The organism is Corynebacterium sp. HMSC075D04, assembly GCF_001815635.1.
Lineage (GTDB): Bacteria > Actinomycetota > Actinomycetes > Mycobacteriales > Mycobacteriaceae > Corynebacterium > Corynebacterium coyleae.
Window position 1 is genome coordinate 12,017 of the sequence record NZ_KV821363.1, and the last position, 111,358, is coordinate 123,374.

Below are 111,358 nucleotides of genomic sequence, written 5' to 3' on the forward strand. Positions count from 1 at the left end.
TGCCGTCGAGCGAGTCGTGGTCCTTCCAGAACAGTGCGAGCGGGACGATCTCGGTGGAGCCGACAACCTTCAGGTCCTTGCCGGAAGCAGCGTTGTACTCGGCGAGGTACTTAATGTGCTGGAACTTGTTCACGTCCAGCTCACCCTGCGCGAGCGCCTCGTTGACCGGGGAGTAGTCGGAGAACTGCACGATGTCGAGCTCGATGCCGTTGTCAGCTGCGAGCTGCTTGAATACAGTCCAGGCCTCCTGGTCGGCCTCGGTGGTGCCGATCTTGACGGTAACGTTCTCGCCGTTTGCTGCGGTGGTCTCGGTGGCGTCGTTGGACTCGTTGGAGCAAGCGACCAGCCCGGTGGTGGCGAGCGCTGCAGCAGCAACGGTTGCGAGGGTGCGCTTGATACGCATGATGTCTCCTTGTTTATTGGGAAAGTTTGACGGGTGAGAATCTAGCACCCTATGTACCGCTTAGTCTATTTTTTAGAACAAAGCAGTTTGTTCTGGGTTTTCGAAAAATGTAGCACACAGTTTCGAATCATGATAGCGTTCTCGGCATGAGATTCAATGGGGGAGCGCCACTTTCGTGGTCGCGGCTAGAGCGCATCCTTTCGGGACGTCCCGGGCCAGAGCCGGTGCCGGTGGGGCACACAGGCATGCTGCCTGGCGCAGGTCCTGTGCGGCCGCGCCGTAACGAGCCGCAAGTTCCGTTCGTGGAACTCCACGCGGTGTCGTCGTATAGTTTTCTCGATGGGGCGAGCGAGCCGGAAGGCCTTGTCGCGCGCGCTGCGGATTTGGGGTTGAATGCTCTTGGCCTGCTGGATCGCGACGGCTTCTATGGGGCAGTCAAGTTTGCAGAGGCTGCTGCAGCTGCAGGGCTGGACACCGTATTTGGGGCCGAGCTGACGTTAGGCCAGCGGGTGCTTCCTGTGATTGCGCGTGGGCCTGAAGGGTATCGGCGCCTGTCGCATCTTATGGCAGATGCACACATGGCGACGCGGGAAAAGGATGCGGTGGCGTATCCACCGTTGGAGCTTATTGGTGCAGAACTAGATGGCACCTGCGTTGTGCTCGCGGGGTGGCAGTGGGTCGATGAAATCGACCACCTGGTCGAAACCTTTGGCCAGGACAATGTGGTGCGAGAATATGAAGTTTCGATGACTCCTGAAGACGCTGACCGGCACGCAATGCTCGATCGTTTTGATCACCTCCCGGCCATTGTCACCGCGATGCCGGCGGCAGCCACGCGTGAGCAGGCGAGGTTGGCTGCGGCGAAGCGTGCGTTGGCTCGTCGAGAAGCACTTGCGCAAGCACACGGGGACTTGCATCCGATGGGTGCGAACTGGCTGCGCTCTGGCGAGCAGCTCGAACGGATGCTGCCGGGATGTAAGCACATGCTGGATTACAGCGTTGAGTTGGCGAAGCAGTGCGCGTTCACGCTGAATCTTGTCGCGCCTGAACTGCCGCGCTACCCAACGCCAAGCGGGCGCAGCGAGATGGATCATCTGCGGGATCTGACGTTGGCGAGCGCGCAGTTCCGGTACGCGACGCGGAGTGCGGATGTGCGCAGAAGGGTGCTGGAGCAGATCCGCTACGAGCTGAGCGTGATTGAGGAGCTGAACTTTCCCGGCTACTTCCTGATCATTTACGACCTTGTGGATTTCTGCGCGAAGCAAAACATCCTGTGCCAAGGACGTGGCTCAGCGGCGAACTCTGCGGTGTGTTTTGCGCTTGGCATCACCAACGTTGAGCCGATCGAGGCGGGACTCCTGTTCGAACGCTTCCTGTCGCCGGATCGCGACGGGCCGCCGGATATCGACCTAGACATTGAGTCAGGCCGGCGTGAGGAAGTCATCCAGTACGTCTACGACACATACGGGCGTGACAATGCAGCGCAGGTTGCCAACGTGATTACGTACCGCACGAAGGGAGCCGTCCGTGATGCCGCGCGTGCGCTCGGGTACGCCCAGGGCGCTGCGGATAGTTGGTCGAAGGGGCTTTCAGATCCGCCCGAGGCTGTGGAGCAACTTGCAGCGCAGTTCAAGGGGCAGCCGCGTCACCTGGGCATTCACTCTGGTGGCATGGTGATTTGTGACCGTCCCATCGCCGACGTCGTCCCCGTCGAATGGGCGCGCATGGCAGATCGCTCGGTGGTGCAATGGGATAAAGATGACTGTGCCTCCGCTGGCCTGGTCAAGTTCGACCTGCTGGGGCTCGGCATGCTCGAAGCGCTGCACCACATGGTGGATCTCGTGGAGGAAACCACAGGCCGCAAGGTGCATCTGTGGGAGCTTTCGCTTGACGACGACGCCGTGTACGACATGCTTTGCCGCGCCGATTCCGTCGGCGTGTTCCAGGTTGAATCGCGCGCACAGATGGGCACGCTGCCCAGGTTGAAGCCGCGCAGGTTCTTCGACCTGGTGGTGCAGGTGGCCTTGATCCGCCCTGGTCCAATCCAGGGCGGTTCGGTGCATCCGTACCTGCGGCGGCGCGACGGGCTAGAGCCGGTCGTGTACGACCATCCGGTGCTCGAGCGATCCCTTGGCAAAACACTGGGGATCCCGCTGTTCCAAGAGCAACTCATGCAGATCTGCGTCGACGCGGCAGGGTTTTCTGGCCGTGAAGCGGATGTGCTTCGGCGCGCGATGGGATCGAAACGCTCGCCGGCGAAAATGGCGGCGTTGCGCGCGCGGTTCTTCGAAGGCTGCTGGACTACTAACCAGATCGGCGAAGAGGTAGCAGAGCGGCTGTGGCAGAAGATCGTGGCGTTCGCCGCCTACGGGTTCCCGGAATCGCACTCCCAGTCGTTCGCCTCTTTGGTGTACTTCTCCGCCTGGTTTAAATGCCACTACCCGGCGCAGTTCTGCGTGGGATTGCTGCGGGCGCAACCGATGGGGTTCTACTCACCACAGTCGCTGGTACAGGACGCACGCCGACACGGGGTAGAGGTACTGCCTGTGTCGGTCAACGCGTCGGGGCGCGAGGCGCGCTGCATTGATTCCTCAACGATCCGGATGGGGCTCGGGCTCGTCCGTGGCTTAGGTGCGGATGCCGCTGACCGGATCGAAGCGGCGGCACCGTTTGCAGACATTGCGGATCTATCGCGCCGGGCTGACCTGAGCGTCGACCATGTCGAGGCGCTCGCGCGGGCGGGGGCGTTGGACTGCTTTGAGGTGTCTCGTCGACAAGCATTGTGGCAAGCAGGCGTCGCCGCCACGGAACGCCACGGCATGCTGCCCGGTTTGTCGGCTATCTCGGCGCCGGCGCTGCCTGGTATGAACTCGTTCGAACTCATGGTGGCTGACATCGCAGCCACAGGGGTGACCCCGGGGCTCATGCCAGTAGAGATGGTGCGCGAATCGCTGGAGGAGCGAGGCGTTATTCCAGTTGCACAACTACTGCATGGCGTGGAGGACGGCACTCGCGTGCGCATCGCCGGAGTGGTGACACACCGCCAACACCCGGTCACTGCAGGTGGTGTGACATTTTTAGGAATGGAGGATGAAACCGGGCTGGTCAACGTGGTTATCTCAGTTGGGTTGTGGAAGAAGCAACGCGTCCTTGCCCGCACTGCGAAAGCGCTCGTCGTACGCGGGATTGTGCAAAATGCTTCCGGGGCAGTGTCCGTGGTGGCGGACCGGTTCGAACCGTTGGAGGTAGGGGAGCTGCTCTCTCGGGGATCGAGGGACTTCCGATGAACACTTCGATGAGCAAGACAGAGATGAATGCCCACTAGCACGTAAAAGCGTGCTAGTGGGCATTTCAGATGATGTGGTGAATCTCGTAGAAGCACTCTGAATAGAGCTAGATTTACTCCCTGCTCAGCGCTTCGATGGCGTTGGTGACCGTTGCAATTGTCGCAGGGATCCTATCAGGGAAGATAAACTCATGACGAGCATGCGCACCATCACCTACTGCGCCGAGGCCGCAGATCACCGGAATGCCACGTTCTGAGATGTAGTTAGCATCTGAGGCACCCCCCACAGCGATTTCCTCAAGCTCTTCACCAAGCGCCGAGGCCTGTTGTTGTAGGAGATGGAAAAGGTTCTCTGTTCCCTCAGTGCGAACCATTGGAGGTCTATTCCACTCGATATCGATCTGGACATTAGCACGTTCGTTCCCCCAGGTAATCTGCTTCAGAGCCTGCTCGATTCGTGGCTGCTCGTCTGGGGTCCAGTAGCGGACGTCAACGATTGCGCTTGCACGGCCAGCAACGACGTTGCTTCCGGTGCCACCTTCGATCAAACCAACGTTAAATGTGGTTTCTTTTTCTCGATCTTCTAGCAGCTTGATTTGAGCACAAACCTCAACAAGGGCGTCGATTGCGCTTGCGCCCTTCCAGGGGTCGAGGCCAGCATGCGATTCCACGCCTGTGGCGTAGAGCCTGAGAATTGCGATTCCTTTTCTAGCAGTTTTCACTGCTCCATCCGCAGACGCTTCAAATACAAAGGCTGCGTCTGCATTGTCTGCTTCTTGCTCGATGATTGGGCGCGAAAATGGAGAGCCGAGCTCCTCGTCTCCGTTGATTACAAGCGTAATGGAAGGGCAATCGTCGGACTGCTGCAATAGTTTAGCGACCCAGAGCATCTCGACGAGTCCCGTCTTCATGTCAAAAATTCCCGGACCAGAGAGACGGCGCTCGCCCTGTTCGTCGGTGTACTCGCGTACTTCCCAAGCGTCGAGTGTTCCAGTCGGCCATACGGTGTCATAGTGACTAACCAAAAGCACATTGATTGGCTTCTTGCCAGGAACTTTAACGACGAGTGTGTCACCGAATTTGTCGCTTTCGTGACGTTTTACAGTCGCATTGGTAACGAAATTGGGAATCCAATTCTCAATCAACTTGGAACAGCGGTCGAGTGCTTCGAGGTCGGTACTGAAAGATTCAATATCTACGAGCTCGAGGATCTGCTGCTCAACTTCCGATTGGAAGGATTTAGCTTGTTCTAGTGAGATACTCATTTTTCTCCTTGTGTGTTAGAAGCCGTAAGGAATGCCAGCGATGAACCAGAGTGTGAATAGCGTCATCCACACGACCCACACAGTCATTGCAATGGGGATGGTGAACGACGCGAGGGTTCCGATTCCGGCACTCTTTCGATACTTCTGAATGAAGCCAAGGGCCATGACAAAGTATGGACTCATCGGGGTAACGCAGTTAGTTACCGAATCTGCAACGCGGTACAGTGCTTGAGTTTCTTCAGGTGTGATCCCCAATAGCATGAGCATTGGAATGAAAACTGGAGCAACAAGCGCCCACATTGCCGAACCACTTGTAATGATCAAGTTCATCAAGGACAGCAGCACTGCGAGTCCCAGCATCATTGCCCAGGCAGGGATAGCCCAGGACTCAAGGAGCTCTGCGCCGTTAACCGCAAGGACAGCACTGATTCCGGTCCACTTGAAATAAGCCAAGAACTGCGAAACGAAGAAGAAGAGGACCAAAATGGGCCCCATTGAAGACAGTCCCTTTGCCATCGCAGGAATGATGTCCGTCGGGGTTTTGAAGGTGCCAGCACGTTTGCCGTAGACATAGCCTACGGTTGTGAAATAGAGGCCGATAACACCTGCCATTCCGGTCATGACCGGGGACTTTAAGATGCTGTCTTCTGCTCCGCGGAACGGCGAACTGGCCGGGATGAGGGCAGCCGCAAGAAGTCCAAAAAGGACGATGGATGCAATACCTGCTGTCTTCAGCCCACGGACTTCGTGGGGATCTACTCCCATTTTGATGTCGTGATCATCTTCGGGGGATTCTTCGTCAACATCAAGGTCCTGGCGCTTGGTGAGAACTCGCTCTACAACCAGCGTGATAGTAAGCGAGATGACAATCGAGGAAACCAAACCAAAGAAGTAGTTCGCTGTCGGTGAAATAAACGCTTCAGGGTCAATTGTGTGCGCGGCAGCAGTTGAGATGCCTGACAAGAGAACATCGGTAGTGGTGAGTACCGGTGAAGCATCATAGCCAGCTGAAATGGATACGAAGGCAACGATGGCACCCAGCACGGGAGAGCGGCCAACTGCGCGGAAGGTGAGCGCGCCTAATGGGATTAGGGTGACGTATGCGGCGTCTCCTGCAACGTGACCAATCATGCCTGCGTATGACACAGCAAATGTGATGTAACGAGGTTTAACCCGTGAAACTGTTCCACGAAGCACTGCGTCAATGAGACCTGAAGCTTCAGCAACTGCGATGCCAAGCATTGTGATCAGGATTGTCGCAAGTGGAGGGAACTTGGCGTAGTTTTCAACGACATCCCCAAGCATCACCTGCATGCCTTCTCGGCTTAATAGGGTCTTAACTTCACTTAGCTCGCCGTTAGACGGGTTAATGACTGAGACGCCCATCGCATTCATGATTGCGCTAAGGGCAATCACAACCGCGGAAAGGAAGACAAAGATCCAAACAGGGTGGGGCAGTTTGTTACCAACCACCTCAATCGAATTGATGATTTTCAATGTCGTTTGGATGAATCGGCTCGATTCATCCTTTTGAGCTTCCGGCGTTACGTTCACCTGCTGACTTTGACTCACGTCTTCTCCAGTCGAATCGAATCTTGAATGTAGGCAAGAACGTAACAGTTCACTGTGGTTTCCGTGTGTGATCCGGCTAATATATTCAGACTGTACTCATATTGCGATTAGGTTATAGTGCAGGCTTATGCCGGAGATGGGTTGGAGATAGGGGAGCTGCTCTCCCGGGGATCGAGGGACTTCCGATGAACGCTTCGATGAGCCCTGACACCCTGTCATGAGCAAGGCCGTATCTGGGGCTGCTGGTAGCGTGATCGCCATGTCTGAAGCGCTCAGCGGAAGCCCTGAACATCACCCCGGACCAAACACTGCAGGTCCGAACACTGCAGTCCAGCCCACTACCGGCGTGCATAGCCCGGTGCAGCCTTTGCCGTCCTCGGTTGAGGAGATGCACAAAGTGTCGCCGAAGTTGATGTGGCCGATGCTGGTATCGAATGCCCTGTGGACCATCGGTGTGTGCGGTGGCCTGTATTTGGCCTACCGCGAGTGGGGCTGGGGATTCCTGATCCCGCTGGGGATTTTCACGGTGATCTTCATCTGGCGCTTCTTCCTTATCCCGTACCAGGTCCGCAACATGGGTTGGCTGGAGACCGAGGACGAACTGGTGCTGAGCACCGGCAAGATGTTCCACACGATCACAGTGATTCCATACGGGCGCATTCAGTTCGTGGATGTGCAGTCGGGGCCGATCACACGTGCCCTGGGGCTGAAGGAGCTGACGGTGCATACGGCGTCGAATTCGTCCAACTCGGATCTGCCGGGACTGCTTGCGGCGGATGCGGATGCGTTGCGGGATCGCCTTGCGCTGAAGGCTCGTGAGCGGATGAGTGGGCTGTGACAAGCGGACGCGTATCGACGATTCCCGGCATGGAGGGCTACCGCCACGTCCATAGGCTCACGCCACTGTTGCGTGTGTGGACGTTCATGCTGGCCCTAGCGACACTCGCCCTGTTCAACTTCACCATGCCGATTTATCGGTGGATGCAGCGCGAAAACGTCGGCCCCACCGACATCGCATGGGCGGTCGCAGGCCTTGTGGCTGCGCTCGTGGTGATTTTTGCGGTGTCCCAGGTTTGGTGGCGTCGCAGCGGATTTAAGGTAGGCGACGAAGAGGTGGAGACCCGCCGCGGTGTGCTTACCAACCAAATCCGCACCGCGCGCTACGACCGTGTGCAGGCTGTTGACGTAGTCGAATCCTTTGCACCGCGACTGTTTGGGCTTGCCTCCGTGCGTATCGAGGCCGCAGGCAGTGCCAGTTCAGGTTTGGACATCACATACCTTCCGCGCGAGGAAGCAGAAGAGGTCCGCGCGCAGATCCTGGCCCGCATTGACGGGCCAGTGAAGCGTTCGCGTGAGAGCGCCGCCGCCGCCGGGGCCGAATACGCACCGAACATGTTGGTGCCGCCGATCCCGATTCGCCGCTCGCTGATCGGCACCACATTGCAAATGTCGACCGTATTCACACTGGCGTGGTCGACGATTCCACTGTGGACGGATGTGACCGCCGCGGCGATTATCCCTGTTGTGGTGGGTTTCATGCCCCGCATTTGGCGCACGATCGACCAGTCGTGGCGCTTCAACGCGACGAAGGACGGGGAGGTGTTCCACTTGACGTATGGGTTGGCGAATCGTCGTCGGCAAGCAATGCCTCGCTCGCGTATCCACGCGGTGCAGTTGCGCCAGCCAATGTTCTGGCGCCCGTTCGGATGGTGGACGGTCTCTGTCGTGGCGGCGGGTTATGGCTCGGAACGTAACAAGCAAACCGGCACGTCGAAGATTCTGCCAGTGGGGACATGGGAACAGGCGATGGCCGTGATCGATGCAGTCGGTCCGCTTACCGGCGCAGAACTGACCGATCTGGACAACGTAGATTTCCGCTCCCCGCGCAGCGCCCGGTGGATCTCGCCGTTCGACTGGAAACGTCAAACGGTCAAGGTCCGCGCCGACGCGGTCACGACAACGGCAGGGCGGATCGGGCGCTGGTTCCAGATGGTGGACGTCCCACACATTCAGGAACTGACCTTCAACCAGGATCCGCTGCAGCGAAAACTTGGCCTGGCCAGCATTGACCTGGACCTGGTGCCCGGCGCCTTCAGCGTGACGTGTCGGGATTTGGAGGAGGACCAGGCGCGTGGGCTCGTCGATAAGCTGCGCGCTCGCGAGCTACCGCCGTTGTCACAAAGCGCCGGGGAACCCGAGTTGGCGCCAGGCCTCGTAGATGGCGACTGACGCCGAGTTGGTCAGGTTCATGCTGCGTCGCGACGGCAACATCGGAATCCGCACCTGACGCGTAATCCGCGGGTGGGCGAGGTGCTCCTCCGGGATGCCGTTGGCCTCGTTGCCGAACAGCAACGCGTCGCCGTCCTGGTACTGCACCTCGTGGTAGTGGTGGTCGGTGTGCGCGGTGAACGCGAAAATGCGGGAGCCTTCCAACGCGTCGAAGCAGGCGTCGATGTTGGGGTGGATGACCACGTCTGCAAGATCGTGGTAGTCCAGGCCTGCGCGTTTGAGGTGTTTGTCGTCAAAATTGAAGCCGAGCGGCTCGACGAAATGCAGCTGCGCGCCGGTATTTGCCGCAAGGCGGATCGCCGCGCCAGCGTTGCCGCCAATGGCCGGATTGTCATAGATGATGTGGAGCACGCACAAGAGTCTAGGATTGGGGCCGTGACTGCGATCAAACTGGACGGAAAACTCTACCGCGAGGAGATTTTCGCGGACCTGCGCGAGCGCGTGGCGCGACTGAAGGAACAGGGGGTGACCCCGGGTCTGGCGACGGTGCTTGTCGGCGAAGATCCCGCTAGCCAGAACTACGTGCGTATGAAGCACAAGGACTGCGAAGAGCTCGGCATCGCCTCGATTCAGAAGCATCTGCCTTCGGAGACCACCCAAGAGGAGCTCGAGGCGGTTATCGACGAGCTCAACCGCGACGATTCCGTCACCGGCTACATCGTCCAGTTGCCGCTGCCGAAGCACCTGGATGAGAACCGGATCCTGGAGTTGATCGACCCGGACAAGGACGCCGACGGCCTCCACCCGGTCAACCTGGGCAAACTCGTCCTCAACGAGCCGGCGCCACTGCCGTGCACCCCGAACGGCTCCATCAAGCTGCTCGAGCGCTTCGGCGTGGACCTCAACGGCGCCATAGTTTGTGTTATCGGCCGCGGCGTGACGGTGGGCCGTCCGATCTCGCTGATGCTGACCTCCCGCGATGTCAACGCCACCACCGTGCTGTGTCACACCGGCACCAAGGATCTCGCCGCGGAGACTCGCCGCGCGGACGTGATCATCGCTGCCGCTGGCAAGCCACACATGATCACCGCCGACATGATCAAGGAAGGCGCGGCGCTTCTCGACGTCGGCGTCTCCCGCGTCGATGGCAAAACCGTCGGCGACCTTCACCCCGACGTGTGGGAGAAGGCCGGTTGGGTCTCCCCGAACCCGGGTGGTGTCGGCCCGATGACGCGCACGTTCCTGGTGCGCAACATCGTCGAAAGTGCCGAGCGCCAAGCAAACCAGGACGCCTAGCAGGGTGGGAAGCACCCGCTTCCAGCTCCCCGGGACTTCGCTGCCACCGGGGTTGACGCTGGATAACCCTCACGACCGCGGCAACGCCCCGTCACGCCTGCCACTTTGGCTGCAGCGCGTCGGGGTTGCCCTGTTTGTTGTCGGGTTTGTCATTTCCGGCATCTTCGCCGCCACCGAGCACTGGCGTCGCGCCACGTTCACCCTTGGCGCGGCGCTACTGTGGCTCACGCTGGTGCGCCTGACCTGCGACTCCAAAGTTATTGGTCTGGTCGCGGTGCGTTCCAAGCGTTTCGACGCCATGTTCACCACCGCCCTTGGTGCCACCATGATGTGGCTGTCCTGGTCGGTGGACGCGCTGGGGTCTTAACTCCTAGATCGCGTAGTCGCCGTAGCGTGACGCGATCTCGCGGGCGGGCGGGATTTCGTGGGTGAGTTTGATGAAGTTGCGCAGAATCCGGTCCATCTGGCGTGCCTCCACGAGGAAGGCGTCGTGGCCGACGGGGGAGGACAACTTCGACATGGCTAGCAGGTTGCCCAGGTTTCGGGAGATGTGTTCCTGCTGGTGGTAGGGGTACAAAATGTCGGTGTCGACGCCGACGATCATCGTCGGCACGGTTGAGGATGCCAACGCCTTGTTCAGCCCGCCGCGGCCCCGGCCGATGTCGTGGCGGTTGAGGGCTTCGGTGAGGGTGACGTAGCAGGCGGCATCGAAACGCTCGGTGAGTTTCTTGCCCTGGTGCTCCAGATAGGACTGGACGGCGAAGCGCTGGTCGTCTTGGCGGAATGGTCCGAGTGGGTTTTCGCCGGTTTGGGCGGAGGTGCCGAAGCGCTCGTCGATTTCCAGCTCGCCACGGTAGGTCAGGTGGGCGATCCTGCGCGCGGCAGCGAGCCCGGCATCCGGCGACTGGCCGGTGCCGTGGTAGTCGCCACCCTGCCAGGCTGGGTCCTGGGTGATCGAGGTGATCTGCGCGGTTTGGATACCGATTTGCCAGGCGCTTGCCCGGGCAGACACCGCCAGCACCAGCGCGTAATCGGCCTGCTCGGGGTAGAGCAGCGTCCACTCCAGAGTGCGTGCACCGCCCATGGATCCACCGATGACCGCGTGGACGCGCCCAATGCCGAGACGGTCAAGGAAGGCGTGCTCGGCGTGCACCATGTCGCGGATCGTGATGGCGGGGAAGCGCGATCCCCACACGCCGCCGTCCGGGTGCTCGCTCGCGGGGCCGGTGGAGCCGTAACACGACCCGAGTGCGTTCGTGCAGATCACGCACCACTCGTCGGTGTCTAGCGCCTTGCCTGGGCCGATGGCTTCGGACCACCAGTCGGCGGCGTCACTGTCGCCGGTCAATGCGTGTTCGACGAGGATCACGTTGTTGACGCCGTTGGGGTCGCCTTGCAGTGCGCCCCATCGTCGATAAGCAATGCGCGTATCCGCGATCACCTCGCCGGCTTCAGTGACAACATCGCCGATGGCGACCGTGGCGAGCTGCCCTTCGGAAGCCAGCATTTAGACCGCCGTGAAACCGCGCTCGAGGTCCGCAATAATGTCCTCGACATCCTCGATGCCGACAGACAAACGCACCGTGGCCTGCGTAATACCAGCGCGAGCGAGGCCGGCAGCGTCCGACTGGGAGTGCGTTGTCGACGCCGGGTGCACCACCAGCGAGCGCACGTCGCCGATGTTGGCCAGGTTGGAGTGCAGCTTCAGCGCGTCGATGAACTTCCACGCGTTCGTCTTGTCACCCTGATCGCCCGCGATGTCGAAGGAGAGCACCGAACCGGTGTACTTCAGACCCAACTTGTCCTTCGTCGCCTTGTACGGCGAATCGTCCAGGCCTGCGTAGTTGACCTTGGCCACCTTGTCATGGCCCGCGAGGAACTCCGCCACCTTCAGCGCGTTCGCATTGTGCTTTTCCACGCGAAGCGCCAACGTATCAATACCCTGCAGCGCAACCCACGCGTTGAACGGCGAGATCGCCGCACCCGTGTCGCGCAGCAAACCGGCGCGGGCACGCAGCGCGAACGCCGGGGCGCCCAGGTCCGCGTACTTCAGGCCGTGGTACGCCGGATCCGGGGTGGTAAACAGTGGGAAGACGTCCTTGCCGTCGCGCTGGACGGTCCAGTCGAACTTGCCGCCGTCGATAATCGCGCCGCCAATCGCAGCACCGTTGCCGGTATAGAACTTCGTCGTGGACACGACCACGATGTCCGCACCCAACTCCAGCGGCTTGACCAGAGCGGCAGTCGCCATCGTGTTATCGACGATCAACGGCACCTGATTGTTATGGGCCACCTCTGCAATGGCCGGGATGTCTAGCACGTCCGCGATCGGGTTGCCGAACGTCTCGCCATAAAACGCCCGTGTGTTCGGCTGGACGGCAGCCTGCCAGCTTGCGGGATCGTCCGGGTTTTCCACGAAGGTGAACTCAATGCCCAACTTTGGCAGCGTGTGCTGGAACAGCGTCTCGGTGCCGCCGTAGAGGCGCGGGGAGGTAACAACGTGGTCGCCCGCCTGCGCCAGGGTAAGAATTGCGGCGGTCTCCGCAGCCATGCCGGACGCGAACGCCGTGGCAGCCACGCCGCCCTCCAGCGACGCCAGGCGATCCTCTAGTGCCTGCTGCGTCGGGTTGGTCAGGCGGGTGTAAATCGGGCCTGCATCCGAGAGGTTAAAGCGGTTCGCCGCGTGCTGGGCATCGTCGAACACGTAGCTGGTGGTCATGTAAATCGGCTGGTTACGCGCGCCGTAATCCTGGTCGACCTGCTGGCCAGCATGGATCGAGCGCGTACCAAAGGACCATTCTTGTGCGTTGGAGTTGTCGTAGTTTCCCATGCGTCGCAATGTAGCCCGCTTGGTCTGTAGTTGTGTACCAAGCGGTCTATTTTGCGAGTTGAGGGGCTGAATAAAAATAGTGCAAATATCCCAGCTCGCGATCGTTCGACCTCCGATGTCGAGACAGGGGAGTGGAACTTGGCTACGTTTACTAAGCACGTCGCGCCCGTGACGTCTTAGTCGCGCCGTAGTTGAAGGAAGCCTCCGTGTCTGCTCAGCCTGCCGATCACGTCCGTGAAGACATCCGACTCCTAGGCCGGGTACTCGGCCGCGTGCTCGCCGAGCAGGAAGGGCAGGAGATCTTCGACCTGGTCGAATCCACCCGCCGCACCGCCTTCGACATCGCCCACGGGGACGCCACCCCGGAAGACCTGCTCGCAGTCTTTCGCGACATGGACATCACCAAAGTGAACCTCGTCGCACGCGCCTTTAGCCACTTCGCACTGCTGGCTAACTTGGTTGAGGATCTTGACGACGAGAAGGCCGCCGCACCGGTCTCGCTACGCACAAGCTTCGCGCACCTGAAAGACAGCGGCGTGGAGGCAGACAAGGTCGCCGATCTCATCGCCGGGGCGCAGGTCTCCCCGGTGCTCACTGCGCACCCGACTGAGACCCGTCGCCGCACCGTCTTCGACACCCAGACCCACATCAAGCGCTTGCTGAGTGAACTCCACGCTGGTGCCGACCCGGCAGCCATCGAACGCGAGATGGAGCTACGCATGACCCTGATGTGGCAGACCGCGCTGATCCGCATCGCGCGCCCGCGCCTTGAGGACGAGATTGACGTCGGCCTGCGCTATTACAAGCTCTCCCTGCTTGAGCAGATCCCGGCGATCAACCGCGCGATCCGCTACGAACTTCGCGACACCTTTGGCCGCGACCTCGCCCTCACCCCCGTGATGCGCCCCGGTTCCTGGATCGGCGGCGACCACGACGGCAACCCGTACGTGAATGCCGAAACGCTCACGTATGCCACCCGCCAAGCCGCCGATACCGTGCTCGGCTACTACATCGATGAGCTGGGCGAGTTGGAGCGCGAGCTGTCCCTCTCGGACCGATACTCCACCTGCTCGGAGGAGCTTTCCCGGCTTGCGGATGCCGCCAACAACACTGCTGAGTCCCGCGTCGATGAGCCCTACCGCCGCGCGATTTATGGCATCCGGTACCGTGTCGTCGCTACGCGCGAGCTGCTCGCTGGCTCGGCGGGTTCGGGCTCGCCTTACGCGGACCCCGACGAGCTGCTCGCAGACTTGGACGTGATCGACGCCTCCCTTCGTGCCCACGGCGGCGCCATCATTGCCGATGACCGGCTGGGCCGCCTGCGCTCCGCCGTGACCACCTTCGGCTTCCACCTGTACACGCTTGACCTGCGCCAAAACTCCGAATCCTTTGAAAAAGTCGTGACCGAAGTGCTTGCGGTTGCCGGCGTGTGCAATAACTACGCCGCGCTTGCTGAAGAGGACCGCGTGGAGGTACTCGTCGAGGAGCTGCGCACCCCGCGCCCACTGCTGCGAACCGAGGCACCGCTTAGCGACGACACCCGCAAGGAAATGAGCATCCTCACCGCCGCCGCCCGCGCCGTCCGGGACTTGGGCCAGGGGGCGATCGCGCAGTGCATCATCGCCATGACCGGTGCGGTCTCCGACATTTTGGAGCCCATGGTCCTGCTCAAAGAGGTCGGCCTGAGCGACGTCAACGTCGTCCCGCTGTTTGAAACCATCGAGGACCTCGCACACGGCGCCAGCATCCTCGAAGACCTCTGGTCGCTGCCGTTCTACCGCGAACACCTGCGCGCCCGCGGCGACATCCAGGAGGTCATGCTCGGCTACTCCGACTCCAACAAAGACGGCGGCTACCTGCAAGCGAACTGGGCGCTTTACGACGCCGAACTCGCCCTGGTCGAACTCTGCAACCGGCACGGCATCCGCCTCCGACTCGCGCACGGTCGCGGCGGGGCAGTCGGCCGCGGCGGCGGGCCCACCTACGACGCGATCCTCGCTCAACCCAAGGGCGCCGTCGACGGCTCCATCCGCATCACCGAGCAGGGCGAGATCATCTCCGCCAAGTACGGATCGCCAGAGACCGCCCGCCGCCACCTCGAGGCCTTCGTCGCCGGCACCCTGGAGGCATCCTTCCTGGATACCGAACCTATCGCCGATCCGACCCGCGCCTACGACATCATGCGTGCGCTTGCCGCCTACTCCGGCGAAAAGTACAACGAGCTCATCGGCGACCCCGGGTTCATTGACTACTTCACCCAATCCACCCCGCTGCACGAGATCGGCGAGCTCAACCTCGGCTCTCGCCCGGCGTCCCGCAAACAGACCACCGAGATTTCCGACCTGCGCGCCATCCCCTGGGTGCTGTCCTGGGCGCAGTCGCGCACCAATGTGCCTGGCTGGTTCGGCGTCGGCACCGCAGTCGAGCGCTGGGCTGGGGGAGACGAAGACCGCTGGGAGGAACTTCGCGAGCTCTACCGTGACTGGCCGTTCTTCCGCTCCGTGATGTCCAACATGGCCCAAGTCATGGCCAAGGCGGAGATGTCGCTGGCCCGCCTCTATGCCGACCTAGTGGAAGACCGCGAGGTAGCCGAACGCATCTACTCCCGTATCGCCGATGAATTCGAGCGCACCAAGCAGGTCTACTTCCGCATCACTGGGCATACGGACCTTGTTGCCGAGAACCAGCGCCAGGCCCGATCCCTAAAACGTCGTTACCCCTACCTGCTGCCTCTCAACGCAGTCCAGCTTGAGCTGCTGCGCCGCTACCGCGCCGGCGACGAGGCCTTCCTCGTCCCGAAGACGATCCAGGTCACCATGAACGGGCTGGCCACCGCACTGCGCAACGCAGGGTAGATTTCCTGCGGCGAAAGGGAACCGGTGCCGAGTTTCCGCCGTCAGAATAGGTATGGGGATTGACAGAGAACACAAGGCACAACAGCAACGATGGGAGGAGCGGAAGGAGGAACTGCGGCGGGGGATTGTGGACAAACGGCTGCTCTCCCACAAAGCACTCGACAAACTCCGAGGGCCGCATCGGGTGCTCGACACAAGTATTGTGTATCGGGAGACGAGCTGGAAAGAGCTGAAGTTCCACGAACGTCAATGGCTGCGTGTCGAGGCTGCTGCACTGATGAGCAGGGAAGCAGTGCTAGTCGGCAGATCGGCCGCGCGCATGCACGGTATTTGGGTGATCAGTACGACAAAAGAGCCCGTCGAACTGTGTCTGCTTTCCAGGGGGAGCTCCCCTACTCGACGAAACCGGGAAGGGATCCTGTTTCGACGCATGGTGCTGCGCAAGAGCGAAATCTCGTTGCGCGACGGCCACCGGGTTACCAATGGTTTTCGAACGTTCGCTGATATCGCCCGCCACTACGGCTTCGTCGAAGGGCTCGTCGCTGCCGACTACCTCCGGCGCAGTGGGTTTACGCTTGAACTCCTTGAACGGGAGGCATCCCAGCTTGGCAGACTGAAAGGTGTTGCAGTGGTCCGGGAGTGCATTCGGCACAGCGTCGCGGATTCCGGTTCGCCCTACGAATCTTTCGCGCGCGCCTTGCTGATCCGTGCGGGGATCGGCCCCTTGTTTACACAGTACGAAGTGGCTGGACGCTACGCCGACCTTTGCATCGATGGCTGGTTACTCATTGAGATCGACGGCAACGTGAAATACCAGGGACCCAACGCCGAACGCGCGCGGCAGGAAGAGTTCGAGCGACAGAAGATGATCGCCAACCGAGGATATGTGTTTCTGCGCTACTCGCCGGATTTCCTACGCCGGCATCCTGAGAAGTTCGTCCGAGAGGTTCTCGCCACCATCGCTGGCCGTCGAGCAGCCTTGGGGTGAGCAGTCGCACCCGCTCTTCGCCGGCGCTGTTCCCGCCCTTCGCCGCTCCTGGCCGGCGCTGTTCCCGTCCTTCGCCGAGGATGGTAACCGGAGGATGGTGATGAGCCGAGTTGGACGAGCACCGTCGGTCCAGGCACTCGGTTGATTACCATCTGGTGGTTACCACCTAGGAGGACAGCACCAGGAGGAAAGCACCCAGGGCAGGCCTGACGCGACGAACAGCAAAAGCCCCGGCCACTGTGTGGAAACAGTGACCGGGGCCGATCAAACCGAGCGCTTACTTCTCCAGTGCGTCGATGATCTTGTTAAAGGTTGCGGACGGGCGCATGACCGCGGAGGTCTTGGCGTCGTCCGGCCAGTAGTAGCCGCCGAGGTCGGCAGCGTTGCCCTGGGCGTTCAGCAGCTCAGAGTCAATCGTCTCGGCGTTGTCGCGCAGGTCCTTCGCAATCGGGCCGAAGACCTCAGCCAGTTCGGCGTCGTCGGTCTGGGCTGCCAGTGCCTCTGCCCAGTACAGGGAGAGCCAGAAGTGGGAGCCGCGGTCGTCGATTTCGTTGACCTTGCGGGACGGGGACTTGCCCTCATCCAGCAGCTTCTCGGTTGCCTTGTCCAGAGCGGCGGCGAGGACGCCAGCCTTCTCGTTGCCGTTGGTGTTCTTCTCGTGGCGGAAGGACTCGGCCAGTGCGAGGTACTCACCGAGGGAGTCCCAACGCAGGTGGTTTTCTTCCTCAACCTGCTGGACGTGCTTCGGGGCGGAGCCGCCGGCACCGGTCTCGAACAGGCCGCCGCCAGCCATCAGCGGGACGACGGAGAGCATCTTCGCGGAGGTACCCAGTTCGAGGATCGGGAACAGGTCCGTGTTGTAGTCACGCAGCACGTTGCCGGTCACGGAGATGGTGTCCTCGCCGCGGCGGATGCGCTCGACGGAGATCTTGGTGGCCTCGACCGGGGAGGCGATGGAGATGTCCAGGCCGTCGGTGTCGTGGTCGGCCAGGTACTTCTTCACCAGTTCGATGAGGTTGCGGTCGTGCGCGCGCTCCTCGTCCAGCCAGAAGATGGTCTTCATGCCGGACAGGCGTGCGCGGTTGACGGCCAGCTTGACCCAGTCTTGGATCGGGGCGTCCTTAGTCTGGCATGCGCGCCAGATGTCGCCAGCTTCGACGTCGTGCTCGATCAGCACGTCGCCGGCAGCGTTGACAACCTGAACCTTGCCGTCGGCCGGGATCTTGAAGGTCTTGTCGTGGGAGCCGTACTCCTCAGCCTTCTTCGCCATGAGGCCGACGTTCGGGACGGTGCCCATGGTGGTCGGGTCGTAGGCGCCGTTTTCGCGGCAGTCGTCGATAACCGTCTGGTACACGCCGGCGTAGGAGGAATCCGGGATGACAGCCAGGGTGTCCTGCTCTTGGTCGTCGGCGTTCCACATGTGGCCGGAGGTGCGGATCATGGCCGGCATGGAGGCGTCGATGATCACGTCGGACGGGACGTGGAGGTTGGTGATGCCCTTTGCGGAGTTCACCTGTGCCAGTGCCGGGCCGTCCTGCAGGGCCTGGTCGAAGGCGGCGCGGATCTCTTCGCCGTTCGGCAGATCAGCAAGGCCTTCGTAAATTGCGCCGAGGCCGTTTTCGCCGTTGAGGCCGGCGTCGAGAAGCTCCTCGCCGTACTTGTCGTAGACATCCTTGAAGAATGCGCGCACGACGTGGCCGAAGATGATCGGGTCGGAGACCTTCATCATGGTGGCCTTGAGGTGCGCGGAGAAGAGCACACCCTCTTCCTTGGCCTTCTTCACGGACTCGAGCAGGAACTCATCCAGAGCCTTCGCGGACATGAAGGTGCCGTCGATGACCTCGCCCTGTTCAACCTTCAGGCCGTCCTTGAGCACCTGCTCGCCGTCTGCGGTGACGAGCTTGATGGCCAGGGTGTCCTCGGCCGGCATGATGACGGACTTCTCGTTGTGGCGGAAGTCTCCTGCGCCCATGGTGGCAACGTTGGTCTTGGAGTCCTTCGACCAAGCGCCCATGGAGTGCGGGTGCTTCTTGGTGTAGTTCTTCACGGCCTCCGGAGCGCGGCGGTCGGAATTGCCCTCACGCAGGACCGGGTTCACAGCGGAGCCCTTGACTGCGTCGTACTTGTCCTGCGCGTCCTCGTAGTCCGGGATGTCGAAGCCTGCGGCCTGCAGTTCGGCGATGGCCTTCTTCAGCTGGACGAGGGAAGCGGAAATGTTCGGAAGCTTGATGATGTTGGCTTCCGGGGTCTTTGCCAGCTCACCGAGCTGTGCGAGTGCGTCGTCGACCTTCTTGTCGCCGAGGCGATCTGGGAACTGTGCGAGGATGCGGCCTGCCAGCGAGATGTCTGCGGTGTCGACCTCGATGCCTGCACGGGAAGCGAATGCCTCCACGATTGGCTTGAGGGAGTACGTCGCAAGCAGCGGTGCTTCGTCGGTACGAGTCCAAATGATCTTCGCCATAATGCTCCTTTGTTGTAAGGTTCCTGACTTCAACCCACCAGAGTACCGTCCCAACGGGGCGCTGTCTGGCGATAGGGCCGGGAGAGGTAGGGGATAGGTAAGGTCTTGGCCCATGAGCCTTACCATTGCATCCGTCAACGTCAACGGCATCCGTGCCGCCACGAAGGTCCGCAACGAGAACAATCCGGGCATGTTGGCCTGGTTGAACGAGAATCCGGCTGATGTGGTGCTGATGCAGGAGGTGCGCGCCACTGCTGATCAGGCGCGTGCTGCGCTTGCCCCGGCGCTGGAAAACGGGTGGCACTTGGAGGTCGCGCCGGCTGAAACGCCTGGTGCGAAGGGTCGCGCGGGTGTGGGCATCCTGTCGCGCACGCCGCTGCGCGATGTGGAGATCGGGATTCCTGAGTTCGAGGATGCGGGTCGCTTTATTGCAGCATCGCTTGACGACGACACCCGTGTCGCCTCCCTCTACCTCCCCTCAGGGGCAGCCGAGACGGCGAAGCAGGACGAGAAGTACCGCTTCCTGGATCAGTTCGAGCCGCTGCTGGAGCAGTGGGCGGGTGAGTACCCGGACATGGTGATCGGCGGGGATTGGAACATCTGCCACCGCCGCGAGGACCTGAAGAATTGGAAGACGAACCGGAAAAAATCCGGTTTCTTGCCGCACGAGCGCGCGTTCATGGATGCGGTGTTCGGTTGCTTCCCGGACGCGGAGGCCCAGGACGTAGAGGACAAGGCTGCGGCGGAATGGGCTGGGGCGGTGGAGTACCGGTCGGGGGGTCGTCGTCAAGCAAATGGTGCTCCGAAGTGGTTCGACGTCGCGCGCAGGCTGCACCCGGAGGACGCGCCGTACACCTGGTGGACGTTCCGCGGCCAGGCGTTTAACAACGACGCGGGCTGGCGCATCGACGTCCAGGCTGCCACCGCGAACATGCTGGAGCGTGCCGAGCGCACGTGGGTGGAGAAGGCGCCGACGGTGGAAGAGCGCTGGTCGGACCACTCGCCGCTTGTGGTTGAGTATCGCTAATCCGGGTTTTACTGAACGCCGTTCAATTGCGCGCTAAACTGTTGCGCAACCATCACGTGAACGACGCGAACGGAGCCCGCAGATGACCGATATTCTTGACATCGCCCGCGAAAAAGCCCTGGAAAACGGCGAAGGTCTAAACAAGGAGGAACTCGTCCAGATCCTCAACATCGAGGACGAGCGCCTGCCTGAACTGCTCGACCTCGCCCACCAGGTGCGCATCAAACACTGCGGCGTCGATGTTTCGCTGGAAGGCATCATCTCCCTGAAGACCGGCGGCTGCCCCGAAGACTGCCACTTCTGCTCCCAGTCCGGCCTGTTCGAATCACCTGTGCGCGCCGTGACCTTGGACATCGCCGAACTTGTCGAGGCCGCCAAGCAGTCCGAGAAGATGGGCGCTTCCGAGTTCTGCATCGTCGCCGCCGTGAAGGGCCCGACCCAGCAGCTGCTCGACCAGGTCGCCGAGGCCGTCACTGCGATCCAGGAAGAGGTGGACATTTCCATCTCCGCATCACTTGGCATCCTCACCCGCGACCAGGCTCGCCAACTGGCCAAGATGGGCGTGTCGCGCTACAACCACAACTTCGAAACCGCCGAGTCGTTCTTCCCCAACGTGGTCACCACCCACACCTGGCAGGAGCGCAAGGACACGCTGGAGAACGTGCTGGCAGAGGGCATGGAAACCTGCTGCGGCGGCATCATCGGGCTCGGCGAGACCATCGAGCAGCGCGCCGAGTTTGCCACCCAGCTGGCCGAAATCCAGCCGCATGAAGTGCCGATGAACTTCCTCGACCCGCGCCCAGGCACCCCGTTCGCCGATCGCCCGCTGGTGCCGCAAGGTGAGGCGCTGCGTGCTGTCGCCGCGTTCCGCCTGGCCATGCCGTCCACCCAGCTCCGTTTCGCGGGTGGCACGGAGCTCGCGCTTGGCGACGACGGCACCGAAGCCGGCCTCATGGGCGGCGCGAATGCAATTATCGGCGGCAACTACCTGACCACCTTCGGCCGTCCGATGGAGAAGGACCGCGACGCCGTCGACCGGGTGATGGAAGGCGGGGCGAAGCCAGGCTTGAGCCTGAACATCACCCCGGTGGGGCAGAAGCAGAACTCCGGCCACGGCGTGCTCTACGACACCATCAAGTCGCTGTAGTCAGCCGGGCCCTGATGAAAATCCCGGATTCAACAGAACTCGCCGACGTAGTCCTGTCCGGCGAGATCGCCTGGCCACTTGACCCGGCACGCCCCTACGATGCGCCGCGCATCTGCCCGCTGTGCGGCCGTCGCATGGTGGTAAAAATCAGCCCGATGGCGTGGGAGGCGGCCTGCTCCCGCCATGGGCTGTTGCGCTCCGAGTGGTTGGAGCGTTAGCGCACGAAACGGCGGGTTCTGGCGAACACAACTGCGCTGGCTGCCAAAACTACTGGCCCCGCCGCCGCTACGAAGATGGCGTAGAGGTAGGGGTCGAAGGGGTTCACGTCCGCCCTGTAGCGACCCACTAGGAGCCCGGTGAAACCACCTACGAACATGCTGCCGAGCATGAACCACTGCATGCGGGTGCCCCGCGCAAGGCCGATTGCTACACCGGTCAGCGCCATCGTGAGGAAGATGACGAAGTGGAGTAGCACAGTTGCCACGACGGATGTCAGGTCTTGCGCAGCGCCTTCAACGAAATACGGTTCGCCGCTGCCGTTGATCCAGGGCATCGGTTCTCCGTTGGTAACAATGAACGGGTCATACCACTTGTAGTACGGGCTATGTGCTTGGTGGTACACCGCCGACGCGGCGGTAAGTGGCGTGAGTATGACCGCCGCCACGAGAGCCGTTAGCGTTGCCGAATTCATCCATCGGTTGAAGCTGGCGCCCAGCTGGTTCATTGCTGGCCAGTTCGATCCTCCGATTGCGAAGAGTATCCACAGTGTGGCAGCGCCTGCCATGGTCCACAGGCCGCCGTCGCCAAACTCCAATCGTCCAAAAGGGACGGCAATGCAGAGGACGAGAAAGATGCCCAAATACATCACTGGTTTGAAGGGGCTGAGGAAGAGTTTCATCGTTCGGGCCTTTCCGTCGCGAGGAGGTCAATGAGTTCGGCATCGTCCGGGTACTCGATGGGCAGGTGGACATCGGCCACGCCGATAGGTTCGGCGAACGTCGCGCGTGTCGTGGGCCCGAGGCGCGCTGTCTCAGCGACGGGGAAGCGGGCGGTAAGGTCTTTGATCTGGGCGGTGGGGCCGGTGACCGTCGGAAAGCACAGGCGGGCGTCGTCGAGTGGGACTGGGCGCGAAACCACCCGATCAAACACCTGGATGACATGGGTGGCGAGACCCACGAAGTCCTCTGGGCGATGCGATGCCATCACCACGCTGCGCTGCGGGTTCTCCGCGATGTAGTCGATCAGCCGCTGGCGGACCTGTTTGCGGGTGGTGGTGTCGATGCCATCAAACGGTTCGTCGAGAAGCAGCAGATCCTTACCAATGGCTAGGGCCACCTCAATGGTGAGTAAGCGGCGCTGCCCAACGGAGAGATCTTTGATGCGGGCGTTGGGAAACTCGAGGTCTACGTGCGGGTAGATCGCTGCGACTGCGCGCAAGTGATCGTCCACAGTCGTGCCCGCAAATTTGGCATCCGCACCAGCCGGGACAAACGCGGCGTGTGGGCTCATGAGCGTGTGGAGGTAGTGGGTTTTGCCGGCGGCGTTCGGGCCGACCAGCGCGTAGAAGCCGGGGTTCATTGAGCACGCTCCTTTTCAATCATTGCGGTCAGCTCCTCGGTGGTGATGCCGAGTTGGTTGGCCTCATGGACAAACGGTTGGACAAAATCGCGGGCAAATGCTTCGCGACGCGTACGTAACACCTGCTCGCGTGCACTCTCCAGGACGAACATCCCGAGCCCGCGGCGTTTCTCCAGCAGACCCTCGTTGAACAGTTCGGTGAGTGCTTTGGCGGAGGTGGTGGGATTGACAGAGTGGTAGGCGGAGAGCTCGTTGGTAGACGGCACCCGGTCGCCGGGCGCGAGGGTGCCTGCCCCGATGAGGTCACGTAGCTCATCTGCTATCTGTAGGTATATGGGTTTACCACTCATGTGGGTAACCATAGAACCGGAAGGCCCGGCGCGTCAACCCCCAATTTTGACGCGCCGGGTGAGATCCGGGTATGCCGCGGAAACCGCAGGTTAGCGGCTACTCGTCGGTGATGTCGAGCAGTGCCGCGCCCTTATCCACGTGGCTGCCGGCCTCCACAGCGAGGTTCTTCACCACACCGCTCTTGTGGGCCTTGACCGGGTTTTCCATCTTCATGGCCTCGAGGATGACCACGATGTCGCCGGCTTCCACCCGGGCGCCCTCGGCGACCTCGGATTTGACCACGGTGCCCTGCATCGGAGCGGTCAGGGTGTCTGCGCTGGCAGCGCCCTTGCCGGACCCCTTGCCGCCGGATCCGCCATTACGGGAGCGGCGCTTGCGGTCGCGGCGGCGCTGCGCCACCGCGCCGAGAAGCAACGGCTCCGGCAGCGTGATCTCGATCGATCGGCCGTTGACACCGACGGAGACGGTGCGGCGGCGCGCTTCGTCCTGGTCACCGTCTTCGCCGGCGCCGTCGGACTCGTAGGGTGCGACGTCCGGGTCCCATTCCTCTTCGATCCAGCGGGTGTAAACGGCGAATTGGGTGGCGTTGCCGGTGAAGGCATCGTCGTTAAGCATGCGCTGATGGAAGGGGATGATGGTTGGCATGCCTTCGACCCGGAACTCGGCGAGGGCGCGCTTGGCGCGGGCGACGGCTTGGTCCCGTGTTTCGCCGCGGACGATGAGTTTGGCCAGCATCGAGTCGAACTGGCCGCCGATGGTGGAGCCGGCGCGGATGCCGGAATCGACGCGCACACCGGGGCCTGCGGGTTCGATGTAGATGGTGGCGGTGCCGGGCATGGGCATGAAGTTGGTGCCGGCGTCTTCTGCGGTGATGCGGAATTCGATGGCGTGGCCGGTTGGTTCCAGGTCGGCGTCGAAACGCAGTGGCTCGCCGGCGGCGATGCGGAACTGCTCGATGACGAGGTCCACACCGGTGGTTTCTTCGGTGACGGGGTGCTCAACCTGGAGGCGGGTGTTGACCTCGAGGAAGGAGATCAGCCCGTCGGAGCCAACCAGGTATTCGACGGTGCCAACTCCCACGTAACCTGCCCGCTTTGCAATCGCCTTGGCGGATTCATGGATGCGTTCGCGCTGCTCATCGGTGAGGTACGGGGCGGGGGCTTCCTCGATGAGCTTTTGGAACCTGCGCTGTACGGAGCAGTCGCGGGTACCGGCGACGATGACGTTGCCGTGAGTATCCGCCAGCACCTGCGCCTCCACGTGGCGGGCGCGGTCGAGGTAACGCTCCACGAAGCACTCACCGCGGCCGAATGCGGCTTGGGCTTCGCGGGTGGCGGACTCGAACAGTTCGCGGATCTCGCCGCGGGTGCGGGCGACCTTCATGCCGCGGCCGCCACCGCCGTACGCCGCCTTGATAGCCACGGGCAGACCGTGGGTGTCGGCGAAAGCGACCACATCGTCGGCGCTGTCCACCGGGTCTTTCGTGCCCGGCACGAGCGGTGCGTCGACCTCCTCAGCGATGCGCCGGGCGGTGACCTTGTCGCCAAGCGCGTCGATCGCCTTTGGCGGCGGGCCGATCCAGGTCAGGCCCTCGTCGATGACGCGCCGGGCAAAATCGGCGTTCTCCGCCAAAAATCCGTAGCCAGGGTGGACGGCGTCTGCGCCGCTGTCGCGGCAGGCCTTGAGCACTTTGTCGATATCCAGATAGCTTTGCGACGACGTCTCGCCACCGATCCCAATCGCCTCGTCCGCCATCTCGGTGTACGGCGCGTCTTTGTCGGGGTCGGCGTAGATCGCCACGGAGGCAAGGCCAGCGTCGCGGGCTGCGCGGATGATGCGGACCGCGATCTCGCCGCGGTTGGCGACGAGGACCTTGCGGAACGGAAAGTCATGCATGTGTGCGGTCCTTTCTAGAAGTAGGTGACGTTGCCGATGGTCTGCTGGGCGCCGAACGGCTGGCCGAACGCATCGCCGAACACGTTGTCTTCGTAGGCAGCGCCGGTGCCGGCAGTCGCAGCATCAGTGGCAACGGTCTGCCAAGTTTGGGCCTCGGCGAGGACGGTGGTCAGTGCTGCCAGTTCGTCGTGGGACAGCGACGTGTCGTCGGTACGAAACAGTGGTGTCATGGTGTCTCTCCTTAAACGGTCGGGGTCGCGGTCGGGTACGTGCCGTCGGCGTTGAGACGGGCATCGGGGTTGAGCAGGAGTGCGATCTCGTCGGCGTGGTCGTCGATACCAGCGAAGCGGCGGTTCTCCACCTGGGTGAAGAGGTCGGCGCGGCCGATCATTCCGGCTTCGAGTCGGCTTGCGCCCTGGGCGAGGCGTTCGGTTGCGCGCTCACGCCAGGCGTCGGCGTCGCGGCCGTCGCGTGTCAGTGCGGCTTCGAACACACCCGGGTGGCCCAGCACGACGAGCGCGCCGACGTGGCCGAAACCGAGCGAGGTCAGCGCCGCGGCCTTCACGTTGCCGGCGCCGAGTGCGAGCGGGGAGCGCAGCCACACCAGGTTGGTTGCCTTCGGTTCGATGAGCGGGTCGACGCAGTCCAGCGAGGCGTTCGGCGGGAGGTCGCCGGTTGCCAGGACATCGAGAAGTCCGCCGGTCTGCAGCAGTGCCGCACCTGCCTTGGAGTGGCCGGTGAGGGTCTTTTGCGAGATGACGTACATCGGCGCGTCCGGGTCGCGGCCAACGGCCGGCCACAGCACCGAGTGCAGTTCGGACTCGTTCGGGTCGTTGGCGTTGGTGGAGGTGTCGTGCTTGGACAGGACGGTGACGTCGTCAGGTGTGAGCCCCAGCGAGGACAGGGAACGGGCCAGGCGCGAGTCGGTTCCGCCGCAGGCCGCGGCCAGCACGCCGAGGCCTGGTGCCGGGATGGAGGTGTGTGCGCCGTCGCCGAAGCTGGAGGCGTACGCAACCACTGCCAGCACCGGCAGGCCGAGTTCGGCGGCGAGGGTGCCGCGGGCAAGCAGGACGGTGCCGCCGCCTTCGGCTTCGAGGAAGCCACCGCGTCGGCGGTCGTTGGCTCGCGAGATGAAGCGGCCGTCGATCCCTTGTGCCGTCATCTTGGCGGTTTCGGCGGTGGCGTTCATGTCGCCGAAGCCCTGGAGGGATTCGACCTGGACGTCGTCGATACCGCCGGCGACCACAAAGTCGGCCTTGCCCAGCGCGATCTTGTCCACCGCTTCTTCGACGCTGACGGCGGCGGTGGCGCAGGCGCCGACCGGGTGGATCATAGAGCCGTAGCCGCCGACAAGTGCCTGCATGGTGTGGGCAGCCACCACGTTAGGCAGTGCTTCCTGCAGGATGTCGGTCTGGCGTTCCTCGCCGATGAAGCGGGAGACGAACACCTTGTGCAGCGATTCCATGCCGCCAATACCGGTGCCTTGGGTGGTGGCGATGAAGGACGGGTGGACCTTCTGCATGAGCTCCGCCGGGGTGAAGCCGGCGTTGATGAACGCGTCGACGGCGGTGACCAGGTTCCAGGCGGCCATGCGGTCCATGCCGTCGGCCATCTGTGCGGGGATTCCCCACTTGGTCGGGTCGAAGCCGTCCGGCATCTGGCCAGCGACGGTGCGCGTCAGGGTGGCCTTCTTCGGCACGTGTGCCAGGGCACCGGCGTGGCGGGTCACGCTCCATTCGCCGTCGATCTGGCGGATGGTGGTCTTCTCACCGTCGGCCTCGACGTATGCGAGGGCTTCCTCTTCCGTGGCCACGGTGAACGTGATGTCGCGGTCGAGGTAGACCTGCTCGAGGTCGATGGAGCCTTGGTCGGTGAGGAAGTACTTGTCCGTCAGGGTGCGGATACCGCTGCGTGCGATGACGTCGTTGCGGAAGCGTTCGTAGATGTCCTCCTCGGCGACCTCTGCGCCGTCTTCGTCGTACCAGGCCGGGTTCGGGTCCTCGGACCAGGTGATCAGGCCCATCATCCACGCCAGTTCGAGCACACCGGCTGCGGTGAGGTCGACCTCGCCCGTGCGCGTGATGCCGTATTCGGCTTCGCGGCGGGTGCGTCCGGAGCCCCAGCTGGATACCTCGCCGATGCCGACGACAACCACCATGTCATCAAGTGAGCAGGTCACATCGCCCACAGCCGCAGGTGCAGGCTGGTGCGGGGTGGTGACGTTCGGCAGTGCGCGCACCGTGGCGCCATTGCTTGTCGACGACTCCGTGGCCGCCACATCAACACGTGCATTACGCGCCAGATCGGCGATGGACACGCCTGCGTCCTCGAGCCCACCTGTGAGGTCGAGATCCAGCGGGGACTGCTTCGCCTGCTCGCGGGATTCCTCGGTGACCAGGCCAAGCAGCTGCGTGGAGATCTCCTCCGGGCTCCACACGTGGATACCCGCAGCCTGTGCTGCCGGGACGAGGCCGTCGTTGCCGCCCATCAGGTGCGTGCCGGCAACCCAACCGATGCGGGCCTGCGCCAGGGTCACGCCTTCTGGCCAGCCGGTTTCCGCCGACCACTTGTTTACGATCGCGTCGAAGGCGGCCTTGACTTCGCCGTAGGCGCCGTCGCCACCGAAGGTGCCACGGTTCGGCGAGCCCGGAAGGACGATGTGCGCGCGCTCGGCAGGGAAGTTATCGCCGCGCTGTGCCAGGTCGGACAGGCCAGCGATGGTGCGCTCGACCGACCACAGCAGCAGGCGGGCCTGCGTTTCGGCGTTGCCGCCGACCTCTGCAAGCGAGCCGGACACCGGCGGTGCTGCGAACGGGAAAGCAAGCGTCGGCGTGAGTGCCGGTTTGATGATCTTGACGTCCTTGCCAACGGTTTCCTTCTGCTCGGAGCCGATCCACTCGATGAGCGCATCGATGTCGCGGTAGGACGACAGGTTCGTCGGCACCAGCCACAGGCGCGCACCCACGGAGGCGTGCTCGGCGAAAAGCGTGCGGGCGAATTCCTTGCGCGCCTGGCTGACGTTGGATGCGGTCATGATGACCGTCGCACCGCCTGCGAGCAGGCCCTCCACCACTGCGGTGGCAATGGAACCCGGCGCGGCGCCGGTGACCAGGGCGACGTCGTTTGCGTACGGTTCGTTCGCTGCGGCGTTTGCGGCAGCGGCGATCTCGCCGAGTACGTTGCGACGATCACCCTCCACGCGCTTGGCGTACCACTCGGCCTGCTTGGCCACGGTGGAACCGGTGCCAGCGAAGCGCTGTGGTGCGAGGTCGATCTCGCCGAGGGCGACGCGGGCGAGGTCTTCGCGGGCTTGGGCCCAGCGGTCGTCGAAAAGCACGGCCTTGCGCTCATCGAAGACCGGGGTGACCTGCTTGACCCAGCCGGAGCCGAGTTCTGCCTCAATCGTTTCCACGATCGTGGTGTCCGGTGCGGGGATCTCCGCGACCTCGTCTTCGATGCCGAGCTTGCCCAGCAGCGTGCGGGCGGTAGCCACCAGGGTGTCGGTGACTTCGTCCTTGTAGGCGTCGAGCACGGCCGAGTCCACCACGCCGCCGCCGGATGCGCCGCCGCTGGTGGCCTGGGAGACCGCAACGCCGTAGCGTGCGGCGACGTTTTGTACCGCCTGGTCGATCAGTGCGGTGATCTCCGCCTTGGTCGTGGCCGACGGCAGGCTGTTTAGCGAACCGCCGCGCACCGATTCCTCGGTGCGGCTACCCAGCAGAATCTCGGCTTCGACGTGCGCGGTCCAGGTTGCCGGCAGGCCCCACGCGGCTGCGAGGTGCTCGCCGACAAACGCCGGCTTCAGGCCCGCGCCGCCGAAGAGTTGGCGCAGGCGGGTGCCCACGGCCTCGCTCAAGACAGCACCGAACGGAGTGTAGCCAGGCGCGGCGGTGTTCACACGCGTGTTCAGCGTGGCCACGTCGGCTTCAGCAGCGCCGTCGATGGCGGGGACGCCGAGCTCGGCGGACATGTCCATGAGCAGCTGGTTGCGTCGCGACGACACCCCGCCGGTGAGCTCCTCAATCGTGTCCGAGTCGTTGATCTGCTCGGGGCGGATCTTGTTCTGCAGCGCGAACAGGACGGTGATCGCATCGGCTGCGGTGAAGGGAAGGTCGGACGCGGGCGCGCCGGATGCAGCAGGTGCAGCCGGTGCTGGCTCTGCCGGTGCGGCAGGGGCCGCGGGTGCAGCCTCGGCGGCCGGTTGCGGGGCGGATTCTGGGGCCGGTTCGGCGTCTGCTTCGGCCGGGGTGTCGTCGACAAGCACAGGCTCCGGCGCGGACACCACGTCGTTGAGCATGACAATGTCCTGACTTGCTTCAACGTTGAAGACCGGCACGTGGATGCCAATGACATCCATCTCGCGCTTAGCCAGGTTGGTCAGCGTCGGCGAGGACGCAAGGCCAACCTCGATGACCTGGTCGACGCGACCAAGCAGGTAGTCCTGCGTTTCAATCCAGCGCACAGGCGAGGCGAACTGCCACGCCAGCAACTCGATAAGCAACGTGCGTGCAAGCGTGTTGCGTTCGGTGTTCTCCGGCGTCATGCCCTTGAGGCGCTCGGAGGGGACCTCGTCGGTGACGGCGTCGATGAACTCCTGCGTCAGCGCGAACGGTGTGGCCACCAGGTTCGGGATGTAGCGGTCCACCAGCGTGTCCACGTCGATGATCGCCGGCATGTGCTCGTCGAGCTTCTCGGCGAAGTCCGCCACACCCTCGCGCAGCACGCGCGAGTGGAACGGAACGTCCACGCCCGGAACCGTGACGTAGGCGCGCGGCGTGACCGAGTTGGCCTTGCGCTCCAGCGCAGCAAGGCCGCGCTTCGTACCCGCTACGGAGTACTGCTGGCCCTTGATGTTGTAGTTGACAATCTCCAAGAACTCGCCGGAATCCTGCGCAACACCAGCGACGTAGGCCTCGACCTCCTCTGGGCCGACACCGATCATGTTCGGGCGCAGCGCACCCATGCCGTAGTCGGAGTTACCCTCCGCATCGCGCGGCACCAGGGAGCCCATGGCGGAGCCGCGCGAATACACGATGTCGATGACCGCTTCCAGATCAAAGATGTTGCCCAGAGCTGCAAGCGCGGTGTATTCACCAAGCGAGTGGCCCGCAAAGTACGCGCCGGAGGCCAACGCGTTGGCCTCGTTCAGGCGCTGGGTCTGGGCGTAGGCGACAACCGCCATGGCCACCTGGGTGAACTGGGTCAGGTGCAGCACACCGTCCGGGTGCTTGAACTCCACACCGCGGATCACCAACCGCGACGGGTTGTCTTCCACAATGCGCTGGATGGAGAACCCGTGGGTCTCACGCGTGTGGCGGTCTGCGCGGCGCCACACTTCGCGCGCTGCAGCGGAAGCAGCTCGGTCACCGTTGCCCATGCCCTGGGTCTGGATGCCCTGGCCAGGGTAGACGTAGGCGGTGCGTGGCTGGGCCAGAAGCGCCTGACCACGGGAGACAACGTCACCCGCGATGCGGCAGGTCACCTCAAGGGCCTGCTGGATGCCGACGCGGCCGACACGCTCGACGGTGATCTCTACCTCGTCATCAAGCTGCACCATGCCGTACATGGAGTAGGTCCAGCCGATGACCTGGCCGTGGCCAGCAGCGAGGTGCTGCGCGGTGGCGGACAGCCACATGCCGTGCACCAGCGGTGCATCCAGGTTGACCAGGGCGGCAGCGTTGGCGGAGGTGTGGATCGGGTTGTAGTCGCCGGAGACCAGAGCGAATGGGGTCATGTCCGACGGTGCGCGAACCACGGTGCGGTCCACGAACGAACGTGGGGTCGGCTCCACCTGATCGCTTGCCTCGCCGCCGCCGTACGCCGGCGCCGGGACTGGCGTCGCGGTGCCGGTGGCGCGACCACGGATGGCAAAGCGCTGCATCTGGGTTGCCACAACCTCGTCGCCAGAGCGCAGCTCCAACTCGACGGTGACAATGCGGCCAGAGGTGGACTCGGCAATAGAGGTGCACTTGGAGGTCACATCGATGCGCCTGCCATCGGCAAGCTCGGACAGCGGGACACGCAGGTCAATGACGTGATCCAGGTGGACTGCGTTGAGCAGGCCCTCGATGACCGGCGTGCCATCAGCCAGCCTGCCGGAGCCCAGCGCGGCGTAGATCGCCGGCCAGCAGGGGCCAACCAGCACGTCCGGCGTACCAACCACAGCGTTGTCGGCCACAGCACCGCCGGTAACTGCGGAGTGCGAAGCCAGCAGGGAAGCAGGCAGCGTAAACGACGAGCGCGCCACACCAAACGGTGCGTCCTCGGTCGGTTCCTCGATCTGCGGAATCTCAGTAATCGTGTCGCCGGCCTCGCTGACCGAACCGACACCCGCCAGGCCAGACAGCAGCTCGAAGACGCTGTCGGAAAGACGATCGCCGTCCACAACCGGGGAGGCACCCGTGCCTGCGCCGGCAGGGATCTCGACCGGGATGTTCACCTCACGCACGTAGAACGGGCGCTTATCTTCTGGCAGGTGATCCCATGCGGAATCAGCGTGGATCCGGATCGTCCATTCGCGCTCACCGGCCGCGTTGGTGGTTGCCTCAACGTCGAAGGCGTCCTCGTCCAGCGCGTATGCCGGGTTTGCCATCAGGTGGCCGTGCCATACCAAGGTTGGGCAGGAGCGCAGGTACGCGGCCTCGTCGGCGGCGTCGCTGCGTCGGGCGAAGCGGGATTCGGCGGTGACGCCGTCGTCGATAAGCATCTGCGTCGCGGCATCTTCAAAACGTGCCAGCAACTGCGCAACCGGCTCGTTCTTGCGCGTAATGCCAGCAACCGCAACCGGGCCCGGGATGATGCGCACCTGGTCAGCGGTGTAGCGCTCATCCTGCGCCTGCCACAAGGTGTCCTTGCCAAACCAGGACTTCAGATCCGCATCAAGTGCCGGGACCCACGGCATCGGCTTCGGGTAGGCGTAGTGCAGGCCGATCCACCACGCCGCATCGCGCGGGGAAACCACGACCTCGCGTGCCTGCGGGTAGTGCTGCAGCAGGGTCTGAAGGCCTTCGCGCGGGGAGATCTCGACATCGTCGGAGAAGAGGGTCGGGATCTCACCGTGGTCGGCCTCGTTCAGGCGTGCCTCGATGCGCTGGAGCAATGCAACGAAGCGCGCGTTCCAGGTCTGGTCGATGAACGGATCGGCGAGCTCGACGAAGCGCTCGACCCACTCGGCGTACGTCATCGTCTCCACGTCGCCGAAGTAAGGCTTCGCCGTCTTCGACAGGGCCTCGATGATCTCCTCGCGGTGGGCTGGGTACTCCTCAATATCCAGCGAGGCGATAAATCGCGCTGCCTTGGCAAAGGAGTTGTCCAGGTCGTGCAGGTCTGCCAGCAGGTGCGATTGCGACGACGCCACACCGGCCACCCCACGACCGCGGCCGACCCAACCACCGTTGTTCTCCGGAGGCAGGCCCGGCGTATCCACGAGCAGCTGCTTGACCGAATCCGTGGCCTTCGCCTCCTTCGTGGCCATAGCCACGGTGCCGACGAACACACCATCCACCGGCATCGCAGGCAGCCCGAACTTCTCGGACCAACGGCCCGTGATCAGTTCCGCGGCACGCTCCGGCGAGTACACGCCACCGCCGACGGTGAGTACCGCGTTGTCGTGCGCACGGATCTCCGGGTAGGTCTCCAGCAGCATGTCCTCCAGGTCAACCCAGGAGTGGTGGCCGCCAGCGTGGCCGTCTTCCACCATCAAGATGACCTGGTCGTCCGGGTTCGCCGCCGCGATGGCAAGCGCGTTGCGGATCTGCTGCGTCGTACCAGGCTTGAGCGCAATGTAGGGGAAGCCATCCTGGTGCAGCTGCGCGAACAGTTCCGTGGCTTCTTCCACTTCCGGGATGCCTGCGGAGATGCATACGCCGTTAAACGGGGCGCCGGCCGCGCGGGCCTTTGGCACCATGCGCGTTTGGCCGAACTGCAGGTTCCACAGGAAGCGGTCGAAGAACATGGTGTTGAACTGTGCGGTGCGACCGGGCTGCAAAAACGCCTTGAGGTTGGCGGTGTGCTTGCCAAACTCCTCCTCGGAGTACATGCCGCCACCGGCAAGTTCTGCCCAGTAGCCGGCGTTGGCGGCAGCGGCGACGATCTCGCCGTCCGCGGACGTCGGCGTCATGCCACCCAGGATGATCGGGGACAGGCCAGTCAGCGACGAGAACTTCGTCTGCGTGTACGTCTTGCCGTCCGGCAGCGCAATCACTCGCGGCGCGTAGTCCGAGTAGTCCACGCCCTGCGGCAATTCAGCACCCGGGCGTGCGAGGTCGTCGCGTTTCGCGGCAGTGGATGCATCGAGCACAGCGACGCCGGAACCGTTGGCCAGGTTGGTCACAATGGTTGCCGTCGCCGAATCAAACGTGAAAATGTGGCTCGCACCCTGGGCAATTAGGTCGCGCACGACTTCGGTGAAGTCGAATCGGTCCACCAAAATCGACTGCGCCAGTTCACGCGGGGTCGTGGTTTCAAACGTGATCCCGCACGCGTCCGCCCACTGCTGCGCCAGATCCACAGCAGGGGCGTTGGTCTCCACATGGAAGGGGTACGCAACATCAAGCGAGTCGAACACCGGCGTGATCTCGGAGCCACCGTACTCCACTTCCAACTTGGCGTTGTAGCTGCTCGCAGCCGCTTCGATGTCCTTGCGTGTCTGCGCGAGCGCCTCCGGGCTGCCGGACAGCACCACGTGGCGGTGCCCATTGATCACGCTGATCGGAGCAGCTTGCGTATCGACGACAAACTCACCGACCTGCTCAGGCGTCAGACCTCGAACCGAAAGCATCCGGCTGCGCGAGTCGGCGGCACCGTACACGTTGGTCGCGGCGGCACCCATGATGAACGCGAACGCAAGCGCCTTCTCCGCAGCCTGCGGGCCGTTGGCGCGATCCAGTGCGGCAGCGCCCAGGATGCCCTGCGAGTGACCGGCGAACAGTGCGTCGGCGGTGTCCAGGCCGAGCTGCTCGAGATCTTCCGCAGCAACAATCTGGGCGAGCAAAATCGCCGGCGCGCTGACTGCGGGCAGGGCGTCGATTGCCTCGTGCGCAGCATCTGCATCCATCGCGTCGCGGATACGCTGCACAACCCCCGGCACCACAGAGGCCAACGGGCGGGCGACGGCGGCGGTGAGGGACTGGGCGTCGTGAAGAAGCTGCTCCATGCGGCTGCGCGCCACAGGAGTCGCAGCAGCATCGGCGAGTGCCTGCTGCCAGGAAGAACCCTGCCCCGGGAACAGGATTGCGGGACGCTTCAGAGAAGAAAAAGAGGGGGAATTCATAACAGTGTCCTTATGGTCCTTTGAATCGGAGCGGGATTAGAGCGGGATATTGCCGTGCTTGCGCATCGGACGCGCCACGGTCTTGTCACGGAAGAAACGCAGTTGCGCTGCGAGAACCGCAGGGGTTTCGCTTGGGAGGATGACCGAATCGATCAGACCGCGCTCAGCGGCCTTGTACGGGTTGAGCATCTCGTCTTCGTAGTCGCGCTCGTACTGCGCAATCAGTTCGCGGAGCTCCTCGTCACTCACACCGGAGTCGCGGGCGTTAGCAATGTCTTTGCGGTTGATAAAGCCGACCGCACCAGACGCACCCATCACCGCGATCTGCGCGGTCGGCCACGCCAAGTTCACATCGGCGCCGAGGCCCTTCGAACCCATCACGCAGTACGCGCCGCCGTACGCCTTGCGCATGGTCACGGTCACCTTCGGCACGGTTGCCTCGCCGTAGGCGTACAGCAGCTTCGCGCCGCGGCGCAGAATGCCGCTGTGCTCCTGGTTCGCGCCGGGCAGGAAGCCGGGAACGTCCACCAGCATGACAATCGGGATGTTGAAGCTGTCGCACGTGCGGATGAAGCGCGCGGCCTTTTCCGCCGAGTCGATGTCCAAGCAACCTGCGAGCACCATGGGCTGATTAGCGACGAAGCCCACCGGCTGGTCCTCAATCCGACCAAACGCAGTGACGACGTTTTCAGCGCGCTGCTCCATGACCTCCAGGAACTCGCCGTCGTCCGCGATATGCGCAATCACGTCGCGGACCTCATAAGGGGTGTTCGGCGAGTCTGGGATCAGTGAATCCAGCGCTTTGGCATCGGTGGCATCTGCCTCTGCATCGGTTGGGGGTGCCGGGCGCGGCGCCGACTTCTGGCGATTGTTCGACGGCAAGTATTCGAGCAGGTCAGCCACCCAGTCGAGCGCATCCTCGTCGGATTCCGCGACGTAGTGGCAGTTGCCGCCCTGCTGCATGTGGATCCAGGCGCCGCCGAGCTCCTCTTGCGAGATCTCCTCACCCGTGACCGTCTTGATCACGTCCGGGCCGGTGACGAACATCTTCGAGGTTTCATCCACCATGACCACAAAGTCGGTTAGCGCGGGGGAGTAGGCGTTACCGCCAGCGCAAGCGCCCATGATCACGGAGATCTGCGGGACCACGCCGGAGGCTTCGATGTTGTGCAGGAAGGTCCGCGCGATCCAGTCCAGCGATACCGCGCCGTCCTGGATGCGGGCGCCTGCACCTTCATAGAGGCCGATCAGTGGACGACCGGTGGTGACGGCAAGACGCTGAATCTTGGTCATCTTCTCGCCGTAGACCTCACCCAACGCGCCACCGAAGACGGTGCCGTCCTGGGAAAAGATGCAGACCTCGCGTCCGTCGATCGTGCCGAATCCGGTGACAATGCCATCCGTTGCCGGCCGCTTCGCCTGCATCCCGAAGTCATGGGTGCGGTGGCGGGCGTGCTGGTCGAACTCCACAAACGAGCCCTCGTCCAGGAGGTAGTCCAAGCGCTCACGTGCGGTCAGTCTGCCTGCTGCGCGGACCTTCTCCAGTGGTTTTGATCCCATCGGCTCGGCCGCTTCGGTGCGTCGTTGCACGAGGTCATCGTGTTTTTGGGCTGTGGTCGTCGGTGCCGGGGTTGTCGCCGGAACCGCTGCCTTTTCAGTCTGATGTACACCTGTAAACGTATTTGGCATGTTGGCATTCTAAACCTACGAATCCGTAAGTTACTAGTCGGTAGGTAAACTCCCAGCAACACAGCAGGTTCTGTTACGAACGCCAACCCCCGATGGACATTCAAGAAACTAGGCTTTGACCATGCATATCGGCATCGACCTCGTGGACGTTTCCTCGTTCGCCCAACAAATGGAATTCCCAGGTTCTACCTTCGAGTCTGTGTTCACCGACCGCGAGATACGCACGTGCAACACGAAACCGAATCGTGCTGCATCGCTCGCCGGACGCTGGGCGGTGAAGGAGGCGTACATCAAAGCCTGGTCCCAAACGATCATCGGCCAGCCCCCGCTGATCGCCCCGGACGAGCTCAACTTCGCCGAGATAGAAGTAGTCAACGACGCATTCGGGCGACCCGTGGTCCAGTTGCACGGTGAGGTCGCACGGTTAGGTCCCCACGTCCAAAGCGTCTCACTGAGCCACGACGGCGACTATGCGATTGCCACTGTGATCGTGGACTAGGGGCGCTTGGCCGGAAGGCTTACCGTCACGCCTGGGCGGCACGGACGAAGCCGGCTGCAAGGGTGCGGCCGGTGTGGGTGAGGTGGTCGTCGTGAAGCGAAAGCTCCTGGGTGACGGCGGCAGCGTCATAACCGCTGCGCGCGGCCCACTGACCTGCAACATCGGGGGAGCATTCGGGGTGGAACTGCACCGAGACGATGGAACCGAGACGCATCGCCTGGATGGGGCAGCGGGCACTCGAGGCGAGCAGTTGCGCGCCGGGCGGGAGCGACACCACTGCATCGTGGTGGGATTCGACCACAACCAATTCGGGATCGAGGGCGCCGAAAAGAGGATCGGCAAGACCAGCTTCGGTCAGCGACACCCGTGCGGCGCCCTCTTCGTCCTGACTGGCTAAGCCGACGGAAACTTCGCCCCCGAAGCAGTCGGCGATGATCTGGTGGCCAAGGCAGATACCCAGAACCGGCATGCCTGACGAATGAGCTGCGCGAAGGAGATCGTGGACGGTGGGCAGCCAAGGTGCGGCCTCGGCGTCCAGAGCGTTGGTGCGACCGCCGAGGAGGATGAGGGCGGAGGTGGTGTCGTCGATACGCGGTGGCGTTTGGTTGAGATCGACGACATTGAGTTCAGCGCCGGCGCGTTCGAGCCATGAACCGAGGCGCTGGAGCGGGCTGATCGGGTCGGGCTGGAGAACAGTGATGCGCATGGTCAGAGGTCAAAAGAAGCGACGCGACGCATTTCATCAGTGACACGGATCTTGCCTTTGCCCTCGCGCTCTCTCTTGAGGATCAGCTTTGCGAAAGCAATCTGGCCACGGGGCGGACGTTCTCCCTTAACATCCTGAGCTGTCTCAGGGCGGTTACTCACAGTCATCGCTGCTCCTTTCGTGGGCTTCATCGTAGCGAGTAAACAACCCCCGGTTCCCTCGAATGCGCATCGGGTTAATATGTGGTGCATGCAACGCGTGCTTTCCGGAATCCAGCCCACCGCCGACTCTTACCACCTGGGAAACTACTTAGGTGCCCTGAAACAGTGGATTGACCTGCAGGACGGCTACGAGGCGTTCTACTTCATCCCGGATCTGCACGCGATCACGGTGGACCAGGACCCGGAAGAGCTGCGTCACCGCACGCTTGCTGGCTGTGCGCAGTTGATTGCGCTGGGTATTGACCCGGAGCGTTCCACCCTGTTTGTGCAGTCCCACGTGCCGGAGCACGCCGAGCTGACCTGGGTGCTGCAGTGCCTGACTGGTTTTGGTGAGGCCAGCCGCATGACGCAGTTCAAGGACAAGTCGGCCAAGCAGGGCCAGGACCGCACGTCGGTGGGTCTGTTTACCTACCCGGTGCTGATGGCTGCGGATATTTTGCTGTACTCGCCGCAATTGGTGCCGGTGGGTGAGGATCAGCGTCAGCACTTGGAGCTCACGCGTACGCTCGCGGAGCGCTTCAACTCCCGCTACGGCAAGACGTTCACGGTGCCGGAGGGCATGATCGTCGAGGGTGCGGCGAAGATCTACGACCTGCAGGATCCGACGTCGAAGATGTCCAAGTCGGGTGCGAACCCGAAGGGCATTGTGAATCTTCTGGACGAGCCGAAGACTTCCGCCAAGCGCATCCGCTCCGCCGTGACCGACAACGATGGCGTGATTGCCTACGACAAGGAGAACAAGCCGGGCGTGTCCAATCTGCTGGTGATTCAGTCGGCGCTGACAGGCAAGTCGATCGACGACATCGTCGCCGGCTACGAAGGCCAAGGCTACGGCGCGCTGAAGGTGGATACGGCGGATGCGCTCGAGGCGTTCACCACGCCGCTGCGCGCGCGTTACGACGAACTCATGTCGGACCGTGCCGAACTCGAAGCCATCCTCGCCCGCGGTGCCGAGCGCGCCCGCGAGGTGGCATCGCCGCTGCTGAAGGACGTGTACGAGAAGGTCGGGTTCCTGGCACCGAAGCGCTAAGGGCTAGCGGCGGAGCCAGGTCCGTTTCCGGCGTAGCCTCAGCGCTTCGCTCGTGCGGCCCGCAGGCCGTTCAAGATCACGATGACTTCGGCGACCTCGTGAACCAACACCACGGCGGCCAGGCCCAGCACGCCGCTGATCGCAAGCGGCATCAACACGATGATGATGGCCAGAGACAGCACGATGTTTTGGTTGATGATCCTGCTGCCTCGGCGGGCGTGCTGCAGAGCCTGCGGGATCAGCCGGAGGTCGTGGCCGGTGAAGGCGACGTCAGCGGACTCGATCGCGGCGTCAGAGCCGGTCGCTCCCATCGCAATGCCCACCGTCGCGCCTGCCAGTGCCGGCGCGTCGTTGATGCCGTCGCCGATCATCGCCGTCGGCGTCTTGGAGGAGAGTTCGGCGACGATGTTTGCCTTGTCCTCCGGTCGCAGCTCGGCGCGCACGTCGTCGATTCCGGCGATTTTAGCCAGCGCCCGGGCGGTGCGAGTGTTGTCGCCGGTGAGCATGCTCACTTCCACGTCGTTGGCGTGCAGGGTCTGCACGGCTTCGGGAACCTCGGGACGCAGCTCGTCGCGGACACCGATCGCCCCGGCGAGGGTGTCATCGACGGTGACCAGGACGCAGGTCTGGCCCTCGGACTCCATGCGCTCAACGTCTGCCTTCAATGGCCCGGCGTCGATCCACCGGGGGCTGCCCACCAGCACTCGTCGGCCTTCGACGGTGCCGCCGATGCCATGCCCGGCTTCCTCGCTGATGTCCGAGGCGGTGGGCGCTTCGGGCGCCGCTGCCGCGATCGCCGCGGCGAGGGGGTGCGTCGATTGCTGCTCAACTGCCGCCGCGAAAGCAAGCACCTGCGCCCGATCGAATCCGTCCGCCGGGACCACGCCGGTAACCTCGGGCTGGTTGCGGGTAAGGGTTCCGGTCTTGTCCACCGCCAGGTGACGGATGCCGCCGAGCCGCTCGAACGCCGCGCCGGACTTGATGACCACTCCGAACTGACTGGCCGCGCCGATCGCGGCCACGACCGTCAGCGGCACGGAGATTGCCAGCGCGCACGGCGAGGCTGCGACCAGAACCACCAACGCACGGGTGATCCACGTCTCGGGGTCGCCCAGCAGCGAGCCAATCACACCGACCAGCACCGCCAGGATCATCACCCCGGGCACTAGGGGTTGGGCGATCCGGTCGGCGATCCGGGCGCGGTCGCCCTTTTCCGCCTGTGCCTGCTCGACCAGGTCGACGAGGGTGGTCAGCGAGTTGTCCGTTCCAGCTGCGGTCGTCTCGATCTCCAGCACACCGGCGGAGTTGATTGCTCCCGCGGGTACCTCGTCGCCGGGTGCGACCTCCTCCGGAATGGATTCTCCGGTGATCGCTGAGGTGTCAAGGCTGGATCGTCCGGAACGAATGATGCCGTCCGTGGCGATTCGTTCCCCGGGGCGCACGAGCATTAGCTCGCCAACCACGAGGTCCTTCGCTGCGACCTCGACCGCCGTGCCGTCGCGCAGCACCGTCGCGGTCTGCGGCACCAACTTCAACAGTGCCCGCAGTCCGCTCTGGGCCCGGTCCATCGCCTTGTCTTCCAGTGCCTCGGCGATCGAGTACAGGAACGCTAGCGCCGCGGCCTCTCCGACGTAACCGAGGATCACCGCGCCGACCGCACTGATCGTCATCAGCAAGCCAATGCCGAGCTTGCACTTCGTGACAAGGTTCCGGATCGCTCCAGGTGCGAACGTGTAAGCGCCCAACAGCAGGCCGACCCAGAACAGTACTGTCGCGGGTGTCTCCAAGTCGGACCAGTCCAGCGCCAGACCTATGAAGAGGGCTATGCCGGAGAAGATCGGCAGTAGCAACTCGGGGTCCTTCCACCATGGCCGATCGAGCTCTTCGACCTCCGCGGCGGGTTTGTGTTCGCATCCACACGCTGAACTCATGCGTCCGCTCCCTTCTCGCCGCAGCCGGGGACCGAGCACTCAGAGTCGATGCATGGGGCGTTTTCGTCGACAGCCAGCGTCGCGTTGACCAGCGCGTTGAGCGCTGCTGCGAGATGCGGATCGGCGATTTCGTAGCGGGTCTTGCGGCCTTCCGGCTCGGCGACGACGATGCCGCAGTCACGCAAGCAGGTCAGATGGTTCGAGACGTTTGAGCGAGTCAGGTCCAGGTCGCGCGAAAGCACGGCTGGGTAGCTCGGGCCGTCGAGTAGTGTCATCAGGATTCTGGAACGCGTCGGATCCGCCATGGCCCGGCCGAGCCGGTTCATGACGTCGAGGCGTGAAGCAATGGTCAGCATGCGCTGAACTGTACAGTGGCTACTGAACTGGCGCAAGGCGTGAGGAGTCTGCTACTGCCTCCGCCCCCGCTACGCCGTTTCGCAGGCTCCTCTACGATGTGTTCGGTAAAGCACATCCGTTTAGAAGGGACGTCCGTCGATGGCAACCTCGACATCGCCGCGTAAGGCGTACACCGACGAACAAGGAATCGAGCGCGCCTCGAAGCAACAGCAAGAAGGCCTAGAGGCGAAAGTAGAGGAGAAGGCGCCCGCTGCGGCTCACGTGCTGCGGATGAACGAGCGCTTCGGTTCAGAAGGCGGCAACCAGCTTGCTGGTGGCATTACGTACTTCTCAGTGCTGTCGCTGTTCCCGCTGCTCATGCTGATCTTCGCCGGCCTCGGTTTCTTCCTGAGCGCTCGGCCGGATTTGATCCAGGAGATCGAAAACCAAATCACCTCCTCGGTCGACGGCGATCTGGGCGACATGCTCAATGAACTGGTCAATGCTGCTATTGATCAGCGCGGTGCCGTCGCTGGTATCGGTTTGCTAACCACTCTGTGGTCCGGCCTGGGGTGGATGAACAACCTGCGCGTGGGCGTGTCCGCAATGTGGAAGGTGGATGCGAACGAAGGCGGCAACTTTGTCACCAAGAAGTTGGCGGACCTGCTGGGCCTGGTCGTGCTCATTGTCCTGTTCGTGGTGGCTGCAGGCGTGACCGCGGTTGGCGTGTCCGGCTGGACCAGCACCGCAATGGAGCGCCTTGGCATCGGTGATTTCCCGGGCGCGCGCCTCGTGGTGTGGGTCGTTGGATTCCTGGTCAGTGTGCTGGCCAGCTTCTTGGTCATGCTGTGGGTGAACATGTACATGCCGCGCACGAAGGTGCCGGTGAAATCAGGTCTGAAGGGTGCGCTGCTCGGCGCGGTCATCTTCGCCATCTTGCAGCAGTTCGCAGGTCTGGTGATTTCCTCCGCTACCGGTAACCCGGCGGGTGCGATCTTCGGCCCGATCATCACCCTCATGGTCGTGCTGTACCTGATCTGGCGCGTGGTGCTCTACGTTGCAGCATGGACTGCGACGACGCAGGAGTCCCTGGACGCAGCCCCGGCGGAGGTTCCGGAGCCGGCCGTGATCAACATCCGTGCAGGTGCGGTGCGTAACACCGATAAGTCGGCGTCTACCGGCAAGGCGCTTGGCGTCGGCGCCGCGCTTGGCGCTATCGGCGTTGGCCTCGCTTCCGTGCTGACGCGAGACTAACCACAGCGGCAAGCAACGCGAAGGCCACAACGCCCGCGACGACAAGGTAGGACCACCAACGGTTCCAGGCCGTCTCCTCTTCCACACCGGAGTTCTCTTCGGGCGTGGGGGAGGGGGCGGCTTGTGTCGTTTCAGGGGTGTTGGTCTCTGGGGGCGCTAGCTTTGCGACGACACCGTCCACCCCATACGCCGCATGCAGCAGCATCTGCGCCTGCTCCCAGGCGCGGTGTTCGTGGGCAGTGGTGTCTAAGACGACGGCGACGAGGCGGCGGCCATCGTGGTTGACCGCACCGACGAAGGTGTGGTTGGCGTCGTCGGTGTAGCCGGTTTTTCCACCGATGCCGTCGGGGTCGTTGAGGTAGAGCTTGTTGTCATTCCACAGCTCAAACGCTGGCAGGTCGTCGAATCCGGGGAACTTGTAGGACTCGGTGGCGACGATGTCCGCGAACGTGGGGTTCGCAAATGCCGCTTTGTACGCCAGGCCCATATCCCACGCGGAGGTGGACATGCCGGCGCTGTCCAGGCCGGAGTAAGAGGTGGCACGGGTATCGGTCATGCCGAGTGTTTTGGCCATCTCGTTGATCTTCAAAAGCGTCATCTCGTTGCCACCGAGTGCTTGGGCGAGTGCGTGGGCGCAGTCGTTGCCGGACGCCAGTAGCAGGCCGTGGAGGAGATCGTTGACGGTGTAGTCGCCGCCCTCGCCGATGCCTGCGGCGGAGCCTTCCTGGCCCGCGGACTCGGCGGATACCGGCACTTTTTGATCCAACGGCAGCTCGTCAATCACCACCAATGCCAGCAGCACCTTGATAATCGATGCCGGACGGTATCGTCCGTGCGGATCCTTCATCGCCACCACGTCGCCGGAATCCAGGTCAGCCACCAGCCACGCGGATGCGAGCACGTCCTGCGGAACCTCGTAACCGTCGGCGACGCTGACCCCACACGGCCCGTCGTAGGTCACCGGCAACGCGTCCGGCGTGCTTGTGGCCCGTTCTGAGGTGGAGACAGGCTCCGGCGGCCAGGTTGCCTGCGGGCAGTTATCGGTATCGGGTGCTTTGTCGCGCTTGGGTGGGACCCAGTTGCCGGTGTCGTCGTAGTAGCCGGTGGTGGGGGCGGCCGGCTCGATGGCATCGGTTGGGGCGGGGGTTTCGGCGTCTTGCGCGTTCGCTGTCAAGCACAGCCCCATGCTCAAACAGGCCACCGGAACTGCTGCCAACGTGCGCTTGATCATTTAGGACCCCTTCTGTTTGTAGCGGGTGACGAGGCGGTCGATGAGCTCGTCGGTAAGTTTCTCGTCGGAAAGAATGATATCGAGCATGTCCGCATGCACCGCCTCAGTTTCCTCCGGATCTGGTTCTACCTGGTCATCGTAGGAATCGCCGGAGAGGTCCATGCCGATGCCGTCGAGGAGCCCCTCGTCTTCAACAGGGGTGTCAATTCCCGTGGCTTCTGCGAGCATCTCAGCATCAATAGCGGGGAACTGGGTGGTGAACTCGTTGAGGAAATCATCCGCATCGCTCATCGCCTGCGCCGGACGCTTGCCCTTGCGGATCTCCGCATCGATGCGACGCTGCAACGCCTTCTCCATCTGGCGGTGGCGCCAGGAGCGCACACGGGTTGGCTCCAACTCGCGGGCCACCGCGCGTGATTTGTTCTCAGCCTTGCGCGCAAGCGTGGCTACCTGCGTCGCCGTCGCGTTCACAGTGGTGTTTACCGGCGCGAACTCCGAGTCGGTGGAGATACGCCAGTTGCCGTAGTAGCCGAACAGGAACAGGGCGAAACTGGCAACAGGTCCGAGAATCATGCCCCAGGCGAGGTAGCCAGTGGCGTTGCCGATCAGCGTGATCACTGCACACGCCACTGCCGGCAGCACGGTGGGTTGGTTACCGCCAAACACTGACGGTTCTTGGCCGGTGACCACGTCGCGGATCATGCCGCCGCCGGTCGCGGTGAACACACCCATCATGATGGTGGGCACAACCGGAAGCCCGTACTGGATTGCTTTCGACGCACCCGTGGACGCCCACAGTGCGGAGACCAACGCATCGCCATGCGATTGCAAGAATTCCCATGCGCGGCCCTTGAAGTAGGTGAACCTGGCGATCAACGCGCCGGTAAACGCAAGGATCAGGTATTCGGGCTGGCTCATCGCTGCGACGGTGCCCTCGTTGATCAGCACGTCGCGCAGCATGCCGCCGCCGAGCGCGGAGAGCATCGCGATGAAGAAGAACCCCACGATGTCGTAGCCGAGTTGGCGTGCCAGGGTGCCGCCAATGACACCCATGAGGAGCACGCCGGAGATGTCCATCCAGTGATAGATGGCGTTGATGAGGGGGTCGACCTGGTCCACTGCCATAGCGGACCATTCTAAACCTCGGGTGTTGCGTGCTGAGTTTTAGAACTTGGAGAAGCGCTTGATTAGCTGGTTTTCCATCTCGGTCCACGCTTCTGCCTTATCGGTGAACGGTGCGGACGGAACGTAACCGGCTGCGCGGGTGGAGCCAAGCATGTACGCCAGGTAATCCTGCATGCGCGGGTTGGCCAGCAGCAGGGAGTTCAGCGAATCGTCCTTCGCCCAGTCGGCAGCGTCCGCGAGCAGTTCGTAGGCCTTGGCCATCTGCTTGGTGTCTACTGCGTCGGTGCCCTTGGCAATGTCGGCGGCGATGCCGTTAAACGAGTAGGAGTTGTCCGGGTGGACCTCCACCTTGAGATCGCCAGCGTTTGCCGCGTTGAGGATGTCCTGCCAAGTGGACACGCCTGCGAGGTCGTGGTCGTCGTTTTCCAAAATCCAGCGGCCGAGGTGCTTCGTGGACGGGAAGGTGATGATCTCGCCGTACTTACCCAAGAACACCGGAGCGCCGTTCAGGTACGTGCGCAGCGTGTACACGCTCTGGCCCTGGATGGAAACCTTCACCGGGTCGATGCCAGCAAGGCCCCAGACGGAGGAGTCGTAGGGGTCTTGCGCGGCGGCCTGTGCCTGCTCGTCGGCGCGGCGCTGCTCCTCAGCCGCTGCGCGTGCTTCCTGTGCTTCAGCAATAGCGGTGGTTGCTGCGGCAACCTCGTTCGCATCGAGATCTTGCGTATCGACGACACGCACCACCTCATCCAGCGACTCCACAACCTGCTTCCAATTGGTCAGCACAACGCGGCCCACACCCGACCATTCAGACATGCCGTTCTCGCCCGCGTAGTGGTCCGCGCCACGGTTGACGTTGCCCAAAATGGAGTGGGAGGCGAAGAAGATCTGCGCATGCTCAGCGCTGGCCACCTCGGCCAGCGAACGCGACACCTGGAAGACGCGTGCCAGCGACGAGACGTTCTCGTGGCTCGGACGGCCCGCTAGGAAGTTCGGGGCGCCAATGATGTCGTAGTACTGCTTCTCACCCGGCACGACGCGATCGTCGCCCTGAGTGTTAAACGCCTCCCACTTCGGGTGATCACTCAGGTCATGCGACGGGTTGGTGTTGAGGTAGGCCAGAAGCTCCTCGGGGGAGTTGAAGGCGAGGACCGATTGCTCGTCGCCAAGAAAGGCCTGCCACTGCGTGCCCTTCTCTTTCCAGGTTGGGGCCCACAGGGTGTAAAAATCGCCCTCGGTCAGGGACAGTTTCACGGGAAGGATCGCGCGGGTACTCATGGGGTGAGAGTCTACTCAACTCACAGCCAGCAGATTAACCGGTTGGCCGCCAGAACCCGTAGAACGGCATTCCGATGTTCTCGGTGCGCACCGGGTTCATCTGTACCGGGTCGCCGGCCTCAATCATCATGCCGTCGCCCGCGTACATCGCCGCGTGTCCCGACCAGAGCACAAGATCGCCCGGCTGCAGTTCCTCGTAGGACACCTGCCGGCCAACCGCCTGGTCGGCCGCAACGCGAGGAATCTCCATCCCTGCCTGGCTATATGCCCACGATGTCAGGCCGGAGCAGTCGAAGCCACCAGGGCTCGACCCTCCCCAAACATATGGCGTGCCCAGTTGGCTTTTCGCTGCGGCCACTGCGGCTGCGCCCACCGAGGAGCCACCCTGTGCTGGCGCTGGCGTGGGCTCCGGTGGAGGAGCAGACATTGGCGTGACCTCAGGCGGAGCAGGCGCGGGGACCGTGGCTGCGGGTTTCGGTGCAGTCGGCAGCGCCGCGGCCACAAGCTGGCGCGGGGATGATGGCACCGAGGCCGAAAGTCGCTGCAACTCTGCGTTCGCTGCCTCACCGAGCGCGCCCGGACCCGGCATGACACGGGCGGCCGCCGCAGCGGTCGACGCACCCAGTTTCGTCGCAAGGGCGCCCAGGTCCTTCTCCAAGCTCTGCAAAGCCGCCATCGCAGCATCGAGCGCCTGACAGACTTGTGCCGCGACAAACGCCGCTGCACCAATTGGGCCGATTGGTGTCGCCGCAAGCGCGGGCGCTGCCGCGGCGTTGCGCATGAGACCGATTGCAATAGAGACAAGCTCGGCGACGGCGGCCGTAGCGCGGACTGACCCGCGCAGGACTGCGTCACTGATATCTGCACGGTAGGCCGCCAGGTCAGATGCAGCCTGCAGCCTGGTTTCCCCGCTCGCGTTAGCAACCTGTGCGAGCGGACCGAAGTCCTTGAAGTCCGGCATGCGATAGCCCGGAAGGGTCGGAAAATCGATGATGTCTGCCATGGACAGAATCTGTGCCGCAGCGGTACCGATATCTAACGAGAAGTTCAGGTGGCGGTTGTTTGTCACTGACGGTGGCCCGCCTAGCGAGGAAAGCGCGTCGAGCATGGTGTTAAGGGTGGGGTTCATAGTGTCGCTCCAAACTTGTGGCAGGTGGCGGTATCGACGGCGCACGCAGCGTCAACGGTGAGGTCCATGGTTGCGGCGATGCGCCGGGCTTCGTCGCGAAGCAAAGTGGCGTCACTGTTCGCTTGCTCGATAGCGGTGGACACTGCGTTGTGGAATTCGCTCAATGGCCACACATCGGGCACTGGCACATGGTTGAGGGCGCGCAGCGAGGCTGCGTCGTTGCGTAGAGAATCGGTCATGGAAAACACGGATGCGGAATCAAATTGAAAGACAGTCATGCACATTGGACGGCGAAAACCCCACGCCGGTTCCCTCGTAGGAGAAAAAACTTTGGTGAATTAGCATGGGCGGCATGGACATCACGGTTATTAACCACCCGCTGGCTGCTTCGCGGCTGACCATTATGCGCGACAAGCGCAGCGACAACGCAGCTTTTCGTGCGGCGTTGGCCGACCTCGGCGCAATGCTGATCTACGAGGCGGCGCGTGATTTGAAAGTCGAGCAGTTCGACACCGAAACCCCAGTTGCGGTCGCTCAAGGCACGCGGCTGGCCACCCCGCCGATCATCGTTCCGATCATCCGAGCCGGTCTGGGCATGATCGACCCAGCACTGTCGATGATCCCGGACGCCCAGGTGGGCTTCATCGGCTTGGCTCGCGACGAGAAAACCCACGAACCGGTGCCGTACCTCGAAGCACTGCCCGACGATCTGTCTGGACAGCCTGTGTTCCTGGTGGACCCGATGCTGGCAACCGGCGGCTCGCTCATCCACGCCATCGATCTGCTTGTTGGCCGCGGTGCGGACGACATCACGTGCATCTGCATGGTCAGTGCACAGCCGGGCGTGGATGCGCTCAAGGCTCACGGCGGGCCTGTCCGCCTGGTTACCGCGACGATCGATCCGTCGCTGAACGAGGACGCCTACATCGTGCCTGGCTTGGGCGATGCCGGTGATCGTCTCTACGGTCCGCGCAACATCGACCTCTAACGCGCATAACGCGCGCACAGTACAAGCGCAGCGCAAGGTCTACGCGCCACGGAACCGAAAATAACCGTGGCGTGCACACTTGCGCTGCGCTACATTGTGAGCACAACGGCACAACAGCACAACGACACAGCCAGGGGGAGAGCTGTCATGGGGGAATTGCTACCGGACTCGCACTGGGCCAGCTACGCGCTGGGCTTGGGAGAACGTATTCGCGCGCTGCGCATCATGCGGGGGTTGAGCCAAACGCGCCTTGCGGAACTCGCTGGAGTGTCGCGCTCGCTTGTGTCCAATATTGAGCGCAACGACTACAACGAGCGGGCTGCCGACCCAACCTTAAGCACTCTCTACCGCATCGCTCGTGCGCTGCACGTGCCACCTGCGATGCTGTTGCCGGGCAGTCTTGATGATGTCGACGATGCCTACGTGCTCCAAGGCCCTGACGCCAAAGTGGAGGCGATCATGTTCCAGTGGCCCCGCAGTCCGTACGACACTGCCCGGTTTTCCACCGCCTATCTTCAACCCGGCGCACCGAGGGGAACACCAGTGTTTAGCGTTGCTGAACAGATTCAGCACTGCACTGAAAACGCAGTACCGAAAAAGCAGTGCGCTTCTAGCGTGGCGACGACCCCGGCGTAGACTCTGTGCAACATATGCACTTGCTTGTACCCGCTGTACAGGACGACCTTAAGGGAGGACGCGTGAGTAACGCCGGAATCGCTACAGCCGTGGCGGCTTGGTTTGATCAAAACCAGGACAAGGTCGTGGGGTGGCGTCGGCACATTCACTCACACCCGGAGCTATCCAACGAGGAAGTGGAAACTACCGAGTTTTTGGTCAACGTACTGGAGGAACATGGTCTGAAGCCGGTGTGCTTCCCGGGCACCGGGTTGTATGTGGACCTTGGTCCTACCGAAGGCAAGCGTTTGGCATTTCGCGCAGACATCGATGCGCTGCGTGTGCCGGAGCAAACCGGTTTGCCGTTCGCGTCGGTGAACCCGGGCGTGTCGCACTCGTGTGGCCATGATGTGCATACGACGGTTGCTCTGGGCCTTGCGTGTGCGTTGTCCACGATCGAGCTTGAGCAGGGTGTTCGCGTGATCTTCCAGCCTGCGGAAGAAGTTATGGGCGGCGGCGCGCTGGACGTGGTCAAGTGGGGCGGGTTGGAAAATGTTTCCGCGATTTATGCGGTGCATGCCGAGCCGCATATCCGTGTTGGGGAGATCGGCGTGCGCACCGGTGCGATCACCTCGGCGTCTGACGTGATTCGTATCGAGGTCCAGGGCCCCGGCGGACATACGTCGCGCCCGCAGTTGACCGCCGATGTGGTGTACGCAATCGGTGCGCTGATTACTCAGTTGCCGGCGTTATTGTCGCGCCGGGTAGATCCGCGCACAGGCACTGTGCTGGTGTTTGGCCACGTCAACGCGGGTGATGCGGCGAATGCGATTCCAAAGGTGGGAGTCTTGGAAGGCACGTTGCGCACGGCGGATATTACGACGTGGCGTGAGATCGAGGACTTGATTACGGACCTCATTGACCTTGTCGTTGCGCCGACCGGTTGCACGTACCACCTGGATTACATCCGCGGTGTGCCGCCCGTGCTTAACGACGACGCCGCCACCGCCCTGGCCGTCCAAGCCGCCCGGTCCGTGGACCCGCACAGCGTTGTCTCCGCCCCGCAATCCAGCGGTGGGGAGGACTTTTCGTGGTACCTCGAGCACGTGCCCGGCGCGATGATGCGCTTGGGTGCGTGGAACGGTGAGGGTGAGCCACAGGATCTGCACCAGGGGAACCTGAATGTTGATGAGCGGGCGATTGGGGTTGGGGTTCGTTTGTTCGGTGCGATTGTGGAGCAGTACTTCCGGGTGGGTGAGGTTTCTTCGGCTCCGGGTAGACTGTGACGTTGTTTAACCTGTCACGTCAAGTCTGAAACTTTGAGGAGAGCCGTTTTGTCCAAGAAGATCGTCATCATGGGTGGAGGCCCCGGCGGATACGAGGCCGCGCTGCTCGCGTCGAAACGCGGCGCAGACATCACGTTGGTGGAAGATTCTGGGGCTGGCGGCTCGGCGATCCGTAAGGACGTTGTGCCGTCGAAAAGCTTCATTGCGGGCGCGAACATTAAGACGGACTTGCGCCGCGCGGACGATATGGGGCTCAACCACACGTTGGGTGACGCGAAGCTGTCGCTGCTGGCGCTGAATGAGCGTGTGAAGCAGTTGGCGGCGGAGCAGTCCAGTGACATCCGCGAGCAGCTTGAGCGCAAGGGCGTGCGCCTGGTCAAGGGGCGTGCGCGCTTCTCTGATAAGCAGGTCGGTCACACTACGCATGACATTGAGATTGTCACCGAGTCTGGTGAGACTGAGCACGTCAGCTGCGACATGGTGCTTGTGTGCACGGGTGCGAGCCCGCGTGTGCTCAAGGGGGCGGAGCCGGACGGCGAGCGCATCCTGAACTGGCGTCAGATGTATGACCTGCAGGAGCTGCCGACCCACCTCATTGTGGTTGGTTCTGGCGTGACTGGTGCGGAGTTTGTCTCTGCGTTTGCGGAGCTGGGCGTGAAGGTGACCATGGTTGCTTCCCGCGATCGCATTTTGCCTCACGACGACGCCGACGCCGCCGATGTCTTGGAGAAGGTCCTGGCGGATCGCGGCGTGCAGTTGGAGAAGGACGCGCGTGTGGAGCGTGTGGAAAACACGGGTGACGCTGTGGTCGTGCACACCACTGATGGCCGCGCCATTGAGGGTTCGCACGTGATGATGTCCATCGGTTCTGTTCCGAATACGGCAGATTTGAACCTTGAGGCCGCAAAGGTGGAGACCACCCCGTCCGGCCACATTCATGTGGACCGCGTCTCGCGCACTAACGTCGCCGGCATTTACGCTGCGGGCGACTGCACGGACCTCATGCCGCTGGCGTCGGTTGCGGCGCAGCAGGGCCGCACTGCCGTTGACCACGCGATGGGCGACGGTGTCAGCCCGATCCGCCTGAAGACGGTTGGCAACGCCGTGTTCACCCGTCCGGAGATCGCTGCCGTGGGTGTCACCGAGCAGGAGATCCGCGACGGCAAGGTTGAGGCAGACATCTACAAGCTGCCCTTGTCGACGAACCCGCGCGCCAAGATGCGTTCCCTGCAGTACGGGTTTGTGAAGATTTTCGCCCGCAAGGGCTCCGGCCAGGTCATCGGCGGTGTGATCGTCGCGCCGACTGCATCCGAGCTGATCTTGTCGCTGACCATCGCGGTGACCAACAGCCTCACCGTCAGCCAGCTGGCTAACTCGATGGCGGTGTACCCGTCCCTGTCGGGCTCGATTACCGAGGCGGCTCGCCGCCTGATTACAAAGTCGGATCTGGACTAGCCGGAAACGCACGCTGGGGGCAGCGGGTGCGCGGACACGTCGCGCACCCCGGACCAATCGGGGTAGCTGACGCCGGGGCCAGATCAAGGCCGTCGGCGTACACCAGTTGGGGTGCGTATGCGGCGTCGCAGCCAAGCGCTACGGCGTGCTCGCGCCGGGGCTGACCAAAGCCGACTGCTGGGCCTTGCACCATGCGCGCAACCCACATCTGTGTGCGCCCGTCCGGGGTGGTGGAGACCTGCCTGGTCACACGGTTTGGGGTTTCAAACGCACGGTGCACCACCCATAGCGGGCAGGTATCGCCGGAGACGGCGAAGCGGAACGACGTGGTGGCCTGGCGCTTGGACACATTTCCTGCGCGGTCGGTGCGCATAAATACAAACGGCACAGCCTGCGCGCCGGGGCGCTGCAGTGTGCCGAGGCGTTGGCAGGTGGATTCGAATCCGGTGCCGAAGCGGGCCGAGATGACATCGATGTCGTAGCGCGTCTCGTGGGCAGCCTGCAGGATCTCGGAGTAGGGCATGGTCACGGCGGCCGCGAAGTACTGGGCTAAGCCGTGGGTGGTGACGTTGCGGGCCGGGGTGTCGTCGATACGCGCAATGAGCTCTGATATCACGTCGCCGTGGGCGAGATTGCTGTAGCGGTAGGACAGCTCGAAGCACTGTTGCGCTTCGCTCAAGCCGGAGCGCAGGCGGATCTCGCGGGTGGTGGTGTCGATGTCGGAGCGACCCGACTCCACAGGCTGGTTGAAGCGCACGGTGTAGCCGAAGTCGCGGTCGAGGACCGACGCAAGACGGGTCAGGCGCAACTGGCGGCCACCAAGATGCTCCGCAAGCGTTTCGGCCGCTGAATCCAGGGAGTGGAAGTAGTTGCTGTGTTCCTGGAAAAAGCTGCGTGCGTACTCGTAGGGGTTGGGGGCTTGCTCGTTGAGGCGCTCGGGGATCGTTCGGACACGTTCCGCAAGGGTAGGGAAGTGGCGGGCGAATTCCTCCAGCTCGTGCTGCGCGATGCCGGGGAGCAGTTCCGAAAGGGCGGCTGCGGTTTCGCGTTCGGCGTCGCCGGAGAAGAAGGAAGCATCCACCCCGAAGGCCGACGTTAACTGCAACAACACCGTTGCAGTGAGAGGACGCTGATCGTTTTCCAACTGGTTGAGATAGCTCGGCGAGATGCCGACGAGGATCGCCGCATCGGCTTGAGTGAGGTTGCGAGCGGTGCGCAGTGTGCGGATCTGACCCCCCGCGTACAGCTTTGCCATCGTTGATTTTGCTCCTTCTCAGCCGCTTGGCCTGGTAATTTGCAATACTTTGCAAGTCTGCCAGTTTCAGGACGCAAGAATACGCAACTTCCACTATGATGCGCAACACACTTTCGCTCCTAATATGAGGTTCGTCATCATCTCGATCGCCAGAAGGAGCCGAAGAATGATCCAACACGAGGTACGTACCCATAAGTCCGCAGAAGACTTCCCGATTGAAGAGCATCTGGCCTACAAGATTGCCAAGGTCGCGGCCGACCCGGTTGAGGTGCCGGAAGATACCCGCGAAATGATCATCAACCGCATCATCGACAACGCTTCTGTCGCTGTTGCCTCCTATAACCGCCGCCCGGTCGCCGTCGCCCGCGCAATGGCCAAGGCACACCCGGCAGACAACAAGGGCGCACTCGTCTTCGGCGAAGACGGCACCTACTCCGCAGAATGGGTCGCTTTCGCAAACGGCACCGCCGTGCGCGAGCTCGACTTCCACGACACCTTCCTGGCAGCCGAATACTCCCACCCGGGCGACAACATCCCGCCGATCCTCGCTGTTGCACAGCACAAGGGCCTCGACGGTAAGGCGCTGATCCGCGGCATTGCTACCGGCTACGAAATTCAGGTCAACCTTGTCAAGGGCATCTGCCTGCACGAGTGGAAGATCGACCACGTTGCACACCTCGGCCCCTCGGCCGCAGCTGGCATCGGCACTATGCTCAACCTGGACGTGGACACCATCTACCAGGCAATCGGCCAGGCACTGCACACCACCACCGCAACCCGCCAGTCCCGCAAGGGCCTGATCTCCTCCTGGAAGGCATCCGCCCCGGCATTCGCCGGCAAGATGGCCATCGAAGCGGTGGACCGCGCCATGCGCGGCGAGGGCGCACCGGCCCCGATCTGGGAAGGCGAAGACGGCTTCATCGCATGGATGCTGCACTCCCCGGAGCGCACCTACACCGTCCCGCTGCCGGCAGATGGTGAGCCGAAGCGAGCGATCCTGGACACCTACACCAAGGAGCACTCCGCCGAGTACCAGGCACAGGCTCCGATTGACCTGGCTCGTCGCATGAAGCAGACCATCGCAGACGCAGGCAAGACCACCGCCGAGATCGAGTCCATCGTGCTGCACACCTCGCACCACACCCACTACGTCATCGGCACCGGCGCAAACGACCCGCAGAAGATGGATCCGAAGGCATCCCGCGAGACCCTGGACCACTCGATCATGTACATGTTCGCTGTCGCCCTTGAGGACGGCGGCTGGCACCACGTCGACTCCTACACCCCGGAGCGCGCAAACCGTCCGGAGACCGTCGAGCTGTGGCACAAGGTGTCCACGGTGGAGGATCCGGAGTGGACCCGTCGCTACCACTCGCAGGATCCGGACGAGAAGGCATTCGGTGCCAAGGCTGTCATCACCTTCAACGACGGCACTGTCATCGAGGACGAGATGGCTGTCGCCGACGCCCACCCGTACGGTGCTCGTCCGTTCGAGCGTGAGAACTACATCCAGAAGTTCCGCACTCTGGCTGAGGGCATCGTCGATAAGGACGAGCAGGATCGCTTCCTCGCCGCCGTGCAGGATCTGGAAAACCTCACTGACCTGACCGAACTCAACATCCGCGTCAACGACGCAACCCGCGCCGCTGCGGAGGAGATCCCGGGAGGCATCTTCTAATGTTCAAGCCTGACACAACCCCGAACGAGCGCCGCAAAGCACTGCGAGCATCGCTTGTCGACGAAAAAATCACCACCCTGCCCGGCGCCTTCAACCCGCTGACCGCGCGCCTGATCGAGGACATCGGATCCTTCTCCGGCGTATACGTCTCCGGCGCCGTGGTAGCGAACGACCTGGGTCTGCCAGACATCGGTCTGACCACGCTTTCCGAGGTTGCAAACCGCGGCGGCCAGATCGCCCGCGCCACCAACCTGCCGGTGCTCATCGACGCCGACACCGGCTTCGGCGAGCCGATGTCCGCAGCCCGCACCGTCGCCGAGTTCGAAGCGGCAGGCCTGGCTGGCCTCCACCTGGAAGACCAGGTCAACCCGAAGCGCTGTGGTCACCTCGACGGCAAGGAAGTTGTGCCGCGTGACCTGATGATCCGCCGCATCACCGCAGCGGTCCGCGAGCGCCAGGACGACGACTTTGTCATCTGCGCCCGCACCGACGCCGCCGGCATCGAAGGCATCGACGAGGCCATCGAGCGCGCGAAGGCATACGCCGACGCAGGTGCGGACCTTATCTTCACCGAGGCGCTGTACTCGGAGGAAGACTTTGCCAAGTTCCGCGCCGCCGTGGACACGCCGCTTCTGGCCAACATGACCGAGTTTGGCAAGACCGACCTGCTCAGTGCCCAGCAGCTGGAAAACCTCGGCTACAACGCCGTGATCTGGCCGGTGACCACCTTCCGCATCGCCATGGGCCAGACCGAAGCAATGCTGCGCGACATCGCAGAAACCGGCACCCAGGTGCCGTGGCTGGACAAGATGCAGCACCGCGCCCGCCTCTACGAACTGGTGCGTTACGACGAATACAACCAGTTCGACCAATCCGTCTTCACCTACTCGAAAGACACCTACAGCTCCACCTTTGAGCAGTAGGCCGCCACCACCAACACCACCACCAAGAAGGAGTGAATCATCATGACTGAGCAGGAAATTCGTAAGGGCCTCAACGGCGTTGTCGCCGACTACACCGCGGTGTCCAAGGTTAACCCGGAGACCAACTCGCTGCTGTACCGCGGCTACCCGGTCCAGGAACTGGCAGAGCATTGCACCTTCGAGGAAGTGGCATACCTGCTGTGGAACGGTGAACTGCCGACCGAGGAGCAGTTTGCAGAGTTCCGCGGTGGCTGCATGGAAAACCGCGACATCGATGAAGAACTGATCCAGATCATCAACTTCATGCCGAAGGACTGCCACCCGATGGACGTGCTGCGTACCGCAGTGTCCTACCTGGGTGCAGAGGATCCGGAGAAGTTCACCCCGGACTCCGATCACCTGCGTGGCATCGGCCGCAAGCTGCTGGCCAAGCTGCCGACGATTGTCGCAACCGACATCCGTCGCCGCCAGGGCAAGGAGTACATCGCCCCGAGCAAGGAGAAGGGCTTCTCCGAGAACTTCCTCTGGATGGTTTTCGGTGACGACGAGAAGTCCCCGGCCAACATCCCGTCCGACATCGAGGCGTTTGAGAAGACGATGATCCTCTACGCCGAGCACTCCTTCAACGCCTCCACCTTCACGGCCCGCACCATCGCCTCGACGATGTCCGACGGCTGGTCCGCAATCACCGGCGCAATCGGTGCCCTGAAGGGCCCGCTGCACGGTGGCGCCAACGAGTTCGTCATGCACCACATGACCGAAATCGGCGACCCGGCCAAGGCAGAGCAGTGGTGCCTGGACAAGCTCAAGAACAAGGAGCTCGTCATGGGCTTCGGGCACCGCGTGTACAAGAAGGGCGACTCGCGCGTGCCGACGATGGAAGCCGCCTTCAAGAAGCTCGCTGCGGAGCACCCGGAGAAGGACGCTCAGAAGTGGGTCGAGATGTACGACATCATGGCCAAGACCATGCACGACAACACCTCGATCAAGATCCGTCCGAACCTGGACTTCCCGTCCGGCCCGGCCTACTACATCCTGGGCTTCGACATCGAGTTCTTCACCCCGCTGTTCGTGATGTCCCGCATTACCGGCTGGACCGCTCACATCATCGAGCAGTTTGAGAACAACTCCCTGATCCGTCCGCTCTCGGCCTACAACGGCCCGGACGAGCGCCACGTCAAGGCGTAAGCGGATCACCCCCGAAACGCGGGTCGTCGCAACGCGGCGCCCGCGTTTTTGCACCCCCGCGTTAGGGGGCACATGGGTCGCAAACGTTTTGGAAAAGCTCCAAATAAAAGTGTGACCTGTACTAAACTACCCGTTGCAGTATGACTTCGATCTTTCCTTGAGGAAAGGAACCAAATGAACCCGGATAACCTCCCGCTTAATGACCTGCCAGCATTCAAGAAAATCCTGGTAGCTAACCGCGGTGAGATCGCCGTTCGTGCCTTCCGTGCAGCCTTTGAAACTGGCGCGAAGACCGTCGCGGTCTACCCCCGCGAGGACCGTAACTCGTTCCACCGTCCGTTCGCGGACGAGGCAGTCCAGATCGGCGAGGCCGGCCAGCCGGTCAAGGCGTACCTGAACATCGACGAAATCATCCGTGCCGCGAAGCAAACGGGCGCAGATGCCGTCTACCCGGGCTACGGCTTCCTCTCCGAGCGTGCTGACCTGGCTCGTGCCTGCCGCGACAACGGTATTAAGTTCATCGGCCCGACCCCGGAGACGCTGGACCTGACTGGCGACAAGTCCGCCGCTGTCCAGGCCGCTGAGCGTGCTGGCCTGCCGGTACTGAAGGACTCCGAGCCGTCCGCGGACCCGAAGGAGCTGGCAGAGTTTGCCAAGGACTTCGAGTTCCCGGTGTTTGTTAAGGCTGTCGCCGGTGGCGGCGGACGCGGCATGCGCTTCATTGAGAAGATCGAGGACGTTGAGCGTCTCGCAGCCGAGGCGTCCCGTGAGGCGGAGGCAGCCTTCGGCGACCCGAACGTCTACATCGAGCGCGCCGTGATCCGCCCGCAGCACATTGAGGTGCAGATCATGGCCGACTCGTACGGCAACGTGGTGCACCTGTTTGAGCGTGACTGCTCCGTGCAGCGCCGCCACCAGAAGGTTGTTGAGATCGCTCCGGCGCAGCACATCACGGAAGAGCAGCGCCAGAAGATCTGTGCCGACGCTGTGGCGTTCTGTAAGGAAATCAACTACGAGGGCGCAGGTACGGTCGAGTTCCTTGTCGACGAAGCCGGCAACCACGTCTTCATCGAGATGAACCCGCGCGTGCAGGTGGAGCACACGGTGACCGAGGAAGTCACCGGCATCGACATCGTAAAGAACCAGATGTACATCGCCGCCGGCGCGAAGCTGGAGGACATTCACCTCACCCAGGACCTCATCGAGGTCAACGGCGCAGCCCTGCAGTGCCGCATCACCACCGAGGACCCGGCCAACGGCTTCCGCCCGGACTCCGGCGTGGTCACCGGCTACCGCTCCCCGGGTGGTGCAGGTGTGCGTCTCGACGGCTCCGTCGCCGTCGGTACCACCATCACCCCGAACTTCGATTCTCTGCTGGTCAAGATGACCTGCCGTGGCCGCAACTTCCAGGTCGCTGTCGACCGCGCACTGCGCGCCCTGAACGAGTTCTCCATCACGGGCCTGTCCACCAACATCGGCTTCCTGCGCGCCCTGCTCAGCGAGGACGAGTTCCGCAACGAGCGCATCAACACCGGCTTCATTGCGGATCACCCGCACCTGCTCGAGGCTCCGGCCGCGGCTGACGATGCCGGCAAGATCCTCGATTACCTGGCATCCGTCACGGTGAACCAGCCGAACGGTGCCCGCCCGACGAACATTCAGCCGTCGAAGAAGCTGCCGGAATCCAAGTACGGCGATCTGCCACGCGGTTCCCGCGACGATCTGCTCGAGCTCGGCCCGACAAAGTGGGCTGAAAAGATCCGCAAGCAGACCGCACTTGGCGTCACCGAGACCACGTTCCGCGATGCCCACCAGTCCCTGCTGGCAACCCGCATCCGCACCAACACCCTGGTCGCGGCAGCGAAGCATGTGGGCCACCTGACCCCAGAGCTAGCCTCCGTTGAGGCATGGGGCGGCGCCACCTTCGACGTGGGAATGCGCTTCCTCCACGAGTCGCCGTGGATGCGTCTCGACGAGCTGCGCGAGGCAATGCCGAACGTCAACATCCAGATGCTGCTGCGTGGCCGCAACACCGTCGGCTACACCCCGTACCCGGACAAGGTGACCAAGGCGTTCGTCCGCGAGGCCGCTTCCTCCGGCATCGATATCTTCCGTATCTTCGACGCGCTCAACGACGTGTCCCAGATGCGCCCGGCTATCGACGCAGTGCTGGAGACCAACACCACCGTCGCCGAGGTCGCCATGGCGTACTCCGGCAACCTGGTGGACCCGAACGAGGACCTGTACACGCTGGACTACTACCTCAACCTCGCCGAGGAAATCGTCGAGGCAGGCGCCCACGTCCTGGCGATCAAGGACATGGCTGGCCTGATGCGTCCGGCAGCAGCAGCCAAGCTGGTCACCGCGCTGCGTGAGCGCTTCGACCTGCCGGTCCACGTCCACACCCACGACACTGCAGGTGGCCAGCTGGCGACCTACCTCGCCGCAGCGAATGCGGGTGCCGACATTGTCGACGTCGCATCCGCCCCGCTGGCCGGCACCACCTCCCAGCCGTCGATGTCCGCCCTCGTCGCAGCGTTTGAGAACACCGAGCGCGACACCGGCATCGACCTGCAGGCCGTCTTCGACATGGAACCGTACTGGGAGGCCGTGCGCCAGGTGTACGCACCGTTCGAGTCCGGCATCCCGGGACCGACTGGCCGCGTGTACAAGCACGAAATCCCGGGTGGTCAGCTCTCCAACCTGCGCACCCAGGCGAAGGCCCTTGGTCTGGAGGACCGCTTCGAGCTCATCGAGGACTACTACGCAGGCGTGAACGAGATCCTCGGTCGCCCGACGAAGGTCACCCCGTCCTCCAAGGTGGTTGGCGACCTGGCCCTGCAGCTCGTCGGCCAGGGTGTCAGCCCGCAGGAGTTCGCAGAGAATCCGCGCAAGTACGACATTCCGGAATCCGTCATTGGCTTCCTGCAGGGCGAGCTGGGTACCCCTCCGGGTGGCTGGCCGCTGCTGCGCGACAAGGCGCTGGAGAACCGCTCCGAGGTCGACCACACCGTCCAGGTGCCGGCGGAGCTCGAGCCGGATCTGCAGTCCGACGACCACAGCGTGCGTCGTGCGGCGCTGGATCAGCTGCTGTTCCCGAAGCAGTACGCCGAGTACCAGGAGCACCTGCGCACCTACGGCATCACCGACCAGTTGGGTGACAAGACCTTCTTCTACGGCCTTGAAGAGGGCGTGGAGACCATGATCTACTACGGCGAGATCGACGAAAACCGTCCGCCGCTGGTGGTCAGCCTCGACGCTGTCGGCGAGCCGGATGAGAAGGGCATGCGCCAGGTCATCCTGACCGTCAATGGCCAGGTCCGCCCGGTTGCCGTCCGCGACGAGAACGTCGAGTCCACCGTTGCCGAGGTGGAGAAGGCCGACGCGTCCAACCCGGGCCACGTTGCAGCACCGTTCGCTGGTGCCGTCACCGTCACGGTGAAGGAAGGCGACGAGGTCAAGGAAAGCGACCCGGTCGCAACCATCGAGGCTATGAAGATGGAGGCCGCGATCTCCGCACCGAAGTCGGGCGTGATCGAGCGCATCGCGCTGACCAAGCCGACCAAGGTGGAAGGCGGCGACCTCGTAGTGGTTATCGCTTAAGAGCTTTTCGCCTGACGACGTCCAAAGCGCCGACCTCCACCCGGAGTGCCGGCGCTTTCGGCGCTTTCGGCGTTTTGGCGGCTGGGCGTCTCGACACAATGATGTAGGTAAGCCTAAACTACCTTTCATGGTTTTCGGTTCCTGCAACTTTTCGGACATTCAGCTCACGGACTGGCCCCAGCGCGAGAAAAGCGATGCACTCACAGTCACCGTCGCCAATGTTGAACGGGTTGCACCCGACCTCCTTGAGATCTCCGTGGTTGCGCCTGAATTGCGCGACCACCAATTGGTAGGCCCAGACGAGTTCTTCGGCCTCCTCATGCCGGGGCCTGGCAAGGACTATGTCCCATTAACGACAACTCGGGTAAGCAATCTACGAGCCCAACTTGCCGCGCTTCCGGATGCCGTGCGACCCGACCTTCGGTGGTACACAGTTCGAAGTCTCGACCGAGCTGCTGGCACCCTGAGCTTCCTATTGGTCACACACGGTGTTTCGGATGCCTCGGACACCGACATCGGGCCCGCGTTGCGTTGGGCGCTGCGCGTCGCGCCTGGGGACACCTGCGGAATCTACCCCGTGAACGGGCTGTGGTTCCGGCGCGAGCCAAAGCCAGGCACATCGCAGCTGCTGGTCGCCGACCCCACTGCAGCGCCTTCAGTCGCAGCAATTCTTGAATTCCTCGAGCAATTCCACCCTGCTGAGCTGGCTGCGGCAGATGTCGTGTTCGCCGCCACCACGAACGACGAATTCGAGCCTGGGCTGGTTGAGCGCTGGCAATCCCGCGTGAGGTCACTGGCCCTGGTCACCGCCCAGCAGGACAGGTTGCTGGAGGCAGTTGTCTCCGAGCTTCGCTCTCACGAGCGCCCGGAGAGTGTCTGGTGTTGCGGCGAACGAGACCTCGCAGCGGGGGTGCGACGATTCGCCGTGCAAGAGTGGGGGATTGATCCCAAAAATGTCACATTCAGCGCGTTCTGGATTCGAGGACAGGCGCGGGGGTAACTTCCTCGCGAGATGGTAAGGGCTGCTTTACCTAACCCAGACCATCTGTTAGGTTTGCCTTTGCTAAGTGCTCGCCTGGCTTTCTGCTCAGGCCACATTTCGACTGAAAGGGATCCCGCATGCGCGCGAAACTCGGTGCAGTGCTCACCTTTGCTGTTGGCCTCGCTCTCACAGGCTGCAGCTCATCTCCTTCCAACTCCGCCTCAACTTCCACTGCAACTTCCACCGTGTCTGCCTCGGACGCCGCGACATCCTCCTCCGCGTCCGCTTCGAGCAATGCCCAGGCATCCGGTGCGCTGGTGTTTAACCACCCGAGCATTGACGGCCTGAAAATCGAGTTCGCCGAGCAGCCCAAGAACATCGTCATGGACTGCTACGCCTACTCCACCCTCGATGAGTACGGCATCAAGCCGAACGCCATCTTCGGTTACCAGTGCGACGACCCGACCGTGATGGGTGGGGCGGACACCACCGGGATTGAGCAGATCGGCACCGACGGCGAGATTGACTTGGAGAAACTCGCACAGCTCAAACCGGACGCGATCATTGGCTTCGGCACAGCAGACGGTTGGCAATGGTTCAAAGAGGATGTGAACTCCCAACTCACTCGCGTCGCCCAGTTCGTGCCGCTGCCCGGCGGCGACACCGTGGACGAGGGCATCGCCAACGTCCGCGAGCTCGCCGAGTTCCTCGGCGCCGATGTCACCGCCTCGCACATCACTAAGGCAGACCAAGACTACGCGGCTGCGAAGCAGAACTTCTCCGATGCCATTGCTGGCGAAGACTTGAGCTTCATGCTGTCGAGCCCCACCAAGGAGATGCTCTACACCAGCGCGAACGGCCCCCATGCGGATCTGCTGAAGTCGCTCGGCGCGACCCTCGCTGGCCCGACCGAGGGTCACGAGGGCAGCCCGTGGGCGTGGATCGCCTGGGAGGAAGCCTCGAAATACCCCACCGATGTCATGCTCGTCGAGGACTACGACGAAGCTGACCCCTTCACCGCCGAAATGTGGGACTCGCTGCCGTCGGTCCAGGCTGGTCAGCTCTACGCCTGGAACTCAAAGGGTGCGCTGACCTCGCGCCACTACGCCGACTGGTTGGACGGACTCGCCACAAAGGTCCAGGGCTTCAACAAGGTCTCCTAAGCCCTCGACCCGCCCACCGCGAACCATGACGATCACCACAGCGCCTGCGCCCACCGAAACGGAAGCCCAGCTAGCACCGCCACAGCCCCACCCGCTCGCGTACCGAGTTGTCGGCGCATGGGTGCTCATCGCGTTGCTCGCGGTCTCGCTCGTGCTCAGCCTTACCGTCGGTGCGCGCGAGATTACGCTCAGCGAGCTGTGGCATTTCCTCCGTTCGCCCGATCCGGCCGACCCGGTGTCGCAGGTGGTGTGGCAGTCGCGGGTGCCGCGCACCGTGCTGATTTTGGTGGCAGGGGCCGCGTTCGGTGTCGCGGGCGGCTTGATGCAGGCAGTGACCAGAAACCCCCTGACAGACCCCGGAATCCTCGGCGTCAATGCCGGCGCTTCTCTGGCGGTGGTGGTAGGCATCGCCTACTTCGGTCTCACCGACATCAACCAATACATGTGGTTGGCATTCACAGGTGCGACCGTTACATCGTTCGCTGTATTCCTCATCGGAAATGCTGGGCCGATGCGAGGCAACCCGATCCGGATGACACTGTCCGGCGTCGCACTCGGTGCCGTCCTCGGCGGGTTCACTTCAGCGGTTCTGCTCACCAACTCCGACGTTCTGAAGAAGATGCGCGGCTGGTCCGCTGGCACCACGGCCAACCAGGCTCTGGACAATACGCTCGCGATCGTGCCCTTCATTCTGATCGGGCTCGTGCTCGCGCTCGCACTATCGAAGTCGCTTGATGTGCTCGCGCTGGGCGAGGCCGCTGCCGTGGCGATGGGAGCGAACCCGAACCGCGTTCGTCTCGTCGCACTGATCGCTATTGCGCTCCTCGCTGGCGGCGGCACTGCGGTGGCAGGACCAATTTCTTTCCTCGGGTTGTTGGCCCCGCACCTAAGCCGGATGATCGTGGGCCCGCACCAGGGATGGATCATGGCGTACTCGATCATTTTGGCACCCGCCATCATGGGTTTCGCTGACGTGGTCGGCCGCGTGATTGTGCAGGGCGAGATGCCTGTAGGGGTGGTCACGCCCTTCATCGGCGCGCCCCTCCTTATCTACATGGTGCGCCAGTTCCGGGTGACAGAACTGTGACGACGCAACGCCTGGATTTCGGCCGACCGATGGTAGGGATCGGCCCGCGCGAGCGCCCGATCTTCGTCACCGATGTGCGTGCAGTGGTAGTCACCGCCGTTCTCGTCGCGCTGGCGGCTGCTTGCGGCGTCTTCGCGCTTTTCACCGGTTCTGCATCGATGACCGCGGGCCAAGTATTCGATGCTGTGCTGGGCCGCGGGGACGACTTCACCCACATGGTCGTGGTGGAGTGGCGTGCTCCGCGCGTGCTGATGGCGCTGGTGCTCGGTGCTGCGCTCGCTCTGTCGGGCGCGTTGTTTCAAAACCTCACCAATAATCCGCTCGGTTCGCCGGATGTGATCGGTTTTCAAACCGGCTCCTATACCGGGGCTCTCATCGCTATGCTGGTGCTCCGCGGCGGTTCCACGGCCACCCTGCTCGGTGCGCTCGCGGGCGGCTTGCTCACGGCTGTAACGGTGTTTTTCCTAGCGTCGAAAGACGGCCATGCTCGGGGAGTGCGGCTCATCATCGTCGGGATCGGTGTCAGTGCGATGCTGGCCGCGGTGAACACATGGCTGCTGCTCACGGCGACGGTCGAGGACGCGATCATGGCGAGCTTGTGGGGTGCGGGCAACCTTGCTGGCACCAGCTGGAAAACCCTCGGGTTCGCAGCATCGGGCACGGTGGTGTTCATTGCGGTGACGGCGTTGTTGGCTCGCCCGATGCGCCTTACACAGATCGGCATCCCGTTCGCCACCGCTCTTGGGCAAAACGTGCGTGCAGTGCAAGTCGCCGCGATCATCACCGGGATTGGCTTGACCGCACTAGCCACCGCCACCGTTGGACCGATCTCATTCATCGCGCTCGCCGCCCCGCAGATCGCGCGCCGACTTGTGCGCGCCGACGGGCTGGCGCTGATGCCTACTGCCGCGACCGGCGCGTTGCTGCTCGTGCTCGCAGACACTGTCGCACAGCGCATTCACCCCACTTCGCCACTGCCAGTAGGCATTGTCACCGTCTCCATCGGCGGTATCTATTTCCTCTGGCTGCTGATTCAGGAAGGACGGAAGTAAATGGCACGTCTGCGCACCGAACACGCGAAGTTGGCGTACTCCGACGAAGCGATCATCTGCGACGATGTCACAGTCGAGATTCCGGATCGCATGTTCACAGTCATTGTGGGGCCGAACGGGTGCGGCAAATCGACGCTGCTGAAGTCCCTTACGCGGCTCATTACGCCGGTTTCAGGGGCGACGCTTCTCGACGGCAAGTCTCTGCACGAACAGCCCACCAAACACGTTGCTAAGCAAGTCGGCCTGCTTCCCCAGGGGCCGGTCGCACCGGAGGGCATCCGTGTCATCGATCTCGTCTCACGCGGACGGTATCCCCACCAGGGTCTTTTCAAACCTTGGTCGCCAGAAGACGAGCGTGCCGTGGGAGGGGCAATGGACGCGACCAACGTGCGCGAGCTCAGCGGTCGCTTCGTCGACGAGCTTTCCGGCGGGCAGCGCCAACGTGTTTGGATGGCTGTCGCTCTTGCGCAGGAGACTCCGATCCTGCTCCTCGACGAGCCGACCACGTTTCTGGATGTGCGCTACCAGATCGAACTTCTTGAACTGTGCCGCGAGCTGAACAAGCGCGACCACCTCACCCTGGTGGCGGTGCTGCACGATCTCAACCAAGCGGCGCGCTACGCGGATAACATCATCGCGATGAAAGACGGGGAAGTCGTGGCCACCGGCGCGCCCGCCGACGTGATCACCGAGGAGTTGGTTCGTGACGTTTTCGGCGTCGAGGCCAGTATCATCCAAGATCCGGAATCCGGCAGCCCCCTCATGATCCCGCGGTGGGAAGGGCGCGTCGCAGAGAGGGCAGATTAGAGCTGGTAGACCATCACACCCCCGGGTACCGCGACATCGCTGAAGCCGAACGCTTCATAGCGGTGGCGGGCGCGGGGGTTGTCTTCTGCGACAAAGAGCGCCACTTGTGTAGCACCCTGCTCCCGGGCGAGGTCTACGACCTCACGGAGCAAGGCTTCGCCCAAGCGGTGGCCCGCATATCGGTTCTCAATGGCGATGGCGATTTCTGGAGTGCCGGGCGAGAGGTTCGCATAGCCCTGGTCAGGCGACGTCCAATACCGCAACCACACTCCGCCTGCGGGAATGCGGAATTGGTCGAAGGCGATGACCCCGCCGTCGCGTTGCGGGTCCCACTCGTCGACGTAGCGTTCCACGTCCGGTAACTGCTCCGGGCGCACCTCCTTGGATTCGTCACCGTAGATGTCCGCGAGGAAGTTCAGACGGCGCAAGTAGGTGCGGTCCGATTCTGTGGCGCGGTGGAAGGTGAACTCCATGGGTGCCACCGTACTCATGCACTTAAGTCACGCACGGTAACCTTTCCCGCATGCGCCCACAGCGCCAGAGCCGCCACAGCCGCCGCTGGTGCCGTCTGTCTGGCCGCCGCGCCGCCTGAGTGCCGCCGCCCAACCATTACGGTCACCCAAGGCGACGTGGTGCGCTTTGGCGGGGTCTCCGAGTGCACGCTGGGCTACGTGGACGCCTCGTAAGGGATTCTGGGCGGGCTACACCGCCGCCCACTGTGGCCGGCCTGGCAGCCGCGTGGAGGTGAAAACCGTTGGCGGATACCGCGAGGTGGGCACGTTCTTGCCGTCGCGGCAGTACGAGGTTGAGTGGCACGACGCCATTAAGTCCTTTGCGCTTAACTGGCTTGATCGTGGGGAAAGGCTGCTGGAGGCTTAGGAATGGGGCTCAAATTTTGAGCTCTATCGGTGGAGGTGGTCCCCCAGCAGGCGCGCCGCCTAGGCGAAACGTGGCCTAAGCGGTGAAGTCATCGACGTCGACGGCCATGACATTGTCGTGGCCGTCGACGTTTTTGAATCCGAAAGACTCGTAGCGGTGGCGTGCGCGGTCGTTGTTCGGGTCCACCCACAGCGCTACCTTCGACGCGCCTTGCTTTGCTGCCAACTCAACTGCAGCTGCAAGGAGTCGGACGGCGAGTCGGTGGCCGGCGTAGCGTCGCTCCACCGCAATTGCGATCTCCGGAATATCCTTCCCGAGGTTGGCCCAACCCAGTTCGGGCGTGGGCCAGTAGCGCAGCCAGACACCGCCCGCTGGCACACGGAACTGGTCGAATGCAAGGATGCCGCCTTCGGTTTCTGGGTCCCATTGGCCGACGTAATTGTCGGAGCCTGCACGTTCATCTGGTCCGATCTCGCCGTGCTCATCCCCGAACACGTCGGTGAGAAAGTTCAGGCGGCGCAGGTACGTGCGGTCGGATTCAGTTGCTTCACGTAGTTCGAACTCAGGTGTGTAATCCATGCCCACCACGTTAATCTTTTTCCATGCTCCGCCGCATATGCCTCTCGACGACCACCGCAACCGCCCTTGCCCTCACCCCAATCGCAAACGCCGCGGTTCCGGTGGTGGAGCAGGGAGCTCGTGTGGTCGTCGTCGATAAGGGCATGTGCACCATCGGGTTCAACGACCCCGACCAACGGATCAGTTACACCGCCGGGCACTGTGGCGAACACGGCAGCCGCGCTGCTGTGGGCCAGGCAAGCGGAACGTTCTACCCCTCCACTGCATTCGGTAGGTCTGCGACCGGCAACGACTGGGGGATCATCCGTTGGGACGACGGTGTCCAACTGGGTGCGAACACCATCACCACCGACGCCGTGGTGGACCTCGAGGACCTGCACCCCAACGACGAGGTCTGCCTGCTCAACGCAGGGGAGAAGCGGTGCGGCACCTTCGTTGACCGGCTGGGCAACAACGTCTACTTCGACAGCGAACTTGGCGTGAAAGGTGACTCCGGCGCACCCGTGTGGGCACCCGGCAGGGGACTGGTGGCGGTCTACTCAGGCGTGAGCACGGTGTCGAACGGGAAGGGCGAATCGTCCTCGCTCAACAGAGCTTCGAAACCAGTGAACGGGCCTGGCGTATCGGAGGCGCAGGAGATCGAGCTCATCAGCGCCACCAAGCCGATCAGCGCCCCAGTTGTCCACGGCACCGGCATCCCCGAGGCACCCGCGACCGATGTGGCTCCTACAGGTTCGAGCACTTCCCCAGAAGCCATCGCCACGATTGTTGTGGCGGTCGCCGTTGTGTTGGGCTTCCTCGTGCCGTTTATCGGACCTGTGCTGGAGCAGTTCGCCGTTTCCGTAGGTCTGCGCTGACAGATTCTGCAAAATCTGTCAGTCGACCTTTGAAGGGGTATAGAACGCCTGGTCGTAGCGTCGTAAAGAAAAGCCCTGACAGATTCTGCAAAATCTGTCAGGGCAATGGGTGGGACAAGCGCCACCGAAGCAACCAGCTACTTCAGCTCCATAAGCACGGCGCCCTTGGACACCTGGCCGCCAGCCTCGGCGGCGAGGCCCGTGACGGTGCCGGCCTTGTGTGCCTTGACCGGGTTCTCCATCTTCATGGCCTCGAGGACCAGCAGGACGTCGCCTTCAGCAACCTCGTCGCCTTCGGAGACGTTGACCTTGATCACGGAACCCTGCATGGGGGAGGCGACGGCGTCACCGGAGACAGCAGCCTTGCCTGCGCGGCGCTTCTTCGGCTTGCGCTTGGCGGGGCCTGCGGTGACGAGTTCCTCGGGTAGGGCGACTTCGACGCGGCGGCCGTCAATTTCAACGGCAAAGGTGCGACGGGTCGGCAGGTCGGTGTCGGCGTCGTCACCAGATGCATCGGCGCTGGACGCGGGCAGTTCGCCGTCCCACTCTTCCTCGATCCAGCGGGTGTACACGTCGAAGCCCTCTTCGGTGCCGACGAATGCCGGGTTATCCAGGATGGCCTGGTGGAAGGGGATGACGGTGGGGAAGCCGGTGACCACGTATTCGCCGAGTGCGCGGCGGGCACGCTGGATGGCCTCTTGGCGGGTGGCGCCGTAGACGATCAGTTTCGCCAGCATGGAGTCGAACTGGCCGCCGATGACGGAGCCTGCGCGCACGCCGGAATCGACACGCACTCCGGGGCCGGTGGGCTCAGCGTATGCAACGACGGTGCCCGGTGCCGGCATGAAGTTTGCGGCGGCGTCTTCGCCGTTGATGCGGAACTCAATAGCGTGGCCACGCGGGGTCGGGTCTTCGGTCAGCAGCAGTTCTTCACCGCGGGCGATGCGGAACTGCTCGCGCACGAGGTCGATGCCGGCGGTGACCTCGGTGACGGGGTGTTCGACCTGTAGACGGGTGTTGACCTCCAAAAACGAGATCAGCCCGTCAGAGCCCACGAGGTACTCCACGGTGCCGGCGCCGTAGTAGCCGGCTTCGCGGCAAATCGCCTTGGCAGAGGAGTGGATGCGCTCGCGCTGTTCGTCGGTCAAAAACGGTGCGGGTGCTTCCTCGACAAGTTTTTGGAAGCGACGCTGCAAGGAGCAATCACGCGTACCGACGACGACAACGTTGCCGTGCTGATCAGCCAACACCTGCGCCTCAACGTGGCGGGCCTTGTCCAGGTAGCGCTCCACGAAGCACTCGCCACGACCGAACGCTGCGGTGGCTTCGCGGGTGGCGGACTCAAACAGTTCCGGAATCTCTTCGCGGGTGTAGGCGACCTTCATGCCGCGACCGCCACCGCCGAAAGCTGCCTTGATGGCAACGGGCAGGCCGTGCTCGTCGGCAAACGCAACGACCTCGTCAGCGTTAGCCACGGGGTCCTTAGTGCCGGGTGCCATGGGGGCGTCGGCGGCTTCAGCGATGTGGCGGGCGGTGACCTTGTCGCCGAGTGCCGCGATGGCCTCCGGCGACGGGCCGATCCAGGTCAGGCCAGCGTCGATGACCTTCTGCGCGAACTCGGCGTTCTCCGAGAGGAAGCCGTAGCCCGGGTGGATAGCGTCGGCGCCGGACTTCTGCGCGGCGTCGATGACCTTGTCCATGTCCAGGTAAGACTCGGCGGCGGTGGTGCCGCCGAGGGCGAAGGCTTCGTCGGCAAGAGCGACGAACGGCGCATCGACATCAGGGTCTGCATACACCGCGACCGACGCAACACCTTCGTCCTGGCACGCGCGGATGACGCGCACGGCAATCTCGCCGCGATTAGCGACGAGCACCTTGCTCAGGCTGCGGGGCAGATCAGTATTCGGTGCGGTGGTGGACACGAAGCAATCCCGTCCTTCAATCGGAAATACGAACCGTCAGAAAATCGGACAAATGTCGTTCTATGTTACAGCCCCACCACGGGAATCCCCTTTAGCCACGGGGACGCGGACCATGTTGCCCCACTCGGCCCAGGAGCCGTCGTACAGCGCAACGTCCTCGAAACCGAGAATATTGTTCAGGACGTACCAGGTGTGCGACGCGCTTTCGCCCAACTGGCAGTACACCACTGTGCGCTTCTTCGGATCGAAATCCTTGTAGATCTCGCGGATGTCCTCCAACGGGCGGAAGCGCGCGTTCGGGTGCACGGAACGGCCCCACGGGACGCTAAACGCGCCCGGAATGTGGCCCTGGCGCAGCGTCGGTACTTGGGGTTGCACAGGGGCGGTGCCGTCGCCGCGGTAAGCGGGGGCTGGGCGGGCGTCGATAAGCTGCTCCGGCGGATTATCCAGCAGCTCGGAGGCGAAGGTGCGAACTGCGGTGTCCTTGCGCTCCACCACGGGGTAGTCAGACTCGGGGTAGGAAGGAACGACGAAGGACGTGTCGCGCTCCTCACCCATCCACGCGTCGCGTCCGCCATCGAGCAAGCGCACGTCGGGGTGGCCGAACAGCTCGAACACCCAGGCGGTGTAGGCAGCCCACCAGTTGGCGTGGTCGCCGTAGACCACCACCGTGTCGTCGCGGCTGATGCCGCGGGATCGCATGAGTTTGGCAAAGGCTTCGCCGTCGATGAAGTCGCGGTTGAGCTCGTCGTTAAGATCGCTCTTCCAGTCAATGCGCACCGCGCCCGGAATGTGGCCGATGTCGTAGAGGAACGCATCCTCATCACTTTCGACAACCTTCAGACCATCCACGCCGAGCCGCGCCGAAAGCCACGCGGCGGTGACAAACTTCTCAGGATGTGCGTAGTCCTTGAACTGGGGATTGTCGTCGAGTTCGATACCCACGTCAGCTGCCTTTCGTCTCTGCGGCCCCCGCCGGAATAGGCGAGTGAACAATCACCGACAAGGATACAGGTAGTACCAGCAAATCCCGGCCGGAATCGGCGAGAAACCTCGCCTCGCCACAACAGGTGTGAACTTGCACACTATCAATTCTGCCGCCCTGTGTGGGTCGCTTTAAGCCGATAGAGTCAGAGACGGAACACGACGGCTACGGCTGAGATGTTTCGCGAGTTTTTACCTACCCCGCCGATGCATGCGCTGACCGCATTCACACGCTGCGGGACAACATCATGAAAGGGATCACCGTGCACAAGGCGATTGTTGTCTTCGAGGTTGAGGGCGGCTCCGACAAGTACATTGACGGCCACCGCAAGGACACCATGCCCATTGTCAACGCCATCAAGGAAAAGGGCTGGCACGCAGAGGTTGTCTACTTCCGTCCGGAGTGGGCCGACGACCTGTTCACGTACGTCTCCGAGAACTTCGACGGCTACATCTCGCGTGTGAACCCGGGCAACATCCCGGGCGGCGAAAAGGGCTACTTTGACCTGCTTACCCGCCTGTCCGAGGCCGGCCTGGTCGGCATGTCCACCCCGCAGGAGATGATCTCCTACGGTGCGAAGGATGCCCTGGTGAAGCTGAACAAGACCGACCTTGTGCCGGAAGATACCGCCGCGTACTACGAGGTTGAGGACTTCCACAACACCTTCCCGACCTCCCTGTCCTACGGCGAGCGCGTGCTCAAGCAGAACCGCGGCTCCACCGGCTCCGGCATCTGGCGCGTGCGCCTTGCCGACGAAGCCCTGGCCGACTCCGTCGAACCGGGCACCGCCCTGCCGCTGGACACCAAGCTCAAGTGCACTGAGGCTGTGGACAACCACACTGAGGAGCGCGAGCTCGGCGAGTTCATGGACTTCTGTGACCAGTACATCGTGGGCGACAACGGCATGCTGGTAGACATGCGCTTCATGCCGCGCATCGTCGAGGGTGAGATCCGCATTCTGCTGGTTGGCCCGCACCCGGTGTTCGTTGTGCACAAGAAGCCGGCTGAGGGCGGCGACGCGTTCTCCGCAACCTTGTTCTCCGGCGCGAAGTACACCTACCAGAAGCCGGAGGAGTGGCAGGAGCTCGTCGACATGTTCGCCGAGGCCCGCCCGGTCATCGCCGAGAACCTCGGTGGCGACAACATTCCGCTGATCTGGACCGCGGACTTCATGCTTGCCGATGACGACGAGACCGGGGAGGACACCTACGTCCTCGGCGAGATCAACTGCTCCTGCGTCGGCTTCACCTCGGAGCTCGACATGGGCATCCAGGAGATGGTGGCCGAGGAGGCCATCAAGCGCGTGGAGGCGAAGCACGCGTAAGCGCTGACTTTTCGACGACACCAACGCCCCGGCCCGAAAATCCCGTGCCGGGGCTTCTTGTCTGTCGTGACCCGGTTTTCGCCGACCGGGAATGCGAATCGTCTAGTTGCATTTCGGAGCTGCTAGACGATCCGCATTTTATTGATATCTGTTTTCAATATCACCTGGGGAAATGCATCCGGGGACTCGTGATCGTCTAGTGCCCCCTCACAGGCAGCTAGACGATCTGCTTTTGACGCCTACCCCAGCAGCTCCTTTACGCTAGCCGGGTCGGCATCGGAAAGCATTTGGCGGCAGCGGTCGTACTCGGCGTCGTCGCCAATTGCCTTCGAGGTCAGCGCGAGCATCGCGATGGCTTTGAGCACACCGCGGTTCGGCTCGTGGGACGCCGGGACCGGGCCCCAGCCCTTCCAGCCGTTGGCGCGCAGGCGGTCCAGGGAGCGGTGGTATCCGGTGCGGGCGTAGGCGTAAGCGATGAGTTTGTCGCCGGATTCGAGTTCACGCTCGGCGCGGGTGGCCCAGACGGCGGGGGAATCGGGGTGGGCGAGCGCGGTGTCGTCGGCAAGGAGGTCCTTGCCGGTGGCCGGGTCTGCGGGAAGTTCGATGGGCTTCGGTGCAAGCATGTCGTTGATTTCCATGCCCGCCAGGCTACCCACAACGTGCGCTACGCGGTCCAGAAGTCGGAGGCGTCCAGTCCGAAGCGGTACAGGCAGCGGCGCAAAAGTGGCATGGACAGGCCGATGACGCTGGTGGGGTCGCCGTCGATGGAGTCGATGAACCAGGAGCCGAGCGCCTCGAGTGTGAACGCGCCGGCGCACTCCAGTGGCTGACCGGAGCGGGCGTAGGCCTCGATGTCGGCATCGGACACGTCACCGAAGCGGATGGCGGTGGTGACGGTATCGACGACCCATTCGCCGCCGAACCACACCGCATGCCCGGTGAGCAGGTGGGCTTCCTTGCCGCGCTGTGCTTTCCACCGGCGGATAGTTTCGTCGACGGTGTGGGGTTTGCCCAGCAAGGTGTCGTCGAGAAGCAGCATGCTGTCGCAGCCAACAACAACGTCGTCGGGGAATTCCGCAATTGCGGTCTCGGCTTTTGCGCGGGCGAGGGTGGCCACGGTGGTGGCGGGTGGGACGTCGCCAAGTACAGCGATCACCGCATCCTCATCGATGTGCGCGGGGCGCAGCACCGGGGTGACGCCGCCTTGTTCGAGCAGCATGCGTCGCGACGGCGACTGCGACGCCAACACCAACCGCATTAGAAATACGCCGCCGAATCGAACGCGTGCGGATTAAACGCAGTCGCCGGGTGGGACGCACCCCACATGTTGGCGTCCGGCTGCACCCCGGACTGCTTGCGTTCGCGCTGGAGCTGCAGCAACACCTCGGTCAGCGCCTGCAGTTCCGCCTCGGTGGGGTTGCCTTTAACTACCTGAATATCCACGTCAGCCTCCTTACAGCGGGATGTTGCCGTGCTTCTTCTGTGCCGGGTAGGTCACCTTGCGCTCAAGCAGGCGCAGACCCTCGAGGACGCGGGCGCGGGTGGTGGGCGGTTCGATGACGGCGTCGACCATTCCGCGCTCAGTGGCCACGTACGGGTTGAGGTTGTCCGCGGCGTACTGCTCCTCGTCGGTGCCAATCGCCTCGGCGGCGGTGGTGGCGTCTGCCAGTGCGATCTGTGCGGTCGGCCAAGCGAACACCAGGTCCGCGCCCAGGCCCTTCGAGCCGAGCAGCGCGTACGACGGACCGAACGCCTTGCGGGTGACCACGGTGATCGTGCCCACCTGGGCCTCTGCAAACGCGTAGGCGAGTGCGGCGGCGGCTGCGGCGGACCCGGAGCGCTCCTCCTCGACCGACGGGAGGAAGCCGGGGGAGTCCACGAACTGCACGATCGGCAGGTTAAACGCGTCGCAGGTGCGGATGAAGCGTGCGGCCTTGCGTGCGGCGTCGCGGGTCAGGCAGCCAGCCAAAACACTCGGCTGCGTTGCGACGACACCAACCGCGCGCCCGCCCACGTGCGCAAAACCGGTGACCACGGAACCTGCGAAGCCAGCGGAGAGTTCCAGAACGTCGCCGTCGGTGACCGAAGCCAGGATGTCGGTGACGTCGTAGGGCTGGTTGTCGTCGTCAGGCATGAATGTGTCGAGGTCGGCCTCCGTCGCAGGGGCCTCGGCGTTGTCGGCACCCAGCGGGGAAGCGGCCTTGTTATTCAGCGGCAGGTAGCTGACCACGGTACGGGCCAGGTCCACCGCTTCCGTATCGGTCGCGGCGACGAGCTGCGCCAGGCCGGTCTTCGCGGCATGGACGGCGGTGCCGCCAAGCTCATCGGAAGTGGTCTCTGCGCCGGAGACCTTGGTCACGATGTCCGCCGTGGTCACGTGCAGGGACGCGCCCTCGGCCATGACGGTGATGTCCGCCATCGGGACCGTGGTGGCAGCGAGCGAGGCGACATCCCCGGCCACGACCGCGATCTGCGGAATCAAACCCGACGCACGGGTTGCCGCACGCAGGATCTGTGCCTGCATATGCGCGGTGACAATGCCTTCCTTCCAACGCGGGCCAGTCGAGTCATAAATACCGATCAGCGGCACGCCGGTCTTGGTTGCCAAGTCGTAGATCTTGAGGATCTTCTCGCAGTACACCTCACCGACCTGGCCGTCGAAAATCGTCGGGTCTTGGGAGAAGACGCAGACACGACGGCCGTCGATCAGCCCGTAGCCCGTAATCACACCGTCGGTGGAAGGCTTGGACTTGTCCATCTTGTATGCCTCGACGCGGTGCTTGGCCAGGGCGTCGGTCTCCACGAACGTGCCGTCGTCGAGAAGCGAAAGCACGCGCTCGCGGGCAGTGGTGCCGCCAGCCTCATGGACAGCATCGATCGCGTCCTGACCGACCGGTGCCTGCGCCTCATCCAGGCGATTGCGCAGATCCTGAATGCGGCCAGCCGTCGTGGTCATGTCGGGTTTAGATGAACTCATAACGCCCCAGTCTAGATTCCGAGATTGTTCCTGCCACATTGCCTATCGACGGCGCGTCGCCAGACGTTTCGCAGCGTAGGTGTAACCGGGGTGCCGGGTTGGGGTGTGCTTCCGGGGGCTTGCGAGGGCGAGGGTGAGGAAACGGGAACACTAATTGCTGAGAAGCGCGAGAGGCATAACGATCACACCGTCACGTCGTACATAAGCCTGTTTCCCCGTGGTAAGGACCATGAGGTTGGTGACGCGGTCTGGAATACGGTCGCGCAACCATAGGAGGTGTCGGACGTCGGCGTCGTCGATATGAGGCTTCAGCTTGACCTCCACCCCGAGTACCTCCCGTTCAGCGCCCTCAATGATGAAGTCGACTTCCCGCTCTCCCGCGTTGGACCTGAGGTGGTAGACCTTGGCCCTGTTTGCTTGGGCCAGTACACGCAGGGTGAGCGCGCACAGAGACTCGAAAAGCGGCCCGAACATGTGCGCAGCACGGTTACTCAAGAGGCCAGATGAGGATATTCCAAGAAGTCTGGCAGCGAGGGCGGGGTCAGCCAAGTGATGCTTTGGGCCTTGCTGCAGACGCTTGAACTCATTGTTTTCTGGAACCCAACCAGGAACTGGATCAAGCAGCCAAACCTTTGCAAGGTGCTCACGATAAGCGAGTGTGGTCTTCTGATTCGGTTGTTCAGTCTGACCGCCGGTGGTCGCATCAAGCAGTCTGGAGTAAGCGGTGGTAGTCGCTGTTGCAGCAGCGTATGCACGCAACCAGCTTCGAAGCGATTCCGGCCGTCTCACCTCGTATCCTGCATCGGGAATATCACGATCGATGATTCGCTCAATGTAGGAATCCAGCAGTGTGACCTGGATGAGCGGATTCGCGGAAGCGATGGCGGGGAATCCGCTTCCGGTGATGAGGCGTGCGTAGTCGTCGAGCGTACAGTCAGAAGAACCAGATACATCGGTGTTTCCGGCCAAGATCCCGGCGAAGCTGCATGTGGGGTTAGCGACGCCACGTTCATGCACTGCCATTGGTCGCATTCTCAGTGAGACGATGCGTCCGGCCCCAGAGTGTGAGCCCTTCGGGTCGACTGGAGTAGCAGAGCCGGTGAGGAGGAAGCGCCCGGGCTCAGCGCCCTGATCTACTTGGCGTCGGACAGAATCCCAGATCTGGGGAAGATGCTGCCACTCATCTAGTAGAAGAGTTCCATCTGGTGCGGAGGAGAGCGAGAAATCTGCCTCGGCAACGTTCCTCATATCGGGATCGTCGAGATACCAAGCAGCGTTGGCTCGGCGCCTTGCGGTGTCGGTCTTACCCACACCTTTTGGTCCGTCAATTGCGATTGCGGGCAGGTGAGGCATGAGGAGATCAAGCTCGTCATCAAGCGTGCGCCGAAGATAAGACATACGGGTAGTGTACAGCATGAATAGTTCCTACTACCTGATTTTCAGGACTTCTACTACCCGTTTTTCAGAAGGGCTACTACCTGATTTTCAGGACTCCTACTACCCAATTTTCAGAAATGGGGTGCCTCTTCGGCGAAGCGCGCTAACTGACCTTTGCGGGGAGAGGGGCACCGAAACCCCAACACCCCGCCGCCTACTACGCTCGTGACCATGAGTGTCAAGGACGTGCAGGCAATTCAGGACAAGGTGGCCGAATACTGGACTGACGTGCGGTGGGTCGAGTCCACCGGGTCGACGAACGCGGACCTGCTCAAGGACGGTTCCGCGCCGGGCACGGTGCTCATCGCAGACGAGCAAACCGCTGGCAAGGGCCGCTTGGGCCGCCATTGGGTATCGCCGAAGGGTTCGCAGTTGGCCATGAGCATGGTCATCGACGTGACCGATACCCCGCCGCCGTTCGGGTTGCTGTCTATCGCGCCGGGTGTGGCGGTGACGGATGTGGTGCCGCAGGCGCAGTTGAAGTGGCCGAACGATGTGCAGATTGGCGGCAAGAAGATCGCTGGCATCCTCTCGGCGTTGGATATGCCGCGGGTGATTGTGGGCATCGGCATTAACGTCGCTATGCGTCCGGAGGATCTGCCGGTGGAGACCGCCACCGCCCTGAACCTTGAGGGCATTGACGTGGATTTCGACGAGTTTGCCGCCGACATCCTCGCCGCGATGGGCCGTCGTTTGAAGCAGTGGCAGGAGCGCGACCCGCAGTTGTTGGAGGATTACCGCAAGGTCTGTTCCACGATCGGCCAGCAGGTTCGCTTGGAGTTGCGCGAGGGGGAGGAGACGGTGCGCGGCCTGGTCACGGGCATTAATGATGAGGGCGAGGTGCTTATCGACGACACCCCGTTCTCCGTCGGCGACGTCCACCACCTCCGCCCGACCCAGTAGGCGTGCAGTAACCTAGCCGGTCATGGCTAACAAAGCGGTGTTTCGTGTCGGCGAGGACGAGGTGGTCCTCGCCGACGTGTGTGCGCCGCTTTCTTCGTTAACGTTCCCGCTGCTGGAGTTGGTGGCGGTTACCGGCATTGCCTGGATGGCGATCGGCTGGATGGATGTGACCCCACATATCGACCCGGGGATGCGCAACATTGTGGTGCTGATCTGGGCGATCCTTGCGTTGTGGCGGTTTGTGTTGCCGTTGGTGTCGTCGCGACGCAGGCGCTTTGTGGTCACCGACAAGCGCGTTCTGGCACGGGGGCGGCGTGGCGCGGTGGATTCGATCCCGTTGCGCCAGATCCATTCGGTGCGCCGGGAGCGCGGGGGCTTGTGGATCGCGCTGTACGGCTACGCCCAGCCGGTGCGGTTTGACCGGGTGGGCAAGACACGCGCGGTGGAGAAAGTGCTGCAGTCGCAGCTGCGCGGCTAGGCGCACCCGCGCCGCAGCCCCCGCGCCGCAGCTGCGCGGCTAGTCCTTGACTTCCGTGGTGTGGAGTTGCTCGTCGAGGTCCTCAGGTGAGAGGTGCCCGCCGAGGAATTCGGCGGTGATGGGTAGGTGCAGTTCCATGTCGGTGCCGGGGCACAGTTCGATGACGGCGTCGTCGACGGTGTAGTCGAGAACGTGGCCGCCGCGGGTGTGGTCGTCGTCAATGAAGTGCACGTGGCAGCCGGGGACGCCGATGCCTTTGGCGTACATGGGGGTGCGGAATCCGCCGATGACGCCTTCGACGTCGGTGAAGATGTGTTCGGCGTCGTCGGAGACTGCCTCGGACATCGGGGGATAGGGCTTTTCCTGTTTGGTGACGGTACGCACGCGGACTTCTTTGAATCGGCCGGTGATTTTGACGGCGGTGAAGAAGTTGTGGCTGGGTTCGGCGTCGTCGATAAATTTGGCGAGTTCGGCGCGGACCATGCCGGCGGGGGCGTCGAAACGCAGGCGGGGTACGAAGTTGGTCACCACGGTAAATGGGGTGCGTTGGTCGAGGTCAGCGACGCGGGCTTTGCCGTCGGAGGTGAGTTGGTGGCATACGCCGTCGAGGATGAGCATCTCGCCGTCGAGGGCGTCGAAGGTGCCGAGGCCGAAGTTGCCTTTGCTCAGGATGTCGCTGATGGTGAGCTCGCCGTCGTAGATGCCGTCGAGAAGTGCGGTCATCAGAGAGTTTTGGAAAATGGTGTGGCGGGCGATGGTTTCAGACATGGCTGCGATGCTAGTCGGTTGGCCGACTACAGTGTGGGGCGTGAGTAACGCGTATGGGATGCCTGTTGTCGCCGTGCTTGGCGACGGCCAATTGGCACGAATGATGCAAACAGAAGCTATCGAGCTCGGCGTGGACACTCGCGTGCTCGCGTCGAGTAAGGACAAGTCGGCGGCGCAAGTCTTCGGTGATGTCCGCATCGGCGACTACACCAACCTTGAGGATCTGCTCGCGATCGTCGAGGGCGCGGACGCGGTCACGTTTGATCACGAGCATGTGCCGAACGAGTACGCGCAATTGCTTATCGACGACGGCGTCGCCGTCGAACCCCGCCCCGAAGCCCTCATCTACGCCCAGGACAAACTCGAGCAGCGCCGCCGCCTCGCGGAGGCGGGCCTGCCGGTGCCGCCGTTCGCAGCGATCACGTCGGCTGCGGACGCGGAGGCGTTCTGGGACGACAACGATGGTCAGGTCTGCCTGAAGGCGACGCGGGGTGGGTATGACGGGCATGGGGTGTGGTTCCCGTCGTCGAGAAGCGAATGCGCGGAACTCGTGGAGCAGCTTTTGAGCCGCGACCTGCCGCTGATGGCAGAGAAGAAGGTCGCCTTCACGCGTGAGTTGTCCGCCATGGTGGCGCGCAACCGTTCCGGCGATGTGCGTGCGTGGCCGGTGGTGGAATCGCGCCAGGACGACGGCATTTGCCGCGTGGCCATCGCGCCCGCACCGAACATGTCGGACGAGCAGGCCAAGCATTGCGAAGACCTCGCCGTGCGTGTCGCCGAAGGCTTGGGTGTGACCGGCGTGCTGGCGGTGGAACTGTTCGAGTACGAGGGCCCGAACGGCCCGGAGGTGGCCGTCAACGAGTTGGCCATGCGCCCGCACAACACCGGCCACTGGACCCAGGACGGCTGCCTGACCTCCCAGTTTGAGCAGCACATCCGTGCGGTGTTGGACTGGCCGCTTGGTGCTGTGGACACGCTCGCGCCGGCGACCGTCATGGTGAACACGCTTGGCGGCGACGAAGACCCGGATACCCCGATGGCCGAGCGCGTCATCGCGGTGATGCGCAAGTACCCGCAGGCCAAGGTGCACCTCTACGGCAAGGATCACCGTCCGGGCCGCAAGATGGGCCACGTCAACGTGTGCGCAGACACCGTCGAGGAAGCCCTTGCGATTGCCGAGGACGCCGCGCACTACATCATCCACGCAACCTGGAAGGACTAAGCAGATGGCACAGCCGCAAGTTGGCATCATCATGGGCTCGGACTCGGACTGGGACACCGTCGCCCCGGCCGCCGAGGTACTCGCCGAGTTTGGCATCCCGTTCGAGGTCGGCGTGGTCTCCGCGCACCGCACCCCGGACAAGATGCTCGCCTACGCCAAGGAGGCACATACCCGTGACCTTCAGGTGATCATCGCCTGCGCTGGCGGTGCCGCGCACCTGCCGGGCATGGTCGCCGCGGCCACCCCGCTGCCGGTCATCGGTATTCCGCGCGCGCTGGACACGCTTGACGGCATGGATTCGCTGCTGTCCATCGTGCAGATGCCGGGAGGTGTCCCGGTGGCAACGGTCTCCATCGGTGGTGCAAAGAACGCCGGCCTGCTCGCCGCCCGCATCCTGGGTGCCGCCGACCCGGCTGTGCAGCGCAAGATGGTGGACTACCAGGCGCGTATGGCAGCCGAGGTAGAGCGCAAGGACGAGGCGCTGCGCCAGCGCCTGATGGGTGAGTAACCCAATCGTTGTGTTGGGCGCCCGGATTGTGGACGGGCGCCCTTCTCGCATGCTCGAGCACCGCTTGCACAAGGCGCTCGAGGTATGGCGTGCGGCCCCGGCGCCGATCGTGGTGTCCGGCGACGGGGAGGCCGACATCATGGCCGCCTGGCTCACCGCCCACGGTGTGCCTGCTCAGGCGGTGGTGCTCGAGCCGCATGCGCGGTCCACGAACGAAAACCTGGAACGTTCCCGCGCGCTGTTCCCCGACGCGTCGTACCTCACCGTAGTGACCAGCGGTTTCCACGTCCCCCGTACCCGCGTGTGGGCGTGGCACCTGGGCATCCCGGTGCGCATGGTCGCTGCGACGACGCCTGAAACCTCGCGGAAGAAAAACTACGCGCGCGAAGTGTTCGCCGTGCCGCACTCCATCACGCGCGTTGCTTGGCGACGACTCGCCCGCCGCCTCTTCGGCCGCTGAGCCATGCAACACGTGCCGGGCGGCGTCGGCCAGCACGGCGGCGCCCGGGACTAGCGGGGGAGACCCGGCAGGTTGATGCCGAAGTGTGGGCCAGCAAAGTACAGGCCTGCTGCGCCGAGGGTGGCGATGATCGCAGCCGCACCGACCAGCAGCGCGACGAAGCGCCCTGCGTTATCCACTTCGTCCTGGGTGTACTCGGAGCTACCCGGGCCGGTGGCCATCTTCTTGTCTTTCGGAGTGGTGTTTGTGTTCTCGGTTTCGGTCTGAGCCGTGGTCTCAGCCTGGGCCGGGGCGACAGTTGCGGTGGTGAGGCTGACGGTCAGTGCGGGGGCGAGAGCCAGCGCACCAGCGCGGCGGATCAGCGTGCGGGACATGCCGGATTCCCTTCATCAATGCGGGTAGTGTCCGGCACAGCTTAGCCCAGGAGTGCAGGGGTAACAGTCATGACTACTGGATACGGCGCGTGACGTTCTCAGCGGCGGAGATCTCCTGGAGTCGTTCGTCGGATGCCGAACCCGTGACGACGACCACGGATCCACCAGCGGCCAGCGGTACCATCACCGATATCGTGAAGTCATCGGTGCCACGCCAATCTCGGGCGAGGTAGCGTTCGGCCTCAACGCCTGGCTGGGCGAAGGTGGACAGGTCTGGGCTGTTGCCGAAGTAGTCGTCGCCGTAGAAGCGCACGGTGGGGCCGAAGTCCACGGTGCCGGGCGGAATGGTGCCGCCGGCTTCCTCGACGCCGCGGCCGAACGGGTCGTCGGAGACAAGGACGCACTCGGTGGCGTCGGTCCAGTTTTCGGCGCGTTCCGGGGTGGTGAAGACGATATCGGGGGCGGTGGGGTGGTCGTCGATGAGCGGAGCGCGCGAAGAGTTGAACGTGCCAACCGCAATCACCGCAGCCTGCCAGGAGACGGGCAGGTCGATGACGATGCTCGCGTCGAGGGGGAGGTCGAATTCCTCGTCGAGCATGTTGGCTACTTTGCTGGCCCAGTTGTCCAGCGTTTGGGCGGAGAAATCCATGCGTAATCCCCGCGCATCGTCGTAAATAGTGAAGCGCGGGGATGCGGGATCTGCGGCGAGAAGTGGGGCAAGCATGCTCATGCTCGCCCAGTGTAGGCACTACAGGAAGATGGCAGCGCCGGGGCCGAGCGGCAGGTCGAAGATGTACCAGATGAACAGCAGGGTAGCCCAGGACACCCAGAACGGAACCACGAACACGATCAGGCGCGACATCAGCGTGCCCAGGCCAGCATTGGGCTCGTATCGACGAAGCAACGTCAGGATCACGATGATGTACGGGTTCAGCGGGGTGATGATCTGGGTGGCGGAATCGCCGACACGGAACGCGGCCTGCGTGAAGGCTGGCTCGAAGCCGATCAGGGCGAACATTGGGACGAACACGGCCGCCATCAGGGTCCACATCGCGGAGCCGGAAATAACCAACAGGTTCAGGCACGACGCCAGGATGATGAACGCGAGGATGGCCGCGAAGCCGGTGATGCCAGCCGCCTCGAGCATCTCTGCGCCCTTGACGGCGGAGAAGGTGCCGATGCCGGACCAACTAAACAGGGAAATGAACTGGCCGAGGATGAACGCGAGAACCAGGAAGCCGAGCATGTCGCCCATCGCCTTGGTCATCATGTCCACGATGTCCTTGATGTTCTTCACCGTGCCGGCGACCTTGCCGTAGACGATGCCGAGGACCATGAAGTAGGTGAAGACGATGAACACGATCGACTGCAGCAGCGGGGACTTCGGCAGGAAGCCACCTTCTTCGTTGCGCCACGGGGAATCCGGGATGAGTACTGCGAACAGGATGATTGCCGTGACGATAAGCGTGGCGACGCCCGCCCACATCAGGCCGCGGCGTTCCGGCTTGGTCAGTTCGACGGAGATCTCGTTGCCGTCGGTGTCGCGGTTCATGCCGTCGTCGCCCTCGACCATCTCCTGGGGGACGTCGAGTTTGTGCATGCGAGGCTCGAGGATCCTATCGATGATGAAGCCACACACCAGGCCCAGGATGATAGAGGCGGCGATGTTGAAGTAGTAGTTGGACACCGGGTTGACCTCGGTGGCGTCCATGCTCGGCAGGGTTTCCATCACGGCGTTGGTGATGCCGGCGAACAGGGCGTCCAGCGACGTCGGCACCAGTGCGGTGGAGTAGCCAGCGCCGACGGCGGCGAAGCCACCGAGCAGGCCTGCGACCGGGTGGCGGCCAGCGGCCTTGAACACCATCGCGGCCAGCGGCGGGATGACCACGAACGCGGCGTCCGCCATGATCGAGCCGGTCACGCCAATGATGCCAACCGCGTACGGCAGAACCGAGCGGTTAGCGGAGCCGAAGAGCTTGCGGATGAGCGCGGAGAGCATGCCGGAGCGCTCGGAAACGCCCACGGCGAGCATGATCGGCAGGACCGTGACCAGTGGCGGGAAGCCGAGGTAGTTCTGGCCGAGGGTGGTGGTGAACCAGGCCAGGCCCTCACCAGTGAAGAAGCCCTTGATCTTCACACTTTCGTCCTCGCCGGGCACGGCGACCTCGGCACCGAAGTACGCCATCACGGTGGAGATGACCGCGGTGATGAGGAACAGGATGAGGAAGAGCGTGAAAGGCTCTGGAAGTTTGTTGCCGACAGCCTCGATGGTGCCGAGCACTCGGTCCATCGCGGTTTTCTTCTGCGGTGGGCTGCTGTCGGCGGAGCGCTCGAGCTCGGCGCTCCCTGTGGCTTTTCGCGTACTCATGCGTATATGTTGTACCAGTCACATTAATTCTGCGCTAGGGTTTTGTAGAAACGTAATCCGATCGACGGAGAGTGAGCGGACCGTGAGCGAAACGCATCCCAACCGCCCGACCAGCCCAACCCCACCGAACCCTGCCTTCCTGCAACGCATGGACGCAGTGGTGCGAGATGAGATCGCCGCTGCGTCGCCGCAGTTCCCGGTTGAGCCGGGCTATCCGGAGCGTGACGCGGTGTGGGGGAAGGTCGAGCGCAACGTCGAAGCCGTCCGGGCCGACCTGGAACACATCATGCGTGACCTGCACGCGAACCCGGAGGAGGCGTTTCAGGAATTCCATGCGCAGGCTGTGATTGCGAAGGTGCTTGAGGGGCAGGGGTTCGTCGTCAAGCAAGGGGCGCATGGCGTGGAAACAGCGCTGCGTGCGGAGTGGCAAAGCGACGATTTTGACCCGAGCACACATCCGACGGTGGCGGTGATGTCTGAATACGACGCGCTGCCGGGTATTGGACATGCGTGCGGGCACAACGTGATCGCTGCATCCGGGGTGGGTGGTTTCCTCGGTGCGGTAGGTTCGGGTTCGGGCCGCATCGTGTTTCTTGGCACCCCGGCGGAGGAGGGCCACACCGGCAAGGAGTACATGATCCGCGGCGGCATGCTCGACGGCGTGGATTGTGCGGTGATGATCCACCCGTTCTGCTACGACCTGGTGTCGCACGCGTGGACGGGGCGCCGCTCGCTTACCGCAACGTTTACCGGCGTTGCCGCGCACGCGTCGATGCAGCCGTACATGGGGCGCAATGCGCTAGATGCTGCGACGCTTGCGTACCAAGCCATGGGGTTGTTGCGCCAGCAGATGCCGCCGTCGGATCGCCTACACGCGATCATTTCGGACGGTGGTGCGAGGGCATCGATCATTCCGGAGACGGCCACGCTGAGCCTCTACGTGCGTTCGCTGTACACCGAAACACTCATGGATTTGAGCAAGCGTATCGACGACATCCTTACCGGCGCCGCCCTCATGACCGGCACCGGCGTGGATGTGCAGTGGGATAACCACCCCATGTCGCTTCCTGTCCGCAACAACGAAACCTTGGCGGCGCGCTGGGGAGCGACCCAGCAGGCGCGGGGTAGGGAAGTGTTGCCGGGTGGGATCTTGCCGGACTCGCAGGCGGCGTCGACAGATTTTGGCAACGTCTCGCAGCTCGTTCCGGGAATCCACCCGCTGGTCAAGATTGCGCCGGAGGGCACGGCGCTACACACGACCAAGTTCGCCGATGCGGCGATCACCCCGGCCGCGATGGACGGTGTGATCGACTCCGCAGTGGGGCTCGGCCAGGTCATCGCTGACGTACTCAATGACCCGGTGCTGTTGCAGCGCGCTCGCGAGGAGTTCGAAGCGGCGGGCGGGGCGATCTCCGTGGAGGCGCTGCTAGATGAGGCCTAGATGACGCGTAACTGACGCCTGAATGGCGTGCTACAGGAAGATGACAGCACCCGGGCCGAGCGGCAGGTCGAAGGTGTACCAAATGAACAGCATTGCCATCCAGAAGATCCAGAACGGAACCGTGAACATGATCAGGCGCGACATGAGCGTGCCCACGCCAGCCTTCGGTTCGTAGCGGCGCAGCTGCGTCAGGATCACGATGATGTACGGGTTCAGCGGGGTGATGATCTGGGTGGCGGAATCGCCGACACGGAACGCTGCCTGGATGAAGGCCGGATCGAAACCGATCAGGGCAAACATGGGCACGAACACGGCTGCCATCAGGGTCCACAGTGCGGAGCCGGAGATGATTAGCAGGTTCAGACACGACGCCAACACGGCGAACGCGAAGATGGCGGCGAAACCGGTGATGCCTGCGGACTCGAGCGCGTTGGCTCCCTTGACGGCGGTGAAGGTGCCGATGCCAGACCAGTTAAACAGCGCGATGAACTGGCCCAGGATGAACGCGAGGATGAGGAAGTTCACCATGTCTTTCATGGCGCCGGCCATCATGTCTGCGACGTCGGGTACGCGTTTGATCGTGCCTGCAACCATGCCGAAGACCAGGCCCATGACTACGAAGTAGAGCACCACGATGAACACCGTGGACTGCATCAAGGGCGAGTCCGGCAGGAAGTTGCCTTCCTCGTTGCGCCACGGAGAGTTCGGGATGAGGACGACGATCGTGCACACCACGGTCAGCAGCAGGGTGGCCCACAGAGTGGCGCGCAGGCCGCGGGATTCGGCGTCGGTGAGCTCTGCGGAGATTTCCTTGCCGTCGCGGTCGCGGGTCATGCCGTCATCGCCAGCAACCATCTTGTTCGGTACACCGAGCTTGTTTAAGCGGGGCTCGAGGACCTTGTCGATGATGAAGCCGGACAGAAGTCCCAGCACGATCGCGGAGACAAGGTTGAACCAGTAGTTAGAGACCACGGTGACCTCAGGGGCGTCGAGGCTTGGCAGTGCCTCCATCACGGAATTCGTGATGCCAGCAAACAGTGCATCGAGCGAGCCCGGCAACAGCGACGTAGCGTATCCCGCGCCCACGGACGCGAAGCCACCGAGCAGACCCGCCACCGGGTGACGGCCAGCAGCCTGGAACACCATGGCAGCAAGTGGCGGGATGACGATGAACGCCGGGTCGGCGATCAGCGAACCGGACACACCAATCAGGCCCACCGCATACGGCAGTACCGAGGTATTCGCGGAGGAAAACAGCCTGCGGATCAGCGCCGACAACATTCCGGAGCGCTCCGCGATACCGACTGCCAAGATGATCGGCAGCACGTACACCAACGGCGGGAAGCCAACGTAGTTCTTGCCCAGGTTCACGGTGAACCAGGCAAGGCCTTCGCTGGTGAAGAAGCCCTTGATGGGGCGGATCTCGTCGTCGCCAGGCACCTGCACTTGCAACCCAGCCCAGGCCATCACTGTGGAAATGACCGCGGTGATCAGGAAGAGCAACAGGAAGAGCGTGAACGGTTCCGGAAGTTTGTTACCTACCCGCTCAATAAAAGAGAGGAGCCGGTCTACGGCTCCTCTTGGTGTCTGATCTCGTTCGGTCCCATCGTCCGGTCCCGGGTCGGGAACCGTGCCTGATGTGGCCTCCTGAGGTGCTACCGAAGTGGAGCCCTGGGCGGCGTGGTGGACTGAATGATTCTTTGCAATGTTCATGCAAAGAGGTTTTACCTGTCGCCGATTCGAATTTCAGGCGATTGGGGGATATTAATTCACGCAGCGCGGGCTGTCCTCGCCAGCTGAGAGCTCAGGGGCAGGCTCGTTGGCACCGAAATCTTCACCTGGCGTGCCCACAGGAGCGACCTGTTCCGCCTCATCAGCATCCATCGCGCCGGGCCCGTTGTAGTCGTCCGCGATGACGGCAATGACCGTGTTCGGCTCCACGCTGGCGTTGGCCACGACGGGCACTCCGCCGAGCAGCTGGGCCAGCTCCTGGGCGGCCGGGTTGTTCTCGTCTGCGGCAAGCACTTGGGTAGCTGTGTAGAGGCCTTCCATGGCGTTGGACACGCTTGTCACCGTCAGGCCGTCGCCGTTGAGTATCTCAGCAACACGCCCAGCCTGTCCGGGGACGCTGCCGGCGTTGAGCACGACTGCTTCGTAGCCGTTGAACGCCTCGCGTGGGGCGCTGGTGGCGGAGTCCGAACCGTCAGAACCCTCAGTGCCGTCCGTGTTGTCCTCCTCAGGCTTAATCGCTTCTGCCATGAACTTCTGCACCTGCGGTAGATCCACGGTGACGATGGACTCGCCATAGTCACCGACACCATTGACGGAGGTCACAGGGATGGTGGTGAAGGTGACGTTGCCACCAGCCAGGCCGGAAAGTTGCTGGGCCAAGCCCACAATGTCCCAACCCTTATCCAGTGTCACGGAGCGTTCCGCAGCGTTAGACAGTTCGCGCAGTTTCGCCGGGTTGGTCAGGGTGCCTGCGGAAAGCATCGACTGTACGAGCGAAGCCATGTAGGCCTGCTGGCGTACGATGCGGTCTAGGTCGCCGCGCGGCAGGTCGTGGCGTTGGCGCACAAACGACAGGGCTTGCGCACCGTCGAGGGTCTGCTCGCCGGCGGGGAACTTCGCGCCGGAAAGTGGCTCGTCCACGGGATTATTCAGGCACACTTTGACGCCGCCGACAGCGTCGGTGAGCAGCACGAAGCCAAGGAGACCGACCTGGGCGAAGTGGTCGACTTCGACACCGGTGAGGTCCGCGACGGCGTCGATCAGTCCCTCTTGTCCTGCGCGAGCAACCTGCTGTTCGAGCGCCGGGCCTTCGCTCATGCCGGATTCGATCAGTTCTTCGCGTTTTGCGGCAGCGTGTGCGCCGTAGACGCCATTGATTTTCAGGTTGCCGTAGTCGTCCGTATGCACATAGGTATCGCGTGGGATGGACACTGCGGTCGCGCGTGAGCCGTCCTCCGGGATGCGGATAACCATGATGGTGTCGGTATTGATCTCACCGTCCGCGATACCGGCGTTCAGACGGGAAAGTTCCTGCTCACTTAAGGGGTTGCCCTGCGCGTCCGTGCGCGAATCGGAGCCCACCAGCAGGATGTCCATTGCGCCGTCCAGGGCGTTGCCGTCTTTGCCTTTGCTTTGCGACGACACCTTTAAGTCCGACGCGCTCAACTGCCCGCCAAGCCGCCCAACGGCGAAATACCCGACGCCCGACAGGGCGATCGCGGCGGCGGAGACAATGGCAAGGGTGGTTCGCAGTGCGGGGTGGCCAGATTGCGAAACATCCCGCACCCGGGACGGGGCAGGTTTGATATCGCGGGCTTGCCGCCTGGGCTCAGTCACGCCGGGAATTATACGACATTCCCCGGCTCGCCCTGTGCCGTGCGCCGGAATTGGAGGTCATGGTGGGTATGCTGTCCAACATTGTGAAAGACACAGAGCATCATCCTGACGCTCATCAGGCGCCACTCGCGGTGATCACCGTGACGTATTCGCCTGGGGAGCACTTGGCGCAGCTCATCGCCTCCTTGGAGAAGGCGACGACGCGCCCCGTTGTGCTGCTTTGCGCCGACAACGGCTCCAAGGACGGCGTGCCGCAGCAGGCCGCACGCGAGCACGAGCACGTGGAGTTTTTCCCCACTGGTGGAAACATCGGTTACGGAGCCGCGATTAATGCGGCTGCTCGGCAGTTGGGGGATCGTCGAAAAGCAGGTGCGGTGCGCGGCGACTACTTCCTTATCGTGAACCCCGACGTGGAGTTCACCCCGGGGAGCATCGACGAGTTGATCCACTGCGCCGACGACGCGCCGAAGGCTGGCGCCGCCGGGCCCAGGATTGAAGAGGCCGACGGCTCCGCATACCCCAGCGCGCGCGAGGTGCCCAGCCTGGCCATGGGGATCGGGCACGCGCTGCTGTACGACTACTGGCCGTCCAACCCGTTTTCCCGCGCGTACCAAGCCGGGGCGAATATGGAGGTGCAACGCACCGCAGGCTGGCTGTCCGGCGCGTGCCTCCTTGTGCGGTGGGATGCGTTTGACCAGATCGGCGGGTTCGACGAGCGCTACTTCATGTACCTGGAAGACATCGACTTCGGTGACCGTCTTACCCGTGCAGGCTGGGACAATTTGTACTGCCCGAGTTCCGTGATCTTGCACGATCAGGGCCATGTTGCGGACCGACACAGGGGAGTTACGGTGCCTGCGCACCACGCCTCGGCGTATCGGTTCCAGCGCGACCGCCATCCGCATGCGTGGCAAGCTCCCATCCGCTGGGCGTTGTGGCTCGGCCTCCGAGTGAGGGGTGCGCTGCAGTTGGGTAGGGCGAAACCTGCACGCAGGGCTGGCACCGGCCGTGGGGAAGTGAACTGACAACAAGATGAAGGATCTAGCAATGGCTCAGACAGCCTCCACCGAAATCACCGAGTCTGCTGAAATTGCAGAAATCACAGAAATGGATGCGGTGATTCTCGTCGGCGGGCGTGGCACACGCCTTCGTCCGCTGACTGTCTCTACACCCAAGCCGATGTTGCCGACGGCAGGTTTCCCGTTCTTGGCACATCTGCTTGCCCGCATCCGTGAGGCTGGCATGCGTCACGTGGTGCTGGGGACGTCCTATAAGGCAGAGGTGTTTGAGGAGTACTTCGGCGACGGCTCCGAGTTCGGTCTAGAGATCGAATACGTCGTGGAGGAAGAAGCGCTTGGCACCGGAGGTGGCATCCGCAACGTCTACGAGAAGCTCCGCTACGACAACGTGATGGTCTTCAACGGTGATGTGCTTTCTGGCGCGGACCTGTCGGCGATTGCGCACACGCACGTGGATAAGGATGCGGATGTCACACTGCACCTGGTGCGGGTGCCGGATCCGCGCGCGTTCGGCTCGGTGCCGACGGATGAGGACGGCAATGTGCTGGCCTTTTTGGAAAAGACCGAGGATCCGCCGACCGACCAGATCAACGCTGGCTGCTACGTGTTTAAGCGTTCGGTGATCGAGCAGATCCCGGCAGGACGTGTGGTTTCCGTAGAGCGCGAAACCTTCCCGGGCCTGCTTGAGCAGGGCGCGAAGGTCGTCGGCCATGTGGATTCGTCGTACTGGCGCGACATGGGCCGCCCGGACGATTTCGTCCAGGGCTCCTCGGATGTGGTCCGCGGCATTGCGTACTCGCCACTATTGAAGGGGCGTACGGGCGAATCTGTGGTGGATCCGTCTGCCGGTGTTGCGCATGGCGTGATTCTGATGGGCGGCACAACGGTTGGCCGTGGCTGTGAGATTGGGGCGGGCTCGCGTATCGACGACTCCGTGATCTTCGACGGCGTGACCATCGAGCCTGGCGCAATGGTGCGCAATTCCATCATTGCTGCCGGAGCCACGATTGGAGCGAATGCGCGCTTGGTTGATTGCGTGATCGGTGAAGGTGCCCAGATCGGTGCGCGCTGCGAGCTGCAGGGTGGCATGCGTGTGTGGCCGGGTGTTGTGATCCCAGATTCGGGAGTGCGTTTCTCCCCAGACGCGTAACCGACACGCCAACACGGCCAAATAGTCGCGCTTTTTGGTCCCGACACTACATGTAGTACCCCCGAAGTCCACCCCCATTGCAGCTATACTGTGACAGTTGTGACTGGTGTGAAAGTTGACGTGGGGAATGTCTGAAAAAGGCGCGCTCGGTTCACATTTTGGTTGCGACTATTTAGTGCCTCGGTGTGTAATCACAGAAGTGTTATTTCCGCATCCGCAACCAGCGGGTGCATCACTCTTCGAACGACCACCGAAAAGATCAACTAAGCAACAGGGAAGGTAATGGCGTGGAAAATCAAGCGGACGCCATCCTCCGCGGCGCTGCTGCGGGAGGGATGACCCTCGACGAGTTGTTTGGCGCTGTCGAGCAGGAGTGGCAGGACCAGGCGCTGTGTGCGCAGACTGACCCCGAGGCCTTCTTTCCTGAAAAAGGCGGCTCAACTCGTGAGGCCAAACGAATCTGCAAGGCATGCGCAGTGCGCGATGAGTGCCTCGAGTACGCACTCGAGCACGATGAGCGCTTCGGTATTTGGGGTGGGCTGTCCGATCGTGAGCGTCGCCGTCTGAAGAAGCAGATCGGCTAACAACTCCCAAGATCTACAGTGTGGATCTACCAGGGAAAATCGGGATTCACAGTGCGTGGATCCAAATTTAAATAGTTTGCTACCAGCGCGGTGAGCACCCACGTGAGCAACTCTGCACGCTCCTGGGTGGTCACCGCGCGGTGTTCTATCGGCATGCGAAACACGACAAAGCGCGCACGGGTGGGGTTGCCGTGCTGATCCACGCCTGCCTGGAGCACCCGCCCGAGAGGGACCGGGCCGTCGGCGATGATCTCGTCCGGCAAGATCGTCATATCTGCGTGCAGGCGCATGCGTGGGATCGTGTCCACCGCCAAATCCACGCTTGCCAGCTGCTCAAAGTACGCGTTGTGGAGCGGGGCGTAGGCTTCCATGACAAGTGCGTCGAATGCGTCGTTGCGTGAGCGATAGCGGGGCACCCCAACGGGCAGGAGCGGGCCACGGGCACCTCGCCCGTGGCGGTCGCGTGCGGCGCGGACGTGCGAGGGGCCGACGCCGGGCCTGGAAGGGGTTTGCATGACGGCAATCCTAAGGTGGAAACAGGCAGGTGTGGAGGGGGCGCGCCGCGCCGCAGTACAAAAACCTCAAGAAGGGGTTTAGACTGTCCGCCGTGAATGTCTTCCGTCGTTGTTGTCGCCCGGGTTGCGGCAGGCCCGCTGTGGCCACGCTGATTTACGCGTACGCGGACTCGACGGCAGTGATCGGTCCGCTCGCCCCGGTAGCAGATCCGCATGCGTGGGACTTGTGTGAGCGCCATTCCGCCCACATCACCGCGCCCGTTGGTTGGGAAATGGTCCGTGTAGAGCACGTCGAGTTAGAAGGCGATGAGGATGACGATCCGGAAGCCTCCGACATCACCGCCTTGGCCGAGGCCGTGCGTGAGGCGGGTCGACTGACCACTGGTTTGGTCGATTCTTCGCAGGACCCAATCGAGTACGAGGCCTCGCACGACTTCAACGACCCGGATACCTCGAATCACCCGGTGCATCGCACGAAGCGGGTGGAAGAGCAGATTGCTGCGCATAAGGCGGCGCGCCGTTCGCATTTGCGCATCGTGCCGGATCCTTCGGCTGAGCAGGAATAGCGAAACCACAGCAGCCGGGGAGGGGTCGTGTCGCGGGGCGCACTAAGATGGCCTGCATGGCTATCCAGCACACACGTGAGACTCTGAGCAGCGTTATTAAGGCCTACGACGTTCGAGGCGTTGTCGGCGAGCACATCGACGAGGACTTTGTCCGCACCGCCGGCGCTGCGTTTGCCCACATTCTGCGCGAGGAGGGTGAGACCCGTATCGCGGTCGGCCACGACATGCGTCCGTCGTCGCCGGCGCTGGCCGCGGCGTTCGCCGAGGGAGCTGCCTCCCAGGGGCTTAATGTCACCGACTTGGGGCTGACGTCGACTGACGAGCTCTACTTCGTTGCCGGCTCCCAGCGTTGCGCTGGTGCGATGTTTACCGCCTCGCACAATCCGGCTCAGTACAACGGCATCAAACTCTGCCGCGCGGGCGCGACCCCGGTGTCTACAGATACCGGTTTGTCGGAAATCGGCCGCATGATTCTTGAGGGCGTGCCGGAGTTTGAGGGGGAACGTGGTGTCGTCGAGAAGCAAAATGCGCTCGAGGCATACGCGAAGTATGTGCGTGATCTGGTGCCGGTGCCTACGCGGCGCAAGTTGGTCGTGGCAGTGGATGCCGCAAACGGCATGGCTGGGCTGACGGTTCCGGCGGCGTTGGGGGATATGGATATTCGCCCGCTGTACTTCGAGTTAGACGGTACTTTCCCGAACCATGAGGCGAACCCGCTCGACCCGAAGAATTTGGTTGACCTGCAGAAGTTCACTGTTGAGCAGGGTGCGGACATCGGGTTGGCGTTTGATGGGGATGCGGATCGTTGCTTTGTTGTCGACGAGCGGGGCGAGGCCGTCTCGCCCTCCGCCATCACTGCGCTGATTGCCACGCGCACCCTTGCGGAGAACCCCGGTGCGACGATCATCCACAACCTGATTACCTCGCGTGCAGTGCCGGAGATGATCGACGAATGTGGTGGCACCGCCGTACGCACCCGTGTGGGCCACTCTTACATTAAGGCCAAGATGGCCGAGCACAACGCGCTATTCGGCGGTGAGCACTCCGCGCACTACTACTTTGCTGAGTTCTTCAACGCGGACTCTGGCTTGGTCGCTGCGCTCCACGTTTTGGCGGCGCTGGCAGAGCAGGACAAGCCGCTGAGTGAACTGATGGCGCAGTACGAGCGCTACGTCGCATCTGGTGAGATCAACTCGGAAGTTGCCGACCAGGAAGCGGCGACGAAGCGTGTGGTGGATGCGTTCGCGGATCGTGCGGAATCGGTAGACACCCTCGATGGTGTGACTGTGCAGTTGAAGGACTCCAAGGCGTGGTTCAACGTGCGTGCATCCAACACGGAGCCGCTGCTGCGTCTTAATGCGGAAGCGCCGACCCAGGAAGAGGTCGACGCGCTGGTCAACGAGATTCTTGGCCTGATTCGTTCCTAGGCACCGAATTCTTGTAACTCGAACGGGGAGCGTGGGACTGCTATTTTGGACGTTTGCGCTCACGCAGAACCAAAGGAGGCCACATGGAGCGATTGGATGGGGTACTGCGACCCTACCCATGGGGGTCGCGGACGCTGCTCGCACAGCTGAGGGGGACGCCCTCGCCGAGCGAGAAGCCCGAGGCCGAACTGTGGTTTGGTGCCCACCCTGCCGCCCCAGCGACCATTGATGGACGTGGCCTCGACGAGATCATCGCCGAGGACCCCCAGGCAGCATTGGGCGACCGCGTGATTGCCCAGTACGGCGAGCAACTGCCGTTTTTGGTGAAGTTGCTCGCGGCGGATTCCCCACTGAGTATCCAAGCGCACCCGTCGCGCGAGCAGGCCGTTGCTGGCTTCGAACGGGAAAACGCTGAGGGCATCAGCCTCAACAGCCCGCAGCGCAACTACAAGGACTCGAACCCGAAGCCGGAACTTATCGTCGCGTTGACTACGTTCCGTGCGATGGCGGGCTTTCGCCCTGTGGAGCAGATGACCGAGTTGTTCGAGGCGTTTTCCTCCCCAGCCTGGGACCGTTACGCAGCACTACTGCCAGCGGCCGGCGGTGCAGGGGACATGCGGGTGCTGTTTACTACCCTGGTGTCGTTACCCAAGCCCGCGCTGACGGAGGTGCTCGACGCCGTCGGACATAGTGCCCGCACGATCGCCGATGGAGGCACCGCAGCCCACCCTGCGTGGGTTGTGGAAGCAGCCGAGGTATTCCTTGAACTAGCGCAGCGTTACCCAGGCGACGCTGGTGCGTTTGCGGCTCTGCTGCTCAACATTGTCACCCTCAAGCCGGGTGAGGCGGCGTTCCTCGGCGCAGGTCAACTGCATGCCTACCTCAGCGGTCTCGGCGTGGAGGTCATGGAAAACTCCGACAACGTTCTGCGCGGTGGCCTGACCACCAAGCACGTAGATGTGCCAGAGCTCGTGCGTGTACTCGACTTTTCTTCGTTGGAATCGCCGCGCGCAGACACCGAGGAGGTGGCTGGTGGGAAGCGATTCGTGCTGCCGGTGGAGAGTTTCACCGTGAGCATGCACGAGCTTGATCAGGGCGAGTTGCGTATCGACGAAGATGGCCCCGCAATCGCACTCTGCACCGCGGGCACCGCCACGGACGGGACAATGTCAATCGCCGCTGGGGAGGCTGTGTGGATTCCCGCAAGCGATGGTGCGGTGACCCTGCGGCCTGCAACGGATGGGGAACCCACCCAGGTGTTTGTGGCTACCGTGTAACGCTTCGCGCGATCTGGTCAAGCGCCTCGCGGGGGGCTAAAGCCCTCATCCGGCTGGGGGTATCCGGCCACGTCCTCCTTGCCCGGCACACGCGCCCGGGCAGTTGTGGGCGCAGATGCCTGCGACTGCAGTTGAGCCTCCAGCTGGTCTGCAGGAATCGCCTTGTTGTTTTCGGGGTGCTCATCGCGATCGTTCTCACGCGAGGTTGGCTCGGCGGGGGAGGAGCCGGGTGCGGGTTTGCCGTCCTTGATCTTCGGCTCGTTGTCCGCAGATGTGTCGGGGCCGCGCTCGGGCTCGGATGGTGCCGTGGGGATCCCGGAGGTGCCTGCCGAGTCGGTCTCAGTCGGCGTTTGTGCAGACGTGCCAGGCGTGTCCGGTGTGGACGGGTGCGACGCCTCAGGCGTTGGCTGCGGCCTGGACTCCGACGGGGACTCAGGCGTTGTCTCGGGGCGGTTCGGCCGTTCTTCACTCGTTGTTCCAGACGGCCGGGTCGACTGTGAGGCTGACTGCGGCCCCGATCGCTGTGATTGCGGTGCCTGCTGGGCCGACTGGGCCGGTGGCGGCACAACGATGTTGGTCGGGCGGTACACCTTGGTCGGCTGCGCCGGATCCGCCTGGCCCACCACTGCGTGCGGTGGCAGGTATGGATCGTTCTGCGCCGCATAGTTCGGGTTGACGTGGTGCGTGCCACCCTGCATGCCGTGTTGTGCGCTGTAGTCCTGGTCTACCGGTGCATCGTTTCCGTCAGTGCGCCCATCTGCAGAGGTTTCTGTTGTCGACGAGTTGGTCGCTGTGCGGGAACTCGACGTGCTTGAGGTTGTCGAGTGCGCGCTGGTGGTGTCTGCGGCCTCGGCGGAAAAGCCTGCGTGGTCCGAAGGTGCGGTGGACGATGACGCCCATACGGTCCAACCGGTCAGGCCAGCAAGCCCGAGGCCTGCAGCAAAAAGAGCAGCGGTACGGCGGTTGGTCGGTTTCACGTCCCCGCTCCTTCCACGGTCGGCGCGCAGCCCTTACATCACGAATTGGTAACAGTATGGTGGTGTAGGAATGTTTATAGCACGTCGTACGGCGAAGGTGTACCCCCATAAGGTGCAAGTGCCGTATATAAAGACGTAATAGATACCGTGTTTGCAGCACTCGATACAGACGGAAGGAGCGTCACAGTGACGACCTGGGACGAGCAGATTTTCACCATTGACACCAATGCAGATTTCCTCGACGAGATCTCTGACCTGGATACCGACGAGATTGTGGAAGCAGTGCGTGACGCCGTGCTCCTCGCAGCAAATGGGGATTCCGCAAGCGAAGATGAGATCCTCAACGGCCAGGCTGCGGCGACGATCGCTGCAATTTGGTCGGGTGCACCGTTTTCTGCCGGTGATGTGGCAGAGGCGTACCCGTTTATCCGTCTGCGCCCGGACGAGATCGACGAGAAGCTCGTCGAGGCTGCTGCTGCGGTATTGGAAGCAGTGGAGACCGAGGCGGACCTTGAGCAGTTCCTCGAGGCGCTGGCCTAACGGTTTGTGGCCATGATTATTGCGTTTGAAGGTATCGATGGCGCGGGCAAGAACACGCTTGTCACCGCGATCAAGAAGGAACTCAACGCCGACACGCTTGCGTTTCCGCGTTACGAGGACTCCATTCACGCCCAGCTCGCACAAGACGCGCTGCACGGGCGCATGGGGGATGTGACGGATTCCGCGTTTGCGATGGCGACACTGTTCGCACTTGACCGTCATGGGGCGAAGGCGCTTCTCGACGAGTACGTCGTCGATCCGTCCCGCGTCCTCATCCTGGACCGCTACGTGGCCTCTAACGCCGCATACACCACTGCGCGTACCGGTGACGATGCCGCCTTGCGCTGGGTGGAAGACCTGGAGTTTGGGCGTTTGGGGTTGCCGAGGCCGGACTTGCAGGTGCTCGTCGATACGAGCCCGGAGCTTGCGCGGGAACGCGCAGCGAAGCGCGAGACGCAGGACGCAACGCGTGCGCGCGATCGCTACGAACGCGATGGTGGCCTGCAGGCCGCAACGTATGCGATGTACGGACGGCTGGCGGAAATGTCGTGGGGTGGGCCGTGGGTACGCGGCTCGGATCCTGCGGTTATCATTCAGGCAATACGCGACCTGGCATAGGCCTCGTCATTTCAACCCCTATAAGAGCCCTGACAAAGGAGTACATGTGGCCCACAAGATCCTGGTCGTGGACGATGACCCGGCGATCAACGAGATGCTCACCATCGTGCTTGAGGCCGAGGGGTTTGAGACGAGTTCCGTCACCGATGGCGCTGAGGCCGTTGGCGCGTGGCGCAGCTTTGATCCGGATCTGATCCTGCTCGACCTGATGCTGCCAGGCGTCAACGGCATTGATATTTGCCGCGAGATCCGCAAGCAGTCCGCCGTGCCGATTGTCATGCTGACAGCGAAGACCGACACGGTGGATGTGGTGCTTGGACTGGAGTCTGGTGCGGACGACTACATCACCAAACCCTTCAAGCCGAAGGAACTGGTCGCCCGAATCCGCGCGCGTCTGCGTCGTACTGACGACGAGCCGGCGGAAATCTACGAGGTTGGCGATCTGACCATTGACGTTCCGCAGCACACCGTGACTCGCGGCGGCCAGGAAATTCAGCTGACCCCGCTCGAGTTTGACCTTTTGCTGGAAATGGCGCAGAAGCCGAATCAGGTGCACACCCGCGAGGAGCTGCTGGAGTCCGTGTGGGGCTACCGCAACGCTTCGGATACGCGCCTGGTTAACGTGCATGTCCAGCGTCTGCGCTCCAAGATTGAGCACGACCCGGAGAACCCGGAGATCATCCTCACCGTGCGTGGTGTGGGCTATAAGACCGGCAAGCCGGGGGTGTAGTCGCTGAATGCGCTCAAACGCGCACGCGAACGCGTAGCGCACGCATGGTCGACCTCGTTGCAGGTGAGGTTCGTGGGCACGGTACTTATCGTGTCCGCAATCGTGATGTCCGTGCTTGGGTTTGTGCTGGCGTCGGTGGTCACTAGCCGCATCACCGAGGCGAAGCTGGAAACCGCGAGTGTGGAGATCGAGCGCGCACGCGCCACCGTCGAATACCAGCTGGACAACAGCGGCAGTTCCGCCTCGCTGCAGGCGCGCTTGAACTCAGCCCGTGCAGGTTTGACCCAGCGCGCACAGGAACACTCGGACACGTCGAGCTTTTACGAGCCGGTCTTGGTGGCGGAAAGCGGTGGCGGGGTGGTGACCTCGTCGCCGGAGTCGTACCAGATCCCAGAGCGCTTAGCGCAGTTCGTCAACGACGGAAATGTGGCCTACCAATTCGCCACTGTGGAACGGCCGGATGCGACGTTGTATGACGCGTTAATCGTCGGTACACCAACGAATGCGGATATCCCGAATCTGCAGCTCTACCTGGTCATGAATATGGAGAGCGAAACCACCACCGTTGCACTGATGCGTGGCATTTTGGCTATCGCTGCGGTGATCGTCGTGGTGCTTTTGATGGGCATTGCGTGGCTTGCGTCGCAGCAGATTGTGGCGCCGGTGCGCTCGGCGTCGAGAACTGCTCAGCGTTTCGCGTCTGGCCATCTGCGCGAGCGCATGCCGGTCGATGGCGAAGACGAAATGGCAGTGCTGGCCATGTCCTTCAACAACATGGCGGACACGCTGTCTAAGCAGATCAACAACCTGGAGGAATACGGTGATCTGCAGCGCCAGTTCACCTCTGATGTTTCCCACGAGTTGCGCACGCCGCTGACTACGGTGCGTATGGCCGCAGACATGATCGCCGCGAACGAGGATTCGCTCGAACCGTCGACCAAGCGCGCTTCCCAGTTGATGATCAAGGAACTTGACCGCTTCGAGGCGCTGCTCAATGATTTGCTGGAAATTTCGCGTCACGACGCCGGCGTGGCCGAACTCTCCACCACCAGCATGGATGCTCGCGGGCCGGTGGAGTCTGCATGGCAGCAAACCCAGCACCTTGCCGACGAGTTGGATGTGGAAGTCGACTTTGACATCCCGGAGGAACCACAGACGATCGAGGGTGACCCACGGCGTATCGAGCGCATCGTGCGCAACCTGGTGGCCAACGCCATCGACCACTCGGAGGGCAACCCGGTGAAGGTTGTGATGCGTTCCAACGACGAGGCCGTGGCAATCACCGTCACCGACCGCGGTGTTGGGCTGAAGGAAGGCCAAGACGAGTTAGTGTTCAACCGCTTCTGGCGCGCGGACAAGTCCCGCAAGCGCCACTCGGGCGGCACCGGCCTGGGCCTGGCTATTGCGCGCGAGGATGCGCTATTGCACGGCGGCATCCTCGACGCCGCTGGCACGCACGGCGTGGGTTCCCAATTCCGCCTGGTGCTGCCGAGAGAAGTCGGGGCGAAAATCAACGTCGCCCCGTTGGACTTGGTCGCGCCGGGACAGAATGCTGCCGAGATCCAAAGGGCGCCTGTTGCCGCCAAGGAAGCAGGAGATGCCGAAGCTGACGCCAGCAGGGGAGTGGACCTCTCCACCGATAGCGGGGCCGGTACCGGCGCTGCTGGCGGAGCTGCCGGCGGAGCTGCTGGTGCAGTAGCACCGGATCCGCAGCCTGAAGTCCAGGAGGAGCATCGATGAGGACGAATAAAGCTGCATCGTTGGCGCTGTCGGCCGTGGCCACGTTGACTGCGATGTCCCTGCTGTCGGGGTGCGCAACGCTGCCAACCAACTCGGCACCTCACGTGCTGCGTCCGTTTACGCCGGCGGAGTCTCCGACGCCGGATGCTGGTCCCGCGGAGGATGAGGAGCCAGACTTGCTGCTGCGTGGGTTCTACGCAGCATCGGCGATTCCGGACGGCGACTACGAAATGGCGCGTGCTTACCTGACGGAGAGCGCTGCCCAGGCGTGGGATCCAAGCGGGCAGAAGCTGATCGTGGACAGCTTCGGCGTGACCACGCTGCCGGGGGCCTCGGCAGGGAAGCGTCGCTTTGCGGTTCACGGAAACGTAGTTGGTGCGGTGCGCACTGGGGGATCGTTTGCTCCGGAGCGCGGCAAATACGAGGCAGAAATCGAGCTGGACATGATCGATGGGCAGTGGCGTATTTCGTCGCTACCCGCGGGTGTGGTCATGGAGCGAACTGAGCTGCGTAACCAGTATCAGCCGTATAACCTGTACTTCTTTGATGCCGACGACCGTGAGTTGGTCACCGACCGCCGTTGGGTTCACTCGCGTCGCGAGGCCCTGGCGGGTGACTTAATCGGGTTGCTTATGGAGGGGCCTGCGGAGCGTTTGCGTCCAGCGTTGCCCAATGCGTTGCCGTCGAAAGTGGCCTATACGGGGTTCAAAGATGGCGCGTTTACCTTTACTGGTTTCAGCGAAGTCGACGCCGCACGCCGCACGCAGTTTGCTGCCCAAGTGGTGTGGACCCTTGCCACCGCCGGCATCACAGGTCCGTATCGTTTGGAAGCCGACGGCAGCCCCCTTATCGAAGGCGCTGACGAACTCGGTACCGACGACTTTGCGGACGAGAGCCCACTGGTGGAAACCGCTGGGGAAAGCACGCTCTACGCGCTCGTCGATGGGCGCATTTTGCGTGTCGACGGCCGCACCACCCAGGCCGTCGACGGCAGCCTCGGCAGCTCTGGCCAGATCACTTCAGCCGACCTGGCCAAGGGTGGCCAATGGGCGGCTGTCTTCGGCAAACCAGACGATGACAAGGACGATGTGCTTCGCGTGGGCAAATTCGGTGCCCGCGAGGAAGAGGTTATGCGGGCGCGTACATTCACACGCCCGAGCTTCGAAGCGAACGCGGCGGCGGTGTGGTCGGTTGCAGACGGCAAGCGGATCCTGCGCACAGTCCAATCCGCAGCCAGTGGCGAATTGTCCACCGGCGAGGTGCACGTCGACCTGCCAGAAGGCGTGGACGGCAACATTTCTGTGCTGCGCCTGTCGCGCAGCGGCACCCGCGTGGTCATGGTGATCGACGGAAAGCTCTACACGGGCATTGTCCAGCGTGGCGCTTCCGGCGAACGCTCTATTGTCAATGTGCTCGAGTACGCCCAGGAGCTCGGTGGCAGTGTCGTATCTGCCGAGTGGCGTGCGGATGGTTCACTCATCGTCGGTACCTCCGCCCCGTCGCCAGTGCTGCGTGTGGAGCAGGACGGCTCGTCTATGACCGCGTTGTCGGCGGGCAATATTTCGGCTCCGGTGGTGGCAGTGGCGGCGTCGCCAAGCATGCTCTACGTCACTGACGTCAATGCTGTATTGCAAGTGCCGGCCTCAGGTGCGGATAACCCCATCTGGCGTGAGGTACCAGGTCTGGAAGGTATGCGCGCGCTACCGATCATCGCGCGGTAGGGGAGTCAGGGATGCTGGGGGATATCGGGGAGTTGCTGCTACCGCGCAAGTGCGCCGGATGCGGCGTGCCGGGGCCGCTGTTGTGCGCCACCTGCCGGATGGAGTTGGCGCACCCGCCGCAGCGCGTGTTTCCCAACACCACACCGATGGTGCCGGTGTTCGCACTAGGTGCCTATGCGGGTGCGCACCGTGGGGTGGTGTTGGCAATGAAGGAACGTAACCACCTTGCCGTGCGTCGCCACGTCGGTGCGGTACTCAACGCCGGGCTGGACTACTTGGAGGCGCGCGGCGATATCGCAGTCGGCGCGGTGCTGGTTCCCGCACCGACGAAGGTGTCCTCGGCACGCGCCCGCGGCGGCGACCCCGTGGAAGCTATCTGCCGCGCCACCCGGCGCAGTGTCACACCCGCGTTGCTACTCGACGCCAGCGCTGCCGATCAGTCGAACCTTGACGAGTCCTCGCGCCGCGCAAACCTGTCCGGAGCAGTACGGCTTGCCGCCATCCCTGCAGGTCCCGTGGTTCTTATCGACGACGTCGTAACCACCGGCGCAACCCTCCAGGCCAGTGTGTCAGTGCTGCTCGCCCACGGGGTTGACGTGAGTGCGTGCGTGACCGTGTGCGCAGCGTAACCGCAGGCCAAATATGTGTTTTTGCAGGTGTCCAGTAGGGTCACAGGAATGAAATTGCGTCTTCTTCCACTCGTGTGTGCCCCGGTTCTCGCGTTGGTCGGTTGCTCGACTGCAGAGATCACCCCACTTCATGAGGCCCGTGTTCAGGAGGTCTCCGAAATCCGTGACGCCCTCGCCGGCACGGACTTCGACTGCACCAACTGGCAGGAGTTGAAGCAGGAAGAGGGCGTGTGCATGCAGAAGGAAAAGGGCCAGATCAAATTCAAGCTCGACGGCACGCCTGAGGATTATGCGCGCTACCTCATGGAGGAGCAGTTCCCGTACGCAAAGGAAGTCATTGTCGGCGAGAACTGGGTTGGCCGCTGCGATAACACTGATGAGGGCACCTGCCAGACCATCGCTGAAGGTCTCGGTGCAAACGTGAAGCAGAGCACCCGCAGCTAAGCATCCGCTGCTCAGCACTTGGCAGCGTAGCTCTCAGTAAGCTCATAGCGAACATTTTGAGAACCCCCGTGTATTGGTCATAACCAGTTGTATAGTGGTGATGGACACAGTTCCTACTACCCACAGGGAGGAAGCACATGACTTCTGCAGACCAGAATGCCGTACAGGGTGGCGCACAGGGGGAGGGTCTCGGACCCGATGTGGTGTTGACCATCACCGGCCGCAACGTTGAGGTTCCGGAGCACTTCCAGGAACGCGTAAGCGGCAAGTTGGCAAAGATTGCGAAGCTCGATCCGACTCTGAATTCCTTCCACGTTGAGCTCAAGCATGAGCCGAATCCGCGTCGTGAACAGGAAGCGGAACGCATCCAGATCACCGCAACTGGCTCGGGCCACCTCGCACGCGCTGAGGCGAAGGAAGACACCTTCTACAACGCCTTGGATGCCGCAGTGGCAAAGCTGGAGCGTTCGCTGCGCAAGGTCAAGGCTCGTCGCACCACTCCGATGTCTGGCCACCGTGCACCGAAGGGCACCGGCAAGCTGGCCGCTGAGCTTGAGGCTGAGCAGAAGGCAGCGCGGGCTCGCGAGGCTGCTGCGCAGGGTCCGTACGATGTTGACCCGTACGAGGATCAGGTTGAGGATCTGACCCCGGGTCAGGTCGTTCGTACCAAGGTGCACTCCAACGCTCCACGTAGCGTGGATGATGCGCTCAGCGAGATGGAGCTGGTTGGACACGATTTCTACCTCTTCATCAACGAGGAGACGAACCGTCCGGCTGTGGTCTACCGCCGTCACGCGTTTGATTACGGTTTGATCGAACTGGCTGATGAGGCGGAAGCCGAAGCAGGCGAGAAGTAGCGCTTGCGCTGTTACCCGCACGGTCCTGTGAAAGGGGCCGGGCGGGTTTTGTCGTCGATTAGCAACGCCGGGTTGTTCTCTGCAACGTGGGCGTGCGTACAATGGCGGGTTGTTACACCTTGGCCCTGCCTACTCCAGTAGTAAAGGATTTTCTCACGTGTTTGGACTGTCGAAGCTGCTCCGCGCCGGTGAGGGGCGTACCGTCAAGCGCCTGGCGAAGATCGCTGACCAGGTCATGGCCCTGGACGATGAATACGCGGCGCTGACCGATGAGGAACTTAAGGCGAAGACCGCCGAGTTCAAGCAGCGCATCGCCGACGGCGCGAGCCTCGACGACATTTTGCTCGACGCGTTCGCGACTGCCCGTGAGGCGTCGTGGCGCGTGCTGGGACAGAAGCACTACAAGGTGCAGATCATGGGTGGTGCCGCACTGCACTTCGGCAACGTCGCTGAGATGAAGACCGGTGAAGGCAAGACGCTGACGTCGGTGCTGCCGGCGTACCTCAACGCGCTGTCCGGCAAGGGCGTGCACGTGGTCACCGTGAACGACTACCTGGCTAAGCGTGACGCCGAGATGATGGGTCGTGTGCACCACTTCCTCGGCCTGGAGGTGGGCGTGATTCTGTCGGAGATGCGTCCGGCGGAGCGCAAGAAGGCGTACGACGCTGACATCACCTACGGCACCAACAACGAGTTGGGCTTTGACTACCTGCGCGACAACATGACGCGTTCGGTCAACGAAATTGTGCAGCGTGGCCACAACTTTGCGATTGTGGATGAGGTTGACTCGATTCTTATCGACGAAGCCCGTACCCCACTGATCATCTCCGGCCCGGTCGATGGGTCCAGCCAGTTCTACTCGGTGTTCGCACAGCTTGCGCCGCGTATGCGTGAGGGCATCCACTACGAGGTGGATCACCGCAAGCGCACCGTCGGTATTTCCGAGGAGGGCGTGGAGTACGTCGAGGACCAGTTGGGCATTGACAACCTGTACGCGCCTGAGCACTCCCAGTTGGTGAGCTACCTCAACAACGCGATCAAGGCCAAGGAGCTCTTCGAGCGCGATAAGGACTACATCATCCGTCAGGGTGAGGTCATGATCGTGGACGGTTTTACCGGCCGTGTGCTCGCTGGCCGTCGCTACAATGAGGGCATGCACCAGGCCATTGAGGCCAAGGAGCAGGTGGAGATCAAGAACGAGAACCAGACGCTGGCCACCGTTACCCTGCAGAACTACTTCCGCCTGTACGACAAGCTCTCGGGTATGACCGGTACCGCTGAGACTGAGGCGGCCGAGCTGCACCAGATTTACAAGATGGACGTTGTGCAGATCCCGCCGAACCGTCCGAACCAGCGCGTGGACCGCGACGACCTGATCTACAAGACGCAGGAAGCCAAGTTCGCGGCCGTTGCGGAGGACATTGCGGAGCACGCGGAGAAGGGCCAGCCGGTGCTGGTCGGTACCACCTCTGTGGAGCGTTCCGAGTACCTGTCGCAGCTGCTGACCCGCAAGGGCGTGGCCCACAACGTGCTCAACGCGAAGCACCACGAGGAAGAAGGCCGCATCATCGCCGAGGCTGGCCTGCCGGGCAAGGTGACCGTTTCCACCAACATGGCTGGTCGCGGTACCGATATCGTGCTGGGTGGCAACCCGGAAATTCTCTTGGATGCGAAGCTGCAGGAACAAGGCCTCGACCCGTTTGAGGACGAGGAGCGCTACCAGGAAGCGTGGAACGAGCAGTTGCCGAAGGCGAAGGAGCGTTCCAAGAAGCTTGGTGATGAAGTCCGTGAGGCCGGCGGCCTGTACGTTATTGGTACGGAGCGTCACGAGTCGCGTCGTATCGACAACCAGCTCCGTGGCCGTTCCGGCCGTCAGGGTGACCCGGGCGAGACCCGTTTCTACCTGTCCATGCGCGATGAGTTGATGGTTCGCTTCGTGGGTCAGACCATGGAGAACATGATGAACCGCCTCAACGTTCCGGACGATGTGCCGATCGAGGCGAAGATGGTGTCCAACGCCATCAAGGGCGCACAGTCGCAGGTTGAGAACCAGAACTTTGAGATGCGTAAGAACGTGCTCAAGTACGACGAGGTGCTCAACGAGCAGCGCAAGGTGGTCTACGGCGAGCGTCAGGAGATCCTGGCGTCGAAGGACATCAAGGACCAGGTGCGTCGCATGATCGAGTCCACCATCACTGCGTACGTCGATGCGGAGACCGCGGAAGGCTACGTGGAGGACTGGAACCTCGAGGAACTCTGGCACGCACTCGAGTCCCTGTACGGCTCGTCCGTGACGCCGCAGGAACTCATCGATGGTGACGAGTACGGTCGTCCGGGTGAGCTGACCTCGGCACAGTTGCGCCAGGCGCTTCTCGACGACGCCAACGCCCTCTACGACAACCTCGAAGAGAACATCTCTGCGATCGGCGGCGAAGAGCAGATGCGCAACCTGGAGCGCATGGTGATCCTGCCGATCATCGATACGAAGTGGCGCGAGCACCTCTACGAGATGGACTACCTCAAGGAAGGTATTGGCCTGCGTGCGATGGCGCAGCGCGACCCGCTGGTGGAGTACCAGAAGGAGGGTGGCGACATGTTCAACGCCATGAACGAGGCGATCCAGGAAGAGACCGTGCGCCAGCTGTTTGCCATGCGTAAGCAGTTTGAGACCCAGCCAGCCCAGGCTGCTGAGGGCGAGACTGACGGCGGCACCGCCACCGTCTAAAACCGCCGCTGACCCACTGTTTGGGGCCACTGTTTGGGCCAGTGCGGTCTCACACTGAGGGCAACGCCCTGGTGAGGGCGTGAGGAGCCGTCTGCGACGTGTTGCGCGCAGGCGGCTCCAGTATTTTGAACGACTGCAGTTTGCCGTCCGCCATCTTCGCGGCAAAGGCGAGGCGTCGCCCGCCTTTCTCCACGGTGCCGTAGAACTCGCCGGCCTCACCAGAGTGGCAGGTGATCACCCGGACGTGCTGGGTGGGCAGGACTGCGGTGTTGCGGGTGTGGGCGCGGAGTTGGAGCTGGGCTCGTCGATACGCACGGATGTGTGTGCGCACCGACGTACTGAACCGCGAGGCTGTCATCACAGTCGGGTCGTAGCCTCCGAACGCAGCACTGATGGCCTGGCGCACGAGAGGGTCGACGCGTTGATTGGTCTGTGGTGTGGCGCTGAGCGCCACGTCCGGCTCGAGCACCGACGGCGCCGGTTTCGGCGCGGGCGTGCGGCGCTCAGGTGCGAGGAGTTGAATGTGCTGGTGGCCGGGAACGCTGTAGTACCTGGTTGCGGGCATGTGGGAATCCTCCGTCACGGGAGGGGGTGGGCGCGGCGCGGGGTAGGTATCATTGTTCACGATTGGCGCAATGAAATAAAGAGTGTGCGCACTAAAATACGCATCACGTACGCGAAATACGCAGCTAACGAAAGCTAACGAAAGAAGGCCGAAGTGCAGGGTTTGATCATCGACTACGCAGGTGTGCTGGACACGGGCGCTGAAGACCAGAGCCGCTGGAAGACCCTCATCGAGGAAGCCAAGAAGAAGGACGTCTCCGTGGCCATCCTGTCCAACGAGGCAGCTGAGGGCGAGATTGCGGACGCGATCCGCGAGTGGGAGTTCAAGGGCGTTGTCGACGCGGTTGTGCTCTCCGGCGAGATCGGTGTGGAAAAACCGGAGCGTGCAGCGTTCCAGGCGGCAGCCGACGCGATCGGCCTGGATATGAACGAGTGCGTGATGATCGACGATGACATCATGAACATCCGCGCCGCAGTGGAATACAACCTCATTGGCATCCTGCACACCGCGCTGGACCGCACTGCGGTAGAGATCCAGTCCCTGTTCGACATTGAGGGCGAGTTCTAGTGCGCGTCTACATCCCGGCAACCTTTGGCATGCTGCAAGCGCTGCAGGACAACGGTCTGTTGCATGCGCGCAGCGGGTGGGGTTTTTCTGCGACGAAGGCGTTGCAGGAATTCTTCACCTCGGGCGATCTCGAAGAGATCGAAGATGTGGCGTTCGATGACGCAGCGTTGGCGTCGCTACGCCTGCTCGCCATTGGGGACGAGGAGCGCTTCCCGCACCGCCGAGTGGTCATCTCCGTGGACGTGGACGCGACCGAAGCACCCGATATGGGCGAGTCTGTGGTCAAACTGTCCGGCCCGGTGAATCTTGAGGACGTCGCGGCGATCCACGTGGACATCAAGGAATCCGAAGAAGCCACCGCGAAGGCCATCGAGGTGGTCGATGCCGCGGATCTTGGCGACGAAGACGCGGAGCTGACCGTCGGCGACGCCCAAGACAACTACATGGCGTTCTATCACCCAGACGAGTTAGCGTTCCTCCTCGAGCTGCTTTAACTCCCACTCGTTATTGCTGTGTAGAGCCTCCAGCAGGTGGCGCACAGCCAGCGCGCGGCGCCCGATGGGGGATTCAGCGTCGAGCGTGTCCCAGGCACACTCCGGGTCCGCAGGCGGACCCAAGTGGGTGCAGCCGCGGGAGCAGCCTTCGGCGGCCTCGGCGAGATCGGGGAAGACCTGCACGATTTGTTCCGGGGCGACGTGTGCGAGGCCGAAGGAGCGGATACCGGGGGTGTCGATAATCCAGCCACCGCCGGGTACCTCCAGCGCCACGGACTGGGTGGAGGTGTGGCGGCCCTTGCCCACGCCGGAGACCTCGCCAGTTTCGCGGTCCGCGTCCGGGACGATGCGGTTGACCAGGGTGGATTTGCCCACGCCGGAATGGCCGATCAGCGCAGAAACGCGGTCGCGGATGTGTGTGAGCAGTTCCGCGATGTCGTCGTCGACGCCGGTGCGCAGCACCTCCACACCAAGGTCGGCGAGTTCACGCTCGAAATCGGTAGGGTCCGCCAGATCAGACTTGGTCATGCACACCACCGGGGTCACGCCGCCGACAAACGCGGCGACTAAGGCGCGCTCCACAAAACCGGTACGCGGTGGGGGATCGGCGGCGGCAACCACGATGAGCAACAGCTCAGCGTTGGCGACGATGATGCGCTCGTACGGGTCAGTATCGTCAGCCGTGCGGCGCAGGACAGAGGAACGCTCCTCGCGCTTCACAATGCGCGCCAGTGTGTCCTTCGCGCCGGAGGTGTCACCGACGACGCCGACACGGTCGCCGACCTCGATCGAGGTGCGCTTCAGGTCCCGGGCGCGGGTGCATTGCAGGCGCGTGGCGTCGTCGTCAAGCACGACGCCCCAACGCCCACGATCCTTCGCCACGACCAAACCGAACTTGGCATTATCGTGCGACGGGCGGTTCTTCGAGCGTGGCCGTGAGCCCTTGCCGGGGCGGATGCGGACGTCGGATTCGTCGTAATCGGAAAACTTGCGGCGCATTACTTGGAAACCATCTCCAACCACATGTCCTCAAACCCGGGAAGCGTCTTCGCGGTGGTTGCAATGTTTTCCACCTGGACGCCCTCCACAACCAGACCGATGATGGCGCCGGCGGTGGCCATGCGGTGATCGTCGTAGGAACGCCACGTCCCGCCATGCATCTCGGTCGGAGTGATACGCAGGCCGTCGCCGAGTTCCTCGCAGTTGCCGCCGACGTTGTTGATCTCGTTGGTCAGCGCCGCCAGGCGATCCGTCTCGTGGCCGCGCAGGTGCGCAATGCCGGTCAGCTCGCTCGGGGTGGAGGCGCACGCCGCGATGGCGGCGACGGTGGGGGCCAACTCGCCGATGTCGCTCATGTCGAGTCGAATGCCCTTTAAGGTGCCAGGCTTCGGGCCGCGCACGCGCAGGGTCTGGGTGGAGCCGTCGGCGATGAGTTCGACCTCGCAGCCCATGCGCTCCAAGACGGTACGGATCACTGCACCCGGCTGGGTGGTGCGCAGCGGCCAGTTCGGGATACGCACCTCGCCGCCAGTGACAGCTGCCGCGGCGAGGAAGGGTGCTGCGTTGGACAGGTCGGGCTCGATCACCCAGTTGGTGCCGCGGATCGGCTGCGGGTCAACGTCCCAGGTGTCACGGGTACCGGTGACCTTCACGCCAGCCTCTGCGAGCATGGCCACCGTCATCTCAATGTGCGGCATCGACGGCAACATGCCACCCGTGTGGCGGATGGACACGCCACGCTCGAACCGGGGCGCAGACAGAAGCAGGCCCGATACGAACTGGGAGGAACCAGAAGCGTCAATCTCCACCGGGCCGCCGTCAGCCTTGCCGGTGCCGTGGACGGTAAACGGCATCCCGTCACCCGCAACGGACACGCCGAGGGTGCGAAGGGCGTCGAGGATAACCGCGATGGGGCGGTTGCGGGCGTGGGGGTCGCCGTCGAAAAGCACAGGCCCCTGCGCAAACGCCGCAACCGGCGGCACAAACCGCATCACGGTGCCAGCAAGACCGCAATCAACCTCCGCGCCGCGCAACTCGCCCGGGGTCACACGGATGACGTCGCGGTCGTGCTCGAAGCCGGTGCCCATGGACGCCAGTGCGGCCTCCATAAGATCCGTATCGCGCGAGCGCAGCGCCCCAGTCATCGTCGACGGACCAGCGGCAAGTGCCGCCAGCACGTAGGCGCGGTTAGTCATGGACTTTGACCCCGGCACCCGCTGCGTGTGGGTGATCGGGGCCGGATGGAACGGTGCAGGCCACATGTTCGTCATGAACGTCATAATAATGGAGCGCATGTGCGGACGATTCGTTCTTTTCACTACTGGCGACGAGCTCCTCTCCGAGGTAGCCACCCTGCCCGGCATCAACCATGTCGAAGCGCCCGACGGCACCCCGCCGTCGCGCTACAACATCGCGCCGACAAACCAGGTGCCACTCATCCGGATCGCAGAGCAGACTGCGCGTATCGACGCCGCCCGCTGGGGCCTCCTCCCAACCTGGAAGAAAGACGACACCGGCATGCCTCTGTTCAACGCACGCGGAGAGACGGTGGCGGAGAAGCCCTCGTTCCGCAGCGCGTTCAAGGCGCGGCGCGGGCTGATGGTGCTCGACGGCTACTACGAGTGGAAGCAAACCGAATCCGGCAAGCAGCCCTACTACGTGCGCCCTGCAGAGGGCTTGCTGTACGCGGCGGCACTGTGGGAGACCGGGCTGGACCGGCTATCCACCACGATGATCACCACCGACGCCACCGACAACATGGCCTGGCTCCACCACCGCCTACCGCTCTTTCTGCGTGACGACGAAATCCGCCAGTGGGTCGACGGCACCCCAGAGGAAGCGTTAGAACTTGTGCACCCCTCGCGCGTGGCCGACACGTTGCAGTGGAATGAGGCCGCAAAGGAAGTGGGCAACGTGCGCAACGACTACGCGGAGTTGATCTCGGGCTAGTCCATGGCTATTCAGTCCCGATAGGCGCGAACTTCGCGTTGGTCAGCTCCGCCAGGTCGGTAGGCGACAGCGCAATAGAAAGGCCCCGTTGGCCGGCGGAGACGGTGATGGTTTCGAGGTCGGCGACGGAGTCGTCGATAAGCGTAGGCATGCGCTTGGTGGTGCCCAGCGGGGAGATCCCGCCCACGACATAGCCGGTCGCACGCTGCGCCTGAGCAGGATCGGTCATCTCCGCACGCTTCCAACCCAGCGCTTTCGCCGCCGCCTTGAGCGAAAGGTGGCCGGCGACGGGCACGCAACAGATCGCCATGTCGCGTTCGTGATGGATCACCAAAGTCTTCAGCACCGTGTGGGGGTCACGGCCCAACTCAGCAGCAGAATGTGCGCCGAAATGATCCTTGCTCGGGGTGTATTCGAGCACCTCATGAGGGGTTTGAGAAAGGGCGCTCAGTGCGCGAGTCTTAGCAGCCATGGGGCGATTTTAGCGCTGACCTACAATAGCGAGCATGCCCGAAACCGAGCTTGATCAAGAAGCAAAGGCACGCTTCGCCGAAGAAGCCATGCCGCTGCTCGACCAACTCTACGGCGGAGCCCTGCGCATGACCCGCAACCCGCAAGACGCCGAAGACCTGGTGCAAGAGACCTACCTCAAGGCGTACAAAAACTTCGACAGCTTCACGCCCGGTACCAATCTCAAGGCGTGGCTGTACCGGATCATGACCAACACCTACATCAACTCGTACCGCAAGAAACAGCGCCGGCCGCTGGAAACCTCCGCGGACGAAGTGACGGATTACCAGTTGTACTCCTCGAGCTCGCACGACTCGACGGGACTGGAATCCGCCGAGGTTGAAGCGCTCAAGGCAATGCCGAACTCGCGGATCTCCGAGGCGCTCAACGCGTTGAACGAGGACTACCGCATGGTGGTCTACTACGCCGATGTTGAAGGGCTGGCGTACAAGGAAATCGCCGAAGTGCTGGACATCCCCATGGGCACTGTCATGAGCCGACTGCACCGTGGAAGAAAACAACTGCGCGGCATGTTGAAAGACGTGGCGAAGGAACGAGGCATTGGCCTCGACCACGCGGACATGCAGGACACCGACACTGCGGCGAAGGAGAAGTAATGGCTACGGGACACGGATGCGAAGCGACATACCGCCTGCTGTGCGAACTTTTCGACGAAGAAACTTCCCCACAGCGCCGCGAGGAAATCACCTCCGAGATCGCGCAATGTCCGGAGTGTCGCAGTATTGCCGAGTCTGAGCGGGCCGTTCGCGCCATCGTCCGGGATTGCTGCCAGCCAACGAAGGCTCCTGAGCCGCTGCGCGAGCGCATCATCACCACTATCTCCTACACCGAGGTCACGTGGCACTAGGGCGCTTTTAGGGGGTTTTAGGGGGAGTTCGGGGGCTGGTTGTTGCGGCCTTTCTCATCGTCTAGCTGGGCTTGTGATGCTGCTAGACGA

At 62.9% G+C, this 111,358-nt stretch carries 100 protein-coding genes; 55 read left to right on the forward strand and 45 right to left on the reverse strand.

Annotation, left to right across the window (positions count from 1 at the left end):
* On the reverse strand, positions 1 to 403 hold a 403-nt coding region (locus HMPREF3048_RS09095; RefSeq protein ID WP_246818890.1), incomplete at its 3' end, for a MetQ/NlpA family ABC transporter substrate-binding protein.
* A 146-nt stretch (positions 404 to 549) separates the two neighbouring features.
* Between HMPREF3048_RS09095 and HMPREF3048_RS09100 the strand changes: the two genes are divergently transcribed.
* Positions 550 to 3,690 carry an error-prone DNA polymerase gene (locus HMPREF3048_RS09100; RefSeq protein ID WP_070771935.1) on the forward strand — a complete coding sequence of 1,047 codons (3,141 nt, stop codon included), beginning with the start codon at positions 550 to 552 and terminating at the stop codon, positions 3,688 to 3,690.
* Between the two features lie 112 nt (positions 3,691 to 3,802).
* Here the strand turns inward: HMPREF3048_RS09100 and HMPREF3048_RS09105 are convergent, their stop codons facing one another.
* Together HMPREF3048_RS09105 and HMPREF3048_RS09110 are read right to left on the reverse strand one after the other, a co-directional pair.
* The gene (locus HMPREF3048_RS09105; protein ID WP_070771936.1) at positions 3,803 to 4,954 is read right to left on the reverse strand and encodes a M20 family metallopeptidase; all 1,152 of its coding nucleotides are present in this window, start codon (positions 4,952 to 4,954) and stop codon (positions 3,803 to 3,805) included.
* 15 nt (positions 4,955 to 4,969) lie between these two features.
* Positions 4,970 to 6,526, reverse strand: a complete 1,557-nt coding sequence (locus HMPREF3048_RS09110; RefSeq protein ID WP_246818891.1) for an AbgT family transporter — start codon at positions 6,524 to 6,526, stop codon at positions 4,970 to 4,972.
* A 259-nt stretch (positions 6,527 to 6,785) separates the two neighbouring features.
* On the opposite strand from HMPREF3048_RS09110, the gene HMPREF3048_RS09115 reads away from it, so the two are divergent.
* Together HMPREF3048_RS09115 and HMPREF3048_RS09120 are read left to right on the forward strand one after the other, a co-directional pair.
* Positions 6,786 to 7,364, forward strand: a complete 579-nt coding sequence (locus HMPREF3048_RS09115) for a PH domain-containing protein (RefSeq protein ID WP_311522886.1) — start codon at positions 6,786 to 6,788, stop codon at positions 7,362 to 7,364.
* The gene (locus HMPREF3048_RS09120) at positions 7,361 to 8,755 is read left to right on the forward strand and encodes a PH domain-containing protein (RefSeq protein ID WP_141758898.1); all 1,395 of its coding nucleotides are present in this window, start codon (positions 7,361 to 7,363) and stop codon (positions 8,753 to 8,755) included. Before HMPREF3048_RS09115 ends, HMPREF3048_RS09120 begins: the two co-directional genes overlap by 4 nt.
* Here the strand turns inward: HMPREF3048_RS09120 and HMPREF3048_RS09125 are convergent.
* Positions 8,702 to 9,172 (reverse strand): tRNA (cytidine(34)-2'-O)-methyltransferase, encoded by a 471-nt coding sequence (locus HMPREF3048_RS09125; RefSeq protein WP_070422805.1) that lies wholly within the window; start codon positions 9,170 to 9,172, stop codon positions 8,702 to 8,704. The genes HMPREF3048_RS09120 and HMPREF3048_RS09125 overlap by 54 nt on opposite strands.
* A gap of 18 nt (positions 9,173 to 9,190) precedes the next feature.
* Between HMPREF3048_RS09125 and HMPREF3048_RS09130 the strand changes: the two genes are divergently transcribed.
* On the forward strand, positions 9,191 to 10,051 hold the full coding sequence (locus HMPREF3048_RS09130; RefSeq protein WP_210398432.1) for a bifunctional methylenetetrahydrofolate dehydrogenase/methenyltetrahydrofolate cyclohydrolase: 861 nt from the start codon (positions 9,191 to 9,193) through the stop codon (positions 10,049 to 10,051).
* 4 nt (positions 10,052 to 10,055) lie between these two features.
* Entirely contained in the window at positions 10,056 to 10,418 is a 363-nt protein-coding gene (locus HMPREF3048_RS09135) for a DUF3017 domain-containing protein (protein ID WP_246815299.1), read from the forward strand.
* Between the two features lie 3 nt (positions 10,419 to 10,421).
* Here the strand turns inward: HMPREF3048_RS09135 and HMPREF3048_RS09140 are convergent, their stop codons facing one another.
* Together HMPREF3048_RS09140 and HMPREF3048_RS09145 are read right to left on the reverse strand one after the other, a co-directional pair.
* Entirely contained in the window at positions 10,422 to 11,558 is a 1,137-nt protein-coding gene (locus HMPREF3048_RS09140) for a homoserine O-acetyltransferase MetX (RefSeq protein WP_070482415.1), read from the reverse strand.
* Complete coding sequence (locus HMPREF3048_RS09145) at positions 11,559 to 12,881, reverse strand: O-acetylhomoserine/O-acetylserine sulfhydrylase (RefSeq protein ID WP_070771939.1); 1,323 nt, start codon at positions 12,879 to 12,881, stop codon at positions 11,559 to 11,561.
* A gap of 206 nt (positions 12,882 to 13,087) precedes the next feature.
* Between HMPREF3048_RS09145 and ppc the strand changes: the two genes are divergently transcribed.
* Positions 13,088 to 15,736 (forward strand): phosphoenolpyruvate carboxylase, encoded by a 2,649-nt coding sequence (gene ppc / locus HMPREF3048_RS09150; protein ID WP_070771940.1) that lies wholly within the window; start codon positions 13,088 to 13,090, stop codon positions 15,734 to 15,736.
* A 52-nt stretch (positions 15,737 to 15,788) separates the two neighbouring features.
* Positions 15,789 to 16,724 carry a hypothetical protein gene (locus HMPREF3048_RS09155; protein WP_083279472.1) on the forward strand — a complete coding sequence of 312 codons (936 nt, stop codon included), beginning with the start codon at positions 15,789 to 15,791 and terminating at the stop codon, positions 16,722 to 16,724.
* A 277-nt stretch (positions 16,725 to 17,001) separates the two neighbouring features.
* Here HMPREF3048_RS09155 and HMPREF3048_RS09160 read toward each other — a convergent pair whose 3' ends face one another.
* The gene (locus HMPREF3048_RS09160; protein WP_070771941.1) at positions 17,002 to 19,185 is read right to left on the reverse strand and encodes an NADP-dependent isocitrate dehydrogenase; all 2,184 of its coding nucleotides are present in this window, start codon (positions 19,183 to 19,185) and stop codon (positions 17,002 to 17,004) included.
* A gap of 112 nt (positions 19,186 to 19,297) precedes the next feature.
* On the opposite strand from HMPREF3048_RS09160, the gene HMPREF3048_RS09165 reads away from it, so the two are divergent.
* The 3 genes from HMPREF3048_RS09165 to HMPREF3048_RS09175 all read left to right on the forward strand — a co-directional run bounded on the left by HMPREF3048_RS09165 (position 19,298) and on the right by HMPREF3048_RS09175 (position 21,577).
* On the forward strand, positions 19,298 to 20,212 hold the full coding sequence (locus HMPREF3048_RS09165) for an exodeoxyribonuclease III (protein ID WP_070771942.1): 915 nt from the start codon (positions 19,298 to 19,300) through the stop codon (positions 20,210 to 20,212).
* Between the two features lie 82 nt (positions 20,213 to 20,294).
* A complete protein-coding gene (gene bioB / locus HMPREF3048_RS09170; RefSeq protein ID WP_070422812.1) occupies positions 20,295 to 21,359 on the forward strand; it encodes a biotin synthase BioB in 1,065 nt (354 codons plus the stop codon).
* Positions 21,360 to 21,373: 14 nt separating this feature from the next.
* A complete protein-coding gene (locus HMPREF3048_RS09175) occupies positions 21,374 to 21,577 on the forward strand; it encodes a biotin synthase auxiliary protein BsaP (protein ID WP_070771943.1) in 204 nt (67 codons plus the stop codon).
* On the opposite strand, the gene HMPREF3048_RS09180 is transcribed toward HMPREF3048_RS09175, so the two are convergent.
* From HMPREF3048_RS09180 to HMPREF3048_RS09210, 7 genes are all read right to left on the reverse strand, one after another.
* On the reverse strand, positions 21,574 to 22,257 hold the full coding sequence (locus tag HMPREF3048_RS09180; protein WP_070771944.1) for a hypothetical protein: 684 nt from the start codon (positions 22,255 to 22,257) through the stop codon (positions 21,574 to 21,576). The genes HMPREF3048_RS09175 and HMPREF3048_RS09180 overlap by 4 nt on opposite strands.
* Complete coding sequence (locus HMPREF3048_RS09185) at positions 22,254 to 22,937, reverse strand: ATP-binding cassette domain-containing protein (RefSeq protein WP_070771945.1); 684 nt, start codon at positions 22,935 to 22,937, stop codon at positions 22,254 to 22,256. Before HMPREF3048_RS09185 ends, HMPREF3048_RS09180 begins: the two co-directional genes overlap by 4 nt.
* Positions 22,934 to 23,287 carry a GntR family transcriptional regulator gene (locus tag HMPREF3048_RS09190; RefSeq protein WP_070614319.1) on the reverse strand — a complete coding sequence of 118 codons (354 nt, stop codon included), beginning with the start codon at positions 23,285 to 23,287 and terminating at the stop codon, positions 22,934 to 22,936. The genes HMPREF3048_RS09185 and HMPREF3048_RS09190 overlap by 4 nt, the downstream gene beginning before the upstream one ends.
* 97 nt (positions 23,288 to 23,384) lie before the next feature.
* Positions 23,385 to 25,184: an acetyl/propionyl/methylcrotonyl-CoA carboxylase subunit alpha gene (locus HMPREF3048_RS09195; protein WP_070771946.1), complete on the reverse strand. Its 1,800-nt coding sequence runs from the start codon at positions 25,182 to 25,184 to the stop codon at positions 23,385 to 23,387.
* Between the two features lie 14 nt (positions 25,185 to 25,198).
* Entirely contained in the window at positions 25,199 to 25,414 is a 216-nt protein-coding gene (locus HMPREF3048_RS09200; protein ID WP_070771947.1) for a hypothetical protein, read from the reverse strand.
* 11 nt (positions 25,415 to 25,425) lie between these two features.
* On the reverse strand, positions 25,426 to 34,455 hold the full coding sequence (locus tag HMPREF3048_RS09205; RefSeq protein WP_070771948.1) for a type I polyketide synthase: 9,030 nt from the start codon (positions 34,453 to 34,455) through the stop codon (positions 25,426 to 25,428).
* Between the two features lie 36 nt (positions 34,456 to 34,491).
* Entirely contained in the window at positions 34,492 to 36,144 is a 1,653-nt protein-coding gene (locus HMPREF3048_RS09210) for an acyl-CoA carboxylase subunit beta (protein ID WP_070771949.1), read from the reverse strand.
* Positions 36,145 to 36,265: 121 nt separating this feature from the next.
* Here HMPREF3048_RS09210 and HMPREF3048_RS09215 point away from each other — a divergent pair, with 121 nt between their 5' ends.
* Positions 36,266 to 36,643, forward strand: coding sequence for a holo-ACP synthase AcpS (locus HMPREF3048_RS09215; RefSeq protein ID WP_070771977.1), 378 nt, complete (start codon positions 36,266 to 36,268; stop codon positions 36,641 to 36,643).
* Positions 36,644 to 36,668: 25 nt separating this feature from the next.
* Here the strand turns inward: HMPREF3048_RS09215 and HMPREF3048_RS09220 are convergent, their stop codons facing one another.
* Positions 36,669 to 37,349: a type 1 glutamine amidotransferase gene (locus HMPREF3048_RS09220; protein ID WP_070771950.1), complete on the reverse strand. Its 681-nt coding sequence runs from the start codon at positions 37,347 to 37,349 to the stop codon at positions 36,669 to 36,671.
* A gap of 2 nt (positions 37,350 to 37,351) precedes the next feature.
* A complete protein-coding gene (locus HMPREF3048_RS12155; RefSeq protein WP_101732482.1) occupies positions 37,352 to 37,516 on the reverse strand; it encodes an RNA helicase in 165 nt (54 codons plus the stop codon).
* A gap of 73 nt (positions 37,517 to 37,589) precedes the next feature.
* Between HMPREF3048_RS12155 and trpS the strand changes: the two genes are divergently transcribed.
* Positions 37,590 to 38,600 (forward strand): tryptophan--tRNA ligase, encoded by a 1,011-nt coding sequence (trpS, locus tag HMPREF3048_RS09225; RefSeq protein ID WP_070570522.1) that lies wholly within the window; start codon positions 37,590 to 37,592, stop codon positions 38,598 to 38,600.
* A gap of 38 nt (positions 38,601 to 38,638) precedes the next feature.
* On the opposite strand, the gene HMPREF3048_RS09230 is transcribed toward trpS, so the two are convergent.
* Together HMPREF3048_RS09230 and HMPREF3048_RS09235 are read right to left on the reverse strand one after the other, a co-directional pair.
* Positions 38,639 to 40,531 carry a heavy metal translocating P-type ATPase gene (locus HMPREF3048_RS09230; protein ID WP_070771951.1) on the reverse strand — a complete coding sequence of 631 codons (1,893 nt, stop codon included), beginning with the start codon at positions 40,529 to 40,531 and terminating at the stop codon, positions 38,639 to 38,641.
* On the reverse strand, positions 40,528 to 40,887 hold the full coding sequence (locus HMPREF3048_RS09235) for a Cd(II)/Pb(II)-sensing metalloregulatory transcriptional regulator CmtR (protein ID WP_070422823.1): 360 nt from the start codon (positions 40,885 to 40,887) through the stop codon (positions 40,528 to 40,530). Before HMPREF3048_RS09235 ends, HMPREF3048_RS09230 begins: the two co-directional genes overlap by 4 nt.
* A gap of 139 nt (positions 40,888 to 41,026) precedes the next feature.
* Here HMPREF3048_RS09235 and HMPREF3048_RS09240 point away from each other — a divergent pair, with 139 nt between their 5' ends.
* The gene (locus HMPREF3048_RS09240) at positions 41,027 to 42,121 is read left to right on the forward strand and encodes a YhjD/YihY/BrkB family envelope integrity protein (protein WP_070771952.1); all 1,095 of its coding nucleotides are present in this window, start codon (positions 41,027 to 41,029) and stop codon (positions 42,119 to 42,121) included.
* Here HMPREF3048_RS09240 and HMPREF3048_RS09245 read toward each other — a convergent pair.
* The 5 genes from HMPREF3048_RS09245 to HMPREF3048_RS09265 are packed head-to-tail and all read right to left on the reverse strand — an operon-like array spanning position 42,081 to position 47,162.
* Complete coding sequence (locus HMPREF3048_RS09245; RefSeq protein WP_246818892.1) at positions 42,081 to 43,352, reverse strand: D-alanyl-D-alanine carboxypeptidase family protein; 1,272 nt, start codon at positions 43,350 to 43,352, stop codon at positions 42,081 to 42,083. The genes HMPREF3048_RS09240 and HMPREF3048_RS09245 overlap by 41 nt on opposite strands.
* Entirely contained in the window at positions 43,353 to 44,477 is a 1,125-nt protein-coding gene (locus HMPREF3048_RS09250; RefSeq protein WP_141758899.1) for a trimeric intracellular cation channel family protein, read from the reverse strand.
* 39 nt (positions 44,478 to 44,516) lie between these two features.
* Entirely contained in the window at positions 44,517 to 45,755 is a 1,239-nt protein-coding gene (locus HMPREF3048_RS09255; protein WP_070771953.1) for a hypothetical protein, read from the reverse strand.
* Positions 45,756 to 45,789: 34 nt separating this feature from the next.
* Positions 45,790 to 46,884, reverse strand: a complete 1,095-nt coding sequence (locus HMPREF3048_RS12655) for a C40 family peptidase (protein WP_305764119.1) — start codon at positions 46,882 to 46,884, stop codon at positions 45,790 to 45,792.
* Positions 46,881 to 47,162, reverse strand: coding sequence for a hypothetical protein (locus tag HMPREF3048_RS09265; RefSeq protein WP_070771954.1), 282 nt, complete (start codon positions 47,160 to 47,162; stop codon positions 46,881 to 46,883). The genes HMPREF3048_RS12655 and HMPREF3048_RS09265 overlap by 4 nt, the downstream gene beginning before the upstream one ends.
* Positions 47,163 to 47,236: 74 nt before the next feature.
* Here HMPREF3048_RS09265 and upp point away from each other — a divergent pair, with 74 nt between their 5' ends.
* The 4 genes from upp to HMPREF3048_RS09285 all read left to right on the forward strand — a co-directional run bounded on the left by upp (position 47,237) and on the right by HMPREF3048_RS09285 (position 51,228).
* The gene (upp, locus tag HMPREF3048_RS09270; RefSeq protein WP_070422880.1) at positions 47,237 to 47,872 is read left to right on the forward strand and encodes a uracil phosphoribosyltransferase; all 636 of its coding nucleotides are present in this window, start codon (positions 47,237 to 47,239) and stop codon (positions 47,870 to 47,872) included.
* A 147-nt stretch (positions 47,873 to 48,019) separates the two neighbouring features.
* Positions 48,020 to 48,508 carry a helix-turn-helix domain-containing protein gene (locus HMPREF3048_RS09275; protein WP_070482389.1) on the forward strand — a complete coding sequence of 163 codons (489 nt, stop codon included), beginning with the start codon at positions 48,020 to 48,022 and terminating at the stop codon, positions 48,506 to 48,508.
* Positions 48,509 to 48,570: 62 nt separating this feature from the next.
* On the forward strand, positions 48,571 to 49,773 hold the full coding sequence (locus tag HMPREF3048_RS09280; protein ID WP_246818893.1) for an amidohydrolase: 1,203 nt from the start codon (positions 48,571 to 48,573) through the stop codon (positions 49,771 to 49,773).
* A gap of 48 nt (positions 49,774 to 49,821) precedes the next feature.
* Entirely contained in the window at positions 49,822 to 51,228 is a 1,407-nt protein-coding gene (locus HMPREF3048_RS09285; RefSeq protein ID WP_070614308.1) for an NAD(P)H-quinone dehydrogenase, read from the forward strand.
* On the opposite strand, the gene HMPREF3048_RS09290 is transcribed toward HMPREF3048_RS09285, so the two are convergent.
* Positions 51,206 to 52,483, reverse strand: a complete 1,278-nt coding sequence (locus HMPREF3048_RS09290) for a helix-turn-helix domain-containing protein (protein WP_070771956.1) — start codon at positions 52,481 to 52,483, stop codon at positions 51,206 to 51,208. The genes HMPREF3048_RS09285 and HMPREF3048_RS09290 overlap by 23 nt on opposite strands.
* A 166-nt stretch (positions 52,484 to 52,649) precedes the next feature.
* Between HMPREF3048_RS09290 and prpD the strand changes: the two genes are divergently transcribed.
* The 9 genes from prpD to HMPREF3048_RS09335 all read left to right on the forward strand — a co-directional run bounded on the left by prpD (position 52,650) and on the right by HMPREF3048_RS09335 (position 64,966).
* The gene (prpD, locus tag HMPREF3048_RS09295) at positions 52,650 to 54,161 is read left to right on the forward strand and encodes a 2-methylcitrate dehydratase PrpD (RefSeq protein WP_070570511.1); all 1,512 of its coding nucleotides are present in this window, start codon (positions 52,650 to 52,652) and stop codon (positions 54,159 to 54,161) included.
* Positions 54,161 to 55,084 (forward strand): methylisocitrate lyase, encoded by a 924-nt coding sequence (prpB, locus tag HMPREF3048_RS09300; RefSeq protein WP_070422832.1) that lies wholly within the window; start codon positions 54,161 to 54,163, stop codon positions 55,082 to 55,084. Before prpD ends, prpB begins: the two co-directional genes overlap by 1 nt.
* A 42-nt stretch (positions 55,085 to 55,126) precedes the next feature.
* Positions 55,127 to 56,272 (forward strand): bifunctional 2-methylcitrate synthase/citrate synthase, encoded by a 1,146-nt coding sequence (locus HMPREF3048_RS09305; protein ID WP_070771957.1) that lies wholly within the window; start codon positions 55,127 to 55,129, stop codon positions 56,270 to 56,272.
* Between the two features lie 174 nt (positions 56,273 to 56,446).
* Complete coding sequence (locus HMPREF3048_RS09310; protein ID WP_070771958.1) at positions 56,447 to 59,875, forward strand: pyruvate carboxylase; 3,429 nt, start codon at positions 56,447 to 56,449, stop codon at positions 59,873 to 59,875.
* A gap of 127 nt (positions 59,876 to 60,002) precedes the next feature.
* Complete coding sequence (locus HMPREF3048_RS09315) at positions 60,003 to 60,875, forward strand: siderophore-interacting protein (protein WP_083316852.1); 873 nt, start codon at positions 60,003 to 60,005, stop codon at positions 60,873 to 60,875.
* A gap of 119 nt (positions 60,876 to 60,994) precedes the next feature.
* Positions 60,995 to 62,020: an ABC transporter substrate-binding protein gene (locus HMPREF3048_RS09320; RefSeq protein ID WP_083291904.1), complete on the forward strand. Its 1,026-nt coding sequence runs from the start codon at positions 60,995 to 60,997 to the stop codon at positions 62,018 to 62,020.
* 25 nt (positions 62,021 to 62,045) lie between these two features.
* Positions 62,046 to 63,107, forward strand: coding sequence for a FecCD family ABC transporter permease (locus HMPREF3048_RS09325; RefSeq protein ID WP_141743308.1), 1,062 nt, complete (start codon positions 62,046 to 62,048; stop codon positions 63,105 to 63,107).
* Positions 63,104 to 64,159, forward strand: coding sequence for a FecCD family ABC transporter permease (locus HMPREF3048_RS09330; RefSeq protein ID WP_246815295.1), 1,056 nt, complete (start codon positions 63,104 to 63,106; stop codon positions 64,157 to 64,159). The genes HMPREF3048_RS09325 and HMPREF3048_RS09330 overlap by 4 nt, the downstream gene beginning before the upstream one ends.
* Positions 64,160 to 64,966 carry an ABC transporter ATP-binding protein gene (locus HMPREF3048_RS09335; RefSeq protein WP_070482382.1) on the forward strand — a complete coding sequence of 269 codons (807 nt, stop codon included), beginning with the start codon at positions 64,160 to 64,162 and terminating at the stop codon, positions 64,964 to 64,966.
* On the opposite strand, the gene HMPREF3048_RS09340 is transcribed toward HMPREF3048_RS09335, so the two are convergent.
* Entirely contained in the window at positions 64,963 to 65,439 is a 477-nt protein-coding gene (locus tag HMPREF3048_RS09340; protein ID WP_083291903.1) for a GNAT family N-acetyltransferase, read from the reverse strand. The two genes, HMPREF3048_RS09335 and HMPREF3048_RS09340, sit on opposite strands and share 4 nt — an antisense overlap.
* A 166-nt stretch (positions 65,440 to 65,605) precedes the next feature.
* Between HMPREF3048_RS09340 and HMPREF3048_RS12440 the strand changes: the two genes are divergently transcribed.
* Positions 65,606 to 65,845 (forward strand): hypothetical protein, encoded by a 240-nt coding sequence (locus HMPREF3048_RS12440; protein WP_141743307.1) that lies wholly within the window; start codon positions 65,606 to 65,608, stop codon positions 65,843 to 65,845.
* A gap of 75 nt (positions 65,846 to 65,920) precedes the next feature.
* Here the strand turns inward: HMPREF3048_RS12440 and HMPREF3048_RS09345 are convergent, their stop codons facing one another.
* Positions 65,921 to 66,424: a GNAT family N-acetyltransferase gene (locus tag HMPREF3048_RS09345; protein ID WP_070482544.1), complete on the reverse strand. Its 504-nt coding sequence runs from the start codon at positions 66,422 to 66,424 to the stop codon at positions 65,921 to 65,923.
* A 23-nt stretch (positions 66,425 to 66,447) separates the two neighbouring features.
* Here HMPREF3048_RS09345 and HMPREF3048_RS09350 point away from each other — a divergent pair, with 23 nt between their 5' ends.
* Positions 66,448 to 67,281, forward strand: coding sequence for a chymotrypsin family serine protease (locus HMPREF3048_RS09350; protein WP_070771959.1), 834 nt, complete (start codon positions 66,448 to 66,450; stop codon positions 67,279 to 67,281).
* 137 nt (positions 67,282 to 67,418) lie between these two features.
* Here the strand turns inward: HMPREF3048_RS09350 and HMPREF3048_RS09355 are convergent, their stop codons facing one another.
* Together HMPREF3048_RS09355 and HMPREF3048_RS09360 are read right to left on the reverse strand one after the other, a co-directional pair.
* Positions 67,419 to 69,203, reverse strand: coding sequence for an acetyl-CoA carboxylase biotin carboxylase subunit (locus HMPREF3048_RS09355; RefSeq protein WP_246817571.1), 1,785 nt, complete (start codon positions 69,201 to 69,203; stop codon positions 67,419 to 67,421).
* Positions 69,204 to 69,263: 60 nt separating this feature from the next.
* Positions 69,264 to 70,148, reverse strand: a complete 885-nt coding sequence (locus HMPREF3048_RS09360; RefSeq protein WP_070422836.1) for a sulfurtransferase — start codon at positions 70,146 to 70,148, stop codon at positions 69,264 to 69,266.
* A 302-nt stretch (positions 70,149 to 70,450) separates the two neighbouring features.
* On the opposite strand from HMPREF3048_RS09360, the gene HMPREF3048_RS09365 reads away from it, so the two are divergent.
* Positions 70,451 to 71,512 carry a Cj0069 family protein gene (locus HMPREF3048_RS09365; RefSeq protein ID WP_070771981.1) on the forward strand — a complete coding sequence of 354 codons (1,062 nt, stop codon included), beginning with the start codon at positions 70,451 to 70,453 and terminating at the stop codon, positions 71,510 to 71,512.
* Between the two features lie 239 nt (positions 71,513 to 71,751).
* Here the strand turns inward: HMPREF3048_RS09365 and HMPREF3048_RS09370 are convergent, their stop codons facing one another.
* The 5 genes from HMPREF3048_RS09370 to HMPREF3048_RS09390 all read right to left on the reverse strand — a co-directional run bounded on the left by HMPREF3048_RS09370 (position 71,752) and on the right by HMPREF3048_RS09390 (position 75,887).
* On the reverse strand, positions 71,752 to 72,150 hold the full coding sequence (locus tag HMPREF3048_RS09370) for a DUF3151 domain-containing protein (protein ID WP_070449528.1): 399 nt from the start codon (positions 72,148 to 72,150) through the stop codon (positions 71,752 to 71,754).
* A 26-nt stretch (positions 72,151 to 72,176) separates the two neighbouring features.
* Positions 72,177 to 72,770 carry a Maf family protein gene (locus HMPREF3048_RS09375; RefSeq protein ID WP_070771960.1) on the reverse strand — a complete coding sequence of 198 codons (594 nt, stop codon included), beginning with the start codon at positions 72,768 to 72,770 and terminating at the stop codon, positions 72,177 to 72,179.
* Complete coding sequence (locus tag HMPREF3048_RS09380) at positions 72,770 to 72,955, reverse strand: acyl-CoA carboxylase subunit epsilon (RefSeq protein WP_070422838.1); 186 nt, start codon at positions 72,953 to 72,955, stop codon at positions 72,770 to 72,772. Before HMPREF3048_RS09380 ends, HMPREF3048_RS09375 begins: the two co-directional genes overlap by 1 nt.
* 10 nt (positions 72,956 to 72,965) lie before the next feature.
* Complete coding sequence (locus HMPREF3048_RS09385; RefSeq protein WP_070771961.1) at positions 72,966 to 74,489, reverse strand: acyl-CoA carboxylase subunit beta; 1,524 nt, start codon at positions 74,487 to 74,489, stop codon at positions 72,966 to 72,968.
* A gap of 150 nt (positions 74,490 to 74,639) precedes the next feature.
* Entirely contained in the window at positions 74,640 to 75,887 is a 1,248-nt protein-coding gene (locus HMPREF3048_RS09390) for an ATP-binding protein (RefSeq protein ID WP_070771982.1), read from the reverse strand.
* Between the two features lie 210 nt (positions 75,888 to 76,097).
* On the opposite strand from HMPREF3048_RS09390, the gene HMPREF3048_RS09395 reads away from it, so the two are divergent.
* Positions 76,098 to 76,829, forward strand: a complete 732-nt coding sequence (locus HMPREF3048_RS09395) for a biotin--[acetyl-CoA-carboxylase] ligase (RefSeq protein WP_070771962.1) — start codon at positions 76,098 to 76,100, stop codon at positions 76,827 to 76,829.
* A 22-nt stretch (positions 76,830 to 76,851) separates the two neighbouring features.
* Positions 76,852 to 77,307 carry a hypothetical protein gene (locus HMPREF3048_RS09400; RefSeq protein ID WP_070771963.1) on the forward strand — a complete coding sequence of 152 codons (456 nt, stop codon included), beginning with the start codon at positions 76,852 to 76,854 and terminating at the stop codon, positions 77,305 to 77,307.
* Positions 77,308 to 77,346: 39 nt separating this feature from the next.
* On the opposite strand, the gene budA is transcribed toward HMPREF3048_RS09400, so the two are convergent.
* A complete protein-coding gene (gene budA, locus HMPREF3048_RS09405; protein WP_070771964.1) occupies positions 77,347 to 78,075 on the reverse strand; it encodes an acetolactate decarboxylase in 729 nt (242 codons plus the stop codon).
* Positions 78,076 to 78,133: 58 nt separating this feature from the next.
* Between budA and HMPREF3048_RS09410 the strand changes: the two genes are divergently transcribed.
* The 3 genes from HMPREF3048_RS09410 to HMPREF3048_RS09420 are packed head-to-tail and all read left to right on the forward strand — an operon-like array spanning position 78,134 to position 80,265.
* Positions 78,134 to 79,297, forward strand: a complete 1,164-nt coding sequence (locus tag HMPREF3048_RS09410; protein ID WP_083316853.1) for a 5-(carboxyamino)imidazole ribonucleotide synthase — start codon at positions 78,134 to 78,136, stop codon at positions 79,295 to 79,297.
* A gap of 4 nt (positions 79,298 to 79,301) precedes the next feature.
* Positions 79,302 to 79,805 (forward strand): 5-(carboxyamino)imidazole ribonucleotide mutase, encoded by a 504-nt coding sequence (purE, locus tag HMPREF3048_RS09415; RefSeq protein WP_070570497.1) that lies wholly within the window; start codon positions 79,302 to 79,304, stop codon positions 79,803 to 79,805.
* Positions 79,798 to 80,265, forward strand: coding sequence for a YdcF family protein (locus HMPREF3048_RS09420; RefSeq protein ID WP_083308134.1), 468 nt, complete (start codon positions 79,798 to 79,800; stop codon positions 80,263 to 80,265). Before purE ends, HMPREF3048_RS09420 begins: the two co-directional genes overlap by 8 nt.
* A 50-nt stretch (positions 80,266 to 80,315) precedes the next feature.
* On the opposite strand, the gene HMPREF3048_RS09425 is transcribed toward HMPREF3048_RS09420, so the two are convergent.
* From HMPREF3048_RS09425 to HMPREF3048_RS09435, 3 genes are all read right to left on the reverse strand, one after another.
* Positions 80,316 to 80,639: a hypothetical protein gene (locus HMPREF3048_RS09425; protein WP_070771965.1), complete on the reverse strand. Its 324-nt coding sequence runs from the start codon at positions 80,637 to 80,639 to the stop codon at positions 80,316 to 80,318.
* Positions 80,640 to 80,712: 73 nt separating this feature from the next.
* Positions 80,713 to 81,369 carry a TIGR03089 family protein gene (locus tag HMPREF3048_RS09430; protein ID WP_070771966.1) on the reverse strand — a complete coding sequence of 219 codons (657 nt, stop codon included), beginning with the start codon at positions 81,367 to 81,369 and terminating at the stop codon, positions 80,713 to 80,715.
* A gap of 18 nt (positions 81,370 to 81,387) precedes the next feature.
* On the reverse strand, positions 81,388 to 82,929 hold the full coding sequence (locus tag HMPREF3048_RS09435; protein ID WP_083316854.1) for an AbgT family transporter: 1,542 nt from the start codon (positions 82,927 to 82,929) through the stop codon (positions 81,388 to 81,390).
* Between the two features lie 226 nt (positions 82,930 to 83,155).
* Here HMPREF3048_RS09435 and HMPREF3048_RS09440 point away from each other — a divergent pair, with 226 nt between their 5' ends.
* Positions 83,156 to 84,448 (forward strand): M20 family metallopeptidase, encoded by a 1,293-nt coding sequence (locus HMPREF3048_RS09440; RefSeq protein ID WP_070422846.1) that lies wholly within the window; start codon positions 83,156 to 83,158, stop codon positions 84,446 to 84,448.
* A gap of 30 nt (positions 84,449 to 84,478) precedes the next feature.
* On the opposite strand, the gene HMPREF3048_RS09445 is transcribed toward HMPREF3048_RS09440, so the two are convergent.
* A complete protein-coding gene (locus tag HMPREF3048_RS09445; protein ID WP_083316855.1) occupies positions 84,479 to 86,161 on the reverse strand; it encodes an AbgT family transporter in 1,683 nt (560 codons plus the stop codon).
* 51 nt (positions 86,162 to 86,212) lie between these two features.
* The gene (locus HMPREF3048_RS09450) at positions 86,213 to 87,796 is read right to left on the reverse strand and encodes an LCP family protein (protein ID WP_083316856.1); all 1,584 of its coding nucleotides are present in this window, start codon (positions 87,794 to 87,796) and stop codon (positions 86,213 to 86,215) included.
* 68 nt (positions 87,797 to 87,864) lie between these two features.
* Between HMPREF3048_RS09450 and HMPREF3048_RS09455 the strand changes: the two genes are divergently transcribed.
* The 3 genes from HMPREF3048_RS09455 to HMPREF3048_RS09465 all read left to right on the forward strand — a co-directional run bounded on the left by HMPREF3048_RS09455 (position 87,865) and on the right by HMPREF3048_RS09465 (position 90,549).
* Positions 87,865 to 88,821 carry a glycosyltransferase family 2 protein gene (locus tag HMPREF3048_RS09455; protein WP_070422891.1) on the forward strand — a complete coding sequence of 319 codons (957 nt, stop codon included), beginning with the start codon at positions 87,865 to 87,867 and terminating at the stop codon, positions 88,819 to 88,821.
* An 82-nt stretch (positions 88,822 to 88,903) separates the two neighbouring features.
* Positions 88,904 to 89,965: a mannose-1-phosphate guanylyltransferase gene (locus HMPREF3048_RS09460; protein WP_070422892.1), complete on the forward strand. Its 1,062-nt coding sequence runs from the start codon at positions 88,904 to 88,906 to the stop codon at positions 89,963 to 89,965.
* Positions 89,966 to 90,300: 335 nt separating this feature from the next.
* A complete protein-coding gene (locus HMPREF3048_RS09465; protein WP_171194374.1) occupies positions 90,301 to 90,549 on the forward strand; it encodes a WhiB family transcriptional regulator in 249 nt (82 codons plus the stop codon).
* Positions 90,550 to 90,575: 26 nt separating this feature from the next.
* On the opposite strand, the gene HMPREF3048_RS09470 is transcribed toward HMPREF3048_RS09465, so the two are convergent.
* Entirely contained in the window at positions 90,576 to 91,064 is a 489-nt protein-coding gene (locus HMPREF3048_RS09470) for a metallopeptidase family protein (RefSeq protein ID WP_070422848.1), read from the reverse strand.
* Positions 91,065 to 91,156: 92 nt separating this feature from the next.
* Here HMPREF3048_RS09470 and HMPREF3048_RS09475 point away from each other — a divergent pair, with 92 nt between their 5' ends.
* From HMPREF3048_RS09475 to manA, 3 genes are all read left to right on the forward strand, one after another.
* Positions 91,157 to 91,630 (forward strand): DUF3499 domain-containing protein, encoded by a 474-nt coding sequence (locus tag HMPREF3048_RS09475; RefSeq protein WP_083279486.1) that lies wholly within the window; start codon positions 91,157 to 91,159, stop codon positions 91,628 to 91,630.
* Between the two features lie 56 nt (positions 91,631 to 91,686).
* Entirely contained in the window at positions 91,687 to 93,057 is a 1,371-nt protein-coding gene (locus HMPREF3048_RS09480) for a phosphomannomutase/phosphoglucomutase (RefSeq protein WP_070482361.1), read from the forward strand.
* Positions 93,058 to 93,140: 83 nt separating this feature from the next.
* Positions 93,141 to 94,334: a mannose-6-phosphate isomerase, class I gene (gene manA, locus HMPREF3048_RS09485; RefSeq protein ID WP_070570488.1), complete on the forward strand. Its 1,194-nt coding sequence runs from the start codon at positions 93,141 to 93,143 to the stop codon at positions 94,332 to 94,334.
* Positions 94,335 to 94,351: 17 nt separating this feature from the next.
* Here manA and HMPREF3048_RS09490 read toward each other — a convergent pair whose 3' ends face one another.
* A complete protein-coding gene (locus HMPREF3048_RS09490) occupies positions 94,352 to 95,311 on the reverse strand; it encodes a hypothetical protein (RefSeq protein WP_070771967.1) in 960 nt (319 codons plus the stop codon).
* Between the two features lie 186 nt (positions 95,312 to 95,497).
* Between HMPREF3048_RS09490 and HMPREF3048_RS09495 the strand changes: the two genes are divergently transcribed.
* The 9 genes from HMPREF3048_RS09495 to secA all read left to right on the forward strand — a co-directional run bounded on the left by HMPREF3048_RS09495 (position 95,498) and on the right by secA (position 105,315).
* Entirely contained in the window at positions 95,498 to 95,851 is a 354-nt protein-coding gene (locus tag HMPREF3048_RS09495) for a DUF4259 domain-containing protein (protein ID WP_070422853.1), read from the forward strand.
* A 12-nt stretch (positions 95,852 to 95,863) separates the two neighbouring features.
* The gene (locus HMPREF3048_RS09500) at positions 95,864 to 96,469 is read left to right on the forward strand and encodes a dTMP kinase (RefSeq protein ID WP_070771968.1); all 606 of its coding nucleotides are present in this window, start codon (positions 95,864 to 95,866) and stop codon (positions 96,467 to 96,469) included.
* Between the two features lie 46 nt (positions 96,470 to 96,515).
* Positions 96,516 to 97,199, forward strand: coding sequence for an MtrAB system response regulator MtrA (gene mtrA, locus HMPREF3048_RS09505; protein WP_083279481.1), 684 nt, complete (start codon positions 96,516 to 96,518; stop codon positions 97,197 to 97,199).
* Between the two features lie 72 nt (positions 97,200 to 97,271).
* On the forward strand, positions 97,272 to 98,939 hold the full coding sequence (gene mtrB / locus HMPREF3048_RS09510; RefSeq protein ID WP_371326169.1) for an MtrAB system histidine kinase MtrB: 1,668 nt from the start codon (positions 97,272 to 97,274) through the stop codon (positions 98,937 to 98,939).
* Positions 98,936 to 100,660 carry an MtrAB system accessory lipoprotein LpqB gene (gene lpqB / locus HMPREF3048_RS09515; RefSeq protein WP_070771969.1) on the forward strand — a complete coding sequence of 575 codons (1,725 nt, stop codon included), beginning with the start codon at positions 98,936 to 98,938 and terminating at the stop codon, positions 100,658 to 100,660. Before mtrB ends, lpqB begins: the two co-directional genes overlap by 4 nt.
* 11 nt (positions 100,661 to 100,671) lie before the next feature.
* On the forward strand, positions 100,672 to 101,289 hold the full coding sequence (locus HMPREF3048_RS09520) for a ComF family protein (RefSeq protein WP_070614826.1): 618 nt from the start codon (positions 100,672 to 100,674) through the stop codon (positions 101,287 to 101,289).
* Between the two features lie 48 nt (positions 101,290 to 101,337).
* Positions 101,338 to 101,733 (forward strand): hypothetical protein, encoded by a 396-nt coding sequence (locus HMPREF3048_RS09525; RefSeq protein ID WP_070449560.1) that lies wholly within the window; start codon positions 101,338 to 101,340, stop codon positions 101,731 to 101,733.
* 137 nt (positions 101,734 to 101,870) lie between these two features.
* Positions 101,871 to 102,590 (forward strand): ribosome hibernation-promoting factor, HPF/YfiA family, encoded by a 720-nt coding sequence (gene hpf / locus HMPREF3048_RS09530; RefSeq protein WP_070771970.1) that lies wholly within the window; start codon positions 101,871 to 101,873, stop codon positions 102,588 to 102,590.
* A 157-nt stretch (positions 102,591 to 102,747) separates the two neighbouring features.
* The gene (gene secA / locus HMPREF3048_RS09535) at positions 102,748 to 105,315 is read left to right on the forward strand and encodes a preprotein translocase subunit SecA (protein WP_070771971.1); all 2,568 of its coding nucleotides are present in this window, start codon (positions 102,748 to 102,750) and stop codon (positions 105,313 to 105,315) included.
* Between the two features lie 49 nt (positions 105,316 to 105,364).
* Here secA and HMPREF3048_RS09540 read toward each other — a convergent pair whose 3' ends face one another.
* The gene (locus tag HMPREF3048_RS09540) at positions 105,365 to 105,880 is read right to left on the reverse strand and encodes a hypothetical protein (protein ID WP_070422859.1); all 516 of its coding nucleotides are present in this window, start codon (positions 105,878 to 105,880) and stop codon (positions 105,365 to 105,367) included.
* A 153-nt stretch (positions 105,881 to 106,033) separates the two neighbouring features.
* Between HMPREF3048_RS09540 and HMPREF3048_RS09545 the strand changes: the two genes are divergently transcribed.
* Both HMPREF3048_RS09545 and HMPREF3048_RS09550 read left to right on the forward strand, forming a co-directional pair.
* Positions 106,034 to 106,447 carry an HAD-IA family hydrolase gene (locus HMPREF3048_RS09545; RefSeq protein ID WP_070422860.1) on the forward strand — a complete coding sequence of 138 codons (414 nt, stop codon included), beginning with the start codon at positions 106,034 to 106,036 and terminating at the stop codon, positions 106,445 to 106,447.
* Positions 106,447 to 106,941 (forward strand): DUF6912 family protein, encoded by a 495-nt coding sequence (locus HMPREF3048_RS09550; protein ID WP_180950030.1) that lies wholly within the window; start codon positions 106,447 to 106,449, stop codon positions 106,939 to 106,941. The genes HMPREF3048_RS09545 and HMPREF3048_RS09550 overlap by 1 nt, the downstream gene beginning before the upstream one ends.
* Here HMPREF3048_RS09550 and rsgA read toward each other — a convergent pair.
* A complete protein-coding gene (rsgA, locus tag HMPREF3048_RS09555) occupies positions 106,915 to 107,940 on the reverse strand; it encodes a ribosome small subunit-dependent GTPase A (protein ID WP_070771972.1) in 1,026 nt (341 codons plus the stop codon). The two genes, HMPREF3048_RS09550 and rsgA, sit on opposite strands and share 27 nt — an antisense overlap.
* Positions 107,940 to 109,220: a 3-phosphoshikimate 1-carboxyvinyltransferase gene (gene aroA / locus HMPREF3048_RS09560; RefSeq protein ID WP_070771987.1), complete on the reverse strand. Its 1,281-nt coding sequence runs from the start codon at positions 109,218 to 109,220 to the stop codon at positions 107,940 to 107,942. The genes rsgA and aroA overlap by 1 nt, the downstream gene beginning before the upstream one ends.
* 13 nt (positions 109,221 to 109,233) lie before the next feature.
* Between aroA and HMPREF3048_RS09565 the strand changes: the two genes are divergently transcribed.
* Entirely contained in the window at positions 109,234 to 109,890 is a 657-nt protein-coding gene (locus HMPREF3048_RS09565; RefSeq protein ID WP_070614845.1) for an SOS response-associated peptidase, read from the forward strand.
* A 7-nt stretch (positions 109,891 to 109,897) separates the two neighbouring features.
* Here HMPREF3048_RS09565 and ybaK read toward each other — a convergent pair whose 3' ends face one another.
* A complete protein-coding gene (gene ybaK, locus HMPREF3048_RS09570) occupies positions 109,898 to 110,362 on the reverse strand; it encodes a Cys-tRNA(Pro) deacylase (RefSeq protein WP_070422862.1) in 465 nt (154 codons plus the stop codon).
* A gap of 34 nt (positions 110,363 to 110,396) precedes the next feature.
* On the opposite strand from ybaK, the gene HMPREF3048_RS09575 reads away from it, so the two are divergent.
* Both HMPREF3048_RS09575 and HMPREF3048_RS09580 read left to right on the forward strand, forming a co-directional pair.
* Complete coding sequence (locus tag HMPREF3048_RS09575; protein WP_070771973.1) at positions 110,397 to 111,017, forward strand: sigma-70 family RNA polymerase sigma factor; 621 nt, start codon at positions 110,397 to 110,399, stop codon at positions 111,015 to 111,017.
* Positions 111,017 to 111,268 carry a hypothetical protein gene (locus HMPREF3048_RS09580; RefSeq protein WP_070422864.1) on the forward strand — a complete coding sequence of 84 codons (252 nt, stop codon included), beginning with the start codon at positions 111,017 to 111,019 and terminating at the stop codon, positions 111,266 to 111,268. The genes HMPREF3048_RS09575 and HMPREF3048_RS09580 overlap by 1 nt, the downstream gene beginning before the upstream one ends.
* Positions 111,269 to 111,358: the final 90 nt, after the last annotated feature.

What these genes read in the sequence shown, in the direction of transcription:
- hpf (WP_070771970.1), top strand. Translation starts at nt 101,871, where the DNA reads ATGACTTCTGCAGACCAGAATGCCGTACAGGGTGGCGCACAGGGGGAG.
- HMPREF3048_RS09340 (WP_083291903.1), bottom strand. Translation starts at nt 65,439, where the DNA reads ATGGAGTTCACCTTCCACCGCGCCACAGAATCGGACCGCACCTACTTG.
- prpD (WP_070570511.1), top strand. Translation starts at nt 52,650, where the DNA reads ATGATCCAACACGAGGTACGTACCCATAAGTCCGCAGAAGACTTCCCG.
- HMPREF3048_RS09315 (WP_083316852.1), top strand. Translation starts at nt 60,003, where the DNA reads ATGGTTTTCGGTTCCTGCAACTTTTCGGACATTCAGCTCACGGACTGG.
- HMPREF3048_RS09440 (WP_070422846.1), top strand. Translation starts at nt 83,156, where the DNA reads ATGGACGCAGTGGTGCGAGATGAGATCGCCGCTGCGTCGCCGCAGTTC.
- HMPREF3048_RS09575 (WP_070771973.1), top strand. Translation starts at nt 110,397, where the DNA reads ATGCCCGAAACCGAGCTTGATCAAGAAGCAAAGGCACGCTTCGCCGAA.
- HMPREF3048_RS09245 (WP_246818892.1), bottom strand. Translation starts at nt 43,352, where the DNA reads ATGATCAAGCGCACGTTGGCAGCAGTTCCGGTGGCCTGTTTGAGCATG.
- HMPREF3048_RS09395 (WP_070771962.1), top strand. Translation starts at nt 76,098, where the DNA reads ATGAGTGTCAAGGACGTGCAGGCAATTCAGGACAAGGTGGCCGAATAC.
- HMPREF3048_RS09430 (WP_070771966.1), bottom strand. Translation starts at nt 81,369, where the DNA reads ATGAGCATGCTTGCCCCACTTCTCGCCGCAGATCCCGCATCCCCGCGC.
- HMPREF3048_RS09155 (WP_083279472.1), top strand. Translation starts at nt 15,789, where the DNA reads ATGGGGATTGACAGAGAACACAAGGCACAACAGCAACGATGGGAGGAG.
- HMPREF3048_RS09500 (WP_070771968.1), top strand. Translation starts at nt 95,864, where the DNA reads ATGATTATTGCGTTTGAAGGTATCGATGGCGCGGGCAAGAACACGCTT.
- upp (WP_070422880.1), top strand. Translation starts at nt 47,237, where the DNA reads ATGGACATCACGGTTATTAACCACCCGCTGGCTGCTTCGCGGCTGACC.
- HMPREF3048_RS09265 (WP_070771954.1), bottom strand. Translation starts at nt 47,162, where the DNA reads ATGACTGTCTTTCAATTTGATTCCGCATCCGTGTTTTCCATGACCGAT.
- HMPREF3048_RS09385 (WP_070771961.1), bottom strand. Translation starts at nt 74,489, where the DNA reads ATGAGTTCATCTAAACCCGACATGACCACGACGGCTGGCCGCATTCAG.
- HMPREF3048_RS09165 (WP_070771942.1), top strand. Translation starts at nt 19,298, where the DNA reads ATGAGCCTTACCATTGCATCCGTCAACGTCAACGGCATCCGTGCCGCC.
- HMPREF3048_RS09210 (WP_070771949.1), bottom strand. Translation starts at nt 36,144, where the DNA reads ATGCCAAATACGTTTACAGGTGTACATCAGACTGAAAAGGCAGCGGTT.
- HMPREF3048_RS09240 (WP_070771952.1), top strand. Translation starts at nt 41,027, where the DNA reads ATGGCAACCTCGACATCGCCGCGTAAGGCGTACACCGACGAACAAGGA.
- rsgA (WP_070771972.1), bottom strand. Translation starts at nt 107,940, where the DNA reads ATGCGCCGCAAGTTTTCCGATTACGACGAATCCGACGTCCGCATCCGC.
- HMPREF3048_RS09435 (WP_083316854.1), bottom strand. Translation starts at nt 82,929, where the DNA reads ATGGACCGAGTGCTCGGCACCATCGAGGCTGTCGGCAACAAACTTCCA.
- HMPREF3048_RS09145 (WP_070771939.1), bottom strand. Translation starts at nt 12,881, where the DNA reads ATGGGAAACTACGACAACTCCAACGCACAAGAATGGTCCTTTGGTACG.
- HMPREF3048_RS09235 (WP_070422823.1), bottom strand. Translation starts at nt 40,887, where the DNA reads ATGCTGACCATTGCTTCACGCCTCGACGTCATGAACCGGCTCGGCCGG.
- HMPREF3048_RS09160 (WP_070771941.1), bottom strand. Translation starts at nt 19,185, where the DNA reads ATGGCGAAGATCATTTGGACTCGTACCGACGAAGCACCGCTGCTTGCG.
- HMPREF3048_RS09105 (WP_070771936.1), bottom strand. Translation starts at nt 4,954, where the DNA reads ATGAGTATCTCACTAGAACAAGCTAAATCCTTCCAATCGGAAGTTGAG.
- purE (WP_070570497.1), top strand. Translation starts at nt 79,302, where the DNA reads ATGGCACAGCCGCAAGTTGGCATCATCATGGGCTCGGACTCGGACTGG.
- aroA (WP_070771987.1), bottom strand. Translation starts at nt 109,220, where the DNA reads ATGACGTTCATGACGAACATGTGGCCTGCACCGTTCCATCCGGCCCCG.
- HMPREF3048_RS09465 (WP_171194374.1), top strand. Translation starts at nt 90,301, where the DNA reads ATGACCCTCGACGAGTTGTTTGGCGCTGTCGAGCAGGAGTGGCAGGAC.
- HMPREF3048_RS09140 (WP_070482415.1), bottom strand. Translation starts at nt 11,558, where the DNA reads ATGCTGGCTTCCGAAGGGCAGCTCGCCACGGTCGCCATCGGCGATGTT.
- HMPREF3048_RS09525 (WP_070449560.1), top strand. Translation starts at nt 101,338, where the DNA reads ATGAAATTGCGTCTTCTTCCACTCGTGTGTGCCCCGGTTCTCGCGTTG.
- prpB (WP_070422832.1), top strand. Translation starts at nt 54,161, where the DNA reads ATGTTCAAGCCTGACACAACCCCGAACGAGCGCCGCAAAGCACTGCGA.
- HMPREF3048_RS09540 (WP_070422859.1), bottom strand. Translation starts at nt 105,880, where the DNA reads ATGCCCGCAACCAGGTACTACAGCGTTCCCGGCCACCAGCACATTCAA.
- HMPREF3048_RS09390 (WP_070771982.1), bottom strand. Translation starts at nt 75,887, where the DNA reads ATGTCTTATCTTCGGCGCACGCTTGATGACGAGCTTGATCTCCTCATG.
- HMPREF3048_RS09215 (WP_070771977.1), top strand. Translation starts at nt 36,266, where the DNA reads ATGCATATCGGCATCGACCTCGTGGACGTTTCCTCGTTCGCCCAACAA.
- HMPREF3048_RS12155 (WP_101732482.1), bottom strand. Translation starts at nt 37,516, where the DNA reads ATGACTGTGAGTAACCGCCCTGAGACAGCTCAGGATGTTAAGGGAGAA.
- HMPREF3048_RS09455 (WP_070422891.1), top strand. Translation starts at nt 87,865, where the DNA reads ATGCTGTCCAACATTGTGAAAGACACAGAGCATCATCCTGACGCTCAT.
- HMPREF3048_RS09205 (WP_070771948.1), bottom strand. Translation starts at nt 34,455, where the DNA reads ATGAATTCCCCCTCTTTTTCTTCTCTGAAGCGTCCCGCAATCCTGTTC.
- HMPREF3048_RS09565 (WP_070614845.1), top strand. Translation starts at nt 109,234, where the DNA reads ATGTGCGGACGATTCGTTCTTTTCACTACTGGCGACGAGCTCCTCTCC.
- HMPREF3048_RS09470 (WP_070422848.1), bottom strand. Translation starts at nt 91,064, where the DNA reads ATGCAAACCCCTTCCAGGCCCGGCGTCGGCCCCTCGCACGTCCGCGCC.
- HMPREF3048_RS09480 (WP_070482361.1), top strand. Translation starts at nt 91,687, where the DNA reads ATGGCTATCCAGCACACACGTGAGACTCTGAGCAGCGTTATTAAGGCC.
- HMPREF3048_RS09275 (WP_070482389.1), top strand. Translation starts at nt 48,020, where the DNA reads ATGGGGGAATTGCTACCGGACTCGCACTGGGCCAGCTACGCGCTGGGC.
- HMPREF3048_RS09100 (WP_070771935.1), top strand. Translation starts at nt 550, where the DNA reads ATGAGATTCAATGGGGGAGCGCCACTTTCGTGGTCGCGGCTAGAGCGC.
- manA (WP_070570488.1), top strand. Translation starts at nt 93,141, where the DNA reads ATGGAGCGATTGGATGGGGTACTGCGACCCTACCCATGGGGGTCGCGG.
- trpS (WP_070570522.1), top strand. Translation starts at nt 37,590, where the DNA reads ATGTGGTGCATGCAACGCGTGCTTTCCGGAATCCAGCCCACCGCCGAC.
- HMPREF3048_RS09255 (WP_070771953.1), bottom strand. Translation starts at nt 45,755, where the DNA reads ATGAGTACCCGCGCGATCCTTCCCGTGAAACTGTCCCTGACCGAGGGC.
- budA (WP_070771964.1), bottom strand. Translation starts at nt 78,075, where the DNA reads ATGTCTGAAACCATCGCCCGCCACACCATTTTCCAAAACTCTCTGATG.
- HMPREF3048_RS09400 (WP_070771963.1), top strand. Translation starts at nt 76,852, where the DNA reads ATGGCTAACAAAGCGGTGTTTCGTGTCGGCGAGGACGAGGTGGTCCTC.
- bioB (WP_070422812.1), top strand. Translation starts at nt 20,295, where the DNA reads ATGACCGATATTCTTGACATCGCCCGCGAAAAAGCCCTGGAAAACGGC.
- HMPREF3048_RS09460 (WP_070422892.1), top strand. Translation starts at nt 88,904, where the DNA reads ATGGATGCGGTGATTCTCGTCGGCGGGCGTGGCACACGCCTTCGTCCG.
- HMPREF3048_RS09375 (WP_070771960.1), bottom strand. Translation starts at nt 72,770, where the DNA reads ATGCGGTTGGTGTTGGCGTCGCAGTCGCCGTCGCGACGCATGCTGCTC.
- HMPREF3048_RS09335 (WP_070482382.1), top strand. Translation starts at nt 64,160, where the DNA reads ATGGCACGTCTGCGCACCGAACACGCGAAGTTGGCGTACTCCGACGAA.
- HMPREF3048_RS09370 (WP_070449528.1), bottom strand. Translation starts at nt 72,150, where the DNA reads ATGGAAATCAACGACATGCTTGCACCGAAGCCCATCGAACTTCCCGCA.
- HMPREF3048_RS09200 (WP_070771947.1), bottom strand. Translation starts at nt 25,414, where the DNA reads ATGACACCACTGTTTCGTACCGACGACACGTCGCTGTCCCACGACGAA.
- HMPREF3048_RS09320 (WP_083291904.1), top strand. Translation starts at nt 60,995, where the DNA reads ATGCGCGCGAAACTCGGTGCAGTGCTCACCTTTGCTGTTGGCCTCGCT.
- HMPREF3048_RS09195 (WP_070771946.1), bottom strand. Translation starts at nt 25,184, where the DNA reads ATGCATGACTTTCCGTTCCGCAAGGTCCTCGTCGCCAACCGCGGCGAG.
- HMPREF3048_RS09190 (WP_070614319.1), bottom strand. Translation starts at nt 23,287, where the DNA reads ATGAGTGGTAAACCCATATACCTACAGATAGCAGATGAGCTACGTGAC.
- HMPREF3048_RS09250 (WP_141758899.1), bottom strand. Translation starts at nt 44,477, where the DNA reads ATGGCAGTGGACCAGGTCGACCCCCTCATCAACGCCATCTATCACTGG.
- HMPREF3048_RS09310 (WP_070771958.1), top strand. Translation starts at nt 56,447, where the DNA reads ATGAACCCGGATAACCTCCCGCTTAATGACCTGCCAGCATTCAAGAAA.
- HMPREF3048_RS09350 (WP_070771959.1), top strand. Translation starts at nt 66,448, where the DNA reads ATGCTCCGCCGCATATGCCTCTCGACGACCACCGCAACCGCCCTTGCC.
- HMPREF3048_RS09445 (WP_083316855.1), bottom strand. Translation starts at nt 86,161, where the DNA reads ATGAACATTGCAAAGAATCATTCAGTCCACCACGCCGCCCAGGGCTCC.
- HMPREF3048_RS09230 (WP_070771951.1), bottom strand. Translation starts at nt 40,531, where the DNA reads ATGAGTTCAGCGTGTGGATGCGAACACAAACCCGCCGCGGAGGTCGAA.
- HMPREF3048_RS09175 (WP_070771943.1), top strand. Translation starts at nt 21,374, where the DNA reads ATGAAAATCCCGGATTCAACAGAACTCGCCGACGTAGTCCTGTCCGGC.
- HMPREF3048_RS09520 (WP_070614826.1), top strand. Translation starts at nt 100,672, where the DNA reads ATGCTGGGGGATATCGGGGAGTTGCTGCTACCGCGCAAGTGCGCCGGA.
- HMPREF3048_RS09220 (WP_070771950.1), bottom strand. Translation starts at nt 37,349, where the DNA reads ATGCGCATCACTGTTCTCCAGCCCGACCCGATCAGCCCGCTCCAGCGC.
- HMPREF3048_RS09345 (WP_070482544.1), bottom strand. Translation starts at nt 66,424, where the DNA reads ATGGATTACACACCTGAGTTCGAACTACGTGAAGCAACTGAATCCGAC.
- HMPREF3048_RS09290 (WP_070771956.1), bottom strand. Translation starts at nt 52,483, where the DNA reads ATGGCAAAGCTGTACGCGGGGGGTCAGATCCGCACACTGCGCACCGCT.
- HMPREF3048_RS09185 (WP_070771945.1), bottom strand. Translation starts at nt 22,937, where the DNA reads ATGAACCCCGGCTTCTACGCGCTGGTCGGCCCGAACGCCGCCGGCAAA.
- HMPREF3048_RS09580 (WP_070422864.1), top strand. Translation starts at nt 111,017, where the DNA reads ATGGCTACGGGACACGGATGCGAAGCGACATACCGCCTGCTGTGCGAA.
- HMPREF3048_RS12655 (WP_305764119.1), bottom strand. Translation starts at nt 46,884, where the DNA reads ATGAACCCCACCCTTAACACCATGCTCGACGCGCTTTCCTCGCTAGGC.
- HMPREF3048_RS09410 (WP_083316853.1), top strand. Translation starts at nt 78,134, where the DNA reads ATGCCTGTTGTCGCCGTGCTTGGCGACGGCCAATTGGCACGAATGATG.
- HMPREF3048_RS09180 (WP_070771944.1), bottom strand. Translation starts at nt 22,257, where the DNA reads ATGAAACTCTTCCTCAGCCCCTTCAAACCAGTGATGTATTTGGGCATC.
- HMPREF3048_RS09305 (WP_070771957.1), top strand. Translation starts at nt 55,127, where the DNA reads ATGACTGAGCAGGAAATTCGTAAGGGCCTCAACGGCGTTGTCGCCGAC.
- lpqB (WP_070771969.1), top strand. Translation starts at nt 98,936, where the DNA reads ATGAGGACGAATAAAGCTGCATCGTTGGCGCTGTCGGCCGTGGCCACG.
- HMPREF3048_RS09115 (WP_311522886.1), top strand. Translation starts at nt 6,786, where the DNA reads ATGTCTGAAGCGCTCAGCGGAAGCCCTGAACATCACCCCGGACCAAAC.
- HMPREF3048_RS09325 (WP_141743308.1), top strand. Translation starts at nt 62,046, where the DNA reads ATGACGATCACCACAGCGCCTGCGCCCACCGAAACGGAAGCCCAGCTA.
- ybaK (WP_070422862.1), bottom strand. Translation starts at nt 110,362, where the DNA reads ATGGCTGCTAAGACTCGCGCACTGAGCGCCCTTTCTCAAACCCCTCAT.
- HMPREF3048_RS09425 (WP_070771965.1), bottom strand. Translation starts at nt 80,639, where the DNA reads ATGTCCCGCACGCTGATCCGCCGCGCTGGTGCGCTGGCTCTCGCCCCC.